Source organism: Pedobacter sp. AC379, from assembly GCF_979258145.1.
The window spans coordinates 1-115,343 of record NZ_OZ409839.1 but is presented as its reverse complement, the minus strand read 5'-3'; the positions used below and the strand labels follow the sequence as shown (position 1 = coordinate 115,343).

Below are 115,343 nucleotides of genomic sequence, written 5' to 3'. Positions count from 1 at the left end.
CGATGCAATCTACATTTAGTGTTGCAGGCGTTCCGGTATTAAAAGCATTAGGATCTGAAAACCACCATTCTTCCATGGCCAATTGTAAAATATATTCTTTGCCTTCGTGGTCGGTATAAGAAGATTTTACAATTCCTTTCACCACAAAATGTTCACAGCTGTTTACTTCACCTGCCTGAATAATATATTGGTGCTTTTTATATTTCCGCCTGGTGAAAAAAGATTTGGCATGTGCAAATTCCTCATCTGTTAAACAAACGATCTGATCAATATGCGCCCTTAAAAAATTTGTTTCCATGTTTCCGTACAACAAAACAAATGTAATATTTCTTGCAGATTTATACTCCCTGTATCTGATCAGCCCGCTATGCGTGATAATGGTCACAATAAAATAGTGATGTATGTCCTTTGTAAAAATTACAACTTGCTTTAGGTTTGTAAAACACAAAGACACAAAATCAACCACAAACACACAAATGAAACTTAAATTATTAGCCGCAATCTGCGTATTGTTCTCCTTAAATTTACAAAAATCAGCAGCACAAAGTCTTGCCAAAATGAACTGGTTTAATGAGCCTGAAAAGTGGGAAATTAAGGATAAAAATACTTTCAGCATGTTTGTTCCGGCCAAAACAGATTATTGGCGCATTTCACATTATGGTTTTACTGTTGATGATGCTCCTTTTTATTATGCTACCTATGGTGGTGAATTTGAGGTGAAGGTAAAAATTACGGGGAATTATGTAACCACCTTCGATCAAATGGGCATTATGCTGCGCATCAATGAGGAAGAATGGATAAAATCTGGTGTAGAATTTGTAAATGGAAAACAGAATGTGAGTGCCGTGGTTACGCACAAAACCAGCGACTGGAGTGTAGTAGAGCTATCGCAGGCGCCTACATCTATATGGATGAAAGCGGTTAGAAAGCTGGATGCAGTAGAGATTTTTTATTCGTTGGATGATAAAAAATATACCATGCTCCGTACCTGCTATTTTAAAGATAATGCGCCGGTAATGGTTGGCCTTGTGGCTGCCTGCCCGGATGGAAAAGGTTTTAACGCCACATTTGAAAATTTTAAGGTAACCCCTACACCTGATCAGCGCAGACTGGATTGGGCAAAAAAACAGCAGAATTAAGATCAATCAACTTATTTTATGGTCATCATGAGCTTGTTGAAGTACATAAAAGTTTTTCGACAAGTTCAGACTAACAACTTATTGGCACTAAATCTTTGCCAGTGCGTTAACTACATCTTCAAAACCTGGCCGGTTTGATGGCAATAGGTCTAAGCAGGCATCTTTTATGGCTGTAAGATCGGCTAATACTTTTTTGTTTGCAGTATCCTTAGCTAAACATAACAGGTCATCAAGCAGGTAACCATAAGCACTTACCTCAATCCTCTCCAGCAAGAAAGCGGTTTTATTAGCTGTTCTATCGTAAAAACTTGCTGCGCCAAAATCGCCAAACAACGTGCTGCCCTGCTCATCAATCAGGATATTGTGTGCATATAGGTCGCCATGCATTATGCCTGCCTCATGTAATTGTGCAGCTAATGAGGCAATGGTTTTGGCAATGCTTAACAGCTGCTGTTCTGTCAACTGCATCCCGGCCGGGAAAACATCTCTTGTACAGCTTTCGAGACTCGGTGGATTGCCCAGGTTGTAAAAATGATGAGGAATAAGATCCATCACCAGGCCTTTCTTATCTTCAGGATGGTGTGCAATCTGCCCGATCAGGTTAACAAGGCCCGGATGGTATCCGGCAGCAATATATGCGGTCATTTCATCCTCTGGTAATCCATCACTGGTTACACTGCCCTTAAAAATTTTAACAGCCACTTCACTCGTTTCATCACCAATGGTTCTGCTCGCTTTTGAGATAATGCCAGATGCGCCTTCACCTAACAAATGACTGATTTCTAAATCGTGCCAATTGATCAATGAAAGTGTTTCAACAGCTGGGGTTTTACTAAAATTATTGCCAGAAAAAGCTATCCATGATAGTTTCGGCATTGTGCTTATCCATTTTGGTAATTCATGGAGTTTATTTGCTGCTATCCTAAGTAAACCCAGGTTTTTGCAATTGGCCAATTCTTCGGGCAATGTTGCTAAACGGTTTCCCGATAACATTAATTTTTGCATGCGTGTACAAAGCCCAATTTCTTTTGGTAGATCGGCGATATTATTATTGGTTAAAATCAACCAGCGCAAATTTGGATTAATGGATTTTGAAGGCACAGTTTTAATCTGATTGGATTTAAAACCCGCAATATCCAACAAAGGGCAATCGGCAAGTACTTCCGGTAAAACGGTAAAAAGGTTTTCAGAGCAGAAAAAAATCCTCAACTTTTTTAACCGGCCGAAATCTGTAGGTAGTGTACTCAGCTTATTAAAAGAAAGATCGAGCACTTCGAGTGTATCGGCGAGCTCAAATATTTCCTGCGGAAAATCTGTAAGGTTTTCCGAAAGTTTCAAAGATACTGTTCCTTTAAGTTTACCGCTTTGTAGCGCCAACAGGGTTTGCATAGGTATGAGGTTTAATATTTTGGAACGAAGATAGGCTATATGACTCGTTTTAATAAAGATCGGCTGTAAATTGATGGTGTTTTCTACCGCTATAAGGAAGTTTTGCATTTTGCATAAGGCGGTAGGTGTGGATGGATGGATTAGCGTGCAGGTTGAATACCTGGGTTGATAAATATAATATGTGTTATATTACTATATAAGTAGTTTTTTTATTTATGTATGTCTGCAATCCGCACAATTACCTTATACTTGTAAAATCTATGAAGAAGAATGTAGCTTTAAAAGTGAGTTTCTTTTTCTGTAAAAGATATTATTATTTTTAAAGTTCGTCATGAATTTATACGCCCATCGCCTTTATCTCATCCCTTTTTTATTCTGCTTTTTATTTTCTGCCTGTAAAAAATCAGAAGTGCCAGAAACCCCAGTCATACCCGCTATTACAATATCGATAGAGCCAGGTGAGGTAAAACTCGCAAACGATAGTTTTTTTGGTGCCAGGTTAACCGTAAAAATTCAAAATTTACTTTCTGGCGAGTCTGATTCAGTTGTTTGGAGTTCTGAGAACCCAAGGATTGCCAGGGTAACGGATGAAGGTGTCGTTTGGCCCGATGCCGCTGGAGTAACTTATGTTTTAGCTACATTGGTTAATGGTAAAGGCGTAGCCAAATGCAAGGTTGTGGTTACCGACGGCAACGACTATAAATTTCGTTTGGTGCTCAAAGACAAAGGACAATCGAATTTATCGATCAATAATCCAGAATCATTTCTTTCTCCAAAAGCAATTGAACGGAGACGTAAGAGAAACATCCCAATCGATGCGTCAGACTTACCAATTTCTCCCGAATACCTAAAAGCAATACAACAGGTGGGCGGCACTATTGTAGCTAAAAGTAAATGGCTGAACACTGTAAGTGTAAATTGTACAGATGAATTCTTAATCGACAAATACAAAGCGCTGCCCTTTGTAAAAGAGGTAATTCTGGTGTGGGAAGGAAAGAGAAAAGAAGTAACAACCGCCTCTAAGTATGTAGATGTGCCACAAATTGGTGCTAACCGTACTCCAGGCGCATCATTAAATTATGGCTCAGCATTAACCAATATTAGTATTAATAATGGCCAGGCATTACATAATAAAGGTTTTAGAGGGGAAGGAATTGATATTGCGGTGATCGATGCCGGCTTTATTAACTTCAAAACTAACCCTGCTTTAAAAAATGTAAATGTAAAAGGGGCAAAGTCTTTTGTGTACGAAAATGATAATCCTTATAGTGTAGACAGTCATGGCATTTGGGTAACCTCATGCATGGCCACCAACCAGCCGGGCAACTATGTGGGTACCGCTCCGGAAGCAAATTACTGGTTGCTGCGCAGTGAAGATGAGTCTACCGAATATCCTATCGAAGAAGATTATTGGGTAAATGCTATTGAGTATGCCGATAGTGTTGGGGTAGATATTGTTAACTCATCTCTTTCTTATTCTACAGGTTTTTATTACCCATATACGCGATATAAGTTTGAAGATATGGATGGGAAAACGGCTTTAGCAACACGTGGTGCTAATGTAGCAGCTAGTAAAGGCATTTTTATTGTTAACTGTGCCGGGAATGAAAACACTTGGGTAGGTACCCCTGCCGATTCCCCTCACGTACTTACATTAGGGGCTATTTACAGCAACCTGAAAATTAGTGCCTTTAGTTCTTGGGGCGTCACGGTAGATGGCAGGATGAAGCCTGATGTAGTAGCTTTAGGTGGTACTGCAAGTGTAATTAATGAGAGTGGGAACAGTGAAACACGTAGTGGAACCTCGTACGCCAGTCCGATTATGTGTGGCTTGGCCGCATGTTTATGGCAAGCATACCCTAAACTTACCAATGAGGAGCTTATGGAGGTTATTAGAAAGTCTGCAGACCGTGCTGGAAAACCGGAAGTTCCATTCGGATATGGCATTGCTGATATGCAGAAAGCGATGGACCTAAGCAAAACAATCACTGCATCAAGATAGATTTTTGTTCGAGAGAAAGGGAGCGAAGATTGGGGAATGAAAAATTAGTGTTTTAATCACCAGGATTGTCATCCTTAACGCAGTAAGGGATCTTTTCCGGACATTACGCTAATTGGAAAAGACCCTTCGTAAACAGTTATTGACAGACTCCGCTAAAGGACTCGTTATCAGATAGCTATCGGATGATAATACCTTCAGGAGATTTGTTTCTCTAAAATTTTTATGCCATCTCTATATTAGTCTTCATATCATATAGATTTTATCTATACTATTTTTTATTTGCTTTAGAAATTTAATCCTATATATTTACAAAAAAACTTTAGGGGTGCCTACGTGCTGAGAAATACCCTTTGAACCTGATGCAGTTAGTACTGCCGAAGGGAAAAGTGAAAGCAATACCATTGCTGTCTTTTCGATCCCCAATACGGGGCAATCTCTATAGTTTTTCCAAATTTTTTAATATGGAAGTAACTATAAACAATCAGAATCATTCGCTAAAGGAAACCTGTTCCATCGAACAGCTATTTGCTACTGTTCTACTTTTAGAAACCGACGGACTTGCCATTGCGGTAAATCAAAACATCATTCCCAAATCGGGCTGGGCTGGCCATCTGTTAAGTCATGGCGATCAGATTATACTCATAAAAGCCACGCAAGGGGGGTAAAAGAACGAGTGAATGTATGACTTTCAATTCATTCTTTACATCTCTTATATCCCCATTCAATCATTCAATATTCAAACTACCACATGAAACAAGAAAAAACACCAAACCAGGAAGTCATTAGCCGCAGTCCTTTTCCGGCATCACGAAAAATCTTTGTTCCCGGAAAAATCCACAATATACAGGTAGCCATGCGGGAGATCAGTTTAACAGAAACAAAAATCCACAACGGTTTTGGCCTAACCGAGCCTAACCCACCGGTAACCGTTTACGATACCAGCGGCCCATATACCGACCCTAATGTTATTATTGATGTTAAAAAAGGGTTGCCGCGCTTAAGGGAGCAGTGGATTAAAAACAGGCTTGATGTGGAAGAGCTTCCGGTGCTTTCTTCTGTTTACGGGCAGCAGCGTTTGGCTGATGAGAAGCTTGATTCGCTGCGGTTTAACTTCACCAATAAACCTTATAAAGCGCAAGCAGGTGCCAATGTATCGCAAATGCATTATGCTAAAAAAGGCATTATAACGGCCGAAATGGAGTATATTGCCATCAGGGAAAATCAGCAGATTGATCTATTGAACGAACAACTGGGCAGCCAGCACGAGGTAATGAACCATCAGCACCAGGGCAATAGCTTTGGCGCCAATACACCAAAAGGATACATCACCCCCGAATTTGTAAGAACAGAGGTAGCTGCCGGACGGGCAGTGATTCCTTGCAACATCAATCACCCGGAGCTTGAGCCGATGATTATCGGGCGAAATTTCCTGGTAAAAATCAATGCCAATATTGGCAATTCGGCCGTTACCTCAACTATTGAAGAAGAAGTAGAAAAGGCAGTTTGGGCCTGCCGTTGGGGTGCCGATACAATTATGGACCTTTCAACAGGAAAAAATATTCACGAAACCCGTGAATGGATTATCCGCAACTCTCCGGTACCCATCGGCACCGTTCCGATTTACCAGGCCTTAGAAAAAGTAAATGGAAAAGCAGAAGATTTATCCTGGGAAATTTTTCGCGATACCCTTATTGAACAGGCCGAACAGGGCGTAGATTATTTTACCATTCATGCTGGCGTATTGCTCCGTTATGTGCCATTAACCGCCAAACGAATTACCGGTATTGTTTCTCGTGGCGGATCCATTATGGCCAAATGGTGTTTGGCACATCATAAGGAGAATTTCCTGTACACCCATTTTGAAGAGATTTGCGAGATCATGAAGGCTTACGATGTTGCATTTTCGTTAGGGGATGGATTAAGACCAGGCTGTATTGCCGATGCAAATGACGCCGCACAGTTCTCAGAACTCGAAACACTCGGCGAACTCACCAAAATTGCCTGGAAACACGATGTGCAGACCATTATTGAAGGCCCGGGCCACGTGCCTATGCACCTGATTAAAGCCAATATGGAAAAGCAGCTTGAGCACTGTTCTGAAGCTCCATTTTACACCTTGGGTCCGTTAACCACTGATATTGCGCCGGGTTATGATCATATTACCTCGGCCATCGGGGCTGCCATGATCGGTTGGTTCGGTACTGCCATGCTTTGTTATGTAACCCCTAAGGAGCATTTGGGCTTGCCGAATAAAAAAGATGTAAAAGATGGTGTAATTACTTATAAAATTGCTGCCCACGCGGCCGATTTAGCCAAAGGCCATCCCGGTGCGCAATACCGCGACAATGCCTTAAGCAAGGCAAGGTTCGAATTCAGATGGGAAGACCAGTTTAACTTATCACTCGATCCTGATACCGCAAAAGAATTCCATGATGAAACACTGCCTGCTGAGGGTGCTAAAATTGCACATTTCTGCTCCATGTGCGGCCCAAATTTCTGCTCTATGAAAATTACGCAGGATGTACGCGAATATGCTGCAAAACAAGGTGTTGAGGCAGAAGATGCTTTAGCCAAAGGGATGCAGGAAAAATCAAAGGAATTTACAGAAAAAGGCAGCGAAATTTATTCTTAAGCCATTATGGAACTGATTGTAATTGCTAAACCAACAATTTTTAAGCAAGAAAGCCTTCTGATAAACCAACTTTTTGAAGCAGGTTTAGCGGTTTTTCACTTGCGGAAAGAAAATGCTGATGAAGCTGCCTATCGGGATATTATTGAGGGGATTTTACCCGAATACCATCCGCAGATTGCCTTACACCATTACCATACACTGGCCAAAGATTACAACATTAACAGAATTCACCATACCGACAGTTTCAGAAAAAACAGAGGTGAGCAGGAATTGCCTCAGAACTTTATATTCAGTACCTCTATCCATCAGTTATCAGCTATCGGTGCCATCCAGCAATATAAATACAGCTTTTTCGGACCAGTATTCAACAGCATTTCCAAGCCGGGTTATCAAAGTGTTATCCCATCAGGTTTTCAATTGGAAAAGAAGACCGGTCAACCTAAAATCATTGCCCTTGGAGGCATTGGCATAAAGGAAATCGGTGTGGTAAAGGAAATGAATTTTGATGGGGTTGCCCTACTTGGTTCCATTTGGAATAACCTTTCGGAGGCGTTAAATACTTTCAAAAAAGCACAGCTCGAATGTCAAAGCTACACTCAAAATCTTTAAAAACGTGAACATGATTCAGCCATTACAATATATCTCACAAGCCCCTCAAACTGGAACCCATATAGATGCCATTGAGCAGGTGCTTAAGGCTGGCGGCAAATGGATTCAGCTCCGCATTAAAAACAGTTCGGAAACTGAGATTCTCCCTTTTGCCAAAGCCGCGCAGGCATTATGCGAAAGTTATGGAGCCAAACTTATTATAAATGATTATCCTCACCTGGCCAAGGCGGTGGGTAGTTATGGTGTGCACCTTGGTTTGCAGGATATGCCCATTCTGGAAGCGCGGAAGATTATCAATCCGGAACAGGTTATCGGTGGTACGGCCAACACATTCGAGCATATACAGCAAAGGGTAGCCGAAGGGGCAGATTATATTGGTTTGGGTCCATTCCGTTTTACCCGTACTAAAGAAAATCTGAGTCCGATTGTAGGTTTGGCCGGTTACCGGAAATTGATGGAAAAAGTTCGTCAAGCTAACATAAAAACGCCAATTGTGGCCATTGGAGGAATTGAAGCGGCAGATATTCCGGCAATTCTAGAAACCGGAATTTACGGAATTGCTATATCGGCTGCACTTACCAACCAGATTCAAACCTCGGTTGTGCTAGAGGAAATCAACAGCAAATTTAACATCCATTCGCATTAAAATTACAGATATGTTAACAATAGCAGATCAAACATTTAGCTCCAGACTTTTTACCGGAACCGGAAAATTCAGTTCGGCAAGGGTGATGGAAAGTGCATTAATCGCTTCGGCTTCCGAACTGGTTACCGTTGCGCTTAAACGTGTAGATTTAAAAGGTAAAGATGATGATATCCTCCATCACCTTAAACATCCGCATATCAATTTATTGCCCAATACCTCTGGTGTGCGCAATGCGAAAGAAGCTGTTTTTGCAGCTCAACTCGCGCGCGAGGCCTTGGAAACCAACTGGATTAAGCTCGAAATTCATCCCGATCCGAAATACCTGATGCCCGACCCGATTGAAACGCTGAAAGCGACTGAAGAACTGGTTAAACTGGGTTTCGTGGTACTTCCATACATTCATGCCGACCCTGTTTTGTGTAAGCGTTTAGAAGATGTAGGTACCGCTGCTGTAATGCCGCTCGGATCGCCCATTGGTAGCAATAAAGGTTTAAGAACCATTGATTTTTTAGAGATTATTATTAGCCAGAGCAGGGTACCTGTTATTATTGATGCTGGTATAGGCGCACCATCTGATGCCGCAAAAGCCATGGAGATTGGCGCCGATGCAGTGTTGGTAAATACCGCAATTGCCATCGCTAAAAACCCAACTGCTATGGCTACCGCATTTAAACTGGCTGTAGAAGCAGGTAGAATGGCCTTTGAAGCTAAACTGGGAGGCCAGCAACAATATGCAGCAGCAAGCAGTCCACTAACCGCATTTCTTGATGAATAGCTTTAACAACATATTCGAATCCTATAATTGGGACGATACCAAGGCCAGTATATATGATAAAACTGCAGCCGATGTAGAAAGGGCATTGAGCAATTCGCAACGCAGTCTGGATGATTTTAAAGCCTTGATCTCGCCTGCTGCAATGCCTTATTTAGAGGATATGGCACAGATTAGTCAAAGGCTAACCTTGGATCGCTTTGGGAGGGTAATCCAAATGTACATTCCGCTTTATCTTTCCAATGAGTGCAATAACATTTGTACTTATTGTGGGTTTAGCTACGATAATAAAGTGAGGCGAAGAACCCTGAACCCTATGGAAATTATGCAGGAAGTAGCCGTAATTAAGGGCATGGGTTACGAGCATGTTTTGCTGGTTACAGGCGAAGCCAACCAAAGTGTGCATACCGATTATTTTAAAAAAGTTTTGGATCTGATCAGTCCTCATTTTGCCCATATCTCTATGGAGGTACAACCGCTTGATGTAGAAGATTACGAAACGCTGATTCACCACGGCCTGAATACCGTTCTGGTTTACCAGGAAACTTACCACCAGGACGATTACCGCAAACACCACCCCAAAGGAAAAAAATCCAATTTCTTATACCGTTTGGAAACACCTGATCGATTGGGGCAGGCTGGAATCCATAAAATGGGGCTGGGTGTACTCATCGGACTGGAAGACTGGAGGACTGATTCTTTTTTTACGGCCCTACACCTATCCTATCTCGAAAAACAGTATTGGCAAAGTAAATTTAGCATCTCATTCCCCCGGCTGCGGCCTTTTAGCGGTGGTTTAGAGCCTAAGGTGGTAATGAACGATAAGGAATTGGTACAGTTGATTTGCGCTTACCGCTTATTCAATAGCGAAGTAGAACTCTCAATATCCACCCGGGAAACAATGGCTTTCAGAAACCAGGTAATTAAGCTGGGCATTACCGCTATTAGTGCAGGCTCTAAAACCAATCCAGGAGGATATGAAGTAGAGCCGCAATCATTAGAGCAGTTCGAAATATCTGATGAACGCTCCGCGCAGGAAATTGCAGCCATGATCAGAAAGCAAGGTTATGAACCGATCTGGAAAGATTGGGATATGAGTTTAATTAATAAAAAATGCTGATAAAGGAAGAATTAAGCCGTTACAGCCGGCAAATGATCTTACCAGAATTGGGTTTGGCCGGGCAGGAAAAGCTTAAAGCGGCAAGCGTGCTGGTAATTGGTGCCGGCGGATTGGGCTGCCCGGTTTTGCAATACCTGGCTGCGGCTGGATTTGGCGAAATTGGCATTGTGGATGATGATATGGTGGAATTGAGTAATCTGCACCGACAGATTTTATATAACCATACCGATATTGGCCAGCCAAAGGCAAAGGTGGCGGTTAAAAAACTTACACTACTTAATCCGCATGTTAAGCTTAAGGCTTATGCTGAACGTTTTACCGATGAATGTGCCATAAATATTTGCAGGGATTATGAGTTGGTGATTGATTGCTCTGATAATTTTAGCACCCGTTACCTGGTAAATGATACCTGCGTAAGCTTGGATAAAACACTCATATTTGGGTCGATATTACAGTTTGAAGGGCAAATTGCTGTATTTAACCACTTTGGAAGTGTTAATTATAGAAATCTTTATCCTGATCCACCAACCGAAAATATCAACTGTTTGGAGGGTGGTGTAATTGGCCTGCTGCCTGGTATTGTTGGTTTATATATGGCCAACGAAGCATTAAAGTTAATCACCGGTATCGGAGAAACCTTATCTGGAAAGCTGATGACAATTAATGCGCTGAATAATTCTGTTATGGTATTTAATATCGCATCAGAAAAGCAAGCAGAAACCAGAGATATAAATGTTTTGAAAAAGGGCGATTCGATAAAAGAAATCGACAAAATAACGTTGAACAATTGGCTCGAAACAAATTCAAAAGAAATCGTACTGATTGATGTGCGCGAGGATTACGAACATGAAGATTACAATATCGGCGGCATCAACATTCCATTATACGATCTTGAAAACTCAATTGAAACCATTCCAAAAAGTAAAACAGTTGTTTGCTATTGCCAAACCGGACAAAGGAGTAAAATGGCTGCGCAAATATTGAAGAGAAATTACACAGGTGAGGTCTACAGCCTTAAAAATGGAATCTGATTTTTGAGTTTAAAGCGACTGTATCGTTAATTTAAGATACAATCGCCAGAAATATGCTTACTAAAAATCAATTGAAAAACCCCCGCCAAGTACAAAACCTTTATCGAAATTTGGCGGAAGCTCACCTGCTGTATATTTCACAGCCACCTTAGTTTTGGTGCCCGGCCCCAGGTTAATTTTTAAAAGTTTTTCAATCCTGATCATATAAAAATAATTCCAGTCTTTACCTGCATTTTTCAGCAATAAATTACGGTCAAGGTCGTAATATGAATCAAATAAAAAGGCAATGCGTTCATTTCCTGAAAATATTCCTGTTTCCCATTCTGCTTTTAGGTTCAGCCTGTTCATAAATTTAGCGTCATCAAGTAAAGGCGCAAGGCTGGTTTTGTTTGCTCCGGTTACATAATCATAGCCTACTGATAAATCCAACTGCCTTGGATTGTTGTTTTTAGCTGCCCGAAGTAAACCAAAAGGAAAATCGAGAATTGCGCTGAGGTAGGAAGTAGAAACAGAAAGCTGCGGACCAAATGCAAAGTCGTAGTTTCTGAAATCCTGTGTGGTTTCGTGTTTCGCATGCAAATTTAACGAAAGCCATAAAGGCGATGCCACCTGAGCTGCTAAATTTCTTGCTTCATCAACAAGTGGATCTTTCCCTGGAGGTAATTCCGGATCATCTTCCGCCGAGAGATCAATAGGAGTCCGCTGGCCGAGTTCTTTCCCTTTTACGTGAAAAAGCGGTTGCCCTTCCAATTTAATTTCGGAGATTAAGCTGCTGTTTTTATTTTTATCTTCAGCTACGGTTACAAAACCCCTGCTGCCTAGTGATAGATTTAATTTATTGATTTTAGCCGGATCATGACCGAGCAAATTCCGATCTAGTTGAAATTGATAATCAATCCCAAATGAGCCTTTTTCAGGGTCAATAAATTTCAGATCAACCTTTAATCCATATTTATCAAAAACTTTAAACGAACTGGATTCTTCCACAATGCTTTTTTTTGCTGTGGTATCGGCATTTTCATTTACCTGTGCAACTGCCAAACTTCCAAAGCCAAGGCAGGCAATCATTAGTAAGGCCTTTTTCATTTCTCTTCCACTTTGTTTTTTGTTTCAGTTTTATCGCCCGGAAAAATGGCTTTATCCGCCCAGGTATTGATCATTGATTCGTTGGTTTGCGCATCATTATCTAGGTCAACCAGGATATCATCAAGGCCAAGTGTAACACTATAATGATCTAAAATTTTATTAAAATTATAGGCAAACCTGATTTTTGATCTTTTTATAGCATCAGGATTTATTCCCCAATTCATGTCTTTAACCTTTGCTACTAAAAATTCATCCCAGGCGTCAAATGGATTTACATCATCAAGCGGATTGTCTGACACTCCGAAATAAGTGCGTTTGATAAAACGCCTTTTTTTTTCAATTAATTCTGATTGGTTCATGGCTTTTTTAGGGTTTAATTCAAGATGATAAGAACGTAATTAAAAGAAGGCTGTATAAGAGAACTAAATTTACATATTATGTAGTTGAAGATCAAGTCCAAATGGTTATAATTATTGCATTTAGAATTACACTGATTTGTGTTAATTTTTTGTTTATTATCAAATACAAGAGCGGTTTTTATGCTTACAACTCAAAAACTCGGCTCAATCTTTGCTCCTACCGAAATTTAAATTTTATAAGGAAACCCATTTAGATTATGAACAAATTACAAGCACTATCCCAAAAATCTGGATTCGCGATTTTAATCCTCTTCACGCTTTTTTTCTCGGCTTGCTCCGAAACCCCTGAACGTTTTTTCGACATTGCCATCCTGAACACCAACATGATCAACGATTTTGCCACTGCCGATCTCGCTCGTCATATTAACGACGAAACCAAAGAATATCCTGATATTCCATCCAGTAAAAAGAAAGGCAACGAAGCCGTTACCAGTCTCAACAACAAAATATTATACCTTGAACAATCACTGGAAAAAGTGAAAAAACTTTCAGCATCGGGAGATGAAGAAAAGGAAATTAAAAGTCTTTCGCAGCAATTGTATGAAATGGTGATCCCTGTTTATAAAAACGAATACATGGCCTTTGCTAAACTCTGCGACAGTAAGGGTAGCGAAACGACTAAAGATGAAATGATTAAAAGCATCGACCAGAAATATGGTGCCCAATTTGAACAAAATTTTAATGCACTGATGGAAAAAGGTAAAGTGTATGCACAAAAACACAATATCCAGGTAAACTGGGGCCAGTAAAATAAATTGGTTTAACTCAGGTAAAAATATCTGGGTTAAACCATTACTTAGCTTTATTTATAACACTATTCCTTTTTCTAAACCGGTTGTTGTACGAGCTCAGCTTCAGGAAGATCTTCAACAGCATCCATCTTTTTTCCTTTTATAGGCTCTTTAACTTCTTTCTTAAATGTGCCTGCCCAGTAACCACAAAGGCCTATAAAAAAAGCAGTACCTAAAAACCATTTTAAACGGGTTAGTAAATACCTGTCATAAGAAGAATATTTTATTATTTGAGATGAAAGGGGTTTTAGTCTTCTGATTGTATCGGGAGGATATACGCCTGGAGCGGTAAAATATTCATGCGCCTTTCCATATCCTTTATACCAAACTTTACCCAAGGAATATTTTGTCAATGTATCAGGCAAAGTAATCTTTCTTTGTTGCTGTAAGAGTTTAAGATCTAACGGGATAATCGTAACTCCCGCCTTTTGTTCACCTTCTTTAACGGGTTCGTAATGATCGCCATCCCAATACATAAATTTCTCATCTGGATTGGGTTTTCTAACACTTGTAACCATACGCTCCCATGCCATAAAAGATATGCTGGTGATTGTTAGTGCTAATATGCAGGTAATAATGATTTTGGGGGATGAGAAACGGTGTGAAATAATGGGTGTTGAAGGCCCGGGCGGGATAGGTGTCGGCTTCTTTGGAGGTAAAGGTTTTTGGGGCTGTGTTTTTTCTGCGGCCTTAAAAACGATATTTTTTTCCGCTTGACTAAATCCTCTCCACTCTTCATTTGTAGGAAAATTTATTAACCATGCAAAGAGCTTAATCAGCTTATCATCTCTAATAACTCTTACTTCTTCTTTCAGAAAACTGATTAAAGGTCTAAATCGATCTAAATTGAACCTCTCAATACTTCTTACCTGATCCTCATACCCATTTGAAGGATCAAAAACTGATTTGATTAAATCTTTGTCTTTTGATGTGTTTTTTTGTCTAAAAACCTCAATGCATTCGGCCCTTAACCTTTCCCGTTTAAGAGGGTTTAAATTATCAGAAAGATTATTGTTTTTTTCTTTTATCTGATAGAATTTTAATAAGTCTTTTTTATACTCCTCAAACATTTCTTTAAAATTTAGCGTAAAAATAAGACGGAATAAGTGGAATATTTACGGTTTTCCGGAATCTAGGCGGAAACAAAGGAAACATCGGAATATACTGATAATTAATCTTTTGACTCACCCCATATTTGTATCGTTGATCAGCACAGGCAGCGATTCATTATCAAAGCTAATTTAAAAAACTGATTAATAAAAGAGTAGAAATCGCGGTAGTTATTAGCCGGTTTGGGAAGCAGCTACAAGCTCCCGCGACAGACACTCAACACTTCCCAAAAATTTCAGAAGGCCTTCTGATTTACAGTTTGTAGCAACCCCCATGCATGGGGCGTGGGGAACTACGTGTACATCACTTTTTAAATTTTTAAAGAAATGTTTATTCCATTATTTATTGCAATCCTATTAGGATTAGCTACTCCGTACAATACAAATCAGTCTGCTTCTTGTGGCGGAACAACAACTGTAAATACTGCTGATGCCGATCCTGGTGATACGAATCCTGATGATCCAAATAACCCAGGAGACACCCCTCCAGGCGACGATATAGGTGGTGAAGGTGGCCAGATCAAAATACCGAAATAGTAATAGGATAATAAGGCGGCACATTGCCGCCTTATTTTTTATTTTAATATTTCAAAAATTTCAGTCAACTAGTGCTTAACAATTTTAAAACGTTTAAATAAGGTGCAATCCAAATTAAATTTCTTTAATTTAGATTAAAATCTAAAAAAGTGAAGCGCCTCAATATTGCCATAATCTTCATCGTGCTTTTGTTCTCCTGCTCCAAGAAAAGCCCGGGTATAAAAGTCGAAAAAAAAGAAAATAACCCTATATACGATAAGGCATATCAATACTTAGTAGAACAAAAAATTGATAGTGCTTTTTTTTATTTGGATAAAGCTAAAGACCTCTTTCTTCAACAGAAAAATAATTTAGGTGTTGCGAAGTGCCTTTTAAATATGGCTATGATCTCAACTAATAATGGTGATTATTTTGGAGGACAAGAATTATCGATAAATGCATCTCCATTTTTCAATAAAAGAATACCAAAAGAGCACATATTTATAAAAGCGAACTTAAATAACTTAGGATTTGCTTCAGAAAATTTAAAAGATTATGATCAAGCTATTGAATTTTATACAGAAGCTTTAGATTATACTACGGGTGTTGTTCCCGAAGCTGTGCTTAAAAATAATATTGGAAATATTTACAGGAAAAGAAAAGCTTATCTAAAGGCAATAACCATCTATCAAGATATTTTAAATCAATCAATTGACAGTGAAACATTTGCCAAAGTATTATCCAACCTTGCCCTAACCAAATGGCTTCAAAACCCAAATTACAATGCTGCCCCTGAATTATTAAGAGCATTAGATATTAGGAAAAGGAACAATCTCTCATTAGAGCTTAATGCGAGTTATGCCCATCTTGCTGATTATTACACCAATATTAAACCTGATTCTGCTTTGTTTTATGCAAACAAGAGATATCAGATTGCTCAAGTGTTAAACCGGGTTGATGATCGTTTGGAAGGTTTACAAAAACTGATCAAACTTAGTCCTCCACCAGCCACCAAAAAATATTTTCAGACTTATCAAAATCTAAGCGATAGCATACAAACTGTCCGTAGTGCTGCCAAGAATCAATTTGCAGTTATTCGTTATAATTCGGAAAAAAACAAAGCCAACTTTCTAAAAGCACAAGGAGAGAATATAGAGAAACAAAAGGATATTTTAGTTAGAAATATTGGGATCGGTACTCTGATAATATTTTTAATCTTCGGCTATTTCCTTTACTTAAAACGGAAAAAAAGCCTGCAACAGGAGAAGGAAATCGAAGTAAAAAGAACGGAGCTTAAATATGTTAAAAAAATTCACGATCGTGTTGCCAATCGGGTATACCAGGTAATGTCGGAAGTGGAGAATACTAATGAAATAGATAAAAACGACCTCGCTGATAAGTTGGATGTGATTTATAAAATATCCAGAGACCTTTCTTACGATAATAAAGATAATAGCCACGAAGAAAGTTTTTCTGTTGAGTTATCAAAAATGTTATATGCTTATGCCTCTGAGAAAATCAACATCGTTTTGGGAGGTAATGCTGAAAAACTTTGGGAAGGAATTAAAGATGATACCAAAACAGAGGTATTTTGCATTTTGCAGGAACTGATGACCAATATGAAAAAACATAGCGGTGCAGATATGGTTGGAATAGATTTTAAGCGTGAAAATGGCCTTGTAAAGGTAATATATGTGGATAATGGAAAAGGAATGGAGGTTTTAACATTTAAAAATGGTTTGAGGAATACGGAAACCCGTATAGAAAGTATTTCGGGCCATATTACTTTTGACACCAAGCCCGATGAAGGGCTTTGTGTTGAATTTTCATTTCCAATCTAATTAAAAATATAAATATGTTCAAAAACGTACTCATCGCCGAAGACCATGAAATCGTGAGTAAATCACTTCGTAGTGCACTTACCGATCTTGGGATTACCATAGCTGATAAAGATTATGTATTTTATTGTGATGATGCATTTACACGCGTACAAAAAGCACTTCGAGATGGCGATCCTTATGAATTGATCATTACCGATCTTTCTTTTGATGAAGATTATCCAAAACAAAAAATATCAGGAGGTAGAGAACTGATAAAGGCATTAAAGGAAATTCAGCCCGACTTAAAAATTCTGGTATTTTCTATAGAAAACAGAGCTTTGATAGCCAATACACTTTTTAAGGAATATGATATAGATGCTTTTGTACCTAAGGCACGCCACGATGCGAAAGACCTTAAACTGGCTTTAGAAAGTGTTTATAAAAATAAAAAATACCATTCGCCCAATCTGAGGCAAAAAGAAGAATACCTGCACGATTTTACCGCTTACGACAAAACAATCGTTTCACTAATTTTAGATGGCAAAACCCAAAAAGAAATGGCTGGCATTTTAAAGGAAAAAAAAATGGAACCATCTGGTTTAAGCAGTATCGAAAAAAGGATAAGTTATATTAAAACTGCGCTGAATATTTCCAATAACGGGCAACTCATCGCTTATTGTATCGCAAATAAGGTAATTTAATAATCTTAATTCCCTTAACTGCTTAATGGTCTAAAATATAAAATTGATGATCAGGCTGGTTCAGCTTTAATCTGTGTGCAACTATTGGCTAACGGTTTCTTCCGGCTTATTTAAAATGATAATGCGGACAAAACTTTCTATAAGCAATATCAAAGATACCAATGCACCCCTCTACGGTTTCCCGTAAAAATAAACCAAGCTCGCGTTCTACATTTGTTCAACAACCAAAAAACTCAGGCAACATGGATCTTAAACTAAAGTTAGAACAACTTCATCAGCGGGTAGTGGGTTTAAAAGACCAGATTAATACCGAGGAAGCAACAAAAAATGCATTTGTGATGCCTTTTATTCAAATTCTTGGCTATGATATTTTTAATCCAACCGAAGTGATTCCTGAACATATTTGTGATATCGGAACCAAAAAAGGTGAAAAGGTAGATTATGTGATCCGTAAAAACAACGAACCGATTCTTATTTTCGAATGCAAACATTGGAAAGAAAGTGCAGATGCACATAACTCTCAACTTCACCGTTATTACCATGTTTCCAAAGCACGTTTTGGTGTACTTACCAATGGTACGGTTTATAACTTTTATGCCGATCTGGAAAAGCCAAATATCATGGATGAAAAACCTTTTCTCACCATCGATATCGAAGATTTGAAAGACAATGCCATTAAAATTCTCGAAAGCTTTACTAAAAATGAATACAATTTAGAAACCATCCTAGATTCTGCCGAAGGATTAAAATACATTAAGGCCATTAGAAAGGAATTTGAAAAGGAGATTGATAGCCCTTCTGATGAAATAGTGAAGTTATTGGTTAACCGGTTTTTTGATAAGCCCCTTACCGCTAACCGCATGATCGCTTTTAAAGAATATACTAAAAAAGCCCTTGCCATTTCCATCAACGAATCCATTAGCGACCGTTTAAAATCAGCGCTGAATATCAATGAGAAAATAGAAAAAAAGGAAGATGATAAAGTGATTTCCATTATTGAAGATCCCGATGCATCTAAAATTGTAACCACAGAGGAAGAGTTAGAAGCTTTCCAGATTGTAAAGGCCATTTTACGCGAGAAAATCCCTTCCATTCGAATTGCTGCACGGGATACCCAATCTTATTTCGGAGTGCTTTTAGATGACAATAACCGCAAGCCGATTTGTAGATTCCACTTTAATACCGCTAATAAATACATAGAAACTTTTCACAACGGGAAAGACGCCGGAGAGAAAAAACAATTATTCAATTTGGATGAGCTTTACAATTACCGGATTCAGCTGCATCAAACCATAGATCTTTATTAATTAACGTTTAATTCTCAAAAGTGCAGAGGTTGCCCCATCGTTTGTATTGGTGGCAAACAGGGCAACCTCTCATTTTCAATACCATTTTTTTTGATCTTGTATAGCTTGATATTATAACCGAAAATACGCTACTGCAATGATTTATGTTAAGCATTCCTTATACATCCAATCTTTCATAAATAAATCATCTATCCTAAATAAAATAACCCGAATGGGGTTTGCCGTAAGGAATCCGTTTTTTGCCTAAATACCTTAGCGCAATGAAACATTTAGGTACGTTGCTTTTATTAACATTCGCTTTTGGCATTGCCCGTGCACAGAAACAAAAAATAACAACTTATCAGTTAATGGAACCTGGTTTTAATATGAACACCATTACAGGAACGATAAGCGAAATTTATACAACAAAACGTTACGGCAAAACATTTTGGTGGGTACGTATCGGTGCCGACACCATTTTACATGTGTGGCCGAGGCACCTCGATACTGCAACCATGAAACCCGGTATAACCCGTTCTTTTAAATCAATAAAACGCCTTGATAATAACTGGTGGATAAAAGAAAAATCTGAGAATTACATAAAGCCTAAAAATGAATAGTGTATTAAATATGCACAGTTGATTGATTTTTATCTGTTTGATAATGAGAGTGTTTCGTTTTTTGAGTGAGTTGAAAATAATTTTTTGTGTTACGGTTTCCCGTAATGTATAGCCTTGTTACTTGTCTACTTTTGGATAATAAACAACTAATAAACTACTTATGGAAGCACAATTACAAAGCGAAGTAACATTTTACCAAGATATAAATGTTACGGTTACCCAATCCAGGTATGTTACCAACTCAAAAACTTATGCAATGAGGAACATATCTTCTGTTCATATTTTTGAAATCATAAAAAGTAAAACTTTACCTGCTATTATGATCGTAATAGGCACGCTAATGTTACTTTCCAGTGAAGCAAGAATCATGGGCTTTATTATTCTAAGTATTGGTATTCTTATTAAAAATGAATTTACTGTTAGAATCAGTACCAATTCAGGAGAAGTGAACAGTATTGTTTCAAAAGATCGATTATATGTTCAGAAAATTGTAAACGCACTTAATGATGCCATTGTATTCAGGGGTTAGCGCATCCAGTTTACGATAAATACATTCTAATTCTCGATTATGAAAGTTTTTCTTATTGTTTGTGCTCTATGTTGTTTTGCAGCAATATTGAAGTTGCCTATCGAATATTACACTTTTTTAAGAACCATAGTCTCACTTGGAGCAGTGTTGCACATTTACAGCTGGATAAATCAAAAGAACTATTCGTTAGCTATTGTTTTTATTCTAGTCCTTATTCTTTTTAATCCTTTTTTCCCCATTTACCTGCACCGGAAAAGCATTTGGATTCCACTTGATGTAATTACAGGTTTACTTTTTTTACTGTTTGCTTTTTATAGTAAAAAAGCACCCACAAAAATAGAAGAAAAAACTATTGAGTTAGCACCTACTCAAAAAACATACGCTAAAGACCGCATCGTTTCTGTAAAGCGGGAAGTATAACTATAAAATAATGATTCAAACTCAAAACTAAATGTTATGATTGCTCAAATAGAAGAATTTTTTAACCTCAAAACAGCCGATGTGCCACAAGATGACGATGTGGAGATCAAAACACCTGTTACCGAACAAGCAGCGGAGGTAAGAAAAAGAACTTACCACGAAGCAGGCTTTAGAGACGGATCTCGAAACAGTGGGAGTCCACTGGCACTTTCGATATGTTTGAATGCTATTTATGCGAAGTTTCAAAATGAGGAAAAAGAACTCGTAGAAAAACAACAACTAGCCAAAGAACCTTACATCAATGAGCAAAGAAGCAAGGAAACTGAAATCAAGACACTTTCCATCAGCGAAGAAAGCAAAAAACAGCAGATTACTCAGGTAGAAAGCAATATTAGAAAGGTAAAAGATGATATCGAAGAGTTAAAGTTCGAAATTAACGAACTGGCCCGAGATCCAGAAAAATACCAAATCAGTGCATCGAAGGGAGCTTCAGCTAAATTTTATATTGGTTTAATCATTCTCATGCCCTTAAGTTTATATTTATTTACCTTTTATATCTCCACCTCATACTCCGCTTTTTTTAAAATATTGGATGCGAATAGTATCACAGTTGTTATGAATATTTTAGATGCAAAAGCCTTTGAAAAAGCCTGGCGTGATGGATTATTAGAAGGTGTATTTGTAACCTTTATTCCTTTTGTATTTCTTGGTTTGGGTTATTTAATCCACATGTTTGGAGAGGCTAAAAGCAAATGGAATTATTTAAAGATCGGATTACTTTTCATTACCACTTTTGTTTTTGATGCCATCCTGGCTTATCAGATAGAAGAAAAGATAGATAAGTTGAATAAAGACTTTGATTCTGAGGAATTTAATGTTTCTATTGCTATAACTAAAATAGAGTTCTGGGGAATCATCTTTGCAGGTTTTGTTGTATACCTCATTTGGGGTGTGGTATTCGATTTTATTATGAAAGAGCACCGTGAGAAAGATAAAATTAAACACGAACAGCAACGCAGAAAAAAAGATATTCAGATTCACCAGGATCGTATTGCGGATATCGAAATTCAAAAAGAAAAACTGATAGAGGAACTCAGCAGCATCAAGAAGCTTTCTGTTGAAGCGCAAGGACGCATTGTTACACTACAAAGGATCATTGATGCTGTAATTATACCTACCAAAGAATATGTACTATATGCCTCGGAGTATGTGCAGGGATGGATCACATTTGTTAATGAACAACTTCGCATTTCACAACGTGAAAAATTTGATCTTCAAAATGAATGCAGGGCCTGTTATGATGAAAACCTTAAAAATGTAGGTGCAAGTGAAGATTCCCAAAATTCCGTTTATATGTCAACTTTATAAAACCAGCATGAAAAAAAAAATACTAAGCCTATTAATGATCTTTTTGATCACTTGTATCTGCTCGAAAGGGACTAAAGCCCAGCAAAATCAAAACCTGAATATCAGTTTTTTACTTGATTTATCAGATCGGATTGACCCTAAAAAGAATCCTGGTCTTTATCAACGCGATCTTCAATATATCAAATCTGTAGAAAAGCTTTTTGTTAAACACATAAAAAGAAAGAAGATGCTTCTTTTAAAGGATCAAATGCAGGTGTTTTTTAATCCTATACCTGAAATACAAGATATTGAGTTGTTAAGTCAACAATTAAAGGTTGATTTCAATCCTAAATCCAGTAAAAATGATTTTTTAAATCTAGATAAAGTTTATAACGACAAACCTGTAAAAATTTATCAGTATGCTATTAAAGACGGTAATTATATTGGCTCCGACATCTGGAGATTCTTCAAAAACAATGTTCAGCAATATTGTATAAAACCAGATCATAGGAATATTTTAGTGATACTAACCGATGGTTACATGTACCACAAAAACAGTAAAATAGTCATAAAAGGTAAAAGTTCATTCATCACTCCAGAATTTCTAGCTCAAAAAAAGCTAAATACCGCGAATTACCTAGCCGTTATGAAGAAAAGTAACTTGGGCTTTATCTCTTTTCCTTACAATTTAAAAGAACTAGAAATTATGGTATTGGGTATTAATCCATCTATCCAAAGTCCTTATGAAGAGGATGTGATAAAACAATACTGGTCCGACTGGTTCAAAGCCATGAAAGTGAAAAGATTTGAATTACGAACAACAGACCTAGCATCTAGCGTTGAAGCAGTAATTAGTAATTTTATGAAGTAAGCCAGAAGCCTTAATCTTTACATTTAATCATATTTAGTATATAAATAGATCATCAATTGTTGAACTTTTTACCCATCCCTAAACATGAAAACCCTCTCCCTAATCTTATTTTTCATTACCAACATTGCTTGCAAAGAAACCAAAACTGTATACCTATGCAATAGCCCGGGTGCAAAAAAATATCATTATACCTCTAATTGTCGCGGTTTAAGCAATTGCACTTATAGAATTGTAAAGGTGGATATAGAAAAAGCCAAAAAGGACGGAAAAACATTATGCGGTTGGGAAAAGGGAAATTAAGTGTTCTCTTTTTGCTGTTAACACTGCAAAGCTGCTTCATTCAACCTGGCGGAAGCAAACCGAGAAAATACAGCAACCTTGTTTTTACCGCCAAAGTAATTCGCATTTTAGATGGCGATACGATGGAAGTATTGTACCAGAACCAACCCTTAAAAATACGTTTGGCCCATATCGATTGTCCGGAAAAACGAGGTAAGCAGCCTTTTGGTAATCAGGCTAAAAAAGCATTGTCCGATTTATGTTTCGGGCAAATGGTAAACGTACAAAGCCAGAAATACGACCGTTATAGAAGGTTAATTGCTGTTGTCATTAATCGTAAAAAGCAAGTGGTAAATCAGGAAATGATTAAACAGGGAATGGCCTGGCATTTTAAAAAATATTCCAGTGATTCACTGTACGCGCAGCTGGAAATCACAGCCAGGAAAAACAAAATCGGCCTCTGGCAAGAGCAAAATGCAATTGCACCGTGGGCATGGCGCGAATCGAAACATAGCCTTTCAAAATAGAACTCTTTATCTTCTTATTTATTCAAGCTCAACAGTCTTTGATGAGAAGAATGTCCGATTTATAAAAATAGCATAACAAAAAATCAGGCATCATTTAACCATTATAAGTCATTTTAACAGACTTTAACCCTGAGAATAATAATTTAACAATGTCGTAACATTTGTTTGATATCCAGTGTCTTACATTTGTAATGTAAAATCAGGTAATATGTTAGAGTCATTCTTTGCCGTGTGTTTGTTAATTGTTGTACTTTATTTCTTTAGCCCCTTTGAGGTAAAACTTGATGAGGAAGAAGAGTGGTAACACCTTTACTTTATCTCTAAACTGCTCCCAACGAGCGGTAATAAAATTCTTCCCCCTAAAATTTCCCGTTTATGGATAAAAGAAACGTAGATGTAGTCGTAATTTCCGATGTACATTTGGGCACTTATGGCTGCCATGCAAAAGAGCTTTTAAAATATTTGAAAAGCATTAAGCCTAAAATATTAATCTTAAATGGGGATATCATCGATATCTGGCAATTCAGCAAAAGTTACTGGCCCGAATCGCACATGAAAGTCATCCGTAAATTGATGAAATTTGTTTCAGAAGGCGTTCAGGTTCATTATTTAACAGGAAACCATGATGAAATGCTTCGTAAATTCGATGGCATGGAAATGGGAACTTTCCACCTTCAGAATAAATTAATTTTAGAGTTAGACGGTAAAAGGGCCTGGTTTTTCCACGGTGATGTTTTTGATGTAACCATGCAACATTCTAAATGGCTCGCCAAACTCGGGGCGGTTGGCTACGATACCCTAATCCTGATCAATAGTTTTGTAAATTGGGTGCTTACCGCGTTTGGCCGGGAAAAAATGAGCTTTTCAAAAAAAATAAAAGCCAAGTTTAAAGATGCGGTCAAGTTCATCAACAGCTTTGAGCAGACAGCGGCAGAATTGGCCATCGAAAAAGGTTATCAATATGTGGTTTGTGGGCATATCCATCAGGCGGAACAACGCGAAATCGCTACTGAAGATGGAAAAGTAGTTTACCTGAACAGTGGCGATTGGGTGGAAAGTCTGACTTCATTAGAATATAATAACAAAACCTGGACTGTATTTAAGTATGACCATCAGGACTTTACAAAGGATGAGACTGATGAAGGGCTGCTTTCTGATGGCGAGGATCTAAAAAGTAAACTGGATATAAATATTCTTTTACAGAATATAAAATATGAAATTGCCCAATAATTTTAGATATTCGGGCATAAATGAAAATACTTTACGCAATACAGGGAACAGGTAATGGCCATATCAGCAGGGCGAGGGAAATTATTCCTTTGTTACAGCAATATGGCGAACTGGATATTTTAGTAAGCGGAACACAGGCCGATGTAAAACTCAGTCAGCCCGTAAAATATCAATTGCACGGTTTCAGCTTTATATTTGGGAAAAAAGGCGGCGTAGATCATTTCAAAACCTGGCTGAACATGAATCTTTTCCGTTTCCGCAAAGACATGAAGCAGCTTGAACTTAAAGATTACAACCTAATTGTAAACGATTTTGAACCAGTAAGTGCCTGGGCCTGTAAGCTGCAAGGTATAGAATGCGTATCATTGAGCCATCAAGCAGCATTTAAATCAAAAAAAGTACCCCGGCCAAGAACTTTGGATTGGGGAAAGCTTATTTTGAGCCGTTATGCTCCTACAAAATACCACATTGGCTTTCACTTCGACCGCTACGATACATTTATTCATACCCCGGTAATCAGGGCGGAGATCCGCAATATGGAAAGCCAAAATCTAGGCCATTACACGGTGTATCTTCCCGCTATTGATGATAAACGCCTCGTGAAGCTTTTTATGCAAATCCCCGACATTAAATGGGAAATTTTCTCAAAACATAGCAAGGAAGCTTATCAGGAGGGTAATGTCTTTGTAGAGCCTGTCAACAACGAAAAATTCAATATAAGTCTGGCCACCTGCGAAGGGTTGTTCACGGGAGGCGGATTTGAAGGGCCTGCTGAGGCACTTTATTTAAAGAAAAAGCTGCTTGTTGCACCAATGCGTTTCCAGTTTGAGCAGCAATGTAATGCTTACGCCTTAAAACAGTTTGGTCTGCCTGTGATCTGGGGCAGTACAAGAAACTGGCTTCCTATTATCAAAAACTGGGTGGAAAATCCTCAGCAGCATGAATTTCATTTCCCGGATGAAACTGCCCGGATTATTGATGATATGGTAAAGAAGTATGCCCGGCCTTAGTCTTTCTTCTGCTACTCTTAAATTATTTTCTTTACTTTGCCTACTCTTTAAAAAGGCATGATTAATCAGTTTAGAAAGCTAAGTCCAATTAACCTCTTGTTGCTGCTGGTTTACACATTTTTTATGCGTATGGCCATCTTTTATGAGATTCCTGCGCAATTAAACTTCGATTTCTTGGAGCCATTTGCAAGGCTTTTGATCAATATAGATTTAGATAATGCCTTTAATCCGTCCACCAATATTTTTATTGCTGCGGTGCTGGTATTTATTCAGGCTTTAATTTTTAACAGGATAGTAAACAACCACAATTTACTTGCTAAACCCAGTTTCCTGCCGGGACTGATGTTTGTTACGGGAACAAGTTTATTTATGCCTTTTATGATCCTCTCTCCGGCATTGATCTGTAATTTTTTGCTGATCTGGATTATTGATAAATTTTTAAAACTGGGAAAAAGTGCCAACTCCATCACCACCGTTTTCGATATCGGGATGATCATAGCGGTTGGCACACTGATTTACTTCCCTTTTATGGCCATGCTGCTGATGATCTTTTTGGCTTTGCTGCTGTTTAGGTCTTTTAACTGGCGGGAGTGGTTGGCCGGGTTGATCGGATTTATAACCGTATTCTTTTTTCTGGCGGTATTTTACTACTGGAACGATAATTTAAGTTCATTTTATCAGATCTGGAAACCGCTGGGCAATAAATTCCCTTCTGTTTTTAAAATTAATTATAACGATTATTTGGTGCTTATCCCGGTAGCGATAATTATCATACTGGCATCACTTCAGCTGCGCGAAAATTTCTTTAGGAGTTTTATCAGCACCCGTAAAAGTTTTCAGCTGTTGTTTTTCATGTTTATTGTATCGGCGGTCAGTTTTTACCTCAAACCTGATTTCAGAACGTGGCATTTCCTGCTGTGTGTACCACCCGGATCGGTACTGTTGGCCTACTATTTCAGTAATGCTAAAAAACGTTGGTTTTACGAAACATTGTTCCTTTTATTTGTGCTTTCGGTGCAGTATTTTCTATTTGTTTAACCTTTTTTAACAAATAACTAGAACGAAACTTGACAAAGATTAATAGCTTTGTGCATGATTTTAGAATTAAAGCTTTTTTAGTTTTAATCGGATTGATAAAAATGGAGTCATTGGAATTTCTAAACAACATATTATTTGCGGAGGGAGATTACAAATGCGCAGGCTAAGCATTGATATTGGAAATTCTTCGGCAAAGGTTGCTGTTTTTGCAAAGAAAGAAATTGTTCATCATCAGCGTTTCAATAAACTTGGGATACTGGATCTGGCTCAATTGATTGAAAAATTTGCACCGGCCAAATCAATCATCAGCAGTGTTAACCAGGAAGTTGGTCCGCTGGAAGTATTTTTAAAAAAGCATACCGATTATATCCGCTTTTCAACCATGTTGACTAACGGAGTGCAAAACAGGTATAAAACACCCGTTACTTTAGGATTAGATAGATGGGCAGCAATTTTGGGTGCAAACGGATTGTATCCTGCAAGTGCAAGTTTGGTGGTAGATGCCGGCACTTGTATTACTTATGATGCTTTAAGCGGATCAAAAGAATATTTTGGCGGCAGCATAAGCCCTGGTATAAATATGCGTTTTAAGGCTGTGCATGAGTTTACCGGCCGTTTGCCATTGGTGGAGTGGGATGCAAAAGAGGATATAGTAGAAGGGACTGATACCTTATCGGCGATTAAGAATGGTGTTTTGCAAGGTATAATAAATGAAATTGAAGGCTTTATTGCCTTAAATAATAAGAAAGAAAGTGCCCTGAAGGTAATTATAACGGGTGGTGATGCTAATTTTTTGTATAAGCAATTACAAAACAGCATCTTTGCCCCTCAAATTATAAAAGATCCCTACCTGGTATTAAAAGGATTAAATGAAGCTATTGCAGATTAAAATGTACAAAAGAATAAATTATATTGCAGCCATACTCGTTCTAGTTTGTGGTTTTGGTGCTCAGGCACAGGTTACCACATCATCACCATATTCAAGATATGGACTTGGAAATATAAAAGGATCTTTGTTGCCACAGTTTAGGGCAATGGGTGGAATTTCTACTGCCGTGAGCAAAGTAACAGGTTTCAATAACATCAATATGCAAAACCCTGCATCGTATGCTGGTATTTCGTTAACAACGATCGATATTGGTATGAGTGCAAGTGTAACCAGCCTATCACGCAATAACTTAAAAGAATCGAGCTTTAACTCTACATTTAGCCATTTGGCTTTCGCTGCTCCGGTTACCAGAAGATCAGCATTGAGTTTTGGTATTTTGCCTTACTCTGATTTGGGTTATAATTATAGGAATACGGTTAAAGTTGATACCACAACATTGGATCAATTATATGAAGGTGAAGGTGGCTTATCAAAAGCTTATTTGGGTTATGGTTACCGCTTTGGCGACCATTTAAGAATTGGTGGTAACCTGGAATATATTTTCGGTAACCTTCAAACCAGCCGTGCTACTGAATTTAATAGTGCCGGTTCTTACAATGCTAAACTTCAGACTAAAAATAGTGTTGGCGGTTTAAATTATTCATATGGTATCCAATACGATTTTAATGTAGGCAAGAAAACCATCGTTACTTTAGGATACTCTGGAAGTACTTCAGGAAAAGTAAATTCTACGCTAACCTCTTACGCTACGCTATATACAAGAGATGTGGATGGTAATGAAAGTACCGCAGCAGATACGCTAAACACAGTGGATAATGGAAAATCTAACCTTACTTTACCTTTAACACATAATTTTGGTATTGCCATTCAACAAAATGATAAATGGTTAATCGGTGCAGATTTTAGAATGAGTAAATGGTCTAAAACAAGCATAAATAATGTAAACCAAGGCTTGCAAGACAGCTGGGGTGCATCTTTAGGTGGCCAATGGACGCCAGATGCTTTTTCTTACAACAGTTACATGAAACGTGTTGATTACCGTTTGGGCGTAAGTTATGATAAAACCTATATTCAGATCAATAATCAAGACATTAAGCAAATGGGCGCATCTTTAGGTTTTGGTTTCCCACTGCCTACTGCAAGCGGTGGTACTGCATTTTATAAAATTAACTTCACAACTGAGGTTGGCCAACGAGGAACACTGAACAACAATCTTGTTAAAGAACAGTACATCAATTTCCACCTTGGCTTTACTTTAAACGATACCTGGTTTCGTAAGTACCGTGTAGACTAATGAACTGTAGAACATTTTTATATGGTCTGTTTCTGGTGTTGCCATTGTTTTTGGCATCTTGTGGAGACGACGATCTAAAAAATGCAAATTCAGTTTCTGCAAATAAGGTAACCTTAACCAGAGACCGTACCATTGGTGTAGATATTGTTTACAGCGATTCGGCCAGATTAAAGGCTAAAGGTACAGCTCCGATATTGGATAAGGTTACGCCATCTAACGGCAGCTCTTATCAGGAAATGATTAAGGGCGTAAACATCGATTTTTACAACCCGAACGGAACCATTGATGGTAACCTGGTTTGCGATTATGCCATTAGGAAGGATACTGAACTTAAAACTGAATTCAGGAAAAATGTAGTGGTGAAAAACAGTAAAGGTGATACTTTTTCTTCTCAGGAACTGATCTGGGATGAATCGAAGAAGTTCTTTTATTCAAATCAAAGGGTATATGTTAGAGGTGCGGATGGTAGCGTGGGAGAAGGAATTAACTTTAAAGCCCCGCAGGATTTTAGCACCTATGAGATGGATAGTGGAAACGGAGAACTGAACATGAAAGAAGGCGTGGCCCCTTAAGCTATTTATTCACTAATACGGTCATTCTATCAAGAAAAAGAGGCTTCTATTTACTTAAAAATTAAACACTTGATAAATAAAATTTTGTGTTTTCTTTTTTAAGGCAAATTTGTATCTTGCGCCCTCTTAAAAAAGAACTAAATAAATTTATAATTACAATATGGGATTAATGACATTTTTGCGTAACCGTGCGGGCTATATCCTGGTCTTTGCTATAGGTTTTGCAATTGTTGCATTTTTAGTAGGTGATGCAATTAACGTGGGTAAACCTTTTTGGTCGGCAAATCAAAAGGTAGTAGGTTCTATTGATGGTAACGATATCAATATTGATGAGTTCGGACCAAAAGTTGATCAAGGTGTAAACCAGATGAAACAACAATATGGCGGTAGTGCAAATGCACAGATGACTGCCATGGCTGTAGACCAGGCCTGGAATGCAGAATTGGCTAAAGTTTTATTAACCAAAGAATATGACCGTTTAGGTTTAACGGTATCGGAAGATGAACTTGTGGATTTATTACAAGGCCAGAACCCTAGCCCGCTGATTAAACAATATTTCTCTAACCCTCAAACCGGGCAGTTGGATCGTGTAACGCTGATGAACTTTCTTAAATCGAAAGAAGCTCAAGCCATACAACAATCCAATATGTTGCAGGAAGAAATTAAAAACCAGGCGTTACAAACCAAATACTCTAACCTGATCCGTAATTCGGTTTATGTAACTTCATTAGAGGCTACTGATGAATATAACAACCGCAACAAACTGGCTAATTTTAAATATGTAAGTTTAGATTATGCATCTATACCTGATAAGTCGGTTAAAGTAACGGATGCAGATTATAGCGAATACTATGATCAGAATAAAGCGCGTTTCAACAATCCACAGGAAACCCGTGCTTTCGAATATGTTACTTTTAGTATCAGTCCGAACAAAGCAGATTCATTAGCCATTAAAACTCAGGTTGATAAAATTGCTGCTGATTTCCAGGTGGCTAAAAACGATTCACTTTTCGCTGCAATCAATTCAGACGTTAAGGTTCCGTTTACCTATATTACTAAAGGTAAATTAGATCCAGCTGTTGATTCAGCAGTGTTTGCTTTACCTGCCGGAAGTTTTTATGGTCCTAAATTAACAGGTAACTCATATAAAATCATTAAAGTTGTTTCTACCCGCATCTCTCCTGATTCGGTAAAAGCAAGCCATATCTTAATCGATCCGGCTAAAGTTGGTGGTGAAGATAAAGCAGTTAAATTGGCTGACTCATTAAAAGGATTAATTTTAAAAGGAGGCAACTTTGCTGAACTGGCTAAAAACTATAGTGTAGATGGTTCGAAAGATAAAGGTGGTGAATTGCCAACTTTTGCACGTGGTGCGATGGTACCTGAATTCGAAAATGCTGCATTTGATGGTAAAGCCGGAGATATTAAAGTGGTAAAATCCCAGTTCGGATACCATATCCTTAAAATCGAAAAACAGATCGGTTCATCTAAGGTGGCTAAGTTGGCTTATGTAGAAAAAGCATTGGCAGCAAGTAGCAAAACCCAGGCAGCAGCTTATAAAGCAGCAAGCAGTTTCTTAACAGATGTAAAAGGTAATGATTTTAGCAAGTTTGCAGCACAAAAAGGATTGAAAGTTGCTGTTGCTGATAAGGTTGCTCCAACTCAAGGCTTTGCTGCAGGACTGGATAACCCACGTAAATTGATTCAGGATGCTTATGCTGCTGAAAAAGGTGATGTTTTGCCAGAAATTTATACCATGAGCAATGCTTACGTAGTTGCCCGTTTAACATCAATCAGTCCAAAAGGCATTTTAGCTTTAGATGATGTGAAAAAAGAAATTGAGCCAATGGTAATCAATGCTGTTAAAGCAAAATTATTAAAAGAAAAGTTGGCTAATGCTGGTAAAGCAAGTTTAGATCAAATTGCATCAAAAGTAGCGCGTCCGGTTAATCCAGTTCAAAATGTTGTGTTTGCTAACCCTGTAATTCCGGGTGTGGCACAAGAAAATGCATTGGTGGGAAGTGTTTTTGGTTCTCAACCAGGTAAAGTATCAGCCCCTGTGCAAGGTGAGCGTGGTGTTTATGTATTTTCTGTTGATGGATTTACAAACCCTGCACCAATTGCAAATATGTTCAAGCAAAAAGAAAGCATGTTGTTAAGTTTAGGCCAGCGTTCATTAGGATCTGCTTTCCAGGCTTTACAGGAAAATGCGAAGATAAAAGACAATCGTGTGAAATTCTATTAATTAGAAATTCCGTAATTTTGTAACCGTTCCGATGATCAGTCGGAACGGTTTTTTTATTTAAGGCCATGGATATTCAGGAAAACATTATTAATAAGGTAGCCAATAGCGGTTTGATCACTTTAAACCTTGAAGATTTTTATCATAAAGGCGAGCGGGTATTATACGATATCGTAGATAATCTTTTTCATGGCTTAATGCTGAGAGAGAAAGATTTCAGGGAATTTATCAAAAATCACGACTGGACACAATACGAGGGAAAAAATGTAGCCATTACCTGCTCTGCAGATGCAATAGTTCCTACCTGGGCTTATATGTTACTGGCCAACCGATTACAACCCTATGTCAATGAAGTGGTATTTGGCGATTTAAATACCCTGGAGGCTGTATTATTTGCCAAAGCGCTTGGTAAAATTAATCCACAGGATTATGCAAATGAGCGTGTGGTGGTAAAAGGATGCGGGGATATCGATGTTCCGGTTTCTGCTTATGTGGAGGTTACCAATCTGCTAACCCCGGTTGTAAAGAGCATTATGTTCGGCGAGCCCTGCTCTACTGTTCCGGTATATAAGCGAAAAGATTAAATTTTGGTTTGCTTTTTGTATATCTTCATTGGTGAAAGAATCTGACCAGTTGTTTAAGACGTTTCTTTCATTGATACACACAAATGAATACAAAAGCATGAAGAAAGCAATAATCACCCTTACGATAGGTTTGTTTAGCCTTTTCGCAACAGCGCAGGAACTTCCACTGAAAAAGGAAGCCGTATTTCAGGAGGGAGAAGTTCTTCAATATAAATTAAGGTACGGATTTATTACTGCAGCGGAAGCTACGATTAAGGTAGCCAACTCAGATTTAAAATTTGATAATAAGCCTACCTATAAACTTTCCGTTGATGCACAGACCTCAGGCACTTTCGATGTGTTTTACAAAATAAGGGACCATTATGATTCCTATATTGATAAAACAGATTTGTTGCCGTATTTTTATCAGGAGAATATTCGCGAAGCCAGTTATAAACGGCAGGATAAGGCCAGGTTTAACCAGGATGCTAAAAAAGTGGTTTCCAACAGAGGAACATTTACCACGCCAACGACGCAAACTTTTGACCTGGTTTCTGCTTATTATTTTGCCCGGAGCCTTGATATCGGTAAAATCAAAACAGGTGACAAGTTTAAGCTGAACTACTTTTTAGGAGATGAGATTTCAGCATTGGAAGTGGAGTATGTCGGGAAAGAAACCATTAAGAGTAAATTGGGAAATATCCGTTGCCTTAAGTTTAGTCCCTCAATTAAGCCGGGTAGAATATTCAAAAAAGACAGTAGATTATACCTTTGGGTGACAGATGACGGAAACCGTGTGCCTGTAAAGGCACAGGTAGAGATACTGGTTGGTGCAGTAACGATGGAATTAAAATCGGCCAGTGGGCTGAAATATGCTTTAGCAAAAGAATAATGATGATAGAAGTTGAACAGGTGCTGGTGCACCAGGATGTATTGAAAGAAAATTTCGTTTGTAATTTAAGCAAATGTAAAGGAATATGTTGTGTGGAGGGTGATTCTGGTGCGCCATTGGATAATGATGAAAAGGCTGTTCTTGAAGAGATTTATCCTAAAATTAAGCACCTGCTAAATGAAAAAGGCATTAAGGCGATTGAAGAACAGGGTGTTTATGTGGTAGATCAAGACGGCGACCTTACCACGCCTTGTGTAGATAAAAATAAAGAATGTGCTTATGTGCTTTTTGAGGGTGGCATTACCAAATGTGCGATTGAAAAAGCGTATGAGCAAGGTATTGTAGATTGGCAAAAACCGATTTCGTGCCATTTATATCCCATCCGGATTACCAAATACCCGGAGTTTGATGTGTTAAATTACGACCGCTGGCATATTTGCCATGATGCCTGCACTTTCGGCCGGGAACTGAAAGTTCCTGTTTACAGCTTTTTAAAGGGTCCACTTATCCGTAAGTATGGAGAAGAGTGGTATAAGGAATTGGAAGCTTCGGTTGCTGCGATGTAGTCAAAAAGTGGTTTGAAGCTAATCAAAATTCTAAAATGGTTGAATGTCAATTTGTAATGATATCGAAAAATTTCGGATAATGCTATTATAGTTGGTAATACTTATTGGTTGCTACAAGATCTTTTTCATTCTTTACCGTTTTTCAAAATTACCTTCTTCTCCGTTTCTTTGAGTCATCTGTACTTTGGATTTTCTGTCCCGGGTATATGAGTCCGCCTCACTTTTAAAATATTCCTCTTTGATCGATTATTCCATAAACTACGCAATCCTCAATTATAAATGAATGAAGCAGATCAATTTGGTGTACGTTGTCTTTTCTAAGCTAATAAAATCTTAACAAATTAGCGCAAGCGTGAGAGAAATAACCGATAGGTATTGTTATGGGTATTGTCAATAACCAAGAAAAAGGGGATTGAGGCAGCGCCATTTTATTTTTCAATGATGATATAGGATTTGTGTCTCAGGATTCAAATCTTAAACGATAAAGATTCCTTCTCGAATCCATCAGAAAAAATATTCAATAGTTATGTGCATTCAAAAATATTCTAAATGGTGGGTTAACATCATTTAGAATGCCTTAAATATGGCTCAGTACGCACTAATGGATTTAAATTGCCAGACTAGCTCTTGTGTGCGAAATCTTCAAATATTGCTCTACTTCAGATTAGATTAAAAATCAATAGGTATTCCCATAGGTATTGTCAATAAATTTCAGCATTCATCACGAATTTTATTGGGGTTAAGGTATAGCCCTTCCTTTTTAATCTTAAAAAATGATTCTGTGATGAAAAAATCATATAAAGAGAATGAGTTGCGTAATCAAAAATTGATTTGCTGCGTTACCGAAGAAGAGTTTCATGCGATAAAAAAAGACATTACTAAACTTGGTTTGACGATGTCTGAATATCTAAGGAGAATATTATTTGATAAAAGAGCACATCTTTTAATAGACTCAGCTTTTTTGGTGGACTGGATGGATAAAATTGCGGTTGAATCGGATTCATCTTCTCTAGCGCTCCAAAGTGTTTTGCAACGATATGGTGAAACAATGATTGAACGGCCCGGTGCTGAGGAGTTGATTAAGCTGATCGCTAAATGGACCTCATCTAAGCGGGATATAGCAAGGTACATGAAGAAGCTTATTGCGCTCATTGGAAATAATTGATGTAGTCATTCATATCCATATAAATGATTGTTGAGTTTCTTTCTTCCAATAGCAAGTTTGCTGCCGTAAAGTATAATAACGATAAATTATCCTGCGGTAAAGCAGAGTTAATGGCTGTCAGGAATTTTCAGGCGCTTAGCCCGGTATCCAAACCCAGAGCTGCAGATTTTAAAGCCTATCTGCAAATGATTGGTTCACTCAATCCAAAGGTTAAAAATAAACAGCTTCACCTAAGTATTATGGCAAAAGGAAACTCACGTAGTAAAGCTGAACTGACTGATATCGCTCATCAATGGTTAAAAAGGATGGGCTATGGAGACAATCCATACCTGATTTACTTTCATAACGACAATCCAAACAATCATGTTCATATTGTTTCAGTCAGGGTGTGCAAGAATAGAAAAGCGGTTCCGACGCGGTATGAAAAATTCAGGTCATCGGTAGTGCTCCATGAATTGATCGGTCATGACCCGTTGGCCCAGGCTGAGCGGGATGCCACAAAAGCGCTGGCTTATGGTTTCAATAGTTTAGACCAATTTCAAATCCTTTTGAAAAACATGGGTTATTCTGGCTATATGAGAGATTCTGCGCTGCACATGGTGAAACATTCCAGAACGCTGCATGCTGTAAATCTTGATGTTATTAACAATCGAATCCAGCAATATCACCCCAGCCCCATTCCAGTTCATGCACTAAACAGCGTATTTAAAACATTGTTGAAAATCGTTTCCGGTAATCCCACTCGTCATCCGTCCTTCTGGCATGCTTATCTAAGGCAAGCCTATAAGTCGGAGCTAAGCATTTTACTAAGTGAGCAGCTGAAAATTGATATCATTTATCACCGTAAGAATAGAGAAATTGTGGGGTTCACAGTGATCAATCATGAAATGAAGCTCGTGCATGATGGCAAAGAAATTATTGATTTGAGTATCCTCTCTAAAAGCTTGGAAAATCCAGAAGGATATATAGATGGAGATAAGGTCATCTTTTTTAAAACGGATGAAGTCCAAAACAAAATATCTGAATCGATAGAAAAGGAAAGTATTTATTCTGAAAAAAATCAGAATGATTGGGAAAAGGGCAGAAAAAGAAGATAGATAAGTTTATATCTACTATGGATGTGACATCGTCTACTAAAACCCTATAAACAAAATGGAGATTTAATATTCCTATCTTAATATGCTTCCTATTTCTCCATATTTTGGAAAATAGGTTGCACCAAAATGCAAAATAAGTTGTATTTCATGCAAATCTAGCTTACTTTAGCTGAATTGAAAATCATATAATAACTGTGAAAAAAATCTTAATCACTGGTGGTGCGGGCTTTATTGGCTCACATGTAGTACGCCGTTTTGTAAATAACTATCCTGGCTACGAGATCGTAAACTTAGATAAACTTACTTATGCAGGTAATCTTGCTAATTTAACCGATATTGAAAATAAACCAAATTACAGATTTGTAAAAGAAGATATTACGGATGCTACGGCGATGTTCGATCTGTTTAAAACAGAAAACTTTGATGCAGTTATTCACCTGGCCGCAGAAAGCCACGTAGACCGTTCTATTTCTGACCCCACTGCTTTCGTGATTACCAATGTTATCGGCACCGTTAATTTATTAAATGCGGCCCGCGAATATTGGAAAGGTGATTACGATAAAAAACGTTTTTACCATGTAAGCACCGATGAGGTTTATGGTGCTTTGGGCGAAGAAGGTATGTTTACTGAAACTACCGCATACGATCCGCATAGCCCGTATTCTGCATCGAAGGCAAGTTCTGACCATTTTGTACGGGCTTATCATGATACTTATGGTATGGATTGTGTGATTTCGAACTGTTCAAACAATTATGGTTCTCATCATTTCCCTGAGAAACTGATTCCTCTGGCCATTAACAATATCAAAAATAAAAAACCAGTACCCGTGTATGGTAAAGGTGAAAACGTTCGCGATTGGTTATGGGTTGAAGACCATGCCCGTGCAATTGATGTGATTTTTCACAATTCAAAAACTGGCGACACTTACAATATTGGTGGCCATAATGAATGGAAAAATATCGATCTGATCAACTTGCTTTGTACCATTATGGACGAGAAATTGGGTCGTGAGGCAGGTGAATCGGCTAAGCTGATTACTTATGTAACCGACCGTGCTGGGCATGATTTACGTTATGCCATTGATTCGAGCAAGTTACAAAATCAGCTTGACTGGGTGCCAAGCTTACAGTTTGAAGAAGGATTGGCCAAAACTGTAGACTGGTATTTACAAAATGAAGACTGGTTAAACAATGTTACTTCGGGTAATTATCAATCTTATTACGAGCAACAGTACAGCAGTAAATAATGGAAATTGAACAAACAGGGTTAAAAGACTGCCTGATTATTAAGCCAAGGGTATTTGAGGACCCAAGGGGTTATTTTTTTGAGAGTTTTAATCAAAATACTTTTGAGGAAAAAACAGGTTTATCCGGGCGGTTTGTTCAGGATAATCAATCTTATTCGTCTTATGGGGTTATCCGAGGCTTACATGCTCAAACCGGAGAATTTGCACAGGCCAAACTGGTGCGTGTAACCAAGGGTGAGGTATTGGATGTTGCTGTAGATGTACGCCCAAGTTCTCCAACTTATGGGAAACACGTTGCTGTGCGTTTAAGCGCAGAAAACAAATTGCAGTTGTACATCCCTAGAGGCTTTGTACACGGCTTTTCTGTATTGAGTGAAACCGCAGAGTTTTTATATAAATGCGATAATTTTTTTAATAAAGCTTCGGAAACAGGGGTGATTTATAATGATGCGGATTTAAATATCAATTGGTTAATCCCTGAAGAAGACCAGGCTATATCTGATAAAGATCTTCTTTTAAAACCTTTTTCAGCTTTACAGCATATATGAGTAAAATATTAGTAATTGGTGCCGGCGGACAGTTGGGCCAATGTTTAAAAACAGTTGCTGAAAGAAGAGGAATTACGGAAATTGTTTTTCCTGCAGAGCAGGATGCCAATATTTTAGATGAAAGCGGTTTGCATAAACTTTTAGCGGTAGTAAAACCTGGTTTTGTAATTAATTGTGCGGCTTATACTGCTGTTGATAAAGCAGAGGATGAAACTGAGCTGGCTAAAGCCATTAATGAAACGGGTGCTGCTTACCTGGCTTCGGCCTGTTTGGCCAATGGAGTAACTTTGGTTCATGTATCAACCGATTTCGTTTTTGAAGGCAATACCTTTAAGTTGCTAAGGGAGGATGATGAAGCAAAACCGATCAACGTTTATGGGTTAACTAAATTGGATGGTGAGCTGGCTGTAGCTGCTAAACTGCCCAATCATTTTATTATCCGTACGAGTTGGTTGTATTCTGAATATGCCAACAATTTTGTTAAAACGATGTTAAAACTTGGTGCTGATCGTGATGAGCTGAATATTATTGCTGATCAGGTGGGTACCCCTACTTATGCTATCGACCTGGCAAATGCTATTTTTGCTATTATCGATTCTTCATCAACTGCTTATGGTGTATATCATTATAGTAATGAAGGCGTAACCTCATGGTTTGATTTTGCAAAGGCTATTTTTGATATCAGCGAAACTATGGTTAAGGTTAACCCTATCCCTGGATCTGACTACCCAACCAAAGCGATCCGACCAGCATTTTCGGTGATGGATAAATCTAAAATAAAAAGTACATTTAACCTTGAAATTCCTTACTGGAGAACTAGCTTGGTTGAATGTATATCAAAAATTAAAGCTCAATAATTATTAATGGTTAACTGTTTAAATTGTTTAAACCTGTTAATTGTATTTTAAAAACTGATTAACAAATATGAAAGGTATAATCTTAGCTGGCGGCAGCGGAACACGTTTGCATCCTTTAACGCTTGCCTGTAGTAAACAGATGATGCCGGTTTATGATAAACCGATGATTTATTACCCCCTATCTACCTTAATGTTGGCTGGGATTAAAGAAATCCTAATTATTTCTACCCCACATGATCTCCCTAATTTTGAGAAGTTGTTGGGTGACGGGGCAAGTTTAGGCTGTAAATTTAGTTATGCTGTACAAGCAGAACCAAACGGTTTAGCACAAGCTTTTGTTATTGGGGAAGATTTTATCGGCAAGGATAAAGTGGCCCTGGTATTGGGCGATAATATTTTTCATGGTGACGGAATGGCTAAATTGTTACAAGCCAGTTCTGATCCGGATGGTGGTGTAGTATTTGCCTATCAGGTAGCTGATCCTGAACGTTACGGTGTGGTTGAGTTTGATGCGGATAAAAATGCTATTTCAATTGAAGAAAAACCAGTTGAGCCAAAATCTGATTATGCGGTGCCTGGATTGTATTTTTATGATAATGAAGTTGTGGAAATTGCAAAAAACATTAAACCTTCTCCACGTGGAGAATACGAGATTACTGATGTAAACCGTGTGTATTTAGAACGAAATAAATTAAAGGTTGGTGTGTTGAGCCGGGGTACTGCCTGGTTGGATACAGGTACTTTTACTTCTTTAATGCAGGCGGGTCAGTTTGTTCAGATTATTGAAGAAAGACAAGGATTGAAAATAGGTTGTATTGAAGAAATTGCCTACCGCATGGGCTTTATTGATGCAGCACAACTTAAGGCTATTGCTACGCCATTGGTTAAAAGTGGCTATGGTAGTTACCTGCTAAAACAGATTAAGTAAAAGGTTAATATAGTTTAACAACGCATTAAAATAAATCTCCAGTTGATACGATGGTATTGGTTGGAGATTTTTTGCGTTTGTTGTTCGCGAGGCTAATCGTATTGCATGAGATTCCCGCCTCCTCGGAGGACGAAAATTATAGTAGAATTATGAATAAGTAATATCATAAATTAACTTCTCCTACAAAATCTGCAGTCTTTGCCATACAAGAGACAGTTCCTTTAAGCATTACGTTGCTCTTATCTGTTTGATATTATTTTTTTGTTTGTGAGCTTTGTGGCTTACGATTTCTAGAGTTGAATCAGGTACAATTAAAGCTTTTACTGATTTATCTTATCTTTGGCCAATTACCGAAAGAAAAAATGACTACACAAAAGCAGATTGCTATTATTGGGTTGGGTTATGTTGGCTTACCCCTAGCTATCGAATTTGCTAAAAAATATGATGTTATTGGTTTTGATACCAATGAAAACCGGGTGGCTGAGTTAAATAATTTACAAGACCGAACAAATGAAGCCGACCTGGAAGATCTAAGAAATGTAGTTGCTGCATCTGCACCAGGTTTAACATTGAGTGCCAATATAGCCGACCTGGCAAAATGCACGATCTATATCGTTACGGTACCGACTCCGATCGATCATCTTAAACGGCCAGATTTGCAACCTTTACTTGCTGCCAGTAAAATGTTAGGTATTGTCCTTAAGCCTGGTGATATTGTCATTTATGAATCTACTGTTTATCCGGGTTGTACTGAGGATGATTGTGTTCCTGTTCTAGAGAAAATATCGGGTTTGAAATATAACATCGACTTTTTCTGTGGTTATTCACCAGAAAGGATTAATCCGGGAGATAAAATTAATACGCTAACTAAAATCAAAAAAGTTACCTCGGGCTCTACTCCTGCAATTGCTGTTGAAATTAATCAACTTTACGCTTCCATTATTACCGCCGGCACACATTTGGCCCCAAGCATTAAAGTTGCTGAAGCATCTAAAGCGATAGAAAATGCACAGAGGGACGTGAATATTTCTTTTGTAAACGAACTGGCCTTAATTTTCGACCGGATGGAGATTGATACGACTGATGTGTTGGCTGCTGCTGCTACCAAGTGGAATTTTTTAAATTACAAACCTGGTTTGGTTGGGGGGCATTGCATTGGTGTAGATCCTTATTACCTGGCGCATAAATCGGAAGCTATGGGTTATAAACCTGAAGTGATTTTATCTGGACGAAGGGTAAACGATAATATGGGGATGTTTGTAGCTAATAAGGTGATCAAAATGCTGGTTGCCAGAGATAAAGTTATTAACGGTGCCAGCGCGCTCATCCTTGGTTTTGCATTTAAGGAAAATTGCCCCGATACGCGCAATACCCGCGTAATTGATATTTATAAAGAGCTCAAGTCATTCAGTATGAATGTTGATGTGTATGACCCCTGGGCCAATGCAAATGAGGTGAAAGCGGATTATAATATCGATCTGATCGAAAGGAGTGAATTTAAAGATTATGATGTGGTGATTTTAGCTGTGGCGCACAAACAGTTTTTAGAACTGGATTATGCGGGGTTTAAGGATAATGGGACTGTTATTTTTGATACAAAATCTTACCTACAACGAAGTTTAGTGGATGCCAGGTTGTAAATAGGATAAGTAGTAGTAAGTTGATTGCTGTTAATAGTGCAGAACTCAACTAAAAGATCTACTTTTTGTCTCATTTCCTCTACTCGTAAATTTGTAATTACTATCTTTATTCTAAATTTGAATGTTAAGGTTCACTCTGTATAATAATTTTGGCTTTTAATGGTTACAGATTAATAATAATCATCCCGATTTTGTTCTAAATGATGTTCTATTTACATGGATTTTTAATGATTTTATATAATCCTTACCATTTTTTATAATTGTATGTTAAGCTTTTTTACAAAAAAAAATAAGGTTACCGATATTTCTTGGCTTGGTGTTGATATTCATTCGCATATCTTGCCTGGTGTTGATGATGGATCACAAAATGTTGAGACTTCATTACGTTTTGTTAAATCACTTCAAGAGTTAGGGTTTCATCAGCTGATCGCTACTCCTCATATTTATCAAGAATTGTATCCAAATAATAGGGAGACGATATTTAAAGCAAAAAAACTGCTCCAAATGGAAATGGATAAAGCGAATATATTAATTAAGCTTAGTGCAGGTGCAGAATATATGATTGATCAGGATTTTAAAATGGATGGTAAACTTTGTAGCCTCGATCAAAAGCATTTATTGATTGAGATGTCCTATTTAAACGAAAGCCCAGGAATTAGCCAAACCATTTTTGATTTAGAGATCAAAGGTTACAAACCTATTTTGGCTCATCCTGAACGCTATACGTTTTATTTTAAGGATAAAAGTAGACTGAAAAGGTTTAAAGAGAAAAATTGTTTATTCCAGCTTAATATCTTATCTATTTTAGGATACTATGGTAAAGAAGTGAAACAGCTAGCTGAGACATTAATCAAGGAAAAAATGTATGATTTTGTTGGTACTGATTTACACCATGATAAACATCTGAATACATTAACTGAAGCAGTTCATTCAGGGAAGCTTTTTGACCTAATTGGCAATTATGAGTTCAAAAATCAACAAGTATTTTCTTCTGTGTTAGCTTAGTAATGGCTAAAATAAACAATTGTTAAATAACTTAAAATATTATTAACTCTAAGAGAGTGACAGATAATCCTCGCAACGGTTTTCTTCTTTTACAATTAAATGATTAAGTTTGCAACCGGTTTGAAATGATTTTTAGCATTTTGAACGGATATATACCTATGAGTAATAAGAATAATGTAATTAAAGGGCTGAGATACTTGATATTTTCTGCAGTAGTAGCTCTTACCACATCCTGTGTAAGTAATAAAAAAATAGCATATTTTCAGGATATTCAGTCTATTAAACAAGCTAAATTAGATAGTGCAGCTATTTTCACAGAGCCTGTAATACAGTCTGACGACATTCTAAGTATAAATATTTTTACGCTCAATCCACAGAGTGGGGCGATAGTTAACCAAGCGGCAAGCAACACTGTTTTAGGTGGAGGTGCTAACACAGCAGTTGCTGCTCAGCAAGTTTCAGGTTTTTTAGTTGATAGGAACGGTGATGTAGAGCTTTCTCTTATCGGAAAAGTTAAGGTAGCAGGTTTGACAACTTATCAAGCACGCGAATTGATAAGAGAAAAAGCTGCGGCTGTTTACAAAGAACCGAATGTCCAATTAAGATTTGCAAATTTTAAAGTTAGTGTTCTTGGTGAGGTTAATTCACCCTCCGCTTACACTTTGCCTAATGAGAAAGTAAGTATATTGGATGCGCTTAGTCTTGCTGGTGATTTGACGATTTATGGTAGAAGAGATAATATTTTAATTGTCAGAGATAATAATGGTAAAAAAGAGTTTGTTAGACTAGATTTAAATAGTAGCAAGGTATTTAATAGTCCATTTTATTACCTGAAGCAGAATGATGTTGTATATGTAGAGCCAAACAAACGCAAGGTATCTGCCTCTAACTCTGCCCAAGTACAAACGATTGGCGTGATTGCTTCTGTTATTTCAGTAATTGTGCTTGCCATTTCTAGTTTTAAATAGATCCCGTATAAATTATAATGAATAATCTAACCGAAAGAAATATGGTTTCCCATATAGAAGAAGAGGATAGCATCAATATTAAAGATATAATAAACAAATTACTAAATAAGTGGCCTTGGTTTGTTATAAGTATTTTTGTATGTTTATTAATAGCTTTTATATATGGGAAATATACCGCTCCAACCTATCAAATTAGAGCTAAGCTTATCGTTAATGACGATGAAAAGGGTGGTAATCTAGGTAAGCAAGCTAGTTCTCTAATGGATTTAGGAGGGCTTATGGGATCAAAAAATTCTGTTGATAATGAAGCCGAAATTTTAAAAACTCGTTTTTTAATGGAACAGGTTGTTAGGGATATGCAATTAAATGTTGTTTATTCAAAAAAAACTGAGTTTTTTGTACGTGAACTTTATAGATCTCCTATTAGCCTAGTTTTCATTAAAAGTGTTGATACAATTAATGCTACTGACTTTAAGGTAATAAAAGTTGCTACAACTAAACTAAAAATTACTAGCCGGGACTTTGCAAAAACAGTTGCATTTGGCGAAAAATTTAACGTTCCAGGAGTAGGGATAATCCAACTAATAGAAAACTCCGGGTTTAAAATGGATGAAAGTGAATACTTTATAAAAGTTAACTCTATTGATACTCGAGTTGCATCACTCATGAAACAGCTTAGTGTTACAGTAAGTAATAAACAAGTCAGCATAATCGACTTGGGTTTATCTTACCCTGTGCCGGCGAAGGGAGAGGATATTTTGAATACACTCATTAATAGATATACACAGTCTAATCTAAGTGATAAGAATGCTGTAGCTGATAGTACTTATCGTTTTATCAAGGAACGTCTTAATGTTATTGCCGCAGAATTAGGTGACGTTGAAAATAACGTGGAAAGCTTTAAGCAAAGGAATCAATTGGCAGACATGAGTGAGCAGGGTAAACTTCTAGTGCAGAATACTGGCGAATTTAGTACGGATCTGGCAAAAGCGGAGACTCAAGTAAGCGTGCTAAATGATCTGGAGAAATATCTGACTGATGAAAATAATGTGAAGCGGGTTTTTCCGTCAGCACTAATACCAACCGATATGGTTTTCTCTAATTTAATGAGCCAATATAATGCGCTTTTAATTGAAAGAGAAAAACAACTGTTAAGTGTAACTGAAGAAAGTCCATTCATTCAAAATATCGATACTCAGATAAAGGGATTGAAAAGTGATATACTTTCAAATGTTCAGAGTAGTAAAAGTTCAGCCATACTGACTAGAAACAGGCTTAAAAGTCAGTTGTTAAAAGCAGAGGGTAAAATTTCAGGAGTTCCGGAAGTTGAGAAAAATTATTTGAAGTTAGCTAGAAACCAACAGATCAAGCAAGAGCTATACATCTTTCTAATGCAGAAGGCGGAAGAAACAAATATTTCAAAAACAGCTAATATTTCAATTGCAAAAACCATTGACCCGCCAAAATCTGAACTATTTCCAATTGCCCCTAAAAAAAATATAGTTTATACCATTGGGTTAATTATTGGCATTTTGCTTCCTATAATAATAATTTTTAGTCAAGCATTATTCAATACAACTGTTACTACTAAGGATGAAATCGGTGGATTGACGCAAGTTCCAGTAATTGGCGAAATAAATCATAACGAAAGTGATGATAATTTAATTGTAGCAAATCAAGGAAGATCGGCCATATCTGAACAATTTAGGGCACTAAGGACTAATCTTTCATTCTATTTAAAGAATAACAACGAAAAGGTTATTCTTCTTACATCTAGTATGAGTGGTGAGGGAAAATCATTTACGGCAATAAATCTTGGTAATATTCTTGCACTGGCAGGTAAAAAGGTATTATTAATGGAGTTTGACCTGAGAAAACCTGGTCTTTCGGCAAAATTGGGCATTGATAACTCGGTTGGCTTTAGCAATTATACAATTAGCCCTGAAATCAAAGTTACTGACATTGTTAAGCCATTAACGATAAATAAAAATATGTTTATTATCTCTTCAGGTCCACTACCGCCAAACCCTGCTGAAACATTATTAAGTGAACATACACCTGGGCTGATCGAAGAATTAAAAACTCAATTTGATTATATTATAATGGATGCTCCTCCTATCGGAATTATAACTGATGCACAATTGCTATCTATATACGCCGATGTAACACTTTACTTAGTGCGTCAAAAGGTTACACAAAAGAATCAACTAAACATAGTTGAAGAATTGTTTACAAGTGGTAAAATGAAAAACTTAGGTATAGTTGTGAATGATATCGATACCAAACTTTATGGCTATGGTTATGGCTATGGTACCTACGGGGAAAATAAAAAGCCTAATTCATTAACTAAGCTTAAAAATATATTTAAAAATTCGTAGAAAAATGAAAGTTGCACTAATTACGGGTATAACAGGACAAGATGGAGCATATCTAGCGGAACTGTTGCTAGATAAAGGTTATATGGTCCACGGAATTAAAAGAAGAAGTTCTTTGTTTAATACAGATCGTATTGATCATCTTTATCAAGATCCACATGATGATAATGTTAGGTTTAAACTGCATTATGGAGATTTAACCGATTCGACTAATTTAATCAGACTTGTTCAAGAGGTGCAACCAGATGAAATTTATAATTTAGGTGCAATGAGTCATGTAAAGGTGTCGTTTGATTCACCTGAATATGTTGCTAATGTGGACGGAATCGGAACTTTACGGATATTGGAGGCAGTTAGAATCTTAGGCTTGGAAAAAAAGACTAAGGTTTATCAGGCATCCACATCTGAATTATATGGTGGGATGCCAGAAAACAAAAATGATAAGGGATTTTATGATGAAAATTCACCTTTCTATCCACGATCACCATATGGGGTAGCAAAGATCTATGGCTTTTGGATTACTAAAAATTATCGCGAGGCGTATGGTATGTTCGCTTGTAATGGTATATTGTTTAATCATGAAAGCCCTTTAAGAGGTGAGACTTTTGTGACTCGTAAAATCACCCGTGCGGTTGCTAAAATAGCCCAAGGTCTACAGAAGAAATTATTTTTAGGCAATCTGGATGCGGAACGTGACTGGGGGCATGCTAAGGACTACGTTGAGGCCATGTGGAGGATATTACAGCAAGATATTGCAGAAGACTTCGTAATTGCTACAGGCGTGACTACGAGAGTTCGTGAATTTGTGCGTTTGGCCTTTGCTGAAGTTGGGATAACAATTAATTTTACTGGAGAAGGCGTTGAAGAAAAAGGTATCGTATCCGCATGTTCAAATCCTGAATTTCAAGTTGAGATTGGAACGGAGGTTGTAGGGGTTGACCCTACTTATTTCCGTCCTACAGAGGTTGATTTGTTGATTGGAGACCCTACCAAATCAAAAACTAAATTAGGATGGGAACCTAAATATGATTTGGCTGCATTAGTAAAAGAAATGGTGGCGGCTGACGTGGATCATTTCAGGAAAGAATCACTATTGAAATCTCATGGTTATACCATTAAAAATCAATACGAATAATGTCTGAATTGTATTTTCACGATAAAAATGCAAAGGTGTATATAGCGGGGCATCGAGGAATGGTTGGCTCGGCAATACTTAGAAAATTACAAAAAAAAGGTTTTACTAATCTTGTTTTCCGTACTTCAGCAGAACTTGATTTAAGAGATCAACGCGCTGTAAAGGTTTTTTTTGAGGATGAACGGCCTGACTATGTTTTTTTAGCTGCTGCTAAAGTAGGCGGTATTGTTGCTAATAATACTTATAGAGGAGATTTTATTTATGAGAATCTCATGATTCAGAGTAACATTATCGAGTCATCAAGAAGTGTTGATGTGAAAAAATTGATGTTTTTGGGTTCATCATGTATCTATCCAAAAATGGCTCCTCAACCCCTCAAAGAAGAGTATTTGTTAACAGGTGAATTGGAGCCTACCAATGAGCCTTATGCGATTGCTAAGATTGCAGGAATTAAGATGTGTGATGCCTATCGCCAGCAATTCGGTTGTAACTACATATCTGTGATGCCCACGAATCTTTATGGTTTGAATGATAATTATCATCCTGAGAACTCGCATGTATTACCTGCTTTGATCAGAAGGTTTGATGAAGCTAAAATTAACAATTTATCATCTGTAAGCATATGGGGTAGTGGCTCTCCAAAAAGAGAGTTTTTGTATGCTGATGATCTTGCAGATGCATGTATTCATTTAATGAGGAATTATAATGATGCTGGTCTAGTAAATATAGGCTGTGGTGAAGATTTAAGTATTAAGGAGTTGGCTTTTATGATTAGGGATGTCGTTGGCTTTCATGGTGAAATTAATTTTGATACCAATAAACCAGATGGTACACCAAGGAAGCTAATGGATGTTTCTAAATTAACTAATCTTGGATGGACTTATGCGACCACTTTAGAAAAAGGGCTAAGATTGGCTTATGAAGATTTTAAAAACAAAAAGAATTAATTAAATGAAAATTGGGATATTAGGAGCTGGTATTTCCGGCCTGAGTATAGGACGAATGCTGTCCAAGCAACATGATGTTGAATTACTTGAAAGGCATTCAATACATGGTGGAATTGCGAGAACAAAAACTATCGAAGGTGTTGCATATCATCCTGTAGGTGGGCATTGCTTTAACTCCAAATATCCTGATGTAATGGACTTTGTTTTTAATGAAGTTTTGCCAAAAGACAGCTGGCATCAGGTTCAACGTAATGCCGTAATAAAATTAAGGGGAGAAGAGGTTTCTTATCCCATAGAGTACGCAATACAACAGATTCATGACTTTGCGCCAGAGCTAGCAATTGATATTACTAAAGATTTTTTGAGCGCAGAGGACGATAATGTTTATGAAAATTTGGAAGACTGGTTTAGAAAAAAATTCGGTAATACATTAGCGGAAACTTACTTTATCCCTTATAATTCTAAAATTTGGAATAGGCCTCCGAGTGAAATGAGCCCTGCTTGGGTAGATGGAAAATTGCCTATCCCGAATAAGGAATCATTTTTTAAGGGTTTAATTAGTAATGAGAGTGACAAAATGCCACATGCAAGTTTTTACTACCCAGATACTAATAATCAAAATACTTTTATAGATAAGTTAGCAGAGGGCTTAACAATTTTAACTGACTTTACTGTAAATACAATAGAAAAGAAAGGAAAAAAATGGCTTGTAAACGGGGAAAAAGAGTATGATTTAGTGATAAGTACATTGCCTTTAAACATATTGCCACATTTAATAAAGGATACTCCTGATGAAGTTTTAGATGCAGCAGATAAATTACGCTATAATAAAGTAACTACCATGTTCTGGGAAACTGAAGAAACAGATAGAACCTGGACTTATATACCTGAATCGTACAATTTTTTTCATAGATATATTCATATTGGAAGTTTCTTCAAGCCAAAGAAAAATTATTCAATGTCGGAGGTTGTGGGAGAGAAGACCAAGGAAGAGATGATAGAGAACGGTAAAAAAGATAGTTTTTTGAAAAGACCTATTGATTATAATGTTTCAGAACATGCCTATGTAGTTTTTGATGAGAATTACGATTCAGCGACAACTGCTGTTAAAAAATATCTTCAAGATATTGGCCTTCATACCCTAGGTAGATTTGGTGAGTGGCAGTATTACAATATGGATGTTTGCATTAAAAGCAGTTTAGACCTAGCACAAAAAATAAATTTGGCCTAAATGATAAAATGAGTTTAAAAAAGAACGTAATAAGTAATTTTATACTTACTTCATCAACAATATTATTTCCTTTAATTACGTTTCCATATGTAACAAGGGTTCTTTCAAGTAATGGTTTAGGCAGTATATTTTTTATTGATGCATTTTCGCAATATTTCATCATTTTGTCTTCTTTAGGTATACCATTCTATGGTGTTAGAGAAATTGCAAAACATAAACATGATGTAAAAAGAAATTCTGATCTAGTTGTAGAGCTTGTAATATTACAATTTTTCTTGGCACTTACTTGTTGCTGTATTTTTTTTGCCCTACATTTTTTTATCCCAAAATTGGGCTCTCAAATTAGTTTAATACAGATTGCATGTTTATCAATCTTGTCAAATTCATTTTTGATCGAGTGGTACTATCAAGGAATAGAAAATTTCAGTTACATAACCAAAAGATCATTAATAATCAAAAGCCTTAGCGTAATAGCAATATTGGTATTGGTTAAGCAGCAAGATGATTATATTCTTTATTTTTTAATTCTTTCATTGCTAGTATTTGCAAATTCATTTCTTAATTTTTACAATTTCTATAAACATTTCTATAAGGGATGGCCTGAGAGATTAAATTTGTCAATTCATCTTAAACCACTATTAGTTCTATTTAGCATAAATGTTTCTATAAGCGTATATACTGTTTTAGATACAGTTATTTTGGGTTTTTTTACAACACCAGTAGCGGTTAGTTTTTACAACGTACCCTTGAAATTAGTAAAGATGTTTTGGCTGCTAATCGCTGGTATAGGAACAGTATTAATTCCACGGATGTCAGTGTTACATGCCAATAAAAACAATGAAGCGATTAGGGATCTAATGGCGAAGTCAATTAATGTAATATTCTTAATTGCTTTACCTTTTTCTTTTTTTTGTGTTGTTTTTCCTAAAGAAATTTTAACTATAATTTCCGGTGAAAAATATTTGCCAGCTATCAATGTATTACGAATTCTATCTTTAATTCCTCTAATCATCGGGTTATGCAATGTTTTTGGAACACAATATTTATTACCTATTGGGCAAGAGAGAAAAATACTACACGCCACTATTTTAGGACTTATTGTGAGTCTTACGGCTAACTTTATATTAATTCCGATTTATAGTTTTACAGGGGCAGCAATTTCTTGTTTGTTAGCAGAACTAACCGTTTGTATATATATATATATATGGGCAAGAAAGAATATAGCTATAACTTTTGACTATAAACTATTGTCTCTAATTGTTTTATCTTTACTACCAAGTTTTTTATTTACTCTTGGCCTCAAGAACTACTTATCGTCTCTATCAATGATGGCTTTATCAATTTTTGTATATATAGTTAGTTTTATATTATTCCAGTTACTATTGTTTAGAAATAAGTTTGTTGATGAAATAGTATCTAATATTTTGAAGTTTAAAAAGTAAATTATTTATGCAAATTAGCTTAGTATCAACAGTATTTAATGAAAGTAGTCGTTTAGAAAAAACTATAGCTGACCTGGAAAGTCAGACTGTAAAACCTTCTGAAATTATCATTACCGATGCTGGATCTTCTGATGGAACTTACGAAAAACTTTTAGAATGGAGAGATACCTCAAACATTCCTATTATTGTATTACAGAAACATCGCTGTAATGTAGCAGAGGGACGTAATCTTGCCATTAGAACAGCAAAGTATGATATTATTGCAAGTACGGATTTTGGCTGCCGCTTTACTAATAAATGGCTTGAATCAATTACTAATCCTCTTTTAAATCCTGAAGTAATGGTTGTAGGTGGAAGCTTTAGTGTTATTGAGGCCGATCAAAATTCACTCGCAGCTAAAGCTGCATATATTAATAATAATGGCTATAATATCAATGTTAAAGCTGCCAATTTTATACCTTCATCTAGATCAATAGCTTACAGACGAGAAGTATTTGATAAAATAGGGGGATATTGCGAATGGTTAACTTTAGCGGGAGATGATTTTATATTTGGATTGGAGGTGAAAGCTTCAGGGTACAAAATTTTAATGGTTGATGAAGCTAATGTTTTTTGGGGACGTCACGTTTTGCCTATAGGCTTTTTGAAAGAAGCTGGAAGATATGGTTTGGGAGAAGGAGAGGCCAAATCAAATGTATCAATGTTATTTAAGCATTTAATATCTCTATCCTTTCAAGTTCTTTTTATTGTTCTTTTAATTTTTAATATAACATTTTATATCCTTGAAAAGGATGTAAATATTATTGCTATTGTTATCAACTTAATGCTTGCAATAGGATTTAAATCATATATATCAACTTTTTTAAATTGGCTCCGATTTAGATCTGAAAAATATAATTTTAAAGTTTTAATATTTGCTTTTTATCAACAGCAAATGATTAAATATTACTATATAAAAAGTTATTTAAAAGGTTACTTTAATACTTCAGAAAGAGTGGTTGATAATTCAATCGAACTTAAAAAGAGACTTAATGGAAAAATAAAGCCATAGTTGATTATTTAATATGGAAAGCAAAGTAATTCTATCAATTGTTTTAATACTTGAAGAGAAGACCTCGTTAATTTTTGACCATTTGGTCGAAAGTATACTTATGTCTGAGAAAAAAATCGAGTTAATTGTGTTAGGGGCTAAAGCTTCTGTAGCTAAAACATTTTCCAGGATTGACAAAGTGAAGTATACTCATATTGACGATGAGGGAACTGATTTTGGGTTTAGTTTAAAACAGGCGATAGAGGTGTCTACAGGGATATATTTATATGTTCTGCCATCTAGTCTACAATTCTATGAAAGAGAGTCTGTCAAAGATCTCGTAGACTATCTTGTAACTACGGAATTAGACTTACTTTATGGCAGACAAAAAATTAGGCTTCCAGACGGGGCCCTTGTTGATAAAGTTTCATCATATAATACAAATAACCCTTTACAAGGTATCCCTCCCTTATTCGGTGAAATAATTGTGAAGAGAAATTTTATATTAGAAAAGAATTTTCCAATTGGATTTGATAAAAATTATTTGTTTGATTACGACTTGCTAGTTCGCTTCTCTAAAAATGAAAATAATATAAAATTTTATGATAGAAATATAACCGTTACTGATGACAATTTTAAGAAAAGTAATGTTTTTTTAAAAAAAAGGCTGAATGTATTGCGGGTGCATAAGAAAATCACACCATTAGTAACTGCTACATATATAAAAATGGTTATACTTATTTCTTTAAGTAATTCACCATTATTAGGCCTTTATACTATTTTTAAAGCATTCATATTTGATTATTTCCCAAACTATTGGGTTAATAAAATTCCTTTCTATTGGTTAAGGCATTTTTATTATCGAAAAGTGATAAAAATCAAGTTAGGGAAGCAATCAAGCATTCATTTAAATTGTTTTATTTATGGCAAAAATATTGAGATAGGTAATGGATGTGTTATTAATCGAGAATGTTTTTTAGACGGCCGAGGAAAATTAAAGATTGGCAACTTTACATCTATCTCTCCTCATGTACACATTATTACAGGTGATCACGATATTAATTCTAGAAATTTTGCTTTTAGATCTAAGGATATTGTTATTGGTAATTTCGTATGGATAGGATCGCGGGCAACAATTTTACCTGGAGTAGTCATAGGAGAAGGAGCTATCGTTTGTGCTGGTGCTCTGGTTACCAAAGATGTTCTGCCTTATACAATGGTTGGTGGCGTACCTGCTAAATTTATAAAGGATAGATCTAAAGATCTTGATTATAACCCAACATGGTTACCATGGTTTGATTAATTAATTTACTTCAAAAGATGATTATAGTAGTTGAGCCACAGATGCAGGGGGAGAAACATGTGATAGTAAATGCTGGTATTTTGGAAATATTGCAAATCACATTTTCGGGCGATATAATACATTTATACGCAGATGAATTGCATTCTAAAAGGCTACTTGAAAAGCCATATTTGAGCAAACAAAATTTGGTCTTAAATAGTTACAAGTATAAACCCAAAGAGGATAAGAAGACTAACTTAGCGCTAAAGTTTTTCAGACAGGCAAGATTATCCTGTAAAATGTTCAGACAAGCAAAAAAACATGGAGCGAAACTCATTGTCTTTACTTCATGTTTCCCATTTACGGCATTGTTTGTGAATTTTTTAGCGGGTCTATATAAACAAAAAATTATCATTTGCCATCATGGTGATTTGGGCGTGCTACTTTTGGATAAAAAGAAGCTTGTTACAAAAATTTTCCGCTATTTTATTAAAAAAATGATGGTTAATAGAAATTTAAAGTTTAACAACTCTTTAATTTATGGTAAAAGTATAAAGGATAAATTAATAGCCACAACCCCATCCATCTCTGACAATTCTTTTATTGTCATTGATCACCCTTATGAATATTCTAGTAATAACCTTTTTAATAAAACTAATGGAGAAATTCTAACTTTGTCGAATATTGGTACGGCAACATTAATTAAGAATTCAGAATCACTTTTTGATTTGGCTCAAATACTTAGAACTCATATTTCCAATAATGAATTAAAGCTAACTCAAATTGGAAGTGTAGCAACCGAACTTCAACCATTTATAAATGAATTTGTAGATATTTTAAAAAGAGACGGAAGCTTTATTCCTAATTCAGTTTATGAAGAATCTTTAGCTAAGTCAAACTATTTTATATATTTTTTTAAAACAGGAGGATACTATGAACTTTGCCCAAGTGGTACTTTTTTTGATGCGGTAAAATACCTTAAACCAATAATTGCAATAAAAAATAGCTATTTAGAGTACTATTTTGATAAGTTAGGTAATATTGGATATCTGTGTGAAAGTATTGATGATATGGCTGAACTAATAAGGTTAATAATTAAAGGAGAAAGAAACAAGAATATTTTGAGCAGTTAGAAAACTTAAAAAAGGCACAAAATCAATTGTCGAACGAAAATATATCAAAAGATTTTAAAATGCAACTGTGCTTTGTTAGCAATCATATTTCAGACTCGAACTAAATAATTATATATGCCAAGACTTACCGATAATGTCATAATGAAATATTTCCAGCCAGTGCTTTTATTTGCAGGTACATGGATATTCGTTATTTTCCTGCTGTCTTTAAGGCTAAGTAATTTGCTTGAATCATCAGTAAATGATGCAATAACATTTTTCTTAATGGTCTTTGCCTGCTTTACTGCAGGGTATTTAGTTGGATTTCTTCCAAAGAAAAAAATAAAGATAGGTGTATCTGTTGTAGATCTAAGCTTAAAACTAAAAAATCGATATTTTTTATTTATCAAAATCTGGGTATTTCTAACCATTATTGAAATTATCGTTTCAGGAGGAGTACCTGTACTCTGGCTACTTTTAAAAAATGGCAAAACATACTTTGATTTTGGTATACAATCTGTTCATGGATTGTTAAATGCATTGGGAATGATGCTTTGTGTTTTGTCATTCTATTTATTCAAAAAATATAAAGACAAAAAGTATTTATATTACATGCTTTTTTTAATTTTTTGGTATGTAATCGTGATAAGTCGTCAAGTTATAATCGTTATGTTAATGGAGATAACTTTTATATTTTTCATTATGGCAAAAAATAAACTCTCCTTAATCAGGACCGTTGCTATTTATGGATTTATAGTTATTTTTCTATTTGGAATAGTTGGAGACATGAGAAGTGGGGCAGATGCATTTTATGAGTTAGCACAACCGAGTGATAATTGGCCTAATTGGTTGCCCTCAGGCTTTCTATGGGTTTACGTTTATCTTACTACACCAATTAACAACCTAATCTTCAACTTTCAATTTGAAGTTCGCGAATTTAGTTACTTATTTCCCAATACACTATCACTGTTATTACCTAGTTTTATTAGAGATATTGTTTTCGGCCAACAAGATACTGTATCTGGAAATCTTGTTACACCCGCTTTTAATGTCAGCAGTGCATTTATGTCTTCATATATGGATATGGGCAAATATGGATTAGGTATATTTGCTTTTGTGATAGGGTTGATAAGTAATTTAACTTGGTGGGCTACTGGTTCCAAAAGGTTTTTTTTCCGTGCCATTACGTTTCAATGTATAATACTTTCAATTTTTTACAATCACTTTTTCTATTTACCTGTAGCATTCCAATATGTTTGGTTTATTTTGTTTTTTATGAATTATAAAAAAATATAATGCAACAGTTTCAAACTCTTAGAAAAATCAGATCGCAGGATAATACATCAGAAATTAAATTCTCGATTGCAACCCGCGTCAAAAATGAGTTCAAGTGGATTAAGCTTTTTTTTGACTCATTAAAGGCACAGACATTCTACCGGTATTTGGATATCGTTTTTTTAGATAGTGGCAGTACAGATGGTACGTTGGAGTTCTTGGAAAAAGAAAATTGTAATTTATATAGCATAGCCAGTTCAGAATTTTCTTTTGGAGAGACGTGTAATCTAATGATGGAGCTAACCAAGGGAGATCATGTGTTGTTTTTTTCAGGCCATGTTGAATTAGAAAGTCAGTACTTGGTTGAAGAGGTTCAAAGGTTTCTCGATAAAATAGGAACTCTTTCTGGATATTTTAGGCAAGTACCAAATGAACAGGTTGGATGTTCTATATATGATAAAGTATTTTTGAAATACAACTTTCCAGCGAGCAACAGTACTGAGCCAGAAATGAAAGTAGATAATCATAGATTTTCTAACGCAGCTTCTATTGTTTCCAGATCACATTGGGAGACTGTTAAATTTAAACCTGTTATAGCAAGTGAAGATGCTTTCTGGGCTGATGAGACTGTGAGAAAGTTCGGAAGAATATATTATTTCCATATGTTTAATGTTAAGCATAGTCATAATGAGACATTTGATGAGGTAAAGAAAAGAGTAGGTATAAATGTTTTAGCTAGATACCCGAATGGAGTTGGTTTTCTGCAAAGAAAATTTATTTTTGCCAAGGTATTTTCAGCATTATTTATTAACACTTTTCAGGTGTTTAATTCCTATAAATTTGCCATAGCTCACTCATCAGCATATAAAATTTAATTTAATGAAAGTGCATAAAATAGCTTTATTAATTCCTACACTAAACGCAGGAGAATTATGGGGTCAAGTATTAGAGTCAATTAATCTCCAAACGGCAAAGGTTGACCGGAAAATAATTCTTGATTCAGGGTCTATTGATAATACTAAATTGGAGGCAAAATCTTCGGGCTTTGAAACTATTGATATAAACAAGGCAGATTTTGATCATGGATATGCTAGGCAGTTGTTGGCTGATGCTGCTCAAGATTGTGATATATTGATTTACCTTACTCAAGATTGCATTTTAAAAGATGATAATTCTTTTAGTGAGCTAGTTGCCGCGTTTCAAGATCAAAGCGTGGGCATTGCATACGGGAGACAATTGCCTCATTTTGGTGCCAAAGTATTGGAAACACACGCTAGATTATTTAATTATACCAGTGAATCAAAGGTCAAGCAATTAAGTGATAAATATGAATTGGGCATAAAAACTGCATCTTGCTCTAATTCATACGCTGCTTATAGCAGAGAAGCTTTAAAGGATGTAGGTGGCTTTCCTACCAATACAATTTTTGCTGAAGACGTAATTGTTGGCGGGCAAATGTTAATTAAGGGTTGGAAGATTGCTTATGTGGCAGATGCGGAAGTTTATCATTCCCATGATTATACGATAAACGAAGAATTTAAGAGGTATTTTGACATTGGCGTGTTTCATTCAACAAATCCTTGGCTTTTAGAGGAGTTTGGATCTGCAGGTGGGGAAGGACTTAAATATCTAAAGTCTGAATTGAAATATGTTATTACTCATAATCTATTAGTTCTGCCTAAAATGATTATGTCAATTGGAGCAAAGTTTATAGGATATAAGTTAGGTATGATGCATAAAAAATTATCGGCAAGGCAAAGGAAAGCTTTTTCTATGCACCGTAGGTATTGGGATAAATTAGAAAATAGCAAATGAATCATTTAATATTTGGAGGCTCCGGTTTTATCGGTACTCATTTGAAAAGTTATATCAAAGAAACTTTGCATTCAAGTGATGAAGTTTTTAGTTTCGATTTAAGGAAAAAAGTTAGCGACGGTTTCGAGATCCTAGATGTACGTCAATCAATCAACTTAAGTATTGTCAATGCAAAAGATAGTGTTATTTACAATCTTGCGGCAGTGCATACAACACCAGGTCACCCCGACCATGAATATTTTGAAGCTAATATTTTTGGTGCACAGAACGTTTGCGATTTTGCCCGTAAAAATAATATTCAAACAATAGTATTTACCAGCTCTATTGCTCCATATGGCGCATCAGAAGATTTCAAAAATGAAGAGACTTTGCCTATGCCTAATACACCTTATGGTATTTCTAAACTAACGGCAGAGTATATTCATAAGTTATGGCAAGCTGAAGATCCAGCAAATCGAAAATTGGTAATTGTTAGACCTGGTGTAGTTTTTGGCAAGCAAGAGGGGGGGAATTTTACCCGATTGTACAATTCACTGAAAAAAGGCTTTTTCTTTTACCCAGGACGAAAAGATACGATTAAGGCCAGCGTTTATGTAAAAGATGTAGTGCGGATATTATATGAAGCAGGTCAAATGGAAAAGCCAGGTCATGTTACCTACAATTTAACTTATTTCCCTGCACCTACTATTGAAGAAATTTGTATTACAATGGCTGATGCAACCCATACTAAGGCCCCCAAAATATTGGTGCCTGCATGGGCTTTGAAATCAGCAGCAGGCGGAGTTTATTTTGGTGCAAGAACATTGGGTAAAAAGATTAGCGGTATCCATCCTGATCGGGTGAAAAAATTAATGATATCTACAAATATCTCTGGAGAAAAACTTAGTTTATCGCCATATAAATTGCAGTTTACATTAAAGGAGGCACTTAAAGATTGGTATAAGGATTGTGAGAAAACTGGACTTTATTAAGGATTAAATTTACATGAATAAAAATACATATGTATTGATTATGGCCGGAGGTGTGGGTTCACGGTTTTGGCCAAAAAGTAGAAATCACTTCCCGAAGCAGTTTATTGATATTCTTGGAATTGGTAAATCATTACTTCAGCTTACTTACGAAAGGTTTTTAAATATTTGCGCTAATGACCAAATCTTTATTCTAACAAATGAAAGTTACGCGAATTTAGTTTCTGAGCAATTACCAAATGTTTTAAATGATAATATTCTTTTAGAACCGAGCCGTAACAACACGGCACCCTGCATTGCGTATGCTACATATAAGATTGCACAGTTAAATCCGGATGCTAATATCGTTGTTGCACCATCTGACCACTTAATACTAAAGGAAGATATTTTCGTGGAAAAAATTGAACAGGCCTTAGCCTTTAGTGCGGATAATGATGCGTTATTGACATTAGGTATTACTCCTACCAGACCAGATACGGGTTACGGTTATATCCAATACCAGGATGTAAGTATTGACCATCAAAATCAATCTGGTGAAATAAAAAAAGTGAGTGCCTTTAGGGAAAAGCCTATTTTAGCGAAGGCAGAAGAATATTTAAAAAGTGGGGATTATGTTTGGAATGCGGGCATATTTATATGGTCTGCAGTATCCTTAAAAAAAGCATTTGAAAAATATTCTCCTGAAATTGCAAGACTATTCGAAAGCGGTCTATCTTGCTATAACACACACAAAGAAGCTGAATTCATTAATACAAACTATCCTACTAGTCCAAATATATCAATTGATTATGCAATCCTAGAAAAAGCAAACAATGTATATACCATCCCTGCTGATATTGGCTGGTCGGATTTAGGCACGTGGGCTTCCTTACATACAGTTGGGGAAAAGGATGTTGATAATAATATGGTTAACTTAGCTAAAGTTAACTTAAAAGATACCAGTAATTGTATTATACATTTGCCCAGTGATAAAGCCGCAGTTATAAAAGGATTGGATAACTTTATTGTTGTTGATGATGGTGAGGTATTGTTAATTTATCCAAAATCTGATGAGCAGGAAATTAAACAGGTGGCTAAAGATATGGTCATTGAGCATGGAATAAAATATGCTTAGCAAAATATAAAAAAGTTTACCTGGATGGTAAACTTTTTTGTGTGTCTACTAAATTGTGCGATTAGTCTACTATTTAATGATAGTAGGATACTCCTTTTTCGAGCTGCCTTTTCTAGCCCTATATTGGTTTATTATTAGCGCCTTCTGATTTGCTAATGATTATTTAACATTCAATTCAGAATTTGGGCATAACTTTTGTTCATTGTAATTCACTTAAAACAAAAAGCACAGATAAATGTTTTCGTTTTCCCATTAAGCCTATGCAAACACGTTACTTATTTATTCTAAAATATATATTACCAATCACTGACCTACTAATGGTCAATATTGTGTACTTTTTTGCATACGAATTCACGGCTTATATGGGCAAAGCAGTTAGTTCTGAATTGCAGTGGCATTACGTTGTAGTATGTAACCTGATCTGGATTGTGAGTACCACCAGCTTTGGTTTGTATAGTGAGTATGGATCGAGAAGAATAGAGAGGATTTACAGGGGAACCTGGAAAAGTGTTGTATTACATGGTGTACTGTTTTCTATCTACTTGTTTTTTTCTAAACAAAATGAATTTTCTAGATCATTCCTGGTAATTTTTTATGGGATGCTCGGCATTTTATTTTTAGTGAACCGTTTTATTGGAACATCTTTTCAGTTTTTATTGTTCAACCATTTGCGAGGCGTCAAATCAGTTGCGATTATGGGTAATAATGCTACGGGTTTACAATTGGCCAGTTATTTTGAGAAGCAGCGTTACATCGAATTTCATGGTTTTATTAATGATGTACCCGAAGATTACCTTAATCGTGATGGACAAATTTCTGATATAGTAGGCCGCCAGTTTAAAATGGCTGTAGATAAAGGGATTAAAGATATTTATGTGACCATTGCTCCAGATCGAATGGCAGATATGACTTTATTAACTGAAGAAGCTGAACGCCAATGTGTGCGTTTGAAGTTTATTCCAGATATTAGTGGTGCATTATTATCGCCATACACGGTAAGTTATTTAGGGAACGAGTTCCCCGTAATTTCATTACGTTCTGAACCCTTGGAGAAAATTCATAACCGTTTTAAAAAGCGTGCAATTGATGTGATTTTTAGTGGTTTAGTGATTTTATTCGTGTTGAGCTGGTTGTATCCAATTATTGCCTTGCTTATTAAGATGCAAAGTAAAGGACCTGTGTTATTTAAACAATTGAGAAGTGGCCGTGATGATGAGCCTTTCTGGTGTTTTAAATTCAGGAGTATGCGCATGAATTCGGATAGTGATAAAAGGCAGGCCAGTAAAAACGATGACCGGATCACGCCAATCGGAAAATTTTTGAGAAAATCAAGTTTAGACGAACTGCCACAATTTTTTAATGTATTTATGGGGCATATGAGTGTTGTTGGCCCGCGCCCACATATGTTAAGCCATACCGAACAATATAAAGGAATTGTAGATCAATTTATGGTGCGCCATTTTTTGAAACCGGGTATTACCGGTTGGGCACAGGTAAATGGCTACCGTGGAGAAACTAAGGAAGATTATAAGATGGTTAAGCGTGTTGAGCATGATATCTGGTACCTGGAAAACTGGAGCGCAATGCTGGATGTAAAAATCATTTTTATGACGGTAATTAATATGGTTAAAGGTGAAGAAAATGCTTTTTAAATAGATACTCACAGGCCCGAAAGGGCTTTTTCTTTTTCGGAATTTAGCAAGGTCGTTTAATTCATAATAATTTGCGTTCTTTGCCCTTCGAATTAAAATTTCCCACATGAAGAAAATCTTATTCCTACTATTTTTAGTTGTTTCTATCCATGAGCTGAAAGCTCAAGCTGTTTATCAACCGTATTCTTATCAATTCTATCAGAAATTAAGCGGTGAAGTATATAATCCGAATACCAGGATTCATAGCTCGTTAAAACCATTCTTTATTGATGATAGCTTGCTTCGCGATAAAAGCTCAGCTTTATTAAGTATTGGAGTAGACTCAACGAGGAAATCGTGGGTATCAAGAAAATTGTTTCAGGAACATTTATTGGATATTCAGAAAGAGGATTATACAGTATATGCCGATTTTTTACCGGACTTTCAGATAGGAAGAGATTTTTCCGGTAAGAAAAATACGTATTTAAATACCCGTGGATACCAGGTTGGGGGTACAATAGGTAAGAAGTTTTCTTTCTATACCAGTGGATTTGAAAATCAAGGTCGTTTTGCTGATTATTATCGCAACTATATAGATCGAAATGGTATTGTACCTGGCCAATCTTATAACCGGGTTGGTGGTAAATATGGTCAAGGATATAATCCTGATATTAATCCATTAACGGCAGATTGGTCTTATGTTACTGCTACAGTTGCTTATACGCCTATAAAGTATTTGAATATCACAGCAGGTTATGATAAAAATTTCGTAGGTGATGGTTATCGTTCCTTGTTATTATCTGATTATGCCTCTCCATATCCTTTTTTAAAGCTGACGGGTAATTTGGGTAATGTGCAATATATGGTGATGTGGGCAGCTATGCAAGATCCAAGTGCACCTCAATTATCATATGAAGCTGGTTTTAGAAAAAAGGGAGGGATATTCCATTATTTAGACTGGAATGTAAATAACCGTTTATCTATCGGATTTTTTGATTCGATTGTATGGGCACAAACAGATGATGCTGGAAATAGGAGAGGCTTTGATTGGGGATACGCCAATCCAATTATCTTTTTGAGGCCAATTGAGGCCTCGAGTGGATCTCCAGATAACGCGTTGCTGGGATTTACGGGTAAATACAAGTTTGCAAAAGAGCTGGTTGCCTATGGACAATTTTCACTTGATGAGTTTCAGGCAAAAGAATTTTTCTCTTCTGATGGGAGCGCAAGAAATAAATATGCCTGGCAGTTAGGGTTCCGCGGAGCTGATGTTTTCCATGTTGCCGGATTAAATTATTTACTAGAATACAATACCGCAAAGCCTTATACATTTTCTTCCCGGAAGCCCATTATCAATTATGCCCAATATGGCGAACCTTTAGCGCATCCGCTGGGGGCTAACTTTAGAGAAGTCGTTGGCTTGTTAAACTATTCTTATAAACGTTTTGATTTTAGTGGTGAACTGATGTATGCCAAGTACGGATTGGATATAGCAGGGCAAAACTATGGCAAGAATATTTTTGAACCTTATACGGATGCCGTTAAACCGACTGGAAATTATACAACACAAGGTATCCGTACTGATCTTTTTTATGCTGAAGGTAAAGTTGCTTATGTGGTTAATCCGAAGTATAATCTGCGTTTAGAAGTTGGCGGTATATTAAGGCGTGAAAGTAATAGCCTCGGAAAAAATAATACGGGTTTGATTACTTTCGGTTTACGCAGTTCGTTCAGGAATTTATATTCTGATTTTTAGGAAGGACTTATTATATCAAAAGAGCCTCAGTTATTTCTTAGCTGAGGCTTTTTTGGTTGGAGGAGTTTAGTGCATGGAAGTTTATTGCTAATGAGGTACGGAAAGAAGCGGAAATGGTATCGCTGTTTAGGATTTTGGTAAATGATTCAGTGCTTGGGAAATAAATAAGCGGATTTATAAAGTATTTATTATTCTCGACTAAAGTATTACAGAATGTAAATAGGATGGATTTCTCGAATGCGTTCATTTTGCTCGAAATGACGTGCTTTGAGGGGATTTATTTCTGAATTCTGATAATTGAGGCAAAGGAAGTTCATGTTTCCCTATAGGCTCATTATAAGCATTATTTAAGTAACGCTTATTTCAGAACACATATCACATTTAGATGTTTACCTGTGCAGGAATGATGTAAAATGAATTAAGATCACACCTTAACCCGCCATACTATCTGTTGTTCTTTTTACAGCCACTTTTCTTACTGCTTCTACAATTGCATTTTTATCGTAACCACATTCTGCCCAAAGCTCGGCCTGTTCGCCATGCTCAATAAACTGATCTGGAATACCCAAGCGGATAACGTTGGCGTTGTAACCATGATCGGCCATAAACTCGAGTACTGCAGAACCTACTCCGCCTGGCAACGAGCCATCTTCTACGGTGATTACATTTTTGTATTTCGCAAATACTTCGTGCAATAAAGCTTCATCTAAGGGTTTTACAAAACGCAGATCGTAATGTGCCGGATGAAAGCCTTCGCTATTTAATTCTGCACGTGCTTCTACAGCAAAATTACCAACATGACCGATGGTTAGCAATGCTACATCTTCTCCATCACATATTTTACGGCCTTTGCCAATTTCCAACGCTTTGAAAGGTCTTTTCCAATCGGGCATCACACCATTACCTCGTGGGTAACGAATTACAAAAGGCCCAATGTTTTCTTGCTGAGCGGTAAACATCAGGTTACGCAATTCTTCCTCGTTCATTGGAGAGGAGATTACCAGGTTCGGGATACAACGCATGTAGGCAATATCATAGGCACCATGGTGTGTTGCTCCATCGGCACCAGCCAACCCTGCCCTATCCAAACAAAATACGACATTTAGTTTTTGAATGGCCACATCGTGGATCACCTGATCGTAGGCCCTTTGCATAAAACTGGAATAGATGTTACAGAAAGGTACTAAACCCTGAGTAGCCAAACCCGCAGAAAAGGTTACTGCATGCTGTTCTGCAATGCCGACATCAAATGCACGTTTTGGCATTGCTTTCATCATGATGTTTAATGACGATCCTGATGGCATTGCTGGTGTAATTCCTACAATTTTAGCATTTGCTTCTGCCAGTTCTACCATGGTATGCCCAAAAACATCCTGGTATTTTGGTGGTTGCGGTTTATCGGGAATACTTTTTTTGATTTCGCCTGTGATCTTATCAAACAGCCCTGGTGAGTGCCAAACGGTTTGATCTTTTTCTGCCAGCGCAAAACCTTTTCCTTTTACGGTGATACAATGTAAAAGTTTTGGGCCGGGTATAGCAGATAAATCTTTTATGGTTTGCGCCAAACGTTTTACATCGTGCCCATCAACAGGGCCAAAATACCTAAAGTTCAAGGCTTCGAATAAATTGCTTTGTTTCAGCAAGGTCCCTTTGATGCTTTTCTCTATTTTTTTAACGTATTTATGGGCATTTGGTCCGAGTTTAGAAAGGCCGGCCAATACATGGGAAATATCATCGCGGAAACGGTTGTACGATTTGGAGATGGTAATGCTGGTTAAATATTCTTTAAGTGCACCTACATTCGGATCGATGGACATGCAATTATCATTCAGAATCACCAGCACGTTGCTGTTTTCGATTCCGGCATGGTTTAACCCTTCAAAAGCCAAACCTGCCGTCATTGCACCATCACCAATAATGGCAACATGTTGCCTGTCGCTTTCGCCTTTTAACTGCGAAGCTACCGCCATGCCTAAAGCTGCTGAAATTGAGGTAGAGGAGTGGCCAACACCAAAGGTATCGTACTCACTTTCGGTAATTTTAGGGAAACCGCTAATGCCTTTATATACGCGGTTGGTATGAAATAAATCTCTGCGGCCGGTTAAGATTTTATGTCCGTATGCCTGGTGCCCCACATCCCAAACCAATTTATCGTAGGGGGTGTTGAGTGCATAATGTAAGGCTACGGTTAATTCTACAACGCCTAAGCTGGATGCAAAATGCCCACCATTAACACTTACAACGTCAATAATATACTGTCGTAATTCCTGGCTTATTTGTTCTAAGTCAGATTCACTATATTGCTTTAAATCAGCGGGATAGTTGATTTTAGATAATAGGGGGCCAGCTTTTACTTGCATTCGAAATTTGTGGTAAAAAACAAGATACAAAGTAAGGTAAATTTGTTTTAATATCGAAACGAAAAATCGTGGTTTATTCTTGAGGGTTAAGCGGTTGGCGGTGAGGGCTTAGCGACAGGCTTTTAAAGTTGCAGGTGCTGTTTAAACAAGGCCTTATAATTGGGTTTGGGTTGTTAGGACCTGAAAATTTTTGTTATGTTTGTTTATCCAGATGCAGGCAGAGAATTTTGAAATAAAACTTCCGGTATTCGAAGGTCCCTTCGATTTGTTGTTGTTCTTTATTGAGCGGGATGAACTTAATATCCAGGATGTAGAAATTGCAAAAATAACCAACGACTTTTTAGCCTATATCCATCAGCTCCTGGCTTTAAATGTGGAGGTAGCGAGTGAATTTATCCTGGTAGCTGCCACCCTGATGCGGATTAAATCTAAAATGTTGTTGCCCAGAATCTCGGTCGATGAGGAGGGGAATGAAATTAATTCGGAACAGGACCTGATTGCGAGATTGATTGCTTATAAACAATTTAAATCTGCTGCTGAAGAGATGAAGGTTTTGGAGCAAGAGCGTTTAAAGCAGGATCATAGGGGAAATATTGCCTACGATCTTACCTTGGCTGCGGCTTCGTCTACACATCAGGATGAACTTTTATCACTGGATCTGTATAAACTGCTTACCGTTTATCACCGTACGATGCAAAAATATGAATTGCGGAGCGAGGAGGTGAAGCATACGGTTGTGCAATACCCTTATACCATTGAACAACAAAAGCACTTTATTGCCAACCTGCTCGATATTAACAAACAGATCGATTTTGCTCTTGTGCTTAAGAATTCTGAAAATAAGGTTCATTTTGTATACAATTTCCTGGCTATTTTAGAAATGTTGCAGCAACAAATCGTAGAGATAACCATTGGGAGCGGCTTTAACAACTTTAATGTGAAAGCATTAAGCTAATACGGCCAAAATTAGATTTGAATTTCTTACTTTTGCCAAAAAAATACAAACCTAATATAATGATGACACGCGACAACCAAATTTTTGAACTTATTGATAAGGAGTTAAACCGCCAAGAGCATGGTTTAGAGCTTATTGCATCAGAAAACTTTGTAAGCAAGCAGGTAATGGAAGCTGCCGGATCGGTATTGACCAACAAATATGCTGAGGGCTTACCGGGAAAACGTTATTATGGCGGTTGCCAGGTAGTGGATGTTGTGGAGCAAATTGCTATCGATAGGGCAAAACAATTGTTCGGTGCAGCGTGGGTAAATGTTCAGCCACACTCTGGCGCACAGGCCAATGCAGCTGTAATGCTCGCTGTTTTACAGCCTGGCGATAAAATATTAGGTTTCGATCTTTCACACGGTGGTCACTTAACACATGGTTCGCCGGTTAACTTTTCGGGAAAATTGTACCAGCCATTATTTTATGGTGTTGAAAAAGAAACCGGACTAATCGATTATAAAAAACTGGAGGAAGTAGCTTTAGCAGAAAAACCTAAATTAATTATTTGTGGCGCTTCTGCTTATTCACGTGAGTGGGATTATGCTTTTATCCGTTCGGTGGCCGATAAAATAGGTGCTCTGGTTTTGGCTGATATTTCTCACCCGGCAGGATTGATCGCGAAAGGACTGTTGGCCAACCCACTTCCACACTGTCACATTGTAACTACTACAACCCACAAAACTTTGCGTGGCCCACGTGGCGGTATGATTATGATGGGACAGGATTTTGAAAATCCATGGGGATTGAAAACACCTAAAGGTGAAATCCGTTTAATGAGTAACTTGCTCGATATGGCAGTTTTCCCTGGTACACAAGGCGGCCCGTTAGAGCATATTATTGCTGCTAAAGCAATTGCTTTTGGCGAAGCTTTAAGTGAAGAGTATGGCACTTACATTAAGCAGGTTGCTGCCAATGCACAAGCCATGGCTAAGGCATTTGTAGCCAAAGGTTACGGCATTATTTCTGGTGGTACAGATAACCATTTGATGCTGATTGATCTCCGTAATAAAAACATCACTGGTAAAGTGGCTGAAAATGCTTTGGAGAAAGCAGAGATTACTGTAAATAAAAATATGGTTCCCTTTGATGATAAATCGCCATTTGTAACCTCTGGTATCCGTGTAGGTACTGCAGCAATTACCACCCGTGGTTTAAAAGAAAGCGAAATGGAGCAGATTGTGGAGCTCATTGACAGAGTTTTGACCAATCCTGAAGATGCAGCTAACCTGAACGCAGTGAAAGCTGAAGTAATAAAACTAGTAAGCGCATTCCCGCTTTATAAATAAGATTAGTTTCTAATCTAGCTTAGGATAAGCCAAAAAGCAGCTGCATTAATTTGTAGCTGCTTTTTGTTTTATGATTTTTTTATAAGATGTGAAAGCATTGTTAACCTAATTTCAAAAAATGCTGGCAAAAGTAAAGGGCCGATATTCTTTAGAAATATCGACCCTTACCATCTAAATTAACGCTCTCAAATATATAAACGAGAATTCTTTCCCTTTTGTTTTTATGAAAGGGGAAATAGTTTATTATTTTTCGTAACTCCCTAACGTTGAGGGAGAAAATCTATTATAATTTTTAATGTCCTTGCTTAAAAAACTTGCAAAGTATGGATCAGTACTTAAATCGGCACCTTTTTTTCTCGCAACGCTATTCGCTGATAACTCAAAATTTCCAGATTCACTATCGATAAAGAGTGGATCTGTATTTAAAATATTTCCATTATTGGTATAGCTAGTGCTGGTGGTTCTGATTAAGTTGTTAGACAGATTAAGCTGTACAGGTGTAGCTTTTTTGTTTTGAAGATCCAACTCGTTGTTTAAGCTGCCCCAAATAATGTTATTTCTGATCTCTAATTGCAGTTTGTTATACGCCGTTGGCGATAAATAGTCCGAAAAGCTCAGTGCTGCCGTTTTCCTGGGAAAATCCAAATTATAAGCAGCAAAAGTATTATGTTTTAAGTTATAGTTTCCTCCACCTACGGCATAAATTAAATAATTGCCGCAATTGTACATCAGGTTATTAAAAGCAAGGAGTTCTGAATGGTAACCAATATAGGCCGCCACCTGCATGTTTCTAATAATGCTGTTGCTCAAAATTAATTTAGGATTGGCATTCGATGATAACGAATCGGAAGTTATGCCCACAGATGCATTTTTGATGAGTGCATTTTTGATCATTCCATTTCCGGTTCTTTTTATAAAAATACCTTTCCACTGTCCGGGCTCATCATTGTACATTTTTTCCAACCGATCGCTACAAAATACAACTGGCTCTGTAACCGTTCCATTTACATTAAGGTTACCTTCAATATTTAAATTGGCATCTTTATGAAAATAAACTTTAACACCCGGTTGAATGTTCAGCGAAGCCCCATTTTTTACAGTTAGTGCGCCATTAACTATATAGGGCAGCGATTTTACCCAGGTTGTATTGGAATTGATTGTTGATTCTGTAATGAATATGGCATTTTGGCCATAAGCCAAAAGCTGAACCACCTGCCTATTCCCGTTCGTAATGAATATAATGGAATCCTGAACTAAAAAAGCAAGGTTTTGTGCAGTCGGGTTAATTGTTACCTTAACAAACAAGTTTATGGAATCGCGCCCATTTATAAGTATTTCGTTTTTGGTAAGCGTACTTTCACCATTAATGTTCAAACTAAACGCAGAAGCAACTCCGCCGGCCAATCTAATTTCAGAAACTTTAACCGCATTGCTGTTATTATTAATAATATTTAGCCGCTTTGTTGTAGAGCCTGTAGCAGTAAAAATAGTGTCGAATAATAATTCTGTATTTGCTATACTTAACCTTGCATTTGCATCAGTAGTGATGCGTTCTCCTTTACGGCAAGATGAAGCAAGTAAAAAGATGGGTACTATCAAACAGATAATCGAACGCATAAATCAAACTTAGAAAATTGTTTGAGCACTTACAACAGATAAGTATACAATAACATCATAGTGTTACTAAAAGTTTTCCCCTCAATACGTTTCAGTCTCGGCGAAAAGCCGGGCGCTGCCGCTGCTGCCGGGTTTAGCTAGCAGGGTCTTTCTGATTTTCAAACAGTCGAGCGCAGATGAAACCGTGCAAATCTCATTAAAAAGCCCCTATAAACACGTTAACTTCCAAAAAGTTTGCTCACTCCATTAAATTTTTCTTTCTGAAAACCATACACTTACATTAAACTGTGCGTTTATAGTGATATTTTCTTTGCGGATAAGCTGAAATTCCCTACTTTTGCATCCCGCTTCGGAGGAAGGGTTTTGAATGAAAGGATGGCAGAGGGTGATGATAGGGCAGGATTTATTTTAAAATAAATGTTGCAGGTGAGGAAAAGATTGCTACCTTTGCAGCCCGCTCCGGAAGGACGGAAAGCTGAATAAAATCAGCCTATTGAAATAAGGGAAAGGAAAAAGAAGACCTTAAAAATAAAATTTATTTTATTTGGAAGTTTGAAAAAGATCCTTACCTTTGCACTCCCAACCGAAAGGAAGGGCAAAAAGCTGAGCAGCGGATGTTGCGGAAAGCGAACAGAAAAAAGATTGAAACGGATGAAACACGGGGAAGACAAAGAAGACTTTTCCAAACTGAAACCGAAGATATATAAAATGGCCGGCCGTGAGGTTACCGGGTCAACAAGTTCTTAAAAGAGATGTCAATGTAGCGTAGCGAGGTAATGGAGTACCGATCAAAGTACATGATTACGTAGCTTTATTTTAAAGGTGGTGTCTAACAGACAACATAACAAAAAAGAAGACTATTTTTAACAATAGTTAAAACTGGTCAGCATCTTACAACACATTTTACAATGGAGAGTTTGATCCTGGCTCAGGATGAACGCTAGCGGCAGGCCTAATACATGCAAGTCGAACGAGATTATCCAGCTTGCTGGATTTGAAAGTGGCGCACGGGTGCGTAACGCGTATGCAACCTACCTTAATCTGGGGGATAGCCCGGAGAAATCCGGATTAATACCGCATAAAATCACAGGATGGCATTATCCAATGATCAAACATTTATGGGATTGAGATGGGCATGCGTGTCATTAGCTAGTTGGCGGGGTAACGGCCCACCAAGGCGACGATGACTAGGGGATCTGAGAGGATGGCCCCCCACACTGGTACTGAGACACGGACCAGACTCCTACGGGAGGCAGCAGTAAGGAATATTGGTCAATGGAGGCAACTCTGAACCAGCCATGCCGCGTGCAGGAAGACTGCCCTATGGGTTGTAAACTGCTTTTATCCGGGAATAAACCTTTCTACGTGTAGGAAGCTGAATGTACCGGAAGAATAAGGATCGGCTAACTCCGTGCCAGCAGCCGCGGTAATACGGAGGATCCAAGCGTTATCCGGATTTATTGGGTTTAAAGGGTGCGTAGGCGGCCTGTTAAGTCAGGGGTGAAAGACGGTAGCTCAACTATCGCAGTGCCCTTGATACTGATGGGCTTGAATGGACTAGAGGTAGGCGGAATGAGACAAGTAGCGGTGAAATGCATAGATATGTCTCAGAACACCGATTGCGAAGGCAGCTTACTATGGTCTTATTGACGCTGAGGCACGAAAGCGTGGGGATCAAACAGGATTAGATACCCTGGTAGTCCACGCCCTAAACGATGAACACTCGCTGTTGGCGGTACACAGTCAGCGGCTAAGCGAAAGCGTTAAGTGTTCCACCTGGGGAGTACGCTCGCAAGAGTGAAACTCAAAGGAATTGACGGGGGCCCGCACAAGCGGAGGAGCATGTGGTTTAATTCGATGATACGCGAGGAACCTTACCCGGGCTTGAAAGTTAGTGAATCATTTAGAGATAAATGAGTGAGCAATCACACGAAACTAGGTGCTGCATGGCTGTCGTCAGCTCGTGCCGTGAGGTGTTGGGTTAAGTCCCGCAACGAGCGCAACCCCTATGTTTAGTTGCCAGCACGTTATGGTGGGGACTCTAAACAGACTGCCTGTGCAAACAGAGAGGAAGGAGGGGACGACGTCAAGTCATCATGGCCCTTACGTCCGGGGCTACACACGTGCTACAATGGACGGTACAGAGGGCAGCTAGCCGGCAACGGTATGCGAATCTCACAAAGCCGTTCACAGTTCGGATTGGGGTCTGCAACTCGACCCCATGAAGTTGGATTCGCTAGTAATCGCGTATCAGCAATGACGCGGTGAATACGTTCCCGGGCCTTGTACACACCGCCCGTCAAGCCATGGAAGTTGGGGGTACCTAAAGTATGTAACCGCAAGGAGCGTCCTAGGGTAAAACCGATAACTGGGGCTAAGTCGTAACAAGGTAGCCGTACCGGAAGGTGCGGCTGGAATACCTCCTTTCTGGAGTAGCACCGCCTACTCGCCACGCAACATGATATTTCGAAAAAAAGAGAAAAAAGAAACACCCAGAAGAAAACGGTGGGCTGCTATAAAGGCAAGCTTAACGGACTATAAGATGGGTAAGCCAAAAAGGGAAGCAGTAGCGGTAAGATACTATATACTGCAACTGTTAAGCCTACCTTAAAAATCAAGAAGTCCCGTAGCTCAGCCTGGTTAGAGCACTACACTGATAATGTAGGGGTCTCCAGTTCAAATCTGGACGGGACTACACATTAAGATCCTTTTGGGGGATTAGCTCAGCTGGCTAGAGCGCCTGCCTTGCACGCAGGAGGTCAACGGTTCGACTCCGTTATTCTCCACATTTGAGCTCAAAGCTTAAAGACCAAAGCTGAAAGCTTTCAAAAAACAAAGAATACATACCTTATTATCGGGATAGATAATATACATTGACATAAAGATTAAGAAAAGAAGAAACGCCATGGGGCACATACGATCAAAGGTATGGAACGGTTCGAGACCGCAGTTTTTTACTAACGGAGCTGAAACGGAGCTTAGGTTGGGGACAATGAAACCCTCCGCCTTTATACCTTCGGCCTTCAGCCTCAGTAAAGTTCTTTGACATATTGGAAGAAGTTAAAAAAGAAGAGCAAACAACAATAGGCGACTGTTGTGTTTGTGCTCGCTTAAAGGGATCGCAAGAAACCGATAAGTGTGAGACATCATGACAAGAGCAAAAAAAGCATACCATATGGCGCAAAAGGCATATGAGTAGAAGAAAGTAATAAAGAGTACACGGGGGATGCCTTGGCTCTCAGAGGCGATGAAGGACGTGATAAGCTGCGATAAGCTTCGGGTATTTGCAAATAGGAACTGATCCGAAGATTTCCGAATGGGGCAACCCGGCTAGTTGAAGACTAGTCACATATAATGAGCAAACCTGCCGAACTGAAACATCTAAGTAAGCAGAGGAAGAGAAAATAACAATGATTTCCTAAGTAGTGGCGAGCGAAAGGGAAAGAGCCCAAACCTACTTTGTTACGGCAAAGTGGGGGTTGTAGGACTACGATGTGGCATTGGTAAACAGAAGTGGAACGGGATGGGAAGCCCGGCGAGACAAGGTGATAGCCCTGTACACGTATAGAATACCAGTCTAGTAGTATCCTGAGTACCGCGAGGTCGGAGACGCCTTGTGGGAATCTGCCGGCACCATCCGGTAAGGCTAAATACTCCTGAGAGACCGATAGTGAACCAGTACCGTGAGGGAAAGGTGAAAAGAACCCCGAACAGGGGAGTGAAATAGAACCTGAAACCGTGTACTTACAAGCGGTCGGAGCATCCAAGTGGTGTGACGGCGTGCCTTTTGCATAATGAGCCTACGAGTTACTCCTCTCTGGCAAGGTTAAGTGCTTCAGGCACGGATCCGAAGCGAAAGCGAGTCTGAACAGGGCGTATAGTCAGAGGGGGTAGACGCGAAACCTTGTGATCTACCCATGGACAGGTTGAAGGTGCGGTAACACGTACTGGAGGACCGAACCGATAAACGTTGAAAAGTTTCCGGATGATCTGTGGGTAGGGGTGAAAGGCTAATCAAACTGGGAAATAGCTCGTACTCCCCGAAATGTTTTTAGGAACAGCGTGGATATTAAGTTTCATAGAGGTAGAGCTACTGATTGGGTGCGGGGGAGTCAAATCCTACCAAATCCAGACAAACTCCGAATGCTATGAAATATGATCTGCAGTGAGGCGCGGGGTGCTAAGGTCACGCGCCGAGAGGGAAAGAACCCAGACCATCAGCTAAGGTCCCCAAGTGACAGTTAAGTTGAACTAACGAGGTCCGATTGCACAGACAGCTAGGATGTTGGCTTGGAAGCAGCCATTCATTTAAAGAGTGCGTAACAGCTCACTAGTCGAGCGATCGGGCATGGATAATAAACGGGCATTAAACTGTTCACCGAAGCTATGGGATTGAAATATATCGGTAGGGGAGCATTCTATATGCAGCGAAGGTATCTGGTAATGGGTGCTGGAGCGTATAGAAAAGCAAATGTAGGCATAAGTAACGATAAGGCGGGAGAGAAACCCGCCCACCGAAAGGATAAGGTTTCCTGATCAACGCTAATCGGATCAGGGTCAGTCGGGACCTAAGGAGAACCCGAAGGGGAAATTCGATGGACAACTGGTTAATATTCCAGTACTTTTTATAACTGCGATGTGGGGACGGAGTAGTGACACTGCCGCGATCTGACGGAATAGATCGTTAAAGGCCGTAGGTATATCGATGGTAGGCAAATCCGCCAACGATGCTGAAAGCTGATAGTACCGCGAGCCTTCGGGTAAGCGGATAGCGCAGGTAATCAGACTTCCAAGAAAAACCGCTAAGCTTCAGGTTATAAAAACCCGTACCGCAAACCGACACAGGTATCCGGGAAGAGGATTCTAAGGTGCTCGAGTGAATCATGGCTAAGGAACTCGGCAAAATGGCCCTGTAACTTCGGGAGAAGGGGCGCTTGCAGCAATGTAAGCCGCAGTGAAAAGGCCCAGGCGACTGTTTAACAAAAACACATGGCTTTGCAAAATCGAAAGATGAGGTATAAGGCCTGACACCTGCCCGGTGCTGGAAGGTTAAGAGGGGATGTCATCGTAAGAGAAGCATTGAATCGAAGCCCCAGTAAACGGCGGCCGTAACTATAACGGTCCTAAGGTAGCGAAATTCCTTGTCGGGTAAGTTCCGACCTGCACGAATGGTGTAACGATCTGGGCGCTGTCTCAGCCATGAGCTCGGTGAAATTGTGGTCCCGGTGAAGACGCCGGGTACCCGCAACGGGACGGAAAGACCCCATGCACCTTCACTACAATTTAACATTGACATTGGATACAGGATGTGTAGGATAGGTGGGAGGCTTTGAAGCGGCGTCGCTAGGCGTCGTGGAGCCAACGTTGAAATACCACCCTTTCTGTATTCGGTGTCTAATCCCGATCATTCGGGAGACATTGTTTGATGGGTAGTTTGACTGGGGTGGTCGCCTCCAAAAAGGTAACGGAGGCTTTCAAAGGTAAGCTCAGTACGCTTGGTAACCGTACGGGGAGTGCAATAGCATAAGCTTGCTTGACTGTGAGACAGACAAGTCGATCAGGGTCGAAAGACGGATATAGTGATCCGGTGGTTCTGCATGGAAGGGCCATCGCTCAAAGGATAAAAGGTACGCTGGGGATAACAGGCTGATCTCCCCCAAGAGCTCATATCGACGGGGAGGTTTGGCACCTCGATGTCGGCTCGTCACATCCTGGGGCTGGAGAAGGTCCCAAGGGTTCGGCTGTTCGCCGATTAAAGTGGCACGCGAGCTGGGTTCAGAACGTCGCGAGACAGTTCGGTCCCTATCTGTTGTGGGCGTAGGAATTTTGAGTGGGGCTGACCTTAGTACGAGAGGACCGGGTTGGACCAGCCTCTAGTGAATCTGTTGTTCCGCCAGGGGCATTGCAGAGTAGCTACGCTGGGAATAGATAAGCGCTGAAAGCATCTAAGTGCGAAACTAGCCACGAGATGAGAATTCCATATAGGACCGTAGAAGACTACTACGTTGATAGGCTACAGATGTAAAGCTGGTGACAGCACAGTCGAGTAGTACTAATCATCCGAAGCTTTCAAAGCAAACAGACTGTTGTTTGTTCTTCATAATAACTTCTTTCAATACTGTTTAAGGTCTAAGGCGAAAGGCTTAAGGTTCAGGGTTTACCCTCCACCTTTACACCCTGCACCTTCTACCTCAATAAAATATTTAGGTGCCTATATCGGTGGTGTCCACCTCTTCCCATTCCGAACAGAGAAGTTAAGCCCACCAGAGCCGATGGTACTGCGGTAACACGTGGGAGAGTAGGTCGGTGCCAAATCTTAAAAGAAACCCTTCAGCAGAAATGCTGAAGGGTTTTCTTCGTTATATAGAAGACCTTATGTTTAAGGCAGCATGATTTGAAATATTTAATACTGATATAAATTTAGGTTTAAGGCGAAAGGCTTAAGGTTCAGGGTTTCCCCTCCACCTTCACACCCTCCACCTTCTACCTCAATAAAATATTTAGGTGCCTATATCGGTGGTGTCCACCTCTTCCCATTCCGAACAGAGAAGTTAAGCCCACCAGAGCCGATGGTACTGCGGTAACACGTGGGAGAGTAGGTCGGTGCCAAATCTTATAAGAAACCCTTCAGCAGAAATGTTGAAGGGTTTTCTTCGTTTATGGCAAATTCAAAACTGTCAAGATTTTTTTTCAACATTAAAAAGTTAAGAAAAGTTAAGTATAATAAGGATGTGCTTACTTTATTAATGGCCTTAATCCCTTTTAATAATAAATAAGCCAGATAAGTTTCATCATTAATAGACGAAGAAAGTTAAGGTTTGGTTCCCTCTGGTTACATAGATGTCCGTTAAGTATATTCTGCTAACGGTTTACCTCTTTCTTCCTATAACTGCCTGGATCAGTTCGATAGCCCTGATGGAAGTGGGCACGGAGCCAATCCTTTATTGGTGGAGTAAAACGTACAGCAGGACGGGACCACTCCTATTTGCACAGTAATTGCGCTCCAGAAAAATTAAATCAGTTAAAAGCTTTGTTCTTTAAAGCCAGTGTTGGAAAGAAGAATTAAGCGTTCGCGGCTTCTTCTTTAACTGCTAACTGACCACAGGCAGCATCAATATCTTTACCACGGCTACGGCGGATGTTAGTGTTTATGCCCTGACTTTTTAAGTAATTAGAAAAAGCATCAATTTTATCTCCTTCGGCATTTGTAAAATCTGCAAAAGAAATTGGATTGTATTCAATAAGATTTACTTTACAAGGGATATGCTTGCAGAATTTAGCCAAATCCATTGCATCAGCTATCTCATCGTTAAAGTGATTAAAAACAATGTATTCGTAAGTTACTGGATTTTTAGTTTTGGCAAAATAGTATTTAAGCGCATCAGCTAGAGCTTTTAATGAGTTGGCCTCGTTAATTGGCATAATCTCATTACGCTTTTTATCATCAGCAGCATGAAGGGATAGGGCAAGGTTAAATTTCGCACCATCATCGCCCAATTTCTTAATCATTTTGGCAATGCCTGCTGTTGATACAGTAATGCGCTTGTAGCTCATGTTTAAGCCATCTGGAGCAGTGATGCGTTCGATAGATTTCAATACATTAGTGTAATTTAATAACGGTTCGCCCATACCCATATATACAATATTGGTGAGTGGATTGTTATAATTCTGTTTGGCTTGTTTATCGATTAATACCACCTGGTCATAAATCTCGTCGGCATTCAAGTTGCGCTTACGATCCATATAACCGGTTGCACAGAACTTGCAGGTTAAACTACAGCCAACCTGTGAGCTTACACAGGCCGTCATGCGGTCTTCGAGCGGAATTAGCACGCCTTCTACAATGTTTCCGTCGGCAAGCCTGAACGTGTTTTTTATGGTATGGTCGTTACTAAACTGTGAGTTGTTGACCTGAACAGCATTGATTGCAAAAGTTTCATCTAATGCCTTACGTAGGTCTTTAGATAGATTGCTCATTTGCTCGAAACTTGTTGCTGATTTTTCCCAAAGCCATTGGTAAATCTGCTTGGCCCTAAAGGCAGGCTGTTGCATTGCCACAAGGTGTTGTTGCAGTTGAGGAAGATCTAACGCACGAATATCGGTTTTTTTTGCTGTTACCATTTGTTACAAAGGTACTTAAAAAAGGTGTAAGGCAAAAAGGATGACGGTGAATGTCCCAGTAATAAACCGAATTTTACAATTGATTAGCTTTATCTTCCTCTGCTCCTTGTATTTGGCTTGGCGTTTGTCTTCCCTTTTGCGGGCCGTGCATTTCGATTTGCGGAATTACCTTTACCATTGGATGGCTTAGCAGAAGAATGGCTTGAGGGCTTTTTAACACCCGGTTTTTGTGCAGGTTTTGATGGTTTGAGAGTTTTTTTTGCTTGCTCTTGCCTCAGCTCGGGAATTTCTTCCCAGGCATTTGCTTTTTTCCTGGAAGCATTTTTGGGCTTTGATTTGGCTTCTGAAGAAGATTTTTCTACACTTTTAGTAATGCTTTTCATTTCATCTTCCGTAAGCTCCCTAAACTCCCCGGTAGGAATACCCTTTAAGCTGATATTCATGATGCGTGTACGTTCAAGTTTGGTAACCTCATAACCGAAATGTTCGCACATTCTGCGGATCTGCCTGTTTAGGCCTTGAGTTAAAATGATATTAAATACAAATGTACTGATCTGGCGGACTTTACATTTACGGGTATTAACGCCCAGAATTGGAACGCCGTTACTCATTTCGAAAATAAAATCTTCGGTTATCGGTTTGTTTACGGTAACAACATATTCTTTTTCGTGTTTATTCCCTGCCCTTAAAATTTTATTAACGATATCGCCGTTGTTGGTTAAAAAAATCAATCCTGAAGAATCTTTGTCCAACCTGCCGATCGGGAATATCCTTTCGCTATGGTTTACATAATCTACAATGTTATCACGAACGCTGCCTTCGGTAGTACTGGTGATGCCAACAGGCTTATTGAAAGCTAAAAGGATGAAATTACTTTCTTCTTTGGGTTCGATATTGTGACCGTTTACCATCACTTTATCGCCTGCCAAAACCTGATCGCCAACTTTTGCTCTTTTTCCATTGATGAAAACGGTACCCTTTTCTATATAACGATCTGCTTCACGGCGTGAACATAATCCGCTTTCGCTGATAAATTTATTTAAACGGGTTGCAGAGTTGTTGTTCATGCTGCAATTTTACGGAAATAAATTGTGTTATCCATTTTTCATGCTGGCAACAAATAAATCAACAGTGGTTTTTAGTTCGCCTAAGGTATCCTCATCAGTAATTAAGCCATCATTGTTGATCTTTGCTTTTGCATAAGGGATGTGCTGGGCAGTAACCTTTGCTTCGATGACTGTTAAAATATCGATAATGGAGTGGTAAGCTTTTTCGCCCTGCGTTGAGGCAATAAGTGCTAATGTTGGTTTTCCGGCAAAAGAAGCTGAACTTACCGTCCAATCAATTAAGTTTTTTAACGAACCTGGTAAGCCCATGGCGTATTCAGGTGTGGAGATGATAATGCCGTCTGCCTGTTGAATGGTTAACCTCAAGTCTTCAACTGCAGCCGGTGGGTTATTTAGATCTAAATCCGGATTGAAGTGCGGGATATTGGCAATAGATGGAAAGCAGGTAACTTCAAAAGTTTTACCCAAAAGTTTGGTAACCGCTGAAATGTAAAGGCTGTTTGTTGAAACTGCTTTTGTACTGCCACAAATTGCCATTAGTTTTGTCATCTGCTAAAGTAGCTAAATGAAGATTAATAAAAAAAAGAGTCAGGTAAATTCAATCGCAATTCAAAAAACAGGCCATTAAATTTGGCAGGTTTCAATGGCCTGTTCCGAGATGTTATTAATTAAAAATTGTGGTCATCGGCACTTGGTCCGTAGCTCCCTGGGATCGGGATTTCCAGCAATCTTAAATAAACCCCCAATTGAGCACGGTGATGGGTGGTTTGGCTCAGTGAATGACGGATGGTTTCGTATTTTGAATAATCTGCCAACACCTGTTTGCCCATTCTGAGTACCCAGCGACCGTTTAGTTGGTCTTCTGTTGCATTTTCGAGTGCTTTTCTTCCTATTTCATAATTTTTTTCCAGAATTTTAACCAAATCATCTGCATTATAAGCCTCTTGCTCAACATATGGTGCAGTTTCAAAATCCAGTCCATCTGTTGTTAAAGCCAACGAAACCCAGCTTGGCAGGTCGGCAATGTGAACAGCCAATGATTTCATTTTCATGCTTTTTTCATGCGGTGCCCAATCAAACTTTTCCGTAGGTACAATTGCCAGGAATTTTTTGGTGGTGTTAAATTCTGCCGCTAATTCTTTCGATAATAGTTTAATAATGTCCATATTTTTCTCTTTTGTTTTTTCTGCTGTGTTTAAATCCATCAGTAATAAATCGACTATACCCATGATTTTGATGTTTGTTTACACAAAGAAAATACAGCGCACTGACAGCCCTATGGCAGTGCAAAAAAAATATTTTTTTAATAATTTACCGGTAGCAAATGCATGTATTCGCTTAGCTGCATATGCGTTGTTTTTTTGAACGGGATACCTGAGTCTTTAAGGCAGATGATCCGGGTGAGGTTAAAATCGCGGTACTGGTTACGGTAATGGCACCAGGCTATTAAGTGCCAGCTGAAAGCATAAAAGATCAGTCCGATTGGTTCAACTTCTCTTTTACTTACCTCTTCTTTGTTGTTTTTATATTCGAGCTGGATGAGGTGTTTTTCAGAAATTGCCTGCTGGATCAATGAAAGATATTCGAAGTTGAAAGTTAACCTTTCAGGAATTTGTAAGCGAATGTGCTGGTTTAAGGTTTCCAGCTTCTCTTTCTGGCCTGTTTTTAATACTGCCTTTACTTTTGTTAAAGCAGCCGAGTAATGATTACGGATAGAATTATCGGCAAAACCATTTACCAGGCTTTCTACCAAAAGCAAGGCATTTGCTTCATCCATGTTAAACGAAACGGGTGGCAAGAAATAACCCTGAACCAGGTAATATCCCTTATGTTGTTCAAAGCTTACCGGTATTCCCTGCTCTGCCAAGGCTTTAATGTCGCGGTAAACCGTTCGAATGCTCATATCAAACCTTTCGGCAATTTTTTCCGCTGAAATGTACTTTCTGGATTGAAGTAAAGTTAAAATTCCAAATAGGCGGTCGATCCGGTTCATGATTGCTTGGTATTGGCGATTATAAAATTAGAAAGTTTTTAGTGATTTTCCTTATGGTACGTTATTTGTAAACGATAATGGATACCAATTCCAAACGTTAAACCGTTCTAATAGTGGTTTAAGCATCATAATCTGAATTAAATGGCGGCTGTTATTCAAAAGCGGTTTTTCCGGGCAATAAAAAGTAAAGTAATTATAGGTTTCCTGTTTGCCTGTTTTGCGCTGCTTTTGGCCTGGGGCATCAGCAAGTTCGCCTTTACCCGGATGTTGGATACTGTTGAAGAAATTTCTGCCCCGAACGACCGCCTGAGAATTGTAAATGACCTTTCGCACAAAATTGCACGTTTGGATCAACTTCAGCGTGACGAAGCTTTCAACAAACAGGGTACTTATAGTTTTTTAAAAGAATCGCGTAAGCTGAGATCGACATTGGATACTTTGCGTAAATTATACCGGGGTGATTCTGCTCAGCTGGCAAGGATAAAATCGATTAAAAATTTACTTTCTGACCGCGACAAACAATTTGTAAATTACTTAAAGGTGAGGGAAAAGCTGGTGAATACCAAATCCTTCTCTGATGAAGTTAAAAAATTGAACGAACTGGTTGCAACACGCTCCAGGCAAACCGATAGTGCGGTATTAACTACCGAGACCACCACCTCTACCACAACTGTTGCACCCGAAGAGGAACAAAAATCAAGAGGTTTTTTGAGTAAATTGTTCGGTAAAAAGAAATCTGATGTCTATAAAATTATCAACGAAGAATTTAAAGTTAAGCGTGATACTTTAAATGCAAAGGCCGAAGATAGTATTATGAAAAGCATGACGGGTTCGTTAAAAAATATCGAACTGGAGCAGCGGCAGAAAAGTCAGAAATTTTTGAAACGCGAAGCCGATCTTTCTAATGCCAGTAATGCGCTAACGGCACAGATGCTGCAGATTTTAAGAGAAGTGGAAGGCGAAGCCGTAGCGCAGGTGGATTTAAATGGGATACAAGCCAAAGAGGTAGTAAATGATGGTATTACGCAGATTACCACCATTATTATTATATTTTTTCTGCTAACGGTAATCCTTCTTTACCTAATCTTAGCCGATATTACCAAGAGCAACCGGTACCGCAAGGCTTTGGAACTGGCCAAAGATGAAGCCGAATACCACGGTAAAGCGAAGCAGCGCTTCCTTTCCAATATGAGCCACGAAATTAGAACGCCCTTGCAGTCTATTTTAGGTTATGCCGAGCTGATTACCCAACAGAATATCCCAAATAAAAAGGATGTGGATGCCATTTATCAATCGGCTATTCATTTGCTGCAGATTGTTAATGAGGTATTGGATTACAATCGCATTATTTCGGGGGAGTTCAGTTTTAACAATCAGGTATTTAACATAAGAAATGCTTTGGAAGAGGTGGTATCGGTGATGCGGCCACTGGCAGAGCAAAAATCGCTTCAATTGAATGTTGCACTAGATCTGGCTGACCTGGAGTTTGTAAAAGGTGATGTTTTTAGATTGAAACAGATTTTATTCAATTTATTGGGTAACGCGGTTAAGTTTACCTTAAAGGGCGAGATTAAATTACTGGCTTCTTACAAAAAGCAGGGTGAGGATTTGCACTTTCATTTTACAGTAAAAGACACCGGGATCGGTTTTGATGAAAAAGATATTCCTAAAATATTTAATGAATTTGAGCAGATTGAATCTCCGGAGAAATATATTATCAATCAGGCTGGTACAGGCCTGGGGCTTCCGATCGTGAAATCGCTCATTGAAACTCAAGGGGGAAGAATTTATGTTAAAAGCAAAGCGGGTGTTGGTACAACATTTAATATTTACATCAAATATGAAAACACAACAGAGCGTGTTAATGATGCCCTTGACCTGGAGCACTATGCCATTGTAAACCCTGGTACGGTATGGGTGATTGATGATGACAAGCTGATACTGGATTTATGCGGAATGATTTTCCTGAAAAATAAAATCCCGTACAAAAGCTTTACGCAGGTGGCCGATATTTTACATACTGAACCTGAAGCTGATTTGAAATATGTGCTGGTTGATATGCGCATGCCTGAAATGACCGGTATTGAACTTTGCCACCTATTAAAAAAGAAATTGCCTGCGCAGGTTAAGTTTTATGCCATAACCGCACAAGTATTGCCAGAAGAGCGTGAAATGGTATTAAGTGAGGGCTTTGATGGGTTGATTATGAAGCCTTTCAAGGCGGTTGATATCCTTTCGATATTTGATAAAACGGAGATACTGACCACTCCACCGGAATTTGATTTTTCTTCTATCGAGAAAATGACATTTGGTGATCAGCAGCTATTGGAAAAAATCCTTAACCGTTTTAAACAGGATTCTATCGATGATGCTGCCGAATTGAAAAAATACCTGGATGAAAACAATCAGGATAAAAGCAGGTTGCTCGTTCACCGCTTAGCAGGCCGTACCGCACAAATGGGATCCAAAACACTGGCAAATGATTTGCGTACCTTAGAGATTGAAATTGCAGAAAACGGCTTAACTGAACATACCAAAGCAGAGGTTTTGGCGCAGATTAGAAAATTGGATAATTTAATCGCTTTTATAGCAGAAATGGATTATTCAAGTACCGTTTAAGGGAAGCATTTAATCAATTCCATAACGTTCCATTTTAGCATATAATGTTTTACGGTCGATGTTTAAAATTTTGGCTGCTTTTGATTTGTTGTGCCTAACCTTAATCAATGTTTCAGTAATCAGTGCCTTTTCATTTTGTTCGTTTACTGCCTTTAAATCGGATGAATTACCGGGAGCGGATTGGTGTTGCACTGAAATCATCATTTCATCAGGTAAGGCCTCAACCTGGGCAACATCACCAGGACTTAACAAAACCATGCGTTTGATTACATTGCTCAGCTCACGTAAATTGCCAGGCCAATCGTAATTGAGCAAAAGGGCCTTTGCTTCGGCTGATACACTTTTTACATTGCGTTCTAAATCGCGGTTTGATAACTGGATAAAATGATTGATAAAAAGTTCTAAATCGCCTCCTCTGTTTCGTAAAGGTGGAAGTTGTATTTTAAATTCGTTCAACCGGTGGTACAAATCTTCTCTAAATTCACCTTGTTGCATGCTATTGGCCAAATCATCGTTGGTAGCCGTAATGATGCGCACATTTACCGGAATCTGTTTGGTACTGCCCAAAGGCTGGATCACTCTTTCCTGTAAGGCCCTGAGCAGCTTAATCTGCACTTCATAACTTAGGTTACCTACTTCATCTAAAAATAGCGTTCCTCCATTGGCTGCTTCAAACTGGCCTTTTTTATCGTTCAGTGCACCCGTAAAAGCACCTTTTATGTGCCCGAAAAGTTCACTGGCTGCCAAATCTTTTGATAACGCACCACAGTCAATGGCAACAAAGGGTTTATCGGCACGCTTGCTTTGCTGGTGGAGCGTTCTGGCGGCAAATTCCTTACCTGTTCCACTCTCGCCCTGTATAATTACCGACATATCGGTAGGTGCCACCAGGTTGATGTGTTCATATAATTTATCTGCAATCGCGCTTTTTCCTTTAATAAAATCGCTGTTGGTTTCTTTTACTTCAACACTTTTTGAATCCTTTTTAGCAAGAGAATTATTAATCACCATCAGTAACTCATCAGGGTTAACCGGTTTGGTGATGTAATCGAAAGCGCCGAGCTGGATGGATTTTACCGCGGTACGAACATCATTAAAGCTGGTCATGATGATAACCGGGATAGATAGGCCTAAATCGCGGATATGCGTAAGCACTTCAAACCCTGTACCGTCTGGCAGGCGATAATCAATTAAAAGTAAGTCGAACTCATTAGCCTCAACTTGTTTGAATGATTGCTTAACATGGGTTACAAGGGTTACCTCATGACCGTTTTTAGTTAAAAAACCTTCAAGTAATTGAGCAAAGGTTGTATCGTCTTCTAAAATCAGGATTCTCGCCATTTAACAAAAATAAGAAAAGCCGGACATAATCCGGCTTTCTTTTGTAATAGGTAGATGTAATATTTGGGTTTTTATTGTACTGGTTTACCTTCTTTGTCAATTTTAACTGAACCAGTTTCTGCTTCTTTTTTAACATTGATTAAAAAGTATTCCTTTGTTCCTTCTTTAACAGACCAAGCTTCTGTAGCTGTCCATCCTTTATAAGCATCAGATTTTAATGCTGTTGTTACCGGAGCAGGAAGTTCTTCCAATTTTACCGGAGTTTTTACTGCGCTATCTTGAACTGCAACAATTGCAGCGTTTTTAATTGTATTTACTTCACTTGCCTGTACTGCTGAGAATCCTGCAAAAGCTAAGAACGCAGCTGATAAAATTAATTTTTTCATGGTCTTTATGTTTTTAGTTATGCGCAGCCCGTGGGCCGCGCTTATGTTGATTATGCCTTAATGGCGTATTATTTACGATTATTGAACAGGTTTACCGTCTTTATCAATTTTAACTGAACCAGTTTCTGCTTCTTTTTTAACATTGATTAAATAGTACTCTTTTGTTCCTTCTTTAACAGACCAAGCTTCAGTAGCGGTCCAACCTTTATATGCATCAGATTTTAATGCTGTGGTTACTGGCTCAGGTAATTCTTCCAATTTAACCGGAGTTTTTACTGCACTATCTTGAACTGCAACAATTGCAGCATTTTTAATTGTATTTACTTCACTTGCCTGTACTGCTGTGAATCCTGCGAAAGCTAATGTAGCGGCTAAAACGAATTTTTTCATGATATTATAATTTAAGTGTTGTGTAACTTACGTTACGGTAATATGCTTGTTAATTATAGAGCGTTAATCAGATTATTAATATTATTGAACTGGCTTACCGTCTTTGTCAATTTTAACTGAACCAGTTTCTGCCTCTTTTTTTACGTTGATTAAATAATACTCTTTTGTACCTTCTTTAACAGACCAGGCTTCGGTAGCGGTCCATGCTTTGTATGCATCAGATTTTAATGCTGTTGTTACCGGAGCAGGAAGTTCTTCCAATTTAACTGGTGTTTTTACTGCGCTATCTTGAACTGCAACAATTGCAGTGGTTTTAAAATCTTTTACTTCACTTGCTTGTACTGCTGAGAATCCTGCAAATGCTAATACTGTAGCTGCTAAAACGAATTTTTTCATGGTATATATTTTAAAAAATTAATTTGTGTAACAATACTTCCTAATGATTCATAATGGTGCCAAATGCCAGTTTTTATTTAAATTGCTCATTATCAATGTTTTTGTGTTGTGCCAGGATTTTTTTATTGTGGAGTTTCTCCACACTTTGTGGTGAATGACAACAGAAATTGCAGTTGTTTTTTTAATGATCCGGTTGTTAATCCATAGCGTGTGGCCGAAATAGCTAAATTCAGAATAGAAACTGCTGTTAAAAAAAAGATATTTCAGTTTTTGAAAAAAGAAGATTTTTTTCTATCATTGCAGCCGATAAAAAGCCTCCTTAGCTCAGCTGGTAGAGCAACTGACTTGTAATCAGTAGGTCATTGGTTCGATTCCGATAGGAGGCTCTTTTTTTTATTTCCAAGTTCTGGTTTCCGCCAGAAAATTCTTTCAAAAATCATTTCCCGATCAAAATAATGCTGGCCTGGGAAGAATATTTTTATTTGCTCTCTTTATTGCGCTATTTTGCAGCATGCTAAAATATTTTTCAGCCGATTGGGTTTTTCCTGTTTCTGCCCCACCGATCAAAAATGGTGTAGTAGCCGTAAATTCGGATGGTACTATTGAAGAAATACTGACTAAGGAAGAGGCAGCCAAACTTGATTTAAAGGTAATAAATTATAAGGGTGCTATAGTTCCGGGTTTTATCAATACCCATTGCCATTTGGAACTTTCGCACCTGTTAGGGCAAATTCCTGAGCAAACGGGACTGGTTGAATTTGTGCAGAACATTATCAAAAACAGGCAGAGCGAAGAAGAAAAGATTAATGCAGCCATGCGGGATGCCGATCAAACCATGGCCGACAATGGGATTGTTGCCGTAGGCGATATTTCCAACCAGCTAGTTTCAAAGGGAATAAAAGAAAACAGCAAAATACATTACCACACTTTTGTGGAGGCAATGGGTTTTAACCCCGAACGTGCCGAGGCAATCATGGCGTATTCCACAGGGATTAAAAAAGGCTTTGCACCTTTACCGGCATCAATTGTTCCTCATGCTCCATATTCGGTGTCTCCCGAACTTTTTGAATTGATAAGGCAGGATGCTGAAGATCACAATAGTTTTATAAGTGTGCATAACCAGGAAACTGAAAATGAGAATGCTTTTTTTGAGGATAAAACCGGGGGATTTTTAGATCTTTATCAGTTTTTAGGACTGGATATTTCTTTCTTTCTACCAACACAAAAAACATCTTTACAAAGCTGGCTACCTTATTTAAAGGGACAGAAAACTTTACTGGTGCATAATACGGTAACCAGTAAAGCAGATATTCAATTTGCAAAAGCTAACAATGGCAAGCTGTACTGGTGCCTTTGTCCGCAGGCCAATTTATATATAGAAAATGAGCTGCCGGATGTTGACCTTTTAATAGAAGAAAATGTAAAAATTACCTTAGGAACTGATAGCCTGGCGAGTAATCATCAACTTAATATCCTTTCAGAGATGATTACCTTGCAGAAACACAAAAAAGTAGATTTTGAGCAGCTTTTGAGTTGGGCAACGTTAAATGGCGCCGAATTTTTGGAGCTTGATCACCAAATTGGAACAATAGCGGTTGGTAAAAGGCCAGGATTGAATTTAATCCAGCTATCCGCTGATTTTACGATTGAAAGCGATCAGGTTCAACTGCTGATTTAATAGTAAATATTTCTACATATCATCTTTTGTAATCGACTTAAAAGGTGTCATTTTTAAGGTATGATAGAGTTTGTTTAAAAACTTTAATGTATAAGACTTTTTATAAAGTAAATATTCTCGATGAATCCAATCTGTAAACTTTTCAATATTAAATATCCAATTATTCAGGCCGGCATGGTTTGGTGCAGCGGCTGGAAATTAGCCTCCGCAGTATCTAATGCCGGTGGCCTTGGCATTATTGGTGCAGGCTCCATGTATCCAGATGTTTTAAGGACGCATATCCAAAAGTGCAAACTGGCTACTGATAAACCATTTGGGGTAAATATTCCACTCTTATATCCAAATATCCAGGAAATTATCAATGTAGTGATCGAGGAAGATGTGAAAATTGTGTTTTCTTCTGCCGGAAATCCTGCAACATGGACCAGTATTTTAAAAGCGGAAGGAATAACAGTTGTGCATGTTATTGCGAACACCAAATTTGCTTTAAAGGCACAAGAGGCCGGTGTAGATGCGATTGTTGCCGAAGGTTTCGAAGCAGGTGGGCACAATGGAAGAGAAGAAACCACTACTTTGTGTTTAATCCCAATAATAAAAGAGGCTGTAAAAATTCCGGTCATCGCAGCTGGTGGCATCGGGAGTGGAAAAGCGATGTTGGCTGCCTTTGCTTTAGGCGCTGATGCGGTACAGATCGGTTCGGCCTTTGCTGTGGCTGAGGAGTCTTCGGCACACCGATCATTTAAAAATAAAATTATTTCAGCCACTGAAGGTGACACCAGACTGGCCATGAAAAAATTGGTTCCGGTGAGGTTGTTAAAAAACGAATTTGCTGATGCAATTTCAATAGCTGAGAGCGAGGGTGCCGACCGTAACCATTTAATGGAACTTTTGGGCAAGGCTAGGGCAAAATTGGGCATGTTTGAAGGGGATATGGAAAACGGCGAACTCGAAATCGGCCAGGTATCGGCAATGCTCAACGCAATCAGGCCTGCAAAAGAGATTCTTGATGAAATATGGTCGGCTTTTAAAGCTGAATGTGCAAGACTAAAAAATTTGCCGAATGAATTGGATTTTTAAACATTCCTAAACACAATTGCTTTGCTAACTTTGCAACAATAAATTTAAACATGAGCGAAAGAAATGTAGCGTCGCCTTCGGGGGATTTAGAGGTGAAACACCTTAATATAATTGTAACAGGAAAAGTGCAGGGCGTTGGCTTTAGGGAAACCACTAAAATTATTGCCAATCAAATGATGGTAACCGGTTTTGTACGTAATGAAAAGGACGGTTCAGTTTTCATTGAGGCCGAGGGTGAAGCTATTTTCCTGGAAGAATTTGTAAACTGGTGCAAGGAAGGGCCAGATCGTTCGCGGGTAGAAAATGTTGCCGTAAGCGATGGCGAAGTAAAAAACTACCGTAATTTCGAAATTTTAAGAAAATAAATTGCTGAACTGTTGGATGGTTGTATTGTTCGGTTAAGGAGCTTATTTCAACGCGCAGTATTCAAATCTCAATCATAAATGTCTGTATATAAAAAGTTTCTTGGACAAACCATGATATATGGTATCAGTACCATTTTTTCGCGGTTGTTCAATTTTATTTTAACTCCTGTGTACACAGGTGTATTTGCGCCTGGTGTTTATGGTGTTTTCACTACAATGTTCAGCTATGTATCCATCATCAATCCTATTTTGGCTTTTGGTATGGAAACTACTTTCTTCAGGTACTTGAATAAGCATGAGGATAGGAAACAGGAGGTGTATAACAACAGCTTTTTGGTAATTGCTTTTATTTCGACACTGTTTTTAATAACCGCATTAATTTTTTCTGATTATCTGGCAAGGTATACCCTTGATGGAAACATAGCAGGGTTGGCCGCTCAGAAATCTTATGTGCATTATTTTGTCTGGATCTTGTTTGTGGATGCAATCAGTGTAATTCCTTTTGCCAAGTTAAGGGCTGATGGGAAACCATTTAAATACAGCGTGATCAAGTTTTTAAATATCGGAACTTTTGTGGGCCTCAATTTAATGTTCATCTACGTTATACCATTTTTCATTAAGCATGATATCCTTTCTGGATGGCTTTCTTCCTGGTATAACGGGCGTTGGGTGGGTTATGTGTTTATAGCCAATTTAATTGCGAGCATAGTTACTTTACTGATGCTTATCCCGCAGTTTCTGGAAATCCGGTTAAAGTTTAATAAAAGCCTGTTCCGTAATATGCTGGGTTATAGCTGGCCGGTTCTGGTTGCCAATCTTTCTTTCATTATCAATGAAAACCTGGATAAGATTTTATTGAGTAAATACCTGCCAGAAAGTATTTCCAGTCATGATGTGGGTATATATGGTGCAGTTTGTAAGCTGGCTATCTTCATCAGTATTTTTAACACAGCATTTAGGTTGGGCGCAGAGCCATTTTTCTTTAGTCATGCCAAAAATGCAAATGCAAAACAAACTTATGCAACAATTCTGTACTACTTCGTGCTTGCCTTATCAATCCTTTTTGTTGGCCTGACAGCCAATATTGAAATTATCAAGCATTTTATCAATTCGAGGTATTGGGTAGGGCTCAACGCGGTTCCATTCCTGTTGTTCGGCTATGTTTGTCTGGGTATTTACATGAATCTATCGGTATGGTACCGTTTATCCGATCAAACCAAATACGGTTTATATATTTCATTGGTTGGTGCAGTTTTTACCATTATTATGAATATAATCCTAATCCCTAAATTTAGCTACATGGGCTCTGCCTGGGTATCAATGTTTGCCTATTTCATCATCATGGTAATTTCTTATCTGCTTGGGCAAAAGCATTATCCCATTCCCTATAAACTTAAGGCAATGAGTATATATATACTGGTTTCTATTTTAATGGTATACCTTTCATTCTGGGTTTTCAAACGTAATATTTACATTGGCAACGGCATTTTAGTATTATTTTTAGCAGGTGTTTACTACTTTGAAAAAAATACGGTAATGAAAATGTTAAAAAGAGATAGTTAGAGACTTTTGTATTAGGTTCATAGTTAATGGTCAATGGCCATCAAATCATAATCAATAAACCAAGCACCAATCAAGCAAGATGGAAATAAAAATAATCAATAAATCTGAGCACGCGCTTCCACAATATGAAACAGCCCACGCAGCAGGGATGGACCTCCTCGCATCGATAACTGAAGAAATTGTGTTGAAACCTTTGCAGCGGTTGCTCGTACCAACAGGGCTGTTTATTGAACTTCCAATTGGCTATGAAGCGCAGATCAGACCACGGAGCGGACTGGCTTATAAGCATGGCATCGGTATTGTAAACTCACCGGGTACGATTGATGCTGATTATCGTGGTGAAATAAAAGTTTTATTGGTAAATTTATCAGATACGGATTTTAAAATTTTAAATGGCGACAGAATTGCTCAAATGGTTGTGGCCAAACATGAAACCGTTAGCTGGCAGGCTGTTGCAGCATTGGGCGAAACGGCCCGTGGTGATGGCGGTTACGGCCATACCGGGAAATAAGTTTGGAGTTAGCCGTTTTCAGTTAATTTTTGGATGGATAAAATGATATGAAGTACAAAGTACATTTTCTTATCGGAGCTACTTTGTTTGGCTTCAAGGCCTTTGGTCAAAGTGTAATTGCGCCAGCCAGCAACCGTGATAGCAACATGGTAAAACAGTTGTTTTTTGCGGGGCTGCGAGAGAAAATGTCTGAAAATTATGTGCTGGCTTCTACTAATTTCAATAAAATTGTAGGTTTGGATCCTAATAACCATCCCGCTTATTTCGAGCTGGCCAATGCAAATCTCCGCCTGGACAAACTAAACGACGCAGAGCAGAATATAAAACAGGCCATTAAGTTAAATGCCGAAAACCTATGGTACTGGCGCTTACTTGGAGAGGTATATAAGCGAAACAATAAAATGCCAGAACTGATTGAGGTATTTAATCAGCTGATCCGCCTTGAGCCGGAAAATGATGCTTATTATTTTGATAAGGCCAACGCACAGTTTTTAGCCAACCAGCTTGATGCAGCAAAAAAGACTTATGACGAAATTGGTGCCAAATTTGGGGAATCAAGGGATTTGGTAAATGCAAAAAAACGGTTTCAGGCAAACGGAAGTGCAGCAGAGAGTGATATTGTTAAACTACTGGAGGGGAACCAGGCCGATGTAAAAAATTATTTATATGCAGCAGGTTTGCTTTTACAAAAAGGAAACGATCCTGAAGCTTTAAAGGTATTAAGCAAAGCACAGCAGTTAGAGCCAAATAATTTTGAGGTAAACCTTGCCCTGGCCGATATTTACCGCCGGCAGAAAAATGATGATGCTGCCTTTGGGGCATTAAAGCTGGCTTTCGAAAGTGCAGAAATGCCATTAACTGAAAAAGTCAAAATTATTGCCGCACTTTTTTCTAAACTGAACCAGCCTGTTGTAGCTAAAAATGTAACCGTACTGAGTAAGCTTGTTGCAGAAAAAAATCCAGGTGATGCTAAAGCACTGGCACTTTATGGCGATGTGTTATATCAGCAGAATAATTTAAAGGATGCTTTGGTACAGTATCAGGCCGCTTTAAAGCTCAATGAACAGATTTATGTGGTTTGGGAACAGGTAATTAATATACAGACGTTACTGGGCCATTATAATGAAGCTGTAAAAGTTGGCGATGAAGCCCTCACCATTTACCCCAATCAGGCCAGTTTATATTATTACATGGCTTATGCCTTGTTTAAAACAGGTAAATATGATGCAGCCCAGAACAACTTAAAAACCTCATTGCAATTGGATGTGGAGAACAAGAGCCTCCAGGCACAGATTTATGCCTTGCAGGGCGATATTTATATCAATCAGAATAATTTTGCCTCAGCTAAAACGGCCTTTGAAAAAGCAATATCACTCGAGCCTGATAATTACCTGATCATGAATAATTATGCCTATTACCTGGCCTTAAAAAATGATGATCTGGCAAAAGCGGCCAAATATGCCGAAACTGCGGCCAACGGTATGCCCGATAATCCATCGGTTGCCGATACTTATGCTTTTATTCTGTTTAAGCAGCAAAAGTACGATCTGGCAAAAACATGGATTGAAAAGGCCTTACAAAACAATAGCAATAAGAACGATGTTTACCTGGAGCGATATGGAGATATTCTTTTTATGAAAGGTGAAAAGGATGCGGCATTAATCCAGTGGCAAAAGGCTAAAGAGGCCGGAAACGGTTCGGAAGTATTAATTAAAAAGATAAATGAAAAGAAGTATTTTAAATAGCGTAACCCTGTTGGGAGTTGTGGTTTCTATATCGGCCTGTAAGCCTAAGAAAGAAATTGTGGTAGCTCCTCCAACCAAAGTGGAAACCAAAACCGATAATTCAAAAGCAGAAGCCTTAACTTTATTAAATAGCAAACAGCTAAAATTCAATACCCTTTCTTTAAAGGCCAAAGCTACCTTGGATATTGCCGGCGATGTGAATGATGTAACCATGAATTTCAGGATGAAGGACAAAGAGATCATTTGGGTTAGCATTACGGCATTGGGCGGGGCATACGAGCCGGCAAGAGCATTGATTACCCCTGATAGCATTAAGATTATGAACAGGGCAAAAAGCGAATATTTGAAAAAACCATTCAGCTATATTTATAATTTCACCAATAAACAGGTCAACTTTAATACCTTACAGGCCATTTTAACCGGAAATGCCATGGGCGAGTTTTTAACCCAGCAATCGGATGTTAAACAGGAAAACGGCGCCTGGGTAGTTTCGGGAAGTAAATCTGAGCTTGACTATAAATTGCTTTTTAATACACTTTTTAAAGTTGCGGAAACAAATTTGAATGATGTAAAAAATGGTCAGGCGTTAAAAGTTACCTATACCGACTATCAGAAATTAAACGAATCCTTATTTCCAAGTGCCCTACAGATCAAAACGCTATCCAAAGCCAAGAAAATAAATATCGACCTTCAGTTTGTGAAAATTGATGGCAATGTTCCTGTTGATTTTCCGTTTAATGTACCAAAGAGATTTGCAGTTGTAAAGTAAGGCTTAACTATGGTTAGGTATCTATAATGAGTTGCCAAAGTGATTCTGCTGCATTGCAAGGGTTGCTTTGGCAATATTTGCATTATATGAAGATTAAGTGAAGACAATTCTGTAATAAGCGATTATGACTTTTGTATCTCGATTTTAATACTTTTTACTATAAAATTTTTATACTTTTGGCTTAATGAAGCTACAAAAACTCCTATTTATCCTTTTTTTAAGCATGCTTACCCTTTCGGCGGTTGCACAAACTGAAAGTCAGCTCAGAAGGAAAAAAGAAGCTATACAACGCGAAATTGAACAGCTTCAAAAGAATTTAAATAAGGCTGCCAGTGGTAAAAAGCTTACCCTGCAACAGATTAATGCGATAAATGCCCAGATCAGGTTGCGCCAGGATAAAATTGGTACAATCAATTCTGAAATAAAAAATCTGGATAACCAAATCTCTCAGAACACGAATACCGTACATACGTTACAAGGCCAGTTAGGCGATCTTAAAAAGGAATATGCAGGAATGATCCGCTTTGCACAACGGAACAGAAACTCCTATGATAAGATGATGTTTATTTTTGCAGCGAAAGATTTTAACCAGGCTTATAAAAGAATAAAATATTTACAGCAGTTTAGCCAATACCGCAAAAAACAAGCTGGTTATATCGAAAATACACAGCAAGACTTAAATGGCAAGATTAAAGTGCTTGATAAAACACTTAGGGAAAAAAGTGATCTGTTAAAAGAACAGGAAAGGGAGCGTGAGCGCCTGGGTAAGGATAAAAGTGAGCAGGCGGTAGTTTTAAAGAATTTAAGCAAGCAGGAATCTCAGTTTAAGCAGGATATCAATACCCGCAAAAAACAACAGGTACAGATTGACAAGGCAATCCGTTTGGCGATCCAGAGAGCAATTGAGGAAGCCAGAAGAAAAGCTGCAGAAGAGGCCCGTATTGCTGCGGCTAAAGCAGCAGCTGAGGCAAGAGCGGCAGCAGCCAAAGCAAAAGCCGAAAACAGGCCTGCCCCGGCAGCTCCGGCAGCAGCAAAAGAGAAGAGTACCAATGAACTGCTTACCAACGATGCCGGTTCGGCTAAACTGGCAGCAGGATTTGAAAATAACCGTGGTAGATTGCCATATCCTGTTTCAGGAACAATTACTGAACATTTTGGTGTTCACAAGGTAGATCAGGCATCTATGAACAATGAGGGGGTAAACATTACAGCCTCAGAAGGTTCGGCAGTGAGGGCGGTTTTTGATGGTGAGGTTTTAGGAGTAAGCCTTATTTATGGTAAGTACGTGGTGATTTTAATGCATGGTAATTATTTTACCATTTATCAAAACCTTAAATCGGCCAGTGTAAGCAAAGGAGATAAGGTAAGTACCCGCCAAACAATAGGTGTGCTTGCAAATTCAGGAGATGTTGCCGAGCTGCACTTCGAAATTATGAGGGGACAGACAAAATTGAATCCAGAGGCCTGGATTAGTAAGTAAAAGAATAGTTTTTAAAATGTATATATTTGTATAAATTATATTAGTGATGTATCAAGGCACGTTATTAGAGTTTTTAAACATGGGTGGATCGGAGATCGTGCTCATTTTAGTGGTAGTCTTATTGTTGTTCGGTGGTAAAAAGCTACCTGAGCTTGCAAGAGGGCTGGGGAAAGGGATCAGAGAATTTAAAGATGCATCTGATGGTGTGAAGCGTGAAATTCACAGAAATATCAATGCTATGGACTTAGATAAAGAAGAAGCGGAAGAAACAGCTGTAAATAACCATAGCCAACGTCATCATCCGACAGAGGAAACACCTGTTGATGAAAAGGTTGAGGCCAGTGCGCCACATATAGACCTGGCCAAGCCTACCGACGAAAAAATTGTAACTGACAAAGAAAAAGTTTAAACAAGAAAATCATGTTAAATACAACAATAGCAGCAATGCTTGGAACACCAGAAATTATCATTATTGCGGTAGTGGTATTGTTATTATTTGGTGGTAAAAAAATTCCTGAACTGATGAGAGGTTTAGGTAAAGGTGTTAAAGAATTTAAAGATGGTAAAGATGGCGTTGATGGTGAACAGGTAGATCCATCTAACCGTGATAAAACCGTTTAATTGCAATAATTTTTAGTTTTGAAGAAATACAGCTCTCTTAAAGAGATACAATCGCTTATTTCGCAAAAGCAATTAACTTTACCCGATTTATTGGCTTATTATTTTAAGCAAATTGAAAAAAATGAACACCTCAATGCATTTAATGAGGTGTTTTTTTTATCGGCCGAAGCTCAGGCGAAAGCGATACAGCAAAAAATAGAAGAAGGTACTGCGGGTAAACTTGCAGGGATGGTGATTGGTATTAAAGATAATATCTGCTACAAAGACCATATTGTTACTGCATCTTCAAAAATGCTCGAAGGCTTTGTATCGCCATATTCCTCAACGGTTGTAGAACGTTTACTGGCGCAAGATGCCATCATTATCGGCCGGTTAAACTGTGATGAATTTGCCATGGGCGGTTCTAACGAAACTTCATTTTACGGAGCCGTTAAAAATGCCGCAAACCCTGAGCTTGTGCCGGGAGGATCTTCTGGAGGTTCTGCTGTAGCTGTTCAGGCCGATATGTGTTTATCTGCTTTGGGTACCGATACCGGAGGTTCAGTTCGCCAACCGGCTGCTTTTTGCGGACAGATTGGATTAAAGCCAACTTATGGCCGAATTTCCAGGTATGGTGTTATTGCGTACGCTTCATCTTTTGATCAGGTTGGCCCAATTACTTCATCGGTAGAAGATGCAGCCCTGCTTCTGCAGGTTTTGGCTGGTGCTGATGATTACGATTCGACAGTTTCGCCCTTAGCCGTTCCGGATTATCCTGCTCATTTAAATGAACATAAAAAACAAAAAATAGCAGTTTTAAAAGAAACGATAGAAAGCGATGCGCTTGATCCTGAAATTAAAACAGCAATTTTAAAATCAATTGATAAACTGAAAGCAGACGGGCATACGATTGAATATGTTTCTTTCGATCTTTTGGATTATTTGGTTCCGGCTTATTATATTTTAACCACAGCCGAGGCTTCCTCAAATCTTTCCAGGTATGACGGGGTGCATTATGGCCATCGTAACCTGGAAGCAAAGTCTTTAAACGAACTTTATAAGCTATCAAGGGCCGAGGGTTTTGGAGAGGAAGTGAAACGCAGGATCCTTTTAGGAACTTTTGTGTTAAGTGCCGGATATTATGATGCTTATTATCAGAAAGCGCAGCAGGTAAGGCGTTTAATAAGAGAAAAAATGGATGCTTTATTTCAGGATTACGATTTAATTCTTTCTCCTGTTGCACCTACTACTGCTTTTAAAATCGGTGATAACCTACAGGATGCGCTGGTGATGTACATGGCCGATATATTTACGGTATTGCCATCTTTAAGCGGTAACCCGGCAATTGCTTTGCCTTTAGGCAATAATAACGACAATTTGCCGTTAAGTATTCAATTTACAGCCAAACATTTTGAGGAAGATAAGCTTTTGGCTTTTTCTCAGGCTTTTTTAAAATAGGCATTAGCTCTTTGAGCTGTGTGCAGTAACTGCCATGCCGTCCTGATGTTTTCAGGACTGGCATCTATACAATGGATTCTGAATCAGGTTCGGAATGGCGGTACTGAATAAACCAATAGCCCATGATTAAAAAATTACTTTTTGCTTCAATTTGTGCTTGCTTAGGATATATTTCTTCCGCTTCTGCGCAACAAACACTCAGATTAGATAGTCTCCCGAAGGTACACAACAACATTTTTATCAATACCGATACTGTAGCGGTGCCTTCAGTTTCTGAAAACCCATTAACCATGGGACAGAACTTTATCTATAAGCTCAGGCTTGATTCCATCGCGAAAACAGTTCCACTTCCTTATAACGAATACGTACAGCAGTACATTGATATTTATGCGAAGCGTAAGGATATGTTCGGCAAAATGATTGGTTTATCGAGTTATTATTTCCCGATTTTTGATAAGGCTTTAAAAGATTATAACATTCCGCAGGAAATTAAATATTTAACCATTGTAGAATCACAGATGAACCCACATGCCATTTCCAGAGTTGGCGCAACAGGAATCTGGCAGTTTATGTTTGGCACGGGTAAAGCCTATGGCTTAAAAATGGATAATTTTGTTGATGAACGGAAAGATCCTATCCAGGCCAGTTATGCTGCCGCAGCTTATTTTAGGGATGCGTTTGAAGAACTGGGCGATTGGCTTTTGGCCATTGCTGCCTATAACTGTGGTAAAGGCAATGTAAACAGGGCCATTGAAAAAGCAGGATCAAGGGATTTTTGGGTAATCAGACAGTTTTTACCTAAAGAAACCAGAAATTATGTGCCCGCTTTTATAGCTGCTGTATATGTAATGAATTATTCTGGCAAACACCAGATTACCGCACAGGCATCGACCATGTTTTTAAAAACCGATACCGTTCAAACCACCCGTTTTGTTTCTTTATCTACACTGGCAAAGGTGCTCAATATTGAAGAGGCAGCGATGATGGCGTTAAATCCATCATATAAGAAAAAGATTGTAAACGGTACGGATGATGAGCCGAAACGGATTGTGATGCCTAAATTGAAGGATATCGATTATGCGGGTATTTATGATGTGTTAAATAATCAAGAAGTTGAAGCAAACATGAGGGTTATAGAGGCCAGCACTGATGATGTAAGGGATTTAAGAAAGAAAAAAGGTAAAAGTCTGGCCGTTTCTGCTGTAGTATACCACAAAGTTACTGCCGGTCAGAATTTAACGGCTGTAGCCAGTAAATATGGTGTTGAGGTACAGGATTTAAGGGTGTGGAACGGTTTGAAAAGTAAAACAATAGTACCGGGACAAAGGCTGAAAATTTATGCTAAAAACCGTACACCATTAAAGGCACCAGCTTCATTTTTAAGTTATACGGTTAAAACCGGCGATACCTTATCGGAGATTGCTGAAAAATTTGATGGTGCGACCGTGCAGACAATCCGTCGCGATAACCGCCTGTCTAAAGCGGGTTTGCAAGTGGGTATGATTTTGAAAATTAGTAAAGGGTAATAAACCTGCAATACAATCTTCGCTAATCTCTATCACTGCATTTCAGCTTGTCCTTTAGCCGCTGATAAAATTAGATTTTTATTAAAACCCAAACTCAAATGGCTGCGGGGAATACGGTTTTTGGCGATTTTGAAGTTAGTATTAAAAGAATGCCAGAATTGGTAGATTCAATTGAACATGCAATAGCCAGTGGCAAATTACATCCATTGGAGATCAGCGCACGATTTCATAAGTTTTTCATCTATCTCCATCCTTTTCCCGATGGTAACGGCCGTGTAGGAAGATTGATTTCCAACTATATTCTAGCCAGGTTTAAGCAACCACATCTGATTATAAAAGCCGTTGACAAAGCCACCTATTTCGAAGCACTTAAACTTTCTGATAAACATAAGGACAATAGCGTACTAACGGTCTATTTTGCCAATTTAGCCATCGAAAGGAAGAATAAGGAGATTGAACAGAAAAAAAAACTAACTCAAAACTTCGGGATGAACTTCCAGCCCAGAAAAAGGGACCGGTAGGGGAATCTCTTTCCTATATTGCTCAATTATTCTTATTTAACTTTTTTTGAACGGCTTTTTATTTTAAGCCTCATAAAAAGAATTGTACCTTTGCAGCGTCACTAATAAGTTACTTAATGAGTAATACGAATAGAAAGCAAGATGCGTTGGATTACCACTCGCAAGGCCGTCCGGGAAAGATACAAGTAGTACCCACTAAACCTACAACATCGCAAAGGGATTTAACCCTGGCATATTCTCCAGGAGTTGCTGAGCCTTGTTTAAAAATAGCAAACAATAAAGATGATGTTTATAAATATACCGCAAAGGGTAATTTAGTTGCTGTAATCAGTAATGGAACAGCGGTTTTAGGCCTGGGCAATATCGGTCCGGAAGCCGGCAAGCCGGTAATGGAAGGTAAAGGCCTTTTATTTAAAATATTCTCTGATATTGATGTATTCGATTTGGAGCTGGATACCGAAAATGTAGATGATTTTGTGAAAATCGTTAAGGCTTTGGAGCCCACTTTCGGAGGGATTAACCTTGAAGATATTAAAGCACCAGAATGTTTTGAAATTGAAAGGCGTTTAAAGCAGGAAATGAACATTCCTGTAATGCATGATGATCAGCATGGAACAGCCATAATTTCTGGTGCAGCCTTGCTAAATGCCTGCGAAATTCAGAAAAAGAAAATAGATAAAATTCAGGTTGTAGTAAGTGGCGCTGGCGCAGCAGCTGTTTCCTGCTCTAAAATGTACCTCAGTTTAGGCGTTAAAAAAGAGAATCTGGTTATGTTTGATATCAATGGATTAATTGATATTCACCGTACCGATCTGGATGATATCCGCATGAGCTTTGCCACCACCAGAAAAGGCATTTCTAATATTGGAGAGGCGATGAAGGGTGCCGATGTTTTTATCGGACTTTCGGCTGCCAACGTAATTTCTCCGGATATGTTGGTGGGGATGGCTAAAAACCCGATTGTTTTTGCCATGGCCAATCCAAATCCTGAGATTGCTTATGAACTGGCCATTAAAACACGTAAGGACATTATTATGGCTACAGGCCGTTCTGATTATCCCAACCAGGTGAACAACGTACTGGGTTTTCCTTATATTTTCAGGGGAGCGTTAGATGTTAGGGCAACCAGCATCAATGAAGCCATGAAAATTGCTGCGGTTAAGGCGATTGCAGAACTGGCTAAAAAATCGGTTCCGGAAGCTGTAAACCTAGCTTACAATGCCCGTAACTTAAAATTTGGGCGCGATTATATCATTCCAAAACCAGTTGATTTCAGGCTGATTACGGAAGTATCAACAGCGGTAGCAAAAGCAGCGATTGAGAGCGGCGTGGCCAGAAAAATCATTACCGATTGGGATGCCTATAATGAAGAATTAAGAAAACGTTTAGGCCTGGATGATGCCATTATGAGGGCGGTAACCACCAAAGCGAAGATGGATCCTAAACGTGTGGTATTTGCTGAGGCAGATAACTACAAAATTTTAAAGGCTGCCCAGATTGTAAAAGATGATAACATTGCTATTCCAATTCTTTTGGGAAATAAAGAGAAAATACAGGCAATTATCGATGAACATGCTTTGGAGCTAGATGGGGTAGAGATTATCGATCAGATGCAGAACCCTGACAAGACCAAGCAATATGCAGAAGCATTATTTAAAAAACGTCAGCGTAAGGGTGTTTCTTCTATGCGCGATGCCACTAAATTATTGAGAGACCGTAATTACTATGGTGCATCGATGGTTGAGTTTGGCGACGCCGATGCCATGATTTCGGGTTTGACCAAAAATTATGGTGCTACCATTAAGCCTGCTTTGCAGGTAATCGGGGTAGAGCCAGGCGTAAAACGTGTAGCTGGTATGTATATGATGATGACCAAAAAGGGGCCCGTTTTCTTTGGCGATACCACAGTAAACGTAGATCCAACAGCAGAAGAACTGGTGGATATTACCTTGCTGATCGATAAATCTGTTAAGCAGTTTAACATCAAACCGCGTATTGCCTTATTATCTTATTCAAATTTCGGTTCGAATGATGGGGTAACACCAAATAAAGTGAGGGAAACCGTAAACCTTCTTCATAAAAACCATCCTGAGATTGTGGTGGACGGGGAGATGCAGGGAAACTTTGCCATTAACAATGAATTGTTGCAGGATAATTTCCCTTTCAGCACTTTGGCAGATGCTCCGGCGAATACTTTGGTGTTCCCAAATCTCGAATCTGGAAACATTGCATACAAATTGTTACAAGAACTTGGAGGGGCCGAGGCGGTTGGTCCGATCCTTTTAGGGTTGAATAAACCTGTTCATATTGTTCAATTAGGTAGTTCTGTACGCGAAATCGTTAATATGGTAACCATTGCTGTTGTAGATGTGCAGGCAAAAGAAGAAATTGCAACATCGAAACGAAAAGGTATATTTGGAAAAACAACTAAAAAGTAGCATTACATGTACGCCTATATTGATGGTAAATTGACATTTAAAAACCCGGCTTATGTTGTGGTTGAAGCCGGAGGTATAGGCTATCATATTAACATATCTTTAAACACATATAGCGCTTTAGGCGATGCTGAAAGGTGTAAACTCTACACCTGGCTACATGTAAAAGAAGATGCACACACATTATACGGCTTCGCTGATGAAGGCGAACGCCGTTTATTTTTACACTTGATATCGGTAACGGGCATTGGGCCGAATACCGGCAGGATGATTTTATCGTCCATTACCCCCGTAGAGATACAAACTGCAATTGTTAAGGCAGATTTGCCTTTAATTCAGCGGATTAAGGGCCTGGGCGCAAAAACCGCACAACGCCTGGTTTTAGAGCTTCAGGATAAATTAAAAAAGGAAGGTGTAGATTCATTAATTTCTATGCCTCAACACAATACTGTGAAAGATGAAGCGTTATCAGCATTGGTAATGCTCGGATTCGCCAAACAAACCGCCGAAAAAACTATAGACCAGATATTAAAAGTGACAGAGGGAACGCTTTCGGTAGAGCAATTAATTAAACATGCTTTAAAAACTTTATAGATCTACTGCCTTTGAAGAGAATATCTACATTTCTGTTTCTCATTCCTCTTTTTTTAATTGCTTCTCAAAACGCTTACACTCAAGTTGTTCCAAGCAAGGTGGATACAATTAAGCCAAAAAATAATTTTGGTTTGAAAGAAAAAGAACGTTTGGGCCTCAGTCCAGCTGTTAATCCTTTTTATCCATCTCCAAGTAATTTAAAGCGCGTTGTAGAATACGATGCCAAAAATAAACGCTATGTAGTTAAAGAACTCATAGGAGATAATTTTGTTTTAAATACTCAATATTTAACGATTGATGAATACCAGCGTCTGGTTAGCAGTGAGATCAAACGCGGCAATTGGCGCAGTATATCGAATGCCGAGGTAAGCGATTACAGAAGCACTGGTATTATTCCGCAGATTCAGGTAAACAGTAAAGCATTCGAAAAATTATTTGGTGGAACTACCATCGATATCCAGCCCCGTGGAGAAGCCGAACTTACTTTTTTAGGCAGGGTGAATAAAAATGAAAATCCGCTTTTTAACGAAAGGCAACGGGTGCAGACAAATTTCGATTTTAACCAAAGGATCCAGATGGACCTGGTTGGAAATATCGGAACAAAACTAAAAATTAAAAGTAATTACAATACGGAGGCTCAGTTCGATTTTGAGAACCAGATTAAACTGGATTATACAGGCGGGCCGGATGATATTATCCAGAAGATTGAGGCAGGTAACGTAAGTTTGCCTTTAAATACTTCACTGATTACCGGAACACAGGCACTTTTCGGGATTAAGACACAGTTGAAATTCGGGCGGTTGAATGTGACCAGTGTATACACTCAGCAGAAATCAGAATCAAGGGAGATTAAGATTACCAACGGTGCGCAGCAAAACACCACCACCGTAAATATTGATAGTTATGAGGCCAATAAGCACTATTTCTTATCGCAGTATTTTAGAAATAATTACAACAAAAACCTGGCTAATGCCCCAATTATCACCTCGCCGATCCAGATTACCAAAATAGAGGTTTGGATTACCAATAAAGCTGGAAATACCAACGATTCACGAGATGTATTGGGTTTAATGGATTTGGGTGAAAATGTTCCTTTCAACACATCTTTGCTTACCGGCGGAACTTCGGGTTTGCCTGCCGGAACTACCGCTACAGGTTTTTCACAACAATCGAACAACCTTATTGCGCAACTAAATGCTTATCAGGGCGGGGCAATCAGACAAACAAATTCCAATGCTGTACTTTCTTTCTTCCAAACCACCCCGGCCAATAGCAGCAATACCGATAACTTTGCCAAACTTATTTATGCCAGGAAGTTAACCGAGCGCGAGTTTACTTTCCAGCCTCAACTGGGTTATTTATCATTAAACAATCCTTTAAATGCCGATGAGGTGTTGGCTGTTGCCTACCGTTATACTTATAATGGTGTGGAGTATCAGGTGGGTGAGTTTTCTACCGATGTTACTTTTGATGCTGCAAATCCAAAGGTGCTTTTTGCGAAACTTTTAAAGAACGAAACCACAAAAATTCAACTTCCTACCTGGGATCTGATGATGAAAAATATTTATTCTATCGGAGGATATCAGATCAGCAGTCAGAATTTTAAACTGGATATTTACCGCATTGATAATGAAACCGGTGTGGATAACCCGGTAATGACCGAAGGACAGAATACGGCCAATAAGCAATGGATTGCCTTAACGGAGTTTGACAGGTTAAACCAGCAAAATGAGCGCAAACCGGATGGTATTTTCGATTTTGTGGCCGCAAATAATGCTTTTGGCTCATACTCTACCGCAAGTAATGCCAACCAGGCCAGTATGTTCGGGGTGGGCAGTAATGGGCAAACATCATTGGTTACCAACACCAATTCGGGATATATTACCATCGATCCGGCAAATGGAAGGATTATTTTTCCGGTGATTGAACCTTTTGGTAAAGATTTGGCAGCAAGGTTTTTACCAAGTGAACAGGCCTTGATCAATAAATATACCTTTACCGCACTTTACGATTCTACGCAAACCATTGCCAAGCAGTTGTTTCAAAATCAGAACAGGTACATTATTAAGGTGAATTATCAATCTGATATTTCCTCTGAATTCAGTTTAAATGCAATCAATGTTCCTGAAGGATCTGTAAAGGTTTTTGCAGGAACAATGCCACTAACGGAAGGTGTGGATTTTACAGTTGATTACCAGGGAGGCCGGGTGAGCATTATCAACCAGGCACTTTTGGTTTCCGGTCAGCCCATCAGGATTACCACAGAAAACAATGAGCTTTTTGGCTTGCAGCAAAGGTCGCTTTTTGGAACCCGTTTGGATTACCGCGTAAACAACAAGCTGAATCTGGGTGGAACGATCATGAACCTCACCGAAAAACCCTTAACCCAAAAAGTAAATATTGGTGAAGAACCTATTTCGAATACCATTTGGGGAGCAGATATCAATTACAGCTCACCATCGCGGTTTTTAACTAAAATGGTAGATAAGTTGCCGTTTATTTCTACCAAAGCCCCATCCAGTGTAACCTTTTACGGTGAATTTGCACAACTGATTCCGGGCCACCCACGAGCACTTAATTTTGCAGGAAGTAAAAATGGGGTAAGTTATCTTGATGATTTTGAAGCATCGCGGTCGGTAATCGATTTAAAAAGTGCCATTGCCTGGCAGTTATCAGGTACGCCACAACTTTTTTCCGAGTACGATAAGTCTAATGATTTATCGTATGGTTACAACCGCGCAAGAATTGCTTTTTATAATATAGACCCTACGTTTTACAACTCGGCGGCCTCAACTACACCAGCCAATATCAGGGGCAACCGCTCTGAACTTTCCAATCACTATGTAAGGGAGGTAATTGAGCAGGAGGTTTTTCCTTTTAAAGAAACCGCCACCGGACAGGCATTAAACATTACCACTTTTGATGTGGCATATTACCCTACGGTTAGGGGGCCATATAATTTCCGTACCACTGATTTTAGGCCGGATGGAAGCTTGCTGCAACCAAGAAATAACTGGGGCGGTTTTCAGCGGAAAATTGAAACCAATGATTTTGAAGCACTGAATGTTGGCTTTATTGAGTTTTGGGTAATGGATCCATTCATCTATAAACCGAATTCTGCAGGAGGTGATATGTATTTCAATTTAGGAAATATCTCAGAAGATATTCTTAAAGATGGAAGAAAATCGTTAGAGAATGGCTTGCCGGCCACAAACGATCCCACCAAATATGATGAAACTGCATGGGGCCGTGTACCAAAATTACAGCCGGTTGTGCAGGCGTTTGATAACAATGCCAACGCACGCAGGGCGCAGGATGTGGGTTTGGATGGACTATCTGATGCGGATGAAAAAATTAAGTTTGCTGCGGCCATTACACAGATTAAAGGCCAGTTGAATGCTACTGCTTCTAGTGCGCTTGATGCCGATCCATCATCAGATAATTATGCTTATTTCAGAGGGCCGGCTTTAGATCAGATCAATGCAGGGATTCTTAAACGGTATGAGAAATACAATGGAACTGAGGGCAACTCGAAAACCTCACAACAATCGCAGGAAGAATTAGGGCTCGAAAATTCGGCTTCTACTTCATTGCCGGATGGTGAGGATATTAACCGCGACAACAACATGACCCAAAGTGATGAATACTTTCAATATAAAGTTTCCATCCGTCCGGGAGATTTAAACGTTGGACAGAATTTTATTACCGATAAAGTAACCTCTCAGGTAAAACTGGCCAACGGAAATACACAGGCTGTTTCATGGTACCAGTTCAGGATTCCAATCGGGCAATATCAAGATAAGGTTGGTGGAATTCAGGATTTCAAATCAATCCGTTTTTTCAGGATGTTTATGACCAATTTTGCTGATACCGCGATTATGCGTTTTGCAAAGCTGCAGCTTATCCGTGGTGAATGGAGAGAGTATAACGCATCAAATGTTGCCGCGCAGGTAATTGTTGATCCATCATTGCCAGCCTTAACACCTGATAATTCTACCATCGAAGTTTCAACTGTTAATATTGAAGAAAATGGTAAACGTTCGCCTATCCCTTATGTAACTCCTCCGGGTATTTTGCGCGAGCGTGATTATAGCAATTACCGTGGCGATACCAGGCTGAATGAACAATCGCTCTCGGTGAGTGTGAAAAATTTAAGGGATGGTTATAGCCGGGCGGCATTTAAAACTGCGTACAGCGATTTTAGATCTTACAAACATTTAGAAATGTTCGTTCATGCAGAGGCCATTAATAATCAATTGTTAAATGATAACGATGTTTCGGCCTTTTTAAGGATCGGAACCGATAACCAGGATAATTATTACGAATATGTAATGCCTTTAAAGGTTACCAACCCAGGTACCAGCGATCCTGATGCCATCTGGCCGGAAGCCAATAGAATGGATATTGATCTGACGCTTTTCCAAAACGCAAAGTTGGCCCGTAACGTAGCAAAACTGGCAAACGGACAACCCTGGCCTACCAATGTACCATTTACCTATACTGACGGATTGAGAACCATAGTTGTAAAAGGGCAGCCCGACATGAGCAAGGTTAGGGTGTATATGGTGGGGATTAAAAACCCTTTGCGTACCGTTACTGATGGGGCTAGGGATGATGGCCAGGATAAAAATGCGCTGGTTTGGTTCAATGAGTTAAGGTTGACCGAATTTGATGAAAAAGGTGGATGGGCAGCAACAGGCAGACTGAATTTGAAACTTGCAGATTTTGCAGATGTAAATATTTCCGGTAGTAAATCCACTATCGGTTTTGGTTCTATAGATTCGAAAGTGAGTGAAAGAAACCGTGCGGATAATGTGCTGTTGGATGTTTCTTCGGCCATGGAACTTGGTAAATTCCTTCCACAAAAATCAGGGGTTAAAATTCCGATGTTTGTAAGTTATTCCAAACAGGTTTCAACACCACAGTACAACCCAAGAACACCGGATATTGAACTGAAAAATGCTTTGGATCAATCAACCAAGGCCCAAAAAGATTCTATTTTGAATTTTGCACAGGATTACACCGTTAGGAGAGGGATCAACTTTACCAACGTAAGGAAAGACCGTGTAAACAACAGTAAACCCATACACCTTTGGGATATTGAAAACTTTTCGGCAAGTTATGCTTACACACAGTACAACCACCGCGATTTTATTAATCAAAGCAGCATACAGAATACTTACAGGGCATCATTACAATATAGCTATTCAAAAGAAGCCAAAACCATTGCCCCTTTCGAAAAAATTATTAAGTCTAACATGCTTGCCTTATTAAAGGATTTTAACTTTAGTATTTTTCCGAGCGCAATCAATTTCAGAATTGATGTAGACCGTTTGTACTCAGAAAATACCTTAAGAAATAACGATCCTAACAACACCATCGGGGTTTACCAGAGTGGCTACGGCACTACCTTTAATAAGAACTTTACCATGAGCAGGATTTATGGTATCGCCTGGAACCTCACCCGTTCGTTACAACTGGATTTTAATGCTACAAACTATTCCATTATAGATGAACCCGACGGTAGAATTGAAGGATTGAAACGGGATACGGTTTGGGAAAATTTAAAACGGTTGGGCCGGACTACCGATTATAACCACAACCTTAATGTAACCTATAATCTGCCGATCGATAAAATACCAGGGCTAAACTGGGTTACGGTAAAAACCCGTTACGGCACCAACTTTAACTGGCAAACCGAGCCGCTTTCTACCCTGCGCGATCCAAACATTAACCTTGGAAATACGGTTCAAAACAGCAGAACGGTTCAGGTAAATCCTACCTTAAACTTAACAACGCTGTACAATAAATTTGGCTTTATCCGCAACGCAGGTAATGACCAGGATGGCGGTGGAGCCAAGAACTTTTTCATTAATTTGTTAACGAGTTTGAAAAATGTAAATGCCAGTTTTGTACAAACAAAAGGTATTTTCTTGCCTGGCTATCTGCCAACAACCAAGTATTTCGGTATTGACAATGCCACCGGAGCTCCAGGTTTAGGTTTCGCATTCGGCAGTCAGCGCGATATCCGTGAAATGGCATTGAACAACGGCTGGTTAACTACAGATACTTTGCAGACTCAGCTTTATGTGAACACACTCCGCGAAGATTTACAGCTTACCGGCCAGGTTGAGCCTTTTAAAGATTTACGGATCACTTTAAAAGCGAATAAAGCGCAAACCAGAAATTTTTCCACCAACTTCAGGTATGTGGCAAGTGCATCATCATTCGAGAATTTAAGTGCAATTACAACAGGCGATTATAGCGTTTCGTACATTGCCCTGGGTACTGCCTTTAAAGAAAGCAATTCTAGCACGGTTTCTTCTTTGTTTAACCAGTTTATGGCCAACAGGATTATTATTTCGAGAAGGTTGGGTGCACAAAATCCAAATTCTTCAGGTATTAACAGCGGTTTTGCCGATGGTTATGGCAAAGAGAGTCAGGATGTAATTATTTCTGCATTTATGGCTGCATATTCTGGTAAGGATGCTGGTAAAACAAAAATGAATGCTTTCCCGAAAATACCGCTTCCGAACTGGAGTTTGACCTATAGCGGTTTAACGCGGATTCCTTTTATTGCCGATAAATTTTCATCAGTAGATATCAGGCATGGTTACCGTTCTGCTTATAATATCAATGGATTTAATTCATTGCTGCGTTATCAGGAAACCAATGGTGGGGTAAGCAGCAGGGATGTGAACAACAACTTTTTGCCCGAATACCAGTTTGCACAGGTAACCATTTCCGAATATTTTTCACCACTGATCGGTGTTGATACCAGGTTTAAAAATAACCTAACAGCATCTTTTGAATTAAACCGTTCGAGGTTGCTCGGCCTGAGTTTATCAAACAGTCAGCTGGCACAATTATCAGAAAACAATATGGTATTGGGTTTAGGTTATCGTACCAATAAATTCCGTTTTCCGTTTGGATGGTTTAAAAGCCTGAAAATGGATAATAATATGGATTTTAAATTGGATGTAGCCATTCGTGATAATAAAACCGTGATTTACCGGGCCGATGTTACCGAAGCGGAAGTATCATCAGGAGCGAAAAACATTACCTTGAGGCCAAGTGTAGATTATGTGTTAAATCAGAAATTTAATATCAAATTGTTTTACGATTCGAACATTACAAAACCATATACTTCACAAACTTTTAATACCTCGTTCAGTAATTTTGGCTTTAGCTTAAGGTTTACATTGAATTAACCGGATACAGCTGATATTGGGAAGAAGTTGCGTTATAAAAGCTTAAATGTTACTTAAATAAGTCCTTCTTAGAGTCCAGGAAAGCAAATATTCCATTAGCATGCAGCTCTTCAGTTTCGATTTTTATTGATCACTTAAAGGTGTTAGCTCATTACCCGGGCTTTTATTCGGTAACTTCCTGAATGGCTTGCCTTCACGGACAGCGAAAAATATGCTGGATATAAATGCAATTAAAAACATTGGCGAATAACTGAATAATAGATAATCTAAAGCCATGAAAAAGATGTTCCCACTGGCAACCAGATAAAGGATAAAGGTTACGATAGCGTGAGCCACAGGCCTATCATTGATGAACCTTAAATAACCTACTTTTTTGACCGTATACCTATTGACCATAATGAAGGCGGCAAGAATCGCTACAAATAAAAATATATGATTGAAGGGAAGGTTAAAACTAAACATCCAATTCGCTGGGTTGATGATCCTGATCAATGCGATGTAGGCAAATCCAATAACCATAGTTAGTGGTGCTGAAGCCAGCAGGGTAGTTAAGCATACTTTTAAGGCGTAGCGTAATGAAGATTTCATGTTGAGCGTTAATTGGTTAAGTGAATATAACTATTTTTCCTCAATCTGTTTAATCATAATATCTTATGCTTGCGAACGCCCGGTCAAATCAAATTAACCTTTTCTGGTAAGTTAATTCTCCAGGCATTGCGATATGTTAAACTTAATTGTATTTTTGGTGCATAAACTATCGGTTTGTAAAATCCATAAGATATTTGGCAGGCTGGCTTAAAGAATAAAATACATAACTTATATTCAATAATTTACAACTAATGAATTTTCCATCAGAATTAAAATACACTAAAGACCACGAGTGGGTTAAAGTTGAAGGTAACGAAGCTTATATTGGTGTTACCGATTTCGCACAGCGCGAATTAGGTGATATCGTTTATGTTGATATCAACACTGTAGGCAGCGAAGTAGCTAAAGAAGAAGTTTTCGGTACAGTAGAAGCTGTTAAAACTGTTTCTGATTTGTATATGCCAGTTACTGGAACGGTATTGGAAGTAAATGCTGAATTAAACGACAATCCGGAACTTGTTAACTCTGATCCTTACGGAAAAGGCTGGATGGTGAAAGTATCTTTAGCCGATTTAGCTGAAGTAGAAGGTTTATTAACAGCAGAAGCATACCAGGAATTGGTAGGCGCCTAATCTTTATATTTTGTACGAAGCACTAAAACAGCAAAAATGGGCCATTCTTTGGACAATTGTCGTTTTAGTGCTTTGTAATATGCAAATTTCCGACTCTGTTGGCGAGAGCGGGTTTTTCTTCAAAGGTTTTGATAAGATGACCCACATGGGCTTTTTCTTTGTCTTATCAGTTTTGCTCTTCTACGGAAAAATAAGGTATCAGCATACTTTTGCTTTCAGAACCTTAACTATTTTCAAAATTTTGCTCATCAATGCGATTATTGGCGGGGGAATTGAATTGTTACAATGGAAAGTTTTTACCTATCGCTCGGCTGAATGGTGGGATTTTGGTTGCGATATGCTCGGCGCATCCATGGCTGTTTTTAGTTATGTACTGCTTCATAAATTGAATTTCAATGAAAACGAAAATTAGCATTATCATTGTAATTGTAGCCATAAGCTTAAATGGATGCAGCATCTTTAAAAAAAACTGTCATTGCCCAAAGGTTTATTACAAAAGTTATCCTGCTCAAAGAAAATAACATCTTTCTGAGCCTTTCTTTGCATTTGGCAGCTCTGCCAGGGGCTGTATTTAAAATGTTACCAAGCTTTTAACACACCTTAACAAACCTTTAGGCTTTTCTACAGTCTGATAGCTTAGTTTTATAATATAATATCTAATTTTTTTTGATGAAAAGGAACGTTCAGAGGGCAATATTGGTTGTTCTCCTATTTTGTGGTTACATCGCCCAGGCTCAAAATACTGGCTCGATAAGCGGGAAAGTAATTAACGCGAAAGATAAAAAGCCCGTTGATTTTGCTACCATAGCAATTAAGAGCTTAAAAGACTCTAGTGTTGTGGCCTCAGGTCAAACCAATCCTGATGGAAGTTTTAGCTTTAAAGCCATTGCGCCAGGGAAATATAGAATTTACTCCGCCTTTTTAGGTTTAAAAACAGCTACAAAAGATATTGAAGTGGCTAAAGCAGCAGTTAATGCTGGCGATATTGCCATGAGTGATGATGGTGTTGATTTAAATACCGTTAACGTTACGGCCACTATACCTATTGTGGTGAAAAAAGATACTTTGGAATTTGATGCAAAATCAATCAAAGTGCGTGAGAATGCCGTGGTAGAAGATCTTTTGAAAAAAGTACCCGGTGTAGAAGTAGCCAAAGATGGAAGCATAAAAGCCCAGGGCGAAACCATAACCAAGGTTAAAGTAGATGGTAAAGAGTTTTTTGGCAACGACCCTCTACTGGCAACTAAAAACCTTCCTGCCGACATGGTAGATAAAATTCAGGTAATTGATGAACTTTCTGAGCAGGCTCAATTTACCGGTATTGATGATGGTACAAGAAATAAAATCTTGAACATTACCACTAAAAATGGAATGAAACATGGTTATTTCGGGAACAGTACAGCAGGTTATGGCTCTAATGACCGTTATGATGCCAGCCTGAACGTAAATAAATTTGATGACGACAGGCAGATCAGTTTTATCGGGCAGTTTAATAATGTAAACAAACAAAACTTTGGCCAGGGTGGTGGTGTAGGTAATGGCTTTGGAGGTGGCGGCGGCCGCGGTGGTTTCGGTGGCGGCGGCGGTGGCGGAGGAAATGCTAACGGAAATGGCGGCATTACCAATACAAATGCAGCAGGTTTAAACTTTGCCGATACCTATAAAGATGGTACACAGTTTCAGGCCAGCTATTTCTTTAACAAAGCAACATCCGAACGGTTGCAAAATTCATTTACACAAAATTTAACAGGTAGTACCAATGACATTACGGAGGATATAAGTAATAATACCGACCGTATTAACCACCGTTTTAATTTTATGGTGGATACCAAAATAGATCCCTCATTATCAATTAAAATACAGCCAAACCTGGCTTATACTGAAACCGATGGAAACAATTTAAATTCGTACACCCGGATACTTTCTGATGGTTCAACTGTTGGTACACAGCGCAACAACACAACTGCCGCTACTCCTACTTTCAGCAATAACCTGTTAATCCGCAAAAGTTTTAAACGTAGAGGACGTACATTATCTTTAAATGTAAGCACAAACATAAATGATAATGATGGAACAAACCTTAATTACAGGAGTGATAAAATTACAGTCGGAACAGTAGCAAGAGATACTGTTACCAATCAATTGAATAATACCAATAGCCATTCTATAAGTAATACCACAAGGGCAGTTTATACAGAGCCGTTAAACAAAACCTTAAGTGTAGAATTTAATTACCAGAACGGGTATTCAAATAGCGATTCGCAAAGAGATGTGCTTAATTACAATCCTATAACTTTGCAATATGACCTTGTAAACAATACTTTCTCAAACATTTATAATAACCGTACCCTTACCAATGCGGCAGGCGTAAGTTTGACAACAACAGAGAAAAAGTACAACTGGAATATTGGTGTGGCTGCGCAGCAAACCAACAGGGTAAATACCAATTTAACCACTGGCTTAAAGCGTACGCAGAATTTTATCAATATTACGCCATCTGCACAGTTCAGGTATAATTTTAGCAACCGTAAACGTTTGTTTATTAATTATCGTGGCTCTACCACTCAACCGAGTATCGACCAGATTCAGCCAATTCCTGATAATACAAATTCGCAAACCATTTACGTGGGTAACCCAGCTTTAAAACCCTCTTTCAATAACCAGTTGAGGATTAATTTCAATAACTTCAATATTGAAAACGGCAGATTCTTTTTTGCTGGCTTAAATTTGACCCAAACTTTCAACAGTATCGGTAACAGTGTTTCACAGCTGCCTAGTGGTATCCAACAAGTGAGTTATGTTAATGTTGATGGCGTTTATGCAGGTAATGCCAATGCAACATGGTCTTTACCTTTAATGGCAGAGCGTAAATTAACCTTAAATATTTCAGGTAATGGGGCTTATAACAGGAATGTAAATTACATTATTCCAAGAGGCGGTACCACATCTGTTAAAAACATTACCAATTCGTACACCATTTCCAACGGTTATAAACTGGTTACCAATGTTGATAAATTTGATTTAACGGGTGGTATTACCGGTAGTTATACCAATTCAACCTTTTCAGCACAGCAATCTTCCAATACACAGTTTTACACCATTAATCCAAGCTTTGATGTAAGTTATGTATTGCCAGCCAATATCAGGTTAGCCATAGATATTGATTATTTCAGAAATTTTGGTGGTGGGGATCTGTATAACCAGGAATATACCATCCTTAATCCATACATCAGCCGTCAGTTCTTTAAAAACAGAGGTACATTTAAATTCTCTGTTAATGATGCACTTAACCAGAACACAGGAGTAAGCAGAACAGCTACAGGCACATCAATTCAGGATGTTAACTTTAATGTGTTAAAACGCTATTATATGTTGTCATTCACTTATTCGTTAACCCGTATTGGTGGCCGAACAATGAGTGGAGATATGCAGATGCCAGGTCAGCGCGGTGGAAACGGCGGAGGCGGTGGTCGTACCAGAATGTAAAGTCCATATAACTAAGTTCACTGAACTAATTTTCGAAAGTCCCGGTTTTTAACCGGGACTTTTTTGTTTTCGTGCGCCGGGCATGGCAATCGACTATAGGGTTCAAGTCCCGAACACGCTTAGCAGTAGGAAGTGTTAGCTCGAGACAAGGGTGTCGTGGGTGACTGCGAATCTGAAGGAAGTCCGCGGCAAATATGGGGGCTTACGAACAGAAACTGTATACGAGGCGGATTTAGTCCGGGTGATGTTGCGAAACAAACAGAAGCCCAATACTGCACGGGGACTATTACGCAGATACAGAGGCCACATCCATAGGAAGTAGATTGTCTTACCCCGGGAGATCTGAATGAGTTCTGTCAATTGTAAGCGCGATTACAGGAGAAGAAACATTTGGCAGAGATGTTAAATGCCTCAATCAGAAGTCAGCAGCGGTCGTAGTACTGCATTTTTCGGATGCAGAAAGGACCAAATGTTAGGATGGCAAAGGAAACAGGAAGTTTATGGCAGAGCGTTTACAGCGGAACCACATTAGAGAACTGCTTATATGAGGGTAGGACGGAATCCGAGAGTAAATTATAAGAGGAGCTGAGCCGAGCCGTGCAACCAATGTACACAATGCCTGGGAAGGAGTTTTTTTTTTAGTATTATGCTTGAAGAAATATTAGACATCCGAAATGTACAAAGAGCCTTTAGGCAGGTTACTGCCAATAAGGGTGCTGGTGGTATTGATGGTATGCAGACCGATGAACTTCGCGACTACCTGAATGCTAACTGGCAGGCATTACGGAGTGATATTTTATCAGGCCATTACCGACCGAACGCTGTAAGAAAGGTAGAGATTCCCAAAGGCAGTGGTGGTAAGAGGATGCTTGGCATCCCAACGGTCATTGACCGGTTGATCCAGCAGGCCATCTCTCAATGGCTGAGCCCCAAGTACGAGGGCGACTTTTCCTCTGATAGTTATGGTTTCCGGCCAGATCGCAATGCCCATCAGGCAGTGTTAAAGGCTCAGGAATATCTTAACACAGGTTACACCTGGATTGTGGAACTTGACCTGGACAAATTTTTTGACCGGGTAAACCATGATAAACTTATGCATCTGCTGTCAGTAAAGATAAAGGATAAGCGGACATTGAAGCTTATTCGTCTTTATTTGAGTGTGGGGATCATGGAGAATGGATTGGTCAGCCCAAGAAAAGAAGGAACGCCACAAGGCAGTCCATTAAGTCCGTTACTATCAAATGTTATCCTTCACGAACTCGATGTTAAGCTCGAAGAGCGTGGGCACAGGTTCGTGCGATATGCTGATGATTGCAGTATCTATCTAAGAAGCAGGAAATCAGCACACCGGGTAATGAGAAGTATTTCAGTATATCTGGAAGACTGCCTGAAACTGAAGGTTAACAGGGAGAAAAGTAAGGTTAGCAGGCCAAGCCAAAGTAGTCTGCTCGGGTTTTCATTCTATGGTAGCAAAGAGGGATGGAAGATGCGAATTTCATCCAAATCTCTAAGAGCGATCAAGGAGAAAATCCGGGAGCAAACTAAACGTAGCCAACCAGTTCCATTCCAAGAAAGAATATTAACGCTTAAGGAAATCATTCATGGTTGGGTTAATTATTTCTCTATTGCAGAAGCAAAGAGTCATATGACCAGACTGGACGAGTTGATGAGGACCAGACTGCGGATTGTTCTTTGGAAGCAATGGAAGAGTATAACGGGTAGAGCGCGGAATTTAATGAAGATGGGGTTGGTAAAATCAAGGGCCTATCAATTGGCCAATACCCGTAAGGGGTACTGTAGGACTGCAAACAGCCCGATATTACTTACAACCCTTGACAAGAAGTTCTTTTTGAGGCATGGACTTGATGGATTTACCAATTATTACTATTGGAAAACGACACACCAAACGAAGTTATTCTAACAAACCGCCGTATACCGAACGGTACGTACGGTGGTGTGAGGAGACAGCAGGGAAACTAATTCCCTGCTTCTTACTCGAT

General features: G+C 38.5%; 94 protein-coding genes, 3 tRNA genes, 4 rRNA genes, 1 pseudogene and 1 riboswitch (1 of these 103 running past the window's edge). Of the genes and pseudogenes, 85 read left to right on the top strand and 17 right to left on the bottom strand.

Annotated features, from left to right (window positions below; genetic code table 11):
- Positions 1-298 carry the 5' portion of a Crp/Fnr family transcriptional regulator gene (locus ACZZZW_RS00510; RefSeq protein ID WP_055902691.1) on the bottom strand. The gene continues 269 nt to the left of window position 1, outside the view, so 298 of the gene's 567 nt are visible here — the first part of the coding sequence; its start codon is at positions 296-298; its stop codon lies beyond the left edge, outside the window.
- Between the two features lie 178 nt (positions 299-476).
- Between ACZZZW_RS00510 and ACZZZW_RS00505 the strand changes: the two genes are divergently transcribed.
- Positions 477-1,139 carry a DUF1349 domain-containing protein gene (locus tag ACZZZW_RS00505; protein WP_463491982.1) on the top strand — a complete coding sequence of 221 codons (663 nt, stop codon included), beginning with the start codon at positions 477-479 and terminating at the stop codon, positions 1,137-1,139.
- Positions 1,140-1,226: 87 nt separating this feature from the next.
- Here ACZZZW_RS00505 and ACZZZW_RS00500 read toward each other — a convergent pair whose 3' ends face one another.
- Positions 1,227-2,528 (bottom strand): leucine-rich repeat-containing protein kinase family protein, encoded by a 1,302-nt coding sequence (locus tag ACZZZW_RS00500; RefSeq protein ID WP_463491981.1) that lies wholly within the window; start codon positions 2,526-2,528, stop codon positions 1,227-1,229.
- A 331-nt stretch (positions 2,529-2,859) separates the two neighbouring features.
- On the opposite strand from ACZZZW_RS00500, the gene ACZZZW_RS00495 reads away from it, so the two are divergent.
- The 8 genes from ACZZZW_RS00495 to moeB all read left to right on the top strand — a co-directional run bounded on the left by ACZZZW_RS00495 (position 2,860) and on the right by moeB (position 11,340).
- Positions 2,860-4,530: a S8 family serine peptidase gene (locus tag ACZZZW_RS00495; protein ID WP_463491980.1), complete on the top strand. Its 1,671-nt coding sequence runs from the start codon at positions 2,860-2,862 to the stop codon at positions 4,528-4,530.
- Positions 4,531-4,841: 311 nt separating this feature from the next.
- Positions 4,842-4,930: riboswitch (TPP riboswitch) on the top strand.
- Between the two features lie 61 nt (positions 4,931-4,991).
- A complete protein-coding gene (thiS, locus tag ACZZZW_RS00490; RefSeq protein ID WP_055903075.1) occupies positions 4,992-5,195 on the top strand; it encodes a sulfur carrier protein ThiS in 204 nt (67 codons plus the stop codon).
- Between the two features lie 83 nt (positions 5,196-5,278).
- Positions 5,279-7,162: a phosphomethylpyrimidine synthase ThiC gene (thiC, locus tag ACZZZW_RS00485; RefSeq protein ID WP_055902684.1), complete on the top strand. Its 1,884-nt coding sequence runs from the start codon at positions 5,279-5,281 to the stop codon at positions 7,160-7,162.
- A gap of 6 nt (positions 7,163-7,168) precedes the next feature.
- Positions 7,169-7,771, top strand: a complete 603-nt coding sequence (locus tag ACZZZW_RS00480; protein WP_463491979.1) for a thiamine phosphate synthase — start codon at positions 7,169-7,171, stop codon at positions 7,769-7,771.
- A 10-nt stretch (positions 7,772-7,781) separates the two neighbouring features.
- Positions 7,782-8,417 (top strand): thiamine phosphate synthase, encoded by a 636-nt coding sequence (locus tag ACZZZW_RS00475; protein ID WP_055902679.1) that lies wholly within the window; start codon positions 7,782-7,784, stop codon positions 8,415-8,417.
- Positions 8,418-8,427: 10 nt separating this feature from the next.
- A complete protein-coding gene (locus ACZZZW_RS00470; RefSeq protein ID WP_055902676.1) occupies positions 8,428-9,192 on the top strand; it encodes a thiazole synthase in 765 nt (254 codons plus the stop codon).
- On the top strand, positions 9,185-10,309 hold the full coding sequence (thiH, locus tag ACZZZW_RS00465; RefSeq protein ID WP_055902673.1) for a 2-iminoacetate synthase ThiH: 1,125 nt from the start codon (positions 9,185-9,187) through the stop codon (positions 10,307-10,309). Before ACZZZW_RS00470 ends, thiH begins: the two co-directional genes overlap by 8 nt.
- Positions 10,303-11,340: a molybdopterin-synthase adenylyltransferase MoeB gene (gene moeB, locus ACZZZW_RS00460; RefSeq protein ID WP_463491978.1), complete on the top strand. Its 1,038-nt coding sequence runs from the start codon at positions 10,303-10,305 to the stop codon at positions 11,338-11,340. The genes thiH and moeB overlap by 7 nt, the downstream gene beginning before the upstream one ends.
- A 60-nt stretch (positions 11,341-11,400) precedes the next feature.
- Here moeB and ACZZZW_RS00455 read toward each other — a convergent pair whose 3' ends face one another.
- Together ACZZZW_RS00455 and ACZZZW_RS00450 are read right to left on the bottom strand one after the other, a co-directional pair.
- Positions 11,401-12,426 carry a hypothetical protein gene (locus ACZZZW_RS00455; RefSeq protein ID WP_463491977.1) on the bottom strand — a complete coding sequence of 342 codons (1,026 nt, stop codon included), beginning with the start codon at positions 12,424-12,426 and terminating at the stop codon, positions 11,401-11,403.
- Positions 12,423-12,785, bottom strand: a complete 363-nt coding sequence (locus tag ACZZZW_RS00450; RefSeq protein WP_463491976.1) for a hypothetical protein — start codon at positions 12,783-12,785, stop codon at positions 12,423-12,425. Before ACZZZW_RS00450 ends, ACZZZW_RS00455 begins: the two co-directional genes overlap by 4 nt.
- Positions 12,786-13,042: 257 nt before the next feature.
- On the opposite strand from ACZZZW_RS00450, the gene ACZZZW_RS00445 reads away from it, so the two are divergent.
- Positions 13,043-13,594: a hypothetical protein gene (locus ACZZZW_RS00445; RefSeq protein ID WP_463491975.1), complete on the top strand. Its 552-nt coding sequence runs from the start codon at positions 13,043-13,045 to the stop codon at positions 13,592-13,594.
- Positions 13,595-13,671: 77 nt separating this feature from the next.
- On the opposite strand, the gene ACZZZW_RS00440 is transcribed toward ACZZZW_RS00445, so the two are convergent.
- Positions 13,672-14,706, bottom strand: coding sequence for a hypothetical protein (locus ACZZZW_RS00440; protein WP_463491974.1), 1,035 nt, complete (start codon positions 14,704-14,706; stop codon positions 13,672-13,674).
- 366 nt (positions 14,707-15,072) lie between these two features.
- Between ACZZZW_RS00440 and ACZZZW_RS00435 the strand changes: the two genes are divergently transcribed.
- The 44 genes and pseudogenes from ACZZZW_RS00435 to ACZZZW_RS00220 all read left to right on the top strand — a co-directional run bounded on the left by ACZZZW_RS00435 (position 15,073) and on the right by ACZZZW_RS00220 (position 62,525).
- Entirely contained in the window at positions 15,073-15,282 is a 210-nt protein-coding gene (locus ACZZZW_RS00435; RefSeq protein WP_463491973.1) for a hypothetical protein, read from the top strand.
- 383 nt (positions 15,283-15,665) lie between these two features.
- A complete protein-coding gene (locus ACZZZW_RS00430) occupies positions 15,666-17,102 on the top strand; it encodes a tetratricopeptide repeat-containing sensor histidine kinase (RefSeq protein WP_157255303.1) in 1,437 nt (478 codons plus the stop codon).
- Positions 17,103-17,116: 14 nt separating this feature from the next.
- The gene (locus ACZZZW_RS00425) at positions 17,117-17,782 is read left to right on the top strand and encodes a response regulator (RefSeq protein WP_055902648.1); all 666 of its coding nucleotides are present in this window, start codon (positions 17,117-17,119) and stop codon (positions 17,780-17,782) included.
- Between the two features lie 242 nt (positions 17,783-18,024).
- Positions 18,025-19,089 (top strand): type I restriction endonuclease, encoded by a 1,065-nt coding sequence (locus ACZZZW_RS00420; RefSeq protein ID WP_055902645.1) that lies wholly within the window; start codon positions 18,025-18,027, stop codon positions 19,087-19,089.
- Between the two features lie 260 nt (positions 19,090-19,349).
- Positions 19,350-19,688 (top strand): hypothetical protein, encoded by a 339-nt coding sequence (locus ACZZZW_RS00415; protein ID WP_055902641.1) that lies wholly within the window; start codon positions 19,350-19,352, stop codon positions 19,686-19,688.
- Positions 19,689-19,848: 160 nt separating this feature from the next.
- Complete coding sequence (locus ACZZZW_RS00410; RefSeq protein WP_055902638.1) at positions 19,849-20,217, top strand: DUF6232 family protein; 369 nt, start codon at positions 19,849-19,851, stop codon at positions 20,215-20,217.
- Between the two features lie 39 nt (positions 20,218-20,256).
- Positions 20,257-20,637, top strand: coding sequence for a DUF6804 family protein (locus ACZZZW_RS00405; protein ID WP_055902635.1), 381 nt, complete (start codon positions 20,257-20,259; stop codon positions 20,635-20,637).
- A gap of 36 nt (positions 20,638-20,673) precedes the next feature.
- Positions 20,674-22,005 carry a hypothetical protein gene (locus tag ACZZZW_RS00400; RefSeq protein WP_463491972.1) on the top strand — a complete coding sequence of 444 codons (1,332 nt, stop codon included), beginning with the start codon at positions 20,674-20,676 and terminating at the stop codon, positions 22,003-22,005.
- 7 nt (positions 22,006-22,012) lie between these two features.
- Positions 22,013-22,855 carry a hypothetical protein gene (locus ACZZZW_RS00395; protein WP_055902630.1) on the top strand — a complete coding sequence of 281 codons (843 nt, stop codon included), beginning with the start codon at positions 22,013-22,015 and terminating at the stop codon, positions 22,853-22,855.
- 275 nt (positions 22,856-23,130) lie between these two features.
- Positions 23,131-23,661 carry a thermonuclease family protein gene (locus tag ACZZZW_RS00390; RefSeq protein ID WP_055902625.1) on the top strand — a complete coding sequence of 177 codons (531 nt, stop codon included), beginning with the start codon at positions 23,131-23,133 and terminating at the stop codon, positions 23,659-23,661.
- Positions 23,662-24,036: 375 nt separating this feature from the next.
- Positions 24,037-24,891, top strand: coding sequence for a UDP-2,3-diacylglucosamine diphosphatase (locus ACZZZW_RS00385; RefSeq protein ID WP_055902621.1), 855 nt, complete (start codon positions 24,037-24,039; stop codon positions 24,889-24,891).
- Between the two features lie 20 nt (positions 24,892-24,911).
- Positions 24,912-25,901, top strand: coding sequence for a glycosyltransferase family protein (locus ACZZZW_RS00380; protein ID WP_055902618.1), 990 nt, complete (start codon positions 24,912-24,914; stop codon positions 25,899-25,901).
- Positions 25,902-25,958: 57 nt separating this feature from the next.
- On the top strand, positions 25,959-26,939 hold the full coding sequence (locus ACZZZW_RS00375; RefSeq protein WP_055902616.1) for a DUF6427 family protein: 981 nt from the start codon (positions 25,959-25,961) through the stop codon (positions 26,937-26,939).
- A 154-nt stretch (positions 26,940-27,093) separates the two neighbouring features.
- The gene (locus ACZZZW_RS00370; protein ID WP_055902615.1) at positions 27,094-27,828 is read left to right on the top strand and encodes a type III pantothenate kinase; all 735 of its coding nucleotides are present in this window, start codon (positions 27,094-27,096) and stop codon (positions 27,826-27,828) included.
- Positions 27,809-29,122 carry a porin family protein gene (locus ACZZZW_RS00365; RefSeq protein WP_082458591.1) on the top strand — a complete coding sequence of 438 codons (1,314 nt, stop codon included), beginning with the start codon at positions 27,809-27,811 and terminating at the stop codon, positions 29,120-29,122. Before ACZZZW_RS00370 ends, ACZZZW_RS00365 begins: the two co-directional genes overlap by 20 nt.
- Positions 29,122-29,694, top strand: coding sequence for a hypothetical protein (locus ACZZZW_RS00360; RefSeq protein ID WP_055902609.1), 573 nt, complete (start codon positions 29,122-29,124; stop codon positions 29,692-29,694). The genes ACZZZW_RS00365 and ACZZZW_RS00360 overlap by 1 nt, the downstream gene beginning before the upstream one ends.
- 160 nt (positions 29,695-29,854) lie before the next feature.
- Positions 29,855-31,939 carry a peptidylprolyl isomerase gene (locus ACZZZW_RS00355; RefSeq protein WP_055902606.1) on the top strand — a complete coding sequence of 695 codons (2,085 nt, stop codon included), beginning with the start codon at positions 29,855-29,857 and terminating at the stop codon, positions 31,937-31,939.
- A 65-nt stretch (positions 31,940-32,004) separates the two neighbouring features.
- Positions 32,005-32,520, top strand: a complete 516-nt coding sequence (locus ACZZZW_RS00350) for a DUF2480 family protein (protein WP_055902603.1) — start codon at positions 32,005-32,007, stop codon at positions 32,518-32,520.
- A gap of 97 nt (positions 32,521-32,617) precedes the next feature.
- Positions 32,618-33,391, top strand: a complete 774-nt coding sequence (locus ACZZZW_RS00345) for a DUF3108 domain-containing protein (RefSeq protein ID WP_055902598.1) — start codon at positions 32,618-32,620, stop codon at positions 33,389-33,391.
- Between the two features lie 2 nt (positions 33,392-33,393).
- Positions 33,394-33,957, top strand: coding sequence for a DUF3109 family protein (locus ACZZZW_RS00340; RefSeq protein WP_463497694.1), 564 nt, complete (start codon positions 33,394-33,396; stop codon positions 33,955-33,957).
- A gap of 784 nt (positions 33,958-34,741) precedes the next feature.
- Entirely contained in the window at positions 34,742-35,122 is a 381-nt protein-coding gene (locus ACZZZW_RS00335) for a plasmid mobilization protein (protein ID WP_055902595.1), read from the top strand.
- Between the two features lie 23 nt (positions 35,123-35,145).
- Positions 35,146-36,219 carry a relaxase/mobilization nuclease domain-containing protein gene (locus ACZZZW_RS00330; RefSeq protein WP_055902592.1) on the top strand — a complete coding sequence of 358 codons (1,074 nt, stop codon included), beginning with the start codon at positions 35,146-35,148 and terminating at the stop codon, positions 36,217-36,219.
- 194 nt (positions 36,220-36,413) lie between these two features.
- The gene (rfbB, locus tag ACZZZW_RS00325) at positions 36,414-37,466 is read left to right on the top strand and encodes a dTDP-glucose 4,6-dehydratase (protein ID WP_055902589.1); all 1,053 of its coding nucleotides are present in this window, start codon (positions 36,414-36,416) and stop codon (positions 37,464-37,466) included.
- Positions 37,466-38,014 (top strand): dTDP-4-dehydrorhamnose 3,5-epimerase, encoded by a 549-nt coding sequence (gene rfbC / locus ACZZZW_RS00320; RefSeq protein ID WP_055902586.1) that lies wholly within the window; start codon positions 37,466-37,468, stop codon positions 38,012-38,014. Before rfbB ends, rfbC begins: the two co-directional genes overlap by 1 nt.
- Positions 38,011-38,871: a dTDP-4-dehydrorhamnose reductase gene (gene rfbD / locus ACZZZW_RS00315; RefSeq protein ID WP_055902582.1), complete on the top strand. Its 861-nt coding sequence runs from the start codon at positions 38,011-38,013 to the stop codon at positions 38,869-38,871. Before rfbC ends, rfbD begins: the two co-directional genes overlap by 4 nt.
- A gap of 67 nt (positions 38,872-38,938) precedes the next feature.
- Positions 38,939-39,799, top strand: coding sequence for a glucose-1-phosphate thymidylyltransferase RfbA (gene rfbA / locus ACZZZW_RS00310; RefSeq protein ID WP_055902580.1), 861 nt, complete (start codon positions 38,939-38,941; stop codon positions 39,797-39,799).
- 362 nt (positions 39,800-40,161) lie between these two features.
- On the top strand, positions 40,162-41,439 hold the full coding sequence (locus tag ACZZZW_RS00305) for a nucleotide sugar dehydrogenase (RefSeq protein WP_055903071.1): 1,278 nt from the start codon (positions 40,162-40,164) through the stop codon (positions 41,437-41,439).
- A 264-nt stretch (positions 41,440-41,703) separates the two neighbouring features.
- Entirely contained in the window at positions 41,704-42,444 is a 741-nt protein-coding gene (locus tag ACZZZW_RS00300) for a tyrosine-protein phosphatase (protein ID WP_055902577.1), read from the top strand.
- A 158-nt stretch (positions 42,445-42,602) separates the two neighbouring features.
- On the top strand, positions 42,603-43,412 hold the full coding sequence (locus tag ACZZZW_RS00295; RefSeq protein ID WP_082458600.1) for a polysaccharide biosynthesis/export family protein: 810 nt from the start codon (positions 42,603-42,605) through the stop codon (positions 43,410-43,412).
- 17 nt (positions 43,413-43,429) lie between these two features.
- Entirely contained in the window at positions 43,430-45,790 is a 2,361-nt protein-coding gene (locus tag ACZZZW_RS00290; RefSeq protein WP_055902574.1) for a GumC family protein, read from the top strand.
- Positions 45,791-45,794: 4 nt separating this feature from the next.
- Complete coding sequence (gene gmd / locus ACZZZW_RS00285; protein ID WP_055902571.1) at positions 45,795-46,922, top strand: GDP-mannose 4,6-dehydratase; 1,128 nt, start codon at positions 45,795-45,797, stop codon at positions 46,920-46,922.
- Complete coding sequence (locus ACZZZW_RS00280) at positions 46,922-47,869, top strand: GDP-L-fucose synthase family protein (RefSeq protein ID WP_055902568.1); 948 nt, start codon at positions 46,922-46,924, stop codon at positions 47,867-47,869. The genes gmd and ACZZZW_RS00280 overlap by 1 nt, the downstream gene beginning before the upstream one ends.
- 4 nt (positions 47,870-47,873) lie before the next feature.
- Entirely contained in the window at positions 47,874-49,100 is a 1,227-nt protein-coding gene (locus ACZZZW_RS00275; protein ID WP_055902565.1) for a protoporphyrinogen/coproporphyrinogen oxidase, read from the top strand.
- Positions 49,101-49,108: 8 nt separating this feature from the next.
- Positions 49,109-50,542 carry a flippase gene (locus ACZZZW_RS00270; protein WP_055902562.1) on the top strand — a complete coding sequence of 478 codons (1,434 nt, stop codon included), beginning with the start codon at positions 49,109-49,111 and terminating at the stop codon, positions 50,540-50,542.
- 7 nt (positions 50,543-50,549) lie between these two features.
- The gene (locus tag ACZZZW_RS00265; protein WP_055902559.1) at positions 50,550-51,593 is read left to right on the top strand and encodes a glycosyltransferase; all 1,044 of its coding nucleotides are present in this window, start codon (positions 50,550-50,552) and stop codon (positions 51,591-51,593) included.
- A gap of 1,069 nt (positions 51,594-52,662) precedes the next feature.
- A pseudogene (locus ACZZZW_RS00260) lies at positions 52,663-52,810 on the top strand (DapH/DapD/GlmU-related protein); the annotation flags it as partial.
- A gap of 82 nt (positions 52,811-52,892) precedes the next feature.
- Positions 52,893-53,987, top strand: a complete 1,095-nt coding sequence (locus tag ACZZZW_RS00255) for a hypothetical protein (protein WP_463491971.1) — start codon at positions 52,893-52,895, stop codon at positions 53,985-53,987.
- A 114-nt stretch (positions 53,988-54,101) separates the two neighbouring features.
- Entirely contained in the window at positions 54,102-55,262 is a 1,161-nt protein-coding gene (locus tag ACZZZW_RS00250; RefSeq protein ID WP_055902553.1) for an O-antigen polymerase, read from the top strand.
- On the top strand, positions 55,262-56,116 hold the full coding sequence (locus ACZZZW_RS00245; RefSeq protein WP_055902551.1) for a glycosyltransferase family 2 protein: 855 nt from the start codon (positions 55,262-55,264) through the stop codon (positions 56,114-56,116). The genes ACZZZW_RS00250 and ACZZZW_RS00245 overlap by 1 nt, the downstream gene beginning before the upstream one ends.
- A gap of 4 nt (positions 56,117-56,120) precedes the next feature.
- Positions 56,121-57,056, top strand: a complete 936-nt coding sequence (locus ACZZZW_RS00240) for a glycosyltransferase family 2 protein (protein ID WP_055902547.1) — start codon at positions 56,121-56,123, stop codon at positions 57,054-57,056.
- Positions 57,053-58,027: an NAD-dependent epimerase/dehydratase family protein gene (locus ACZZZW_RS00235; protein ID WP_055902545.1), complete on the top strand. Its 975-nt coding sequence runs from the start codon at positions 57,053-57,055 to the stop codon at positions 58,025-58,027. Before ACZZZW_RS00240 ends, ACZZZW_RS00235 begins: the two co-directional genes overlap by 4 nt.
- Positions 58,028-58,040: 13 nt before the next feature.
- Positions 58,041-59,138, top strand: a complete 1,098-nt coding sequence (locus ACZZZW_RS00230) for a mannose-1-phosphate guanylyltransferase (protein ID WP_055902544.1) — start codon at positions 58,041-58,043, stop codon at positions 59,136-59,138.
- Between the two features lie 260 nt (positions 59,139-59,398).
- A complete protein-coding gene (locus ACZZZW_RS00225; RefSeq protein WP_055902542.1) occupies positions 59,399-60,790 on the top strand; it encodes an undecaprenyl-phosphate glucose phosphotransferase in 1,392 nt (463 codons plus the stop codon).
- Between the two features lie 106 nt (positions 60,791-60,896).
- Entirely contained in the window at positions 60,897-62,525 is a 1,629-nt protein-coding gene (locus ACZZZW_RS00220) for a gliding motility protein RemB (RefSeq protein WP_463491970.1), read from the top strand.
- A gap of 431 nt (positions 62,526-62,956) precedes the next feature.
- Here ACZZZW_RS00220 and dxs read toward each other — a convergent pair whose 3' ends face one another.
- Positions 62,957-64,885: a 1-deoxy-D-xylulose-5-phosphate synthase gene (gene dxs, locus ACZZZW_RS00215; RefSeq protein ID WP_055902536.1), complete on the bottom strand. Its 1,929-nt coding sequence runs from the start codon at positions 64,883-64,885 to the stop codon at positions 62,957-62,959.
- Positions 64,886-65,096: 211 nt separating this feature from the next.
- Here dxs and ACZZZW_RS00210 point away from each other — a divergent pair, with 211 nt between their 5' ends.
- A complete protein-coding gene (locus tag ACZZZW_RS00210) occupies positions 65,097-65,840 on the top strand; it encodes a segregation and condensation protein A (protein WP_055902534.1) in 744 nt (247 codons plus the stop codon).
- Between the two features lie 62 nt (positions 65,841-65,902).
- Complete coding sequence (gene glyA, locus ACZZZW_RS00205) at positions 65,903-67,174, top strand: serine hydroxymethyltransferase (protein ID WP_055902532.1); 1,272 nt, start codon at positions 65,903-65,905, stop codon at positions 67,172-67,174.
- 243 nt (positions 67,175-67,417) lie between these two features.
- Here glyA and ACZZZW_RS00200 read toward each other — a convergent pair whose 3' ends face one another.
- Positions 67,418-68,791, bottom strand: coding sequence for a hypothetical protein (locus ACZZZW_RS00200; RefSeq protein WP_055902529.1), 1,374 nt, complete (start codon positions 68,789-68,791; stop codon positions 67,418-67,420).
- 905 nt (positions 68,792-69,696) lie between these two features.
- On the opposite strand from ACZZZW_RS00200, the gene ACZZZW_RS00195 reads away from it, so the two are divergent.
- From ACZZZW_RS00195 to rrf (ACZZZW_RS00170), 6 genes are all read left to right on the top strand, one after another.
- Positions 69,697-71,218, top strand: a 16S ribosomal RNA gene (locus ACZZZW_RS00195).
- Between the two features lie 193 nt (positions 71,219-71,411).
- Positions 71,412-71,486 (top strand) — tRNA-Ile (locus ACZZZW_RS00190).
- A 17-nt stretch (positions 71,487-71,503) separates the two neighbouring features.
- Positions 71,504-71,577 (top strand) — tRNA-Ala (locus tag ACZZZW_RS00185).
- A gap of 413 nt (positions 71,578-71,990) precedes the next feature.
- Positions 71,991-74,866: ribosomal RNA gene (locus ACZZZW_RS00180) — 23S ribosomal RNA — on the top strand.
- A gap of 128 nt (positions 74,867-74,994) precedes the next feature.
- A 5S ribosomal RNA gene (gene rrf, locus ACZZZW_RS00175) occupies positions 74,995-75,106 on the top strand.
- Between the two features lie 185 nt (positions 75,107-75,291).
- A 5S ribosomal RNA gene (rrf, locus tag ACZZZW_RS00170) occupies positions 75,292-75,403 on the top strand.
- The 16S, 23S and 5S rRNA genes sit together here with 2 tRNA genes alongside, the layout of an rRNA operon.
- Positions 75,404-75,853: 450 nt before the next feature.
- On the opposite strand, the gene rlmN is transcribed toward rrf (ACZZZW_RS00170), so the two are convergent.
- The 5 genes from rlmN to ACZZZW_RS00145 form a co-directional block, all read right to left on the bottom strand.
- Complete coding sequence (gene rlmN, locus ACZZZW_RS00165; RefSeq protein ID WP_055910636.1) at positions 75,854-76,912, bottom strand: dual-specificity RNA methyltransferase RlmN; 1,059 nt, start codon at positions 76,910-76,912, stop codon at positions 75,854-75,856.
- A gap of 89 nt (positions 76,913-77,001) precedes the next feature.
- Positions 77,002-77,979, bottom strand: coding sequence for a 23S rRNA pseudouridine(2604) synthase RluF (gene rluF, locus ACZZZW_RS00160; RefSeq protein ID WP_463491969.1), 978 nt, complete (start codon positions 77,977-77,979; stop codon positions 77,002-77,004).
- Positions 77,980-78,006: 27 nt separating this feature from the next.
- Positions 78,007-78,528, bottom strand: coding sequence for an NADPH-dependent FMN reductase (locus ACZZZW_RS00155; protein WP_055910630.1), 522 nt, complete (start codon positions 78,526-78,528; stop codon positions 78,007-78,009).
- Positions 78,529-78,647: 119 nt separating this feature from the next.
- Positions 78,648-79,208 carry a DinB family protein gene (locus ACZZZW_RS00150; RefSeq protein WP_463491968.1) on the bottom strand — a complete coding sequence of 187 codons (561 nt, stop codon included), beginning with the start codon at positions 79,206-79,208 and terminating at the stop codon, positions 78,648-78,650.
- 74 nt (positions 79,209-79,282) lie between these two features.
- On the bottom strand, positions 79,283-79,972 hold the full coding sequence (locus ACZZZW_RS00145; protein ID WP_055910627.1) for a helix-turn-helix transcriptional regulator: 690 nt from the start codon (positions 79,970-79,972) through the stop codon (positions 79,283-79,285).
- Between the two features lie 141 nt (positions 79,973-80,113).
- Between ACZZZW_RS00145 and ACZZZW_RS00140 the strand changes: the two genes are divergently transcribed.
- Positions 80,114-82,591, top strand: a complete 2,478-nt coding sequence (locus ACZZZW_RS00140; RefSeq protein ID WP_055910624.1) for a hybrid sensor histidine kinase/response regulator — start codon at positions 80,114-80,116, stop codon at positions 82,589-82,591.
- Positions 82,592-82,600: 9 nt separating this feature from the next.
- Here the strand turns inward: ACZZZW_RS00140 and ACZZZW_RS00135 are convergent, their stop codons facing one another.
- From ACZZZW_RS00135 to ACZZZW_RS00120, 4 genes are all read right to left on the bottom strand, one after another.
- Positions 82,601-83,932: a sigma-54-dependent transcriptional regulator gene (locus ACZZZW_RS00135; RefSeq protein ID WP_463491967.1), complete on the bottom strand. Its 1,332-nt coding sequence runs from the start codon at positions 83,930-83,932 to the stop codon at positions 82,601-82,603.
- 71 nt (positions 83,933-84,003) lie between these two features.
- Positions 84,004-84,318 (bottom strand): hypothetical protein, encoded by a 315-nt coding sequence (locus ACZZZW_RS00130; RefSeq protein ID WP_055910618.1) that lies wholly within the window; start codon positions 84,316-84,318, stop codon positions 84,004-84,006.
- Positions 84,319-84,396: 78 nt separating this feature from the next.
- Entirely contained in the window at positions 84,397-84,708 is a 312-nt protein-coding gene (locus tag ACZZZW_RS00125; protein WP_055910615.1) for a hypothetical protein, read from the bottom strand.
- Between the two features lie 81 nt (positions 84,709-84,789).
- Positions 84,790-85,104, bottom strand: coding sequence for a hypothetical protein (locus ACZZZW_RS00120; protein WP_463491966.1), 315 nt, complete (start codon positions 85,102-85,104; stop codon positions 84,790-84,792).
- Positions 85,105-85,417: 313 nt separating this feature from the next.
- Here ACZZZW_RS00120 and ACZZZW_RS00115 point away from each other — a divergent pair.
- The 17 genes from ACZZZW_RS00115 to sov all read left to right on the top strand — a co-directional run bounded on the left by ACZZZW_RS00115 (position 85,418) and on the right by sov (position 108,637).
- Positions 85,418-85,490, top strand: a tRNA-Thr gene (locus tag ACZZZW_RS00115).
- Positions 85,491-85,615: 125 nt separating this feature from the next.
- Positions 85,616-86,782, top strand: coding sequence for an amidohydrolase family protein (locus ACZZZW_RS00110; protein WP_463491965.1), 1,167 nt, complete (start codon positions 85,616-85,618; stop codon positions 86,780-86,782).
- A gap of 120 nt (positions 86,783-86,902) precedes the next feature.
- Entirely contained in the window at positions 86,903-87,859 is a 957-nt protein-coding gene (locus ACZZZW_RS00105) for an NAD(P)H-dependent flavin oxidoreductase (RefSeq protein ID WP_463491964.1), read from the top strand.
- Positions 87,860-87,909: 50 nt separating this feature from the next.
- Positions 87,910-88,224: an acylphosphatase gene (locus ACZZZW_RS00100; protein ID WP_463491963.1), complete on the top strand. Its 315-nt coding sequence runs from the start codon at positions 87,910-87,912 to the stop codon at positions 88,222-88,224.
- Positions 88,225-88,302: 78 nt separating this feature from the next.
- Complete coding sequence (locus ACZZZW_RS00095; RefSeq protein ID WP_463491962.1) at positions 88,303-89,787, top strand: lipopolysaccharide biosynthesis protein; 1,485 nt, start codon at positions 88,303-88,305, stop codon at positions 89,785-89,787.
- A gap of 79 nt (positions 89,788-89,866) precedes the next feature.
- The gene (dut, locus tag ACZZZW_RS00090; protein ID WP_463491961.1) at positions 89,867-90,298 is read left to right on the top strand and encodes a dUTP diphosphatase; all 432 of its coding nucleotides are present in this window, start codon (positions 89,867-89,869) and stop codon (positions 90,296-90,298) included.
- A 47-nt stretch (positions 90,299-90,345) separates the two neighbouring features.
- Positions 90,346-92,043, top strand: a complete 1,698-nt coding sequence (locus tag ACZZZW_RS00085; protein WP_463491960.1) for a tetratricopeptide repeat protein — start codon at positions 90,346-90,348, stop codon at positions 92,041-92,043.
- Positions 92,021-92,812, top strand: a complete 792-nt coding sequence (gene lolB1, locus ACZZZW_RS00080) for a lipoprotein insertase outer membrane protein LolB1 (protein ID WP_055910599.1) — start codon at positions 92,021-92,023, stop codon at positions 92,810-92,812. The genes ACZZZW_RS00085 and lolB1 overlap by 23 nt, the downstream gene beginning before the upstream one ends.
- Before the next feature lie 184 nt (positions 92,813-92,996).
- Positions 92,997-94,292, top strand: coding sequence for a murein hydrolase activator EnvC family protein (locus ACZZZW_RS00075; RefSeq protein WP_463491959.1), 1,296 nt, complete (start codon positions 92,997-92,999; stop codon positions 94,290-94,292).
- Between the two features lie 46 nt (positions 94,293-94,338).
- Positions 94,339-94,701 carry a Sec-independent protein translocase subunit TatA/TatB gene (locus ACZZZW_RS00070; protein WP_055910593.1) on the top strand — a complete coding sequence of 121 codons (363 nt, stop codon included), beginning with the start codon at positions 94,339-94,341 and terminating at the stop codon, positions 94,699-94,701.
- Positions 94,702-94,712: 11 nt separating this feature from the next.
- Positions 94,713-94,913, top strand: coding sequence for a Sec-independent protein translocase subunit TatA/TatB (locus ACZZZW_RS00065; protein ID WP_029287719.1), 201 nt, complete (start codon positions 94,713-94,715; stop codon positions 94,911-94,913).
- 18 nt (positions 94,914-94,931) lie between these two features.
- Positions 94,932-96,350, top strand: coding sequence for an Asp-tRNA(Asn)/Glu-tRNA(Gln) amidotransferase subunit GatA (gene gatA / locus ACZZZW_RS00060; RefSeq protein WP_463491958.1), 1,419 nt, complete (start codon positions 94,932-94,934; stop codon positions 96,348-96,350).
- Between the two features lie 122 nt (positions 96,351-96,472).
- The gene (locus ACZZZW_RS00055) at positions 96,473-97,876 is read left to right on the top strand and encodes a lytic transglycosylase domain-containing protein (RefSeq protein ID WP_055910589.1); all 1,404 of its coding nucleotides are present in this window, start codon (positions 96,473-96,475) and stop codon (positions 97,874-97,876) included.
- 98 nt (positions 97,877-97,974) lie between these two features.
- Entirely contained in the window at positions 97,975-98,397 is a 423-nt protein-coding gene (locus ACZZZW_RS00050) for a Fic family protein (protein WP_463491957.1), read from the top strand.
- Between the two features lie 116 nt (positions 98,398-98,513).
- On the top strand, positions 98,514-100,835 hold the full coding sequence (locus ACZZZW_RS00045) for an NADP-dependent malic enzyme (RefSeq protein WP_463491956.1): 2,322 nt from the start codon (positions 98,514-98,516) through the stop codon (positions 100,833-100,835).
- A 6-nt stretch (positions 100,836-100,841) separates the two neighbouring features.
- Positions 100,842-101,426 (top strand): Holliday junction branch migration protein RuvA, encoded by a 585-nt coding sequence (gene ruvA, locus ACZZZW_RS00040; protein ID WP_055910579.1) that lies wholly within the window; start codon positions 100,842-100,844, stop codon positions 101,424-101,426.
- Between the two features lie 11 nt (positions 101,427-101,437).
- On the top strand, positions 101,438-108,637 hold the full coding sequence (gene sov, locus ACZZZW_RS00035; RefSeq protein WP_463491955.1) for a T9SS outer membrane translocon Sov/SprA: 7,200 nt from the start codon (positions 101,438-101,440) through the stop codon (positions 108,635-108,637).
- Between the two features lie 123 nt (positions 108,638-108,760).
- Here the strand turns inward: sov and ACZZZW_RS00030 are convergent, their stop codons facing one another.
- Positions 108,761-109,225, bottom strand: coding sequence for a hypothetical protein (locus tag ACZZZW_RS00030; RefSeq protein WP_463491954.1), 465 nt, complete (start codon positions 109,223-109,225; stop codon positions 108,761-108,763).
- Positions 109,226-109,476: 251 nt separating this feature from the next.
- On the opposite strand from ACZZZW_RS00030, the gene gcvH reads away from it, so the two are divergent.
- From gcvH to ltrA, 5 genes are all read left to right on the top strand, one after another.
- The gene (gene gcvH, locus ACZZZW_RS00025; RefSeq protein ID WP_463491953.1) at positions 109,477-109,857 is read left to right on the top strand and encodes a glycine cleavage system protein GcvH; all 381 of its coding nucleotides are present in this window, start codon (positions 109,477-109,479) and stop codon (positions 109,855-109,857) included.
- 10 nt (positions 109,858-109,867) lie between these two features.
- Positions 109,868-110,269 carry a VanZ family protein gene (locus ACZZZW_RS00020; protein WP_055910567.1) on the top strand — a complete coding sequence of 134 codons (402 nt, stop codon included), beginning with the start codon at positions 109,868-109,870 and terminating at the stop codon, positions 110,267-110,269.
- 32 nt (positions 110,270-110,301) lie between these two features.
- Positions 110,302-110,451 (top strand): hypothetical protein, encoded by a 150-nt coding sequence (locus ACZZZW_RS00015; protein ID WP_463491952.1) that lies wholly within the window; start codon positions 110,302-110,304, stop codon positions 110,449-110,451.
- Positions 110,452-110,526: 75 nt separating this feature from the next.
- Positions 110,527-113,343 (top strand): outer membrane beta-barrel protein, encoded by a 2,817-nt coding sequence (locus tag ACZZZW_RS00010; protein ID WP_463491951.1) that lies wholly within the window; start codon positions 110,527-110,529, stop codon positions 113,341-113,343.
- Between the two features lie 646 nt (positions 113,344-113,989).
- Positions 113,990-115,264, top strand: coding sequence for a group II intron reverse transcriptase/maturase (gene ltrA, locus ACZZZW_RS00005; protein ID WP_463491950.1), 1,275 nt, complete (start codon positions 113,990-113,992; stop codon positions 115,262-115,264).
- Positions 115,265-115,343: the final 79 nt, after the last annotated feature.

What these genes read in the sequence shown, in the direction of transcription:
- ACZZZW_RS00355 (WP_055902606.1), top strand. Translation starts at nt 29,855, where the DNA reads ATGGGATTAATGACATTTTTGCGTAACCGTGCGGGCTATATCCTGGTC.
- ACZZZW_RS00385 (WP_055902621.1), top strand. Translation starts at nt 24,037, where the DNA reads ATGGATAAAAGAAACGTAGATGTAGTCGTAATTTCCGATGTACATTTG.
- ACZZZW_RS00010 (WP_463491951.1), top strand. Translation starts at nt 110,527, where the DNA reads ATGAAAAGGAACGTTCAGAGGGCAATATTGGTTGTTCTCCTATTTTGT.
- lolB1 (WP_055910599.1), top strand. Translation starts at nt 92,021, where the DNA reads ATGAAAAGAAGTATTTTAAATAGCGTAACCCTGTTGGGAGTTGTGGTT.
- dxs (WP_055902536.1), bottom strand. Translation starts at nt 64,885, where the DNA reads ATGCAAGTAAAAGCTGGCCCCCTATTATCTAAAATCAACTATCCCGCT.
- ACZZZW_RS00120 (WP_463491966.1), bottom strand. Translation starts at nt 85,104, where the DNA reads ATGAAAAAATTCGTTTTAGCAGCTACAGTATTAGCATTTGCAGGATTC.
- thiC (WP_055902684.1), top strand. Translation starts at nt 5,279, where the DNA reads ATGAAACAAGAAAAAACACCAAACCAGGAAGTCATTAGCCGCAGTCCT.
- ACZZZW_RS00055 (WP_055910589.1), top strand. Translation starts at nt 96,473, where the DNA reads ATGATTAAAAAATTACTTTTTGCTTCAATTTGTGCTTGCTTAGGATAT.
- rluF (WP_463491969.1), bottom strand. Translation starts at nt 77,979, where the DNA reads ATGAACAACAACTCTGCAACCCGTTTAAATAAATTTATCAGCGAAAGC.
- ACZZZW_RS00415 (WP_055902641.1), top strand. Translation starts at nt 19,350, where the DNA reads ATGAAACATTTAGGTACGTTGCTTTTATTAACATTCGCTTTTGGCATT.
- ACZZZW_RS00050 (WP_463491957.1), top strand. Translation starts at nt 97,975, where the DNA reads ATGGCTGCGGGGAATACGGTTTTTGGCGATTTTGAAGTTAGTATTAAA.
- glyA (WP_055902532.1), top strand. Translation starts at nt 65,903, where the DNA reads ATGACACGCGACAACCAAATTTTTGAACTTATTGATAAGGAGTTAAAC.
- ACZZZW_RS00335 (WP_055902595.1), top strand. Translation starts at nt 34,742, where the DNA reads ATGAAAAAATCATATAAAGAGAATGAGTTGCGTAATCAAAAATTGATT.
- gmd (WP_055902571.1), top strand. Translation starts at nt 45,795, where the DNA reads ATGAAAGTTGCACTAATTACGGGTATAACAGGACAAGATGGAGCATAT.
- ACZZZW_RS00365 (WP_082458591.1), top strand. Translation starts at nt 27,809, where the DNA reads ATGAAGCTATTGCAGATTAAAATGTACAAAAGAATAAATTATATTGCA.
- rfbC (WP_055902586.1), top strand. Translation starts at nt 37,466, where the DNA reads ATGGAAATTGAACAAACAGGGTTAAAAGACTGCCTGATTATTAAGCCA.
- ACZZZW_RS00400 (WP_463491972.1), top strand. Translation starts at nt 20,674, where the DNA reads ATGATTGCTCAAATAGAAGAATTTTTTAACCTCAAAACAGCCGATGTG.
- ACZZZW_RS00095 (WP_463491962.1), top strand. Translation starts at nt 88,303, where the DNA reads ATGTCTGTATATAAAAAGTTTCTTGGACAAACCATGATATATGGTATC.
- ACZZZW_RS00275 (WP_055902565.1), top strand. Translation starts at nt 47,874, where the DNA reads ATGAAAATTGGGATATTAGGAGCTGGTATTTCCGGCCTGAGTATAGGA.
- ACZZZW_RS00145 (WP_055910627.1), bottom strand. Translation starts at nt 79,972, where the DNA reads ATGAACCGGATCGACCGCCTATTTGGAATTTTAACTTTACTTCAATCC.
- ACZZZW_RS00470 (WP_055902676.1), top strand. Translation starts at nt 8,428, where the DNA reads ATGTTAACAATAGCAGATCAAACATTTAGCTCCAGACTTTTTACCGGA.
- ACZZZW_RS00500 (WP_463491981.1), bottom strand. Translation starts at nt 2,528, where the DNA reads ATGCAAACCCTGTTGGCGCTACAAAGCGGTAAACTTAAAGGAACAGTA.
- ACZZZW_RS00375 (WP_055902616.1), top strand. Translation starts at nt 25,959, where the DNA reads ATGATTAATCAGTTTAGAAAGCTAAGTCCAATTAACCTCTTGTTGCTG.
- ACZZZW_RS00030 (WP_463491954.1), bottom strand. Translation starts at nt 109,225, where the DNA reads ATGAAATCTTCATTACGCTACGCCTTAAAAGTATGCTTAACTACCCTG.
- ACZZZW_RS00505 (WP_463491982.1), top strand. Translation starts at nt 477, where the DNA reads ATGAAACTTAAATTATTAGCCGCAATCTGCGTATTGTTCTCCTTAAAT.
- ACZZZW_RS00435 (WP_463491973.1), top strand. Translation starts at nt 15,073, where the DNA reads ATGTTTATTCCATTATTTATTGCAATCCTATTAGGATTAGCTACTCCG.
- ACZZZW_RS00045 (WP_463491956.1), top strand. Translation starts at nt 98,514, where the DNA reads ATGAGTAATACGAATAGAAAGCAAGATGCGTTGGATTACCACTCGCAA.
- ACZZZW_RS00300 (WP_055902577.1), top strand. Translation starts at nt 41,704, where the DNA reads ATGTTAAGCTTTTTTACAAAAAAAAATAAGGTTACCGATATTTCTTGG.
- gcvH (WP_463491953.1), top strand. Translation starts at nt 109,477, where the DNA reads ATGAATTTTCCATCAGAATTAAAATACACTAAAGACCACGAGTGGGTT.
- ACZZZW_RS00450 (WP_463491976.1), bottom strand. Translation starts at nt 12,785, where the DNA reads ATGAACCAATCAGAATTAATTGAAAAAAAAAGGCGTTTTATCAAACGC.
- ACZZZW_RS00235 (WP_055902545.1), top strand. Translation starts at nt 57,053, where the DNA reads ATGAATCATTTAATATTTGGAGGCTCCGGTTTTATCGGTACTCATTTG.
- ACZZZW_RS00350 (WP_055902603.1), top strand. Translation starts at nt 32,005, where the DNA reads ATGGATATTCAGGAAAACATTATTAATAAGGTAGCCAATAGCGGTTTG.
- ACZZZW_RS00475 (WP_055902679.1), top strand. Translation starts at nt 7,782, where the DNA reads ATGATTCAGCCATTACAATATATCTCACAAGCCCCTCAAACTGGAACC.
- ACZZZW_RS00370 (WP_055902615.1), top strand. Translation starts at nt 27,094, where the DNA reads ATGCGCAGGCTAAGCATTGATATTGGAAATTCTTCGGCAAAGGTTGCT.
- ACZZZW_RS00225 (WP_055902542.1), top strand. Translation starts at nt 59,399, where the DNA reads ATGCAAACACGTTACTTATTTATTCTAAAATATATATTACCAATCACT.
- ACZZZW_RS00135 (WP_463491967.1), bottom strand. Translation starts at nt 83,932, where the DNA reads ATGGCGAGAATCCTGATTTTAGAAGACGATACAACCTTTGCTCAATTA.
- ruvA (WP_055910579.1), top strand. Translation starts at nt 100,842, where the DNA reads ATGTACGCCTATATTGATGGTAAATTGACATTTAAAAACCCGGCTTAT.
- ACZZZW_RS00340 (WP_463497694.1), top strand. Translation starts at nt 33,394, where the DNA reads ATGATAGAAGTTGAACAGGTGCTGGTGCACCAGGATGTATTGAAAGAA.
- ACZZZW_RS00445 (WP_463491975.1), top strand. Translation starts at nt 13,043, where the DNA reads ATGAACAAATTACAAGCACTATCCCAAAAATCTGGATTCGCGATTTTA.
- ACZZZW_RS00405 (WP_055902635.1), top strand. Translation starts at nt 20,257, where the DNA reads ATGAAAGTTTTTCTTATTGTTTGTGCTCTATGTTGTTTTGCAGCAATA.
- rfbA (WP_055902580.1), top strand. Translation starts at nt 38,939, where the DNA reads ATGAAAGGTATAATCTTAGCTGGCGGCAGCGGAACACGTTTGCATCCT.
- ACZZZW_RS00015 (WP_463491952.1), top strand. Translation starts at nt 110,302, where the DNA reads ATGGATGCAGCATCTTTAAAAAAAACTGTCATTGCCCAAAGGTTTATT.
- ACZZZW_RS00220 (WP_463491970.1), top strand. Translation starts at nt 60,897, where the DNA reads ATGAAGAAAATCTTATTCCTACTATTTTTAGTTGTTTCTATCCATGAG.
- ACZZZW_RS00265 (WP_055902559.1), top strand. Translation starts at nt 50,550, where the DNA reads ATGCAAATTAGCTTAGTATCAACAGTATTTAATGAAAGTAGTCGTTTA.
- ACZZZW_RS00395 (WP_055902630.1), top strand. Translation starts at nt 22,013, where the DNA reads ATGAAAAAAAAAATACTAAGCCTATTAATGATCTTTTTGATCACTTGT.
- ACZZZW_RS00130 (WP_055910618.1), bottom strand. Translation starts at nt 84,318, where the DNA reads ATGAAAAAATTAATTTTATCAGCTGCGTTCTTAGCTTTTGCAGGATTC.
- ACZZZW_RS00250 (WP_055902553.1), top strand. Translation starts at nt 54,102, where the DNA reads ATGCCAAGACTTACCGATAATGTCATAATGAAATATTTCCAGCCAGTG.
- ACZZZW_RS00110 (WP_463491965.1), top strand. Translation starts at nt 85,616, where the DNA reads ATGCTAAAATATTTTTCAGCCGATTGGGTTTTTCCTGTTTCTGCCCCA.
- ACZZZW_RS00100 (WP_463491963.1), top strand. Translation starts at nt 87,910, where the DNA reads ATGAGCGAAAGAAATGTAGCGTCGCCTTCGGGGGATTTAGAGGTGAAA.
- dut (WP_463491961.1), top strand. Translation starts at nt 89,867, where the DNA reads ATGGAAATAAAAATAATCAATAAATCTGAGCACGCGCTTCCACAATAT.
- ACZZZW_RS00105 (WP_463491964.1), top strand. Translation starts at nt 86,903, where the DNA reads ATGAATCCAATCTGTAAACTTTTCAATATTAAATATCCAATTATTCAG.
- ACZZZW_RS00290 (WP_055902574.1), top strand. Translation starts at nt 43,430, where the DNA reads ATGAATAATCTAACCGAAAGAAATATGGTTTCCCATATAGAAGAAGAG.
- ACZZZW_RS00425 (WP_055902648.1), top strand. Translation starts at nt 17,117, where the DNA reads ATGTTCAAAAACGTACTCATCGCCGAAGACCATGAAATCGTGAGTAAA.
- ACZZZW_RS00420 (WP_055902645.1), top strand. Translation starts at nt 18,025, where the DNA reads ATGGATCTTAAACTAAAGTTAGAACAACTTCATCAGCGGGTAGTGGGT.
- ACZZZW_RS00410 (WP_055902638.1), top strand. Translation starts at nt 19,849, where the DNA reads ATGGAAGCACAATTACAAAGCGAAGTAACATTTTACCAAGATATAAAT.
- ACZZZW_RS00230 (WP_055902544.1), top strand. Translation starts at nt 58,041, where the DNA reads ATGAATAAAAATACATATGTATTGATTATGGCCGGAGGTGTGGGTTCA.
- ACZZZW_RS00240 (WP_055902547.1), top strand. Translation starts at nt 56,121, where the DNA reads ATGAAAGTGCATAAAATAGCTTTATTAATTCCTACACTAAACGCAGGA.
- ACZZZW_RS00255 (WP_463491971.1), top strand. Translation starts at nt 52,893, where the DNA reads ATGATTATAGTAGTTGAGCCACAGATGCAGGGGGAGAAACATGTGATA.
- thiH (WP_055902673.1), top strand. Translation starts at nt 9,185, where the DNA reads ATGAATAGCTTTAACAACATATTCGAATCCTATAATTGGGACGATACC.
- ACZZZW_RS00495 (WP_463491980.1), top strand. Translation starts at nt 2,860, where the DNA reads ATGAATTTATACGCCCATCGCCTTTATCTCATCCCTTTTTTATTCTGC.
- ACZZZW_RS00150 (WP_463491968.1), bottom strand. Translation starts at nt 79,208, where the DNA reads ATGGGTATAGTCGATTTATTACTGATGGATTTAAACACAGCAGAAAAA.
- ACZZZW_RS00390 (WP_055902625.1), top strand. Translation starts at nt 23,131, where the DNA reads ATGCGGTTGGGAAAAGGGAAATTAAGTGTTCTCTTTTTGCTGTTAACA.
- ACZZZW_RS00270 (WP_055902562.1), top strand. Translation starts at nt 49,109, where the DNA reads ATGAGTTTAAAAAAGAACGTAATAAGTAATTTTATACTTACTTCATCA.
- ACZZZW_RS00380 (WP_055902618.1), top strand. Translation starts at nt 24,912, where the DNA reads ATGAAAATACTTTACGCAATACAGGGAACAGGTAATGGCCATATCAGC.
- ACZZZW_RS00295 (WP_082458600.1), top strand. Translation starts at nt 42,603, where the DNA reads ATGAGTAATAAGAATAATGTAATTAAAGGGCTGAGATACTTGATATTT.
- ACZZZW_RS00075 (WP_463491959.1), top strand. Translation starts at nt 92,997, where the DNA reads ATGAAGCTACAAAAACTCCTATTTATCCTTTTTTTAAGCATGCTTACC.
- ACZZZW_RS00360 (WP_055902609.1), top strand. Translation starts at nt 29,122, where the DNA reads ATGAACTGTAGAACATTTTTATATGGTCTGTTTCTGGTGTTGCCATTG.
- ACZZZW_RS00280 (WP_055902568.1), top strand. Translation starts at nt 46,922, where the DNA reads ATGTCTGAATTGTATTTTCACGATAAAAATGCAAAGGTGTATATAGCG.
- ACZZZW_RS00140 (WP_055910624.1), top strand. Translation starts at nt 80,114, where the DNA reads ATGGCGGCTGTTATTCAAAAGCGGTTTTTCCGGGCAATAAAAAGTAAA.
- ACZZZW_RS00210 (WP_055902534.1), top strand. Translation starts at nt 65,097, where the DNA reads ATGCAGGCAGAGAATTTTGAAATAAAACTTCCGGTATTCGAAGGTCCC.
- ACZZZW_RS00345 (WP_055902598.1), top strand. Translation starts at nt 32,618, where the DNA reads ATGAAGAAAGCAATAATCACCCTTACGATAGGTTTGTTTAGCCTTTTC.
- rfbD (WP_055902582.1), top strand. Translation starts at nt 38,011, where the DNA reads ATGAGTAAAATATTAGTAATTGGTGCCGGCGGACAGTTGGGCCAATGT.
- rlmN (WP_055910636.1), bottom strand. Translation starts at nt 76,912, where the DNA reads ATGGTAACAGCAAAAAAAACCGATATTCGTGCGTTAGATCTTCCTCAA.
- ACZZZW_RS00245 (WP_055902551.1), top strand. Translation starts at nt 55,262, where the DNA reads ATGCAACAGTTTCAAACTCTTAGAAAAATCAGATCGCAGGATAATACA.
- ACZZZW_RS00480 (WP_463491979.1), top strand. Translation starts at nt 7,169, where the DNA reads ATGGAACTGATTGTAATTGCTAAACCAACAATTTTTAAGCAAGAAAGC.
- ACZZZW_RS00155 (WP_055910630.1), bottom strand. Translation starts at nt 78,528, where the DNA reads ATGACAAAACTAATGGCAATTTGTGGCAGTACAAAAGCAGTTTCAACA.
- moeB (WP_463491978.1), top strand. Translation starts at nt 10,303, where the DNA reads ATGCTGATAAAGGAAGAATTAAGCCGTTACAGCCGGCAAATGATCTTA.
- ACZZZW_RS00065 (WP_029287719.1), top strand. Translation starts at nt 94,713, where the DNA reads ATGTTAAATACAACAATAGCAGCAATGCTTGGAACACCAGAAATTATC.
- ACZZZW_RS00085 (WP_463491960.1), top strand. Translation starts at nt 90,346, where the DNA reads ATGAAGTACAAAGTACATTTTCTTATCGGAGCTACTTTGTTTGGCTTC.
- ACZZZW_RS00455 (WP_463491977.1), bottom strand. Translation starts at nt 12,426, where the DNA reads ATGAAAAAGGCCTTACTAATGATTGCCTGCCTTGGCTTTGGAAGTTTG.
- ACZZZW_RS00330 (WP_055902592.1), top strand. Translation starts at nt 35,146, where the DNA reads ATGATTGTTGAGTTTCTTTCTTCCAATAGCAAGTTTGCTGCCGTAAAG.
- ACZZZW_RS00305 (WP_055903071.1), top strand. Translation starts at nt 40,162, where the DNA reads ATGACTACACAAAAGCAGATTGCTATTATTGGGTTGGGTTATGTTGGC.
- thiS (WP_055903075.1), top strand. Translation starts at nt 4,992, where the DNA reads ATGGAAGTAACTATAAACAATCAGAATCATTCGCTAAAGGAAACCTGT.
- ACZZZW_RS00430 (WP_157255303.1), top strand. Translation starts at nt 15,666, where the DNA reads ATGATCTCAACTAATAATGGTGATTATTTTGGAGGACAAGAATTATCG.
- ACZZZW_RS00125 (WP_055910615.1), bottom strand. Translation starts at nt 84,708, where the DNA reads ATGAAAAAATTCGTTTTAGCCGCTACATTAGCTTTCGCAGGATTCACA.
- ACZZZW_RS00070 (WP_055910593.1), top strand. Translation starts at nt 94,339, where the DNA reads ATGTATCAAGGCACGTTATTAGAGTTTTTAAACATGGGTGGATCGGAG.
- ACZZZW_RS00440 (WP_463491974.1), bottom strand. Translation starts at nt 14,706, where the DNA reads ATGTTTGAGGAGTATAAAAAAGACTTATTAAAATTCTATCAGATAAAA.
- ACZZZW_RS00200 (WP_055902529.1), bottom strand. Translation starts at nt 68,791, where the DNA reads ATGCGTTCGATTATCTGTTTGATAGTACCCATCTTTTTACTTGCTTCA.
- ltrA (WP_463491950.1), top strand. Translation starts at nt 113,990, where the DNA reads ATGCTTGAAGAAATATTAGACATCCGAAATGTACAAAGAGCCTTTAGG.